The sequence below is a fragment of the Thermostichus sp. OS-CIW-32 genome, assembly GCF_054060415.1.
On the sequence record NZ_JBSSDD010000004.1, the window covers coordinates 57,672 to 171,165 of the forward strand.

Below are 113,494 nucleotides of genomic sequence, written 5' to 3' on the forward strand. Positions count from 1 at the left end.
ATCCCGCTGTTGCTGACCGGTTTAGCCTACCGCCTCACCTACCACGTGGGCTTTGCTCTGTTGAGCGGGGTTTTGCTGCTGACCGATGGGGTGTTTCTGGTGGAATCCCGCTTTGGCCTGATCAACGTGTATCTGGTAGCCTTTGGGCTGGCAGCGACCATTCTGTTGCTCAGAGGTCTAGAAAACCAAGGTTGGCGACGGGCTGCTCACTTTGCTTGCTCCGGGATCCTGTTGGGGGCGGCAGCTTCGGTGAAGTGGAATGGCCTCTGGTTTGCCTTCATGTTTGCTCTGTTGGGGATCCTCGTCTGGGGGGTGGTCTGGCTGCGCCCGCAGTGGATCCCACGGTTGGGCATTTTGAGCCAGATTCGTCATCTGCGCTGGTGGCACTATGCGTTCTGCTTCGTCCTCGCTCCGCTGGCCTTTTATGCCATTCAGTGGATCCCGCACCTGCAGCTGAATCCCCAACAGGGACTAACTCTGGATTGGAGCTGGACGGGCATCCAGAATTATTTCCGATCCCTGGTGCTCATCAACCAATCCATCTACGGCGGCCACATGGCAGCCCACCTGGTGGTGAACGAAGAGACCCCTGTTCACCCCTACTGCTCCACCAGCTTGCGATCCCTGGTGGCTTGGTTCCCGGCTTTGCGTCCTTGGCTGACTACGCCCTTGGCCTCGGCAGGAGCTTGGTCCTGGCCAATTCTGGGCCGCCCCGTGGCCTACTACTTCGGCAGTCAGGGCAACCTCTGGCAAGCTGTTCATGGCTTGGGCAATCCTTGGCTGTGGTGGCTGGGGACGGGATCCATCTTGGTGCTTGTCTGGCGAGGGATCCGCCACTTTCACGGTCTCGAAGCCTTCATTTTGATTGGCTATGCGGCCAATTACCTGCCTTGGTTTAGGGTCAGCCGCTGCGTTTTTATCTACCACTACATGAGCGCTCTGGCGTTTAGCACCCTAGCCCTGGCTTGGTTGGTGCTGCTGGGCTGGCAGAGCTATCGCCGCTTTTGGCGCGGGGCGAGCATCACGGCGGTGGCCTTGGTTTTGGCGTCCTTTGTCTTCTTTTTCCCCGTTTGGCTTGGCCTGCCCCTCAGTCCAAGCGGATTCTACGCCCGCATGTGGTTTCGCTCTAGCCCGGTGCCGCTGTTCTGTTTCAGCCCCCAATCCTGCCAACAGCCCCCGCTGCACCTGCCGCCCATCCCCGGCTTGAACTGGATCTAAGGGAGGCATGGTAAGCTTTGTGAAGTTTGTTTCGTGAAATGCGGCGCTCCGTTACCGAAAGATGGAGCGAGGTTCGCGAAACCCTTGTGGTGGAGGTAGTGGAAACGTCATGGCCCGATCTTGCCCGAGTTCTGCCAACTCTCCCCGCCGTCCACTGGCTTACCCAGAGCAAGCTGTCCCGGTTGGGGTGATCGGGGTAGGCAACATGGGCCAGCACCACACCCGCGTGTTTAGCCTGATGAAGGATGTGCGGGTCGTGGGGGTAGCGGATATCAACGTGGAACGGGGATTGGATGTGGCCAGCCGCCACCGCGTTCATTTCTATGAGGACTACCGCGATCTGCTGCCCCATGTAGCTGCCGTGGCCATTGCCGTGCCGACGGTTCTGCACCACGAGGTGGGTATGGCCTGCCTGGAGGCCGGGGTACATGTGCTGATCGAAAAGCCCATCGCTGCCAGCATCAGCGAAGCAGAATCGCTGGTGAACCGAGCTGCCGATTGCAATTGTATTTTGCAGGTGGGGCACATCGAGCGCTTCAGCCCTGTTTTCCAAAAGCTGGGCCAAGTCTTGCAAAGTGAAGAACCTCTGGCTTTCGAGGCTCACCGTCTCAGCCCCTATTCCGACCGCGCCAGCGATGTGTCGGTGGTATTCGACTTGATGATCCACGACATCGATCTGTTGCTGGAGCTGATCCCATCTCCCGTGACCCAGATTACCGCCAGCGGCAACCGCATCTCCAAGCTGGGCTACCTGGACTACGTCACGGCTACTCTCACTTTTGCCAACGGTGCCATCGCCACCCTCACTGCCAGCAAGGTCACCCACCGCAAGGTGCGCAAAATTGCCGTCCACTGCAAGAATGCCTTGGTAGAAGCAGATTTTCTACACAATGAGATCTCGGTGTACCGCCAGGGATCCGTCGGCAGCACCAGCGACTACGGCCAAATGCCCTACCAGCGGGATTGTTTGATTGAGAAAGTCCACACCGACAATATCGACAAGCTGCATGCCGAACTGGAGCACTTCATCAATTGCGTGCGGGGGGGCAACCAACCTTCTGTGGGTGGGGAACAGGCCCTGAAAGCATTGAGGCTGGCCTCGGAGGTAGAGCGGATTGCTTTGGATGGATGTGCCTGGAGCGAAGCCAAGCCCCGCCGTAGTCTCCTATCCTAGTCTTTAACGCAAGCCCCAGATGGGGGCAGAGCCCTGTTGTTGGCCCATAGCCATTCCAGCATCAGGCTGGGGAAGAAAAAGCGACATTCGCGCCCGCGGAGTGCAGCTCTATTGACAGCTCCCCATTCGGGTGGCAGCTTTTCGAGCGAGCAATGGGGCTCCCACCAGACTCAGGCAAGAGGTGGCATCCACAGCTGTGAAATCGGGCACGCAAGCCCCGGCAGCAACGGCGAGTCCAATTCGAGTCCAATTCATCTTTCCCAAGCAAGTTTTGATCAACACCAACTGCCTTTGCTGACGCCGGTAGACTTCCACTTGTTGCTGTTGCCAGTCCACCACTCAATACTCCTGTAGCCCAAGCCGACTGTAAAGCTTGAGCTTAGTTTGCTTATCTTGGCCAATATTGCGAGCTCCAGGGCTCAGCACTCCTACCGCCGATTCTGGGGCACTGTGGAGTTTGCCATCCGCCCCTAACGCTGTTCTCAGTCGAGACCGGCTTACCCACACCACATCAGGAGCCACATCGTCATCTTCGGCAAAAATCACTCCCGGAGCAGTGTTGGCCAATCTCAGGCCCGTTTTCTCACTCTATTCGCCTTTCAAATTTCTTCTAAGATGCGAAACTGCACATGGTTAATGGCCAGCTCCCCAATTGAGGCTTGGTCGGTGTTGATCGTCTCGAAAGGGATCCCTTTGGCGATCTCGGCATGGGTCCAGGGCAAGCCCATGAAGTAGCGCTGCGAATAGGGGCGCTCCCCCCGATCGTCGGGGTTCGACTCCATCGGCACCCAACCCCAGCCGGGCAGATAAAACTCAATCCACACGTGGTTGTACTGGGGAAACAGCGGGATCCCTTTCAGTTCTGGATGGGGAGGACATTTGTAGCGCCCCACCGTGCGGCAAGGGATTCCATTGAGGCGGGCCAAAGCCAACAGCACCCCCACATATTCGCCACAAGAACCGGAGCCACGCCGCAAAACCTCATCCGGCGGATCAATGCGAGAGGTGACCCGGTAGGAGAGCTTGTCGTAAACATAGGCCCGGATATTGAGCATTTTGCGCAGCAAGTTGGTCTCGCTGCCAACGGCCAGCCGCGCTGCCTCTCGGACAATCGAGGTGTCCATGGCCAGGTAGTCATCGTCCACCAAGTAGCGATCCCGCAGCTCCCTGGGCAAAACGGCAGCCTCTACATCCAGTGGATCGATGCAGTACTTGATGCTGTAGAGATCCAACACCGCCCGCCAGCCAAACAAGCGCACCTCATGGGCCCCCAGGGATCCCAGCGAAAACACCGCCACCTGTTGGCCAGATTTCTCTTCCACTTCAAACGGCAGACCTACCCAGTGCAGGCTGCGCACCCGTTGGCGAAGGCTGTTGCAGGGCAAGGCAATTCGCCAGACCAAATCGGGCAGGAAGCGCGGCTCTTCTTGGGCAATTTCTTCCACATAGGTCAGCTCCACCCGATAGCCGTGGGAGAGGGTGTAGGTGGCGCGTTCCCCCAGACACTGGGGCTGAAAAACTACCGGACAGGCAATGGGGGAATCCTCGGCCTCGGTTCCACTGCCGCCAGAGGGGTCGGGGGAGCTAGGGGGATCCAAAGGCCGCAGGCGTAGGGGGGCCACCCAGGTTTTATCGCGCAGGGCCACCGACAAGGGATCTGGAGCGTTGGGGTTGTCGTGGATGTAGGCTTCTTCGTGGGCATAGGCCACCCAGAGTTGCCCCCGCCAATGGGCCAAGCCTGTTGGCCCAGGAGAAGGGGTGAGGATACGGGCCAGTTCTCGCCCGGTCTGGCGCTCCAGCACGTAGATCGTCTCTTCCACCCGATCGCTCACCCAGAGGTAGTCTCCCTGCACCGCAATCTGTTCTCGGCCAACCCCAGGGGCAGGCATCTCCTGCACGATGAGACCACGGCTGGGATCCAGTTGCAGGATTTTTTCCCGTCGGTAGCAGGTGGCATAGAGGTAGCGGTTTCCCGTGTGGGGATCGCTCCAGAGGGCGATCCCTTCGATGGGGCAGGGGCAGCTACACACTTGAAAGGCTTCCAGGGATCCCGGTTGCTGCAGAGCGGACATGGGAATGCGCAAGATCTGCCCCTCTTGCTCCCGACTGAGCCAAATCCACGCTTGATCCCCTTCTGACTCTACCCACAAACCGTAAGCGCCTTGGAAAGAATGGACATGATGGGGATTGAGCAGCAGGGTGTTGTGCTCTTGAATTTCCACCAAATAGCCCCTCACCCGATCCAAGCCCAACAGGCGATCTCCCCAGGTGGCCAAACCTTCCAAAGCAACCAGCCCCAGAGGTTGCAGAGGGGCCACAGTTCCCTGTTGCCGCCCAGATGGAGGCCACCAAGCAGGCTGGGATCCTCTTGCCGTGGAACCCGGATTTTTCAGAGCACCCAGATCATTTGCCGGATGGATGGCAACCATGAAGGCTTCCTTGCCTATGGATGAAGTTGACATGCTGGCGCGATCTGCACCAAGGCGGTACGACTGTCCAATATTTACTGTCCAACATTATTATGATGCGCCTCTTTTCAACCCCACACCCAAGGCTTCTCGACCGATGTATCCCTGCTAGTCTTGCCAGGACTGGAGAATGTTACGATGATGGCGGCTTTTTGGCCAGCAAGATAGAGCAGCGGTGGGGAGTGGTAGGGGATGGAGTTGGCCTTGGCAATTGGCGGCCTGGTGGCAGGGATCCTGGCCGGGGTGCTGGGCATTGGCGGTGGCGTGATCCTGGTGCCCTTACAGGTCAGCTTGGGGATCCCACCGGTTCAAGCTGCAGCCACCAGCAATCTTTCCATTGTTATGACCTCGATTGCGGGCAGCATCCAAAACTGGCGGATGGGCATGCTTGATTTGAAACGGGTGATCCTGCTGGGGATCCCAGCGTTGCTTACGGCTCAAGTAGGAGCAATTATCGCCAGTCGCCTTCCCAGCTATCTGCTGTTGGCAGCGTTTGGAGTGTTGCTGCTGGCCAACACTTACCTGGTGCAACTCAACAAAAAGGTGGTTATCCAGGCCCAAGAATTGGGGGCTGACGTCAGCGGTGCCGAGCACCTCAGCGGGACGGAGTCCTCAGGGCAGATGTCTCCCTGGTTAGCCCGCGCCCTGACCGGTGGCGCTGCCGGTTTGTTGGCCGGGCTGTTTGGCATCGGCGGTGGGGTGATCCTGGTGCCAATGCAGATCCTGCTGCTGAAAGAGACGATCAAAGTGGCGATTCAGACCAGTCTGGGGGCCATTGTGATCACAGCAGTTGCTGCCACTGCCAGCCATGCGGGCCTCAGCGATTGGATCTGGAATGGCCTGGGGTTCGGGGACGGCACCATCCACCAGAATGTGCTCTGGATCCCAGGTTTAATCTTGGGCACAGGGGGGTTAATCGGTGTACAGATTAGCACACGCACCCTGCCCAAATTGCCCGATGAAACCGTCAGTCTGTTGTTTCGGGGCTTCCTGGCCATTCTTTCTCTTTACATTTTTTGGCAAGCCTGGCAAGGTTATCGAGCTCTGTGAAGTGATCCTGGTCTGCCCCAGTGCTCGGGACAGCAGTCCTGGTTCCAAGCTACGGTCATTTGGATTTAAACTGGGACACTGAACTCAAACCCAAAATGTTGCATGCACTGATCCAGAAGGCTTTTCAAGGACTCCGTCCCGCTGGCGCGATCAGCAGCCCAGGCGTCTCACCCTAACCTGAAATGACTCTATCGGGTGTCGCTCCCAGCTTTCGGGCCTGATGACTCAGATGGATTCAACGGTTTGAAAGACTTGGCTACGCTGGACGCGCTTTCCCCTCAGAGGGCAGGGCTTTTGCTACTTGGGATAGATCCCCTTGTTTGCAGAGGTCATGCACAGGGTAGCTGCCGAAGAGCTTCAAGGTTTCAGCAATTGATTCCAGCGCCGCAACCACCTCGGCATCCAAATAGGGTTGGCCGATAGGGTTCTCCAAATCGACAAAAAAGACATACGTCCCTGCCGATTTTTTGGTGGGGCGCGACTCAATGCGAGACATATTCAGGCCTCGCTCCGCAAACACTTGCAGAGGTTTCAGCAGCGCTCCCGGCACGTTGTGGGGGAGGCTGAAGGCTAAGGAAGTATGGGATCCCCCCGGAGAAGCAGGATCGGCAGAGGTTTCACCCTGTTGACCGGAACGCGAGAGCGGCGCACGGCCAATAACCCAAAAGCGAGTGCAATTGTCGGGGTGATCGTTGATCGGGCAGGCCAAGACCGGCAGTTGGTAGAGGGTGGCAGCTCGTTCTGAGGCGATGACGGCGGCGCTGGGCTGCTCCTGCAGGCGATCCAATTCTTCGGTGGTCGAGCGGGTTGGGATCAAAGTGGCCTGGGGCAGATGGGATCTCAGCCAAGCCTGACATTGGGCCAAAGCTTGCGGGTGGGAGTAGACCTGCTCAATTTGCTCCAACCGCGAGGCACGTCCGATGAGGGCATGGCGAATGGGCAGGATCAGCGCCTGCCGGATCCCTAGCCCCTCCAGTTGCCACAGGGCATCCAAGGTCATCGAGACCCCCCCCTCCACCGAGTTTTCCACCGGCACCACCGCCCATTGTTGCTGGCCGGCAGCTACCGCCTCTAGACAGGCGCTGATCGTTGGATAAGGCACTAAGGGGTGGGATCCCTGGCTGTGCAGGTGAGGCTGCTCAGGGCAGGCCAGCAAAGCTGCCAACTCTGTGTAGGTTCCAGCAGGGCCAAGAAAGGCCACCGGCGAAGGGGAAACGTTCGCGCCAGCGGAGCGCAGCTCCATCAGAGCCATTCCTTCAATTGTCGCTAGGGGCCAGTTCTAACTCTATCGTCTCGGCGTCGCGCAGCAGCAAAGGACATTCAGGCTCCGGGCAACGGGGATTGGCCGCCACCTTGTCCATGGCCTTCACCACCTCCAACCGGATCAGCCTCTGCAACTCCTGATCCGCTTGAATGGCTTCTAAAGTTCGGAGAGAGCCGTGAAAACTGGTGGCGTAGCGAGGCTGGAGGTTGTTCAAAGCCAGGGCGGCAGCATCGTTACAGAATTTCTCACAGAAGCAGTAGCGCTGCTGACTCTCCATCAGCAGGATGTCGTTGACCATCTCCAGAACAGCCCGTTCCATTTGATTTTCCAGGCCCTTCAGAGGCTTATGTTCCTCCGCCATCGCTACCTCCTGATGTGAATCGAACCCGCCGCCAAGCCCCTGTCTTTCAGGGAGCAGGAGTGCTCTCGATTACCTTCGATGCTGCTCTATTCTCTGTTGACAAGTCAAGCCAAATCCCCTGCTGCTGACGCGAACAGCCTCTGGCCCGCTCCTATCTGGGCTTGATGTATTTGGGTGTGCTGAGGCAATCGGATCTGTCCTGTCAGCCATCATCAAACCCCAGAGGGTTAACCAACACTCTCGGCAGACGGGCAGAAAGTCCACACAGCAACTCATAGGAAATAGTACCCAACTGATCGGCCCAATCCTGCACAGATAAACCCGCATTTGCCAGATTGGGGCCCAGCAGCTCCACCACATCCCCCACCTGGATATCCGGCCTCTCGGTTACATCCCACATACATTGATCCATCGTGATTGTGCCCACCTGTTGGATCAAGCCGCCGCGCACCCATCCTCGCAGCCAGCCGGAAAGCCGCCGTGGGATCCCATCCGCATAGCCGATGGCCAGAGTGGCAATGCGACTGGGGCGAGAGGTGATGTAGCGATGTCCATAGCTCACTCCGGTCTGGGCAGGCACAGTTTGGATGTGGGTCAGCCGCGCCTTGAGTCGCAGAATCGGCTGCAGACCCGGCAGTTGCAAGTGGGGGGCAGGCGACAAGCCATAGAGGGCCAGTCCCAGGCGCACACGGGAGTAGTGGAGATGGGCCAGAGCGGCGGCTGAGTTGTCCAGATGCAGCGCCGGCAAGGGATCCCCGGCTTGGCGGATCTGTTCCACCACCTGGGCAAAGCGGGCGTGCTGCTGTTCCATGACTGGAGAATGGGGCTCGTCCGCCGTCGCCAGATGGGAAAACAAGCTACAGCCCTCCAGCTCCGGGATCCGACAAATCTGCCCCCACACGGCTGCTGCTTCCTTCCAGGGGATCCCCAAACGGGTCATACCCGTATCCACATTGACATGCACCGGGACGGGGCGCCCGGCCCAACGGGCTACCTGGCGCATCAGCGGGATTTGGTCTGTGCAGGTGAGGCTGACCTCTAGCCGGGCTGCCATGGCCTGCTGTAGTTCTGCCCAAGTATTCAAAGCTCCCAACACCAGAACCGGAGCCTGCAGCCCCGTTTGCCGCAACTCGATCCCTTCGGCCAGGGTGGCCACACACAGCCCCTTGGCCCCAGCCGCAACAGCCACGGGAGCCACCAACTGCGCCCCATGCCCGTAGGCATTGGCCTTCACCACCGCCCAGATCTCGACGTTTGAGCCTAGGCGCCTCTGCAACAGCCGCAGGTTTTCTCGCAGCTGGGCTGCGTCAATTTCCACCCAAGCCCGACTGGTCAACAGCTCCAGGTCGATGGCCCAATCCAGCTCCGCCAAGGAATTGGCCTTCTGGGATCCCTCTCTCCAAGTATTGCCCTGCACTCCCAGAGCAGCTGCTCTCAAAGTGCCCTGCGCCGCCGGCGCGACCGGTTCTCGATTCACCGTTCACCCCCCACACCCAAAACCCGTCCTGATTAGATTTAGGTTTAGCGCAAAGTCCACTCCGGCGCCATCCACAGCAACGGCACGTCTGGGATCCCAACAGCCTCGTTGCTCTCCAACAGCCGGCCCAGCCAAGCGGCTTGCCTTTGCGAGGACAGTCCTTGGCTTAACAGGCGTCGCAGTACTCGTTGGAAGCCCTCTCCCTCACCCGCCGGCGACAAAGAGGGATCCCCGGTCATGCGCCGCAGATCCTCCACCGCCTCCGTGTACCCCCCCAAAGCATCCACCAAGCCCACCTCCACAGCTTGCGCCCCGGTGAAGATGCGTCCATCGGCCAATTGTCGCACCCGGTCTTCATCCAAGCTCTGCCGTCGCGCGATCATCTCTGCTTCCAGCACCTCATCTGCCTTTTCTGGCAAGTGCTGGCGTCCTTGGGCCACATCGCGAATGAACTGCTCGAGGGTATCCTCCACCAAGTTTTGCAGAAGGCGCTGCTCTTGAGGAGTGGCACTGCGGAAAGGAGAGAGAAGGTCTTTGTACTCGCCGGTTTTGAAGGTCTGCGGCTCTATGCCGTAGTTCTCCAGCAACTTACCAAAGCTGAGGCCGCTGATGATAACCCCTATGCTGCCGGTCAGGGTGCCAGGGTTGGCATAGATTTTGTCGGCAGCGCTGGCCACGTAGTACCCCCCACTGGCAGCAATGTTTTCTAGGATAGCGATCACCGGCTTGTCCGCCTCGTGCAGAGCAGTTACGGCACGGTAGAGTTCCTGGCTGGATCCCACAGCTCCGCCGGGACTGTTGATGCGCAGCAATACAGCCTTGACAGAGGGATCCCGTGCTGCCTCCCGCAACTGTTCCACAGGAGAAGTGGGCAGGCCTACCAAAGTCGAACCCCCTGGGCCGCCTATCGTTCCTTCCAGGGTGACCACCTCGATGCGATCCGCCCCCCGTGCGGCCTCTAGGCCAACCCCGCCTCGGGTAGGCTCTGGGGCAGGGCGCGTGCCCCCGACAATGGCCGCAATAAGGCAGACGACCAGCAAAGAAGCCGCCAAAATGCGGTTAAGCTGAGTTTCTTGTGTCACAGGCCCCTCAATTGCCACTGACTCCGTTCTACCACCCTGCGGGCTTCCTGGGATGCCGGGCAACAAAAGGCTGAGGGCCGAGCAAACCCCACTGTTGCTTCCCCCCGGTTGAGCCATCCAAACTATTGACAAGGATCCTCCACTTATCTAGTATGGGATCCCAGCACTTTTTACCAATAAGGCAGCTTCTACAGGCTGCAGGTGTAGAATGGAATAGAAAGTTGGATCCTTGAGCGGATTCTGACCTGAAGCAAAGTAAATCGGGGCTTTAGCTCAGTTGGTAGAGCACTTCAATGGCATTGAAGGGGTCAGCGGTTCAAGTCCGCTAAGCTCCATTGATTGTGAGTTGGTTATGATCCAACAGCATCCAAAGCCTGGAGAGTTTCCGGCAGGCCAGGGTTCTGGGACTCTTCAACCCTGGAACCTGCGAAGCTCACCAAGACGGTTAGCCCCGGCGAATTGACAGGCCAAAGGTTCGCCAGCAAGAACCAGGAGCAAAAAAACAGCAGTGGAACAAGGGATCCCCAGCCTTTCCCACAATTCACACCGATGGTGATATCGCTCCGTTCCAATCCAATGTCTTCGACCCAGCAATCTGTGGCCTCGTGGGAAACAGGCAAGGCATAGCGGCAAACCCGGTCATGGTTGCCCCTCTCCCTGGCGGCGGATCAAGAAGCGGATTTCCTGAAGGAGAACCTCAAAGCGTTGATCCGATTCAGCCTGCCGCTGCCTCAATTCTCTCAGCTCCTGCCGCAATTCTCGCACTTCCTGCCTTAACTCCAGGACGACTTCGGCGAGACGCCCTGAAAGGGTCTGCAAGGCAAGCTGAGCATCGGTAACCTGGGCAACTGTATTGGCCACCCTGGTCACAGCTTCGGCCAACTGGACAAACCGCGTCTCAATTTCCTCATTGGTCATGGCCGGGTGTGTCTTGCTTGGCTAATGATTAGCTCATTCTACCCTGCACGGTATGGAGTGTCACTCTCTGAGAGTGGGCCGCAATTTTGAGGAAAAACCGGCTGGCCAACGGGGGTTATCAACCCAGGGATCCCCTATTCGCGCAAGTCAGCTGGCCAGCGCTATGAGGGTGGTGTAAATCCCTTGGAGGGACGCAGTGGCCTGGCTCCAGAGGATGTGGGTTAACGACCACCTATCCAGACCCATGGCCCCGCACAACAGCAGCAGATACAGGTTGGCAAACGTGAAGAGCGAGGCCGCCCGATCTCGGTCGCAGGGATCCTGCAGCAACTGCACCGCCTTCCAAACCAAGAGGGATCCCAGCAGCGCCGCCGCGCTCAGATAAAAGGATCCCAGCATCCCTAAGGGGTAAACCAGCAACAGGCTGACCGGAACCATCAGCAGCGCGTAGAGCAAAATCTGTGCGGCAGTGAGTCTTTCGCCCGCGACCACCGGCAGCATCGGCACCCCGGCACGGGCATAGTCTTCCCGCTTCAGAATGGCCAAAGCCCAGAAGTGGGGTGGAGTCCACAAAAAGATGATGGCGAACATCACCCACGCGGCCCAGCTGAGCTCGCCTGTGGTTGCTGCCCAGCCCACCAAAGGTGGGATCGCTCCTGCCGCTCCACCGATGACAATATTTTGCGTGCTGGAACGCTTCAGCCAGTGGGTATAGACCCCCACGTACACCAGGATCCCCACCATGGCCAAACCGGCAGCCAGCAGGTTGGTGAAAATAGCCAACAGCCCAAAAGCAGTCAAAGCCAGGATCCCCGAAAAAATCAGAGCATCCCGCGCTCGGATTCGACCGGAAGGCAAGGGGCGATGACGGGTTCGCTCCATCATCCGATCGATATCGGTGTCATACACCATGTTGATGACGTTGGCTGCCGCCGCCGCCATTCCTCCCCCCAAAAGGGTGATGAAAAACCTGAACGGGTCGGTGTTGCCTGCCATCCACATGGCCCCAGCCGTCGTCATCAGCAAGAGGGCGATGATCTTGGGCTTCACCAACTGGCTGTAGCTGCGCAAAACCTGGACAAGCGCCTGGCGCTCGCACCCCAGAGCACATGGGCTCTGCTCAGAGGGGATCCCCCCCATCGGGTTCTGGTAGGAAGCCTGACGGTCGACTAAAACGCTATCTTGCATGAAATTCACTCACCGGTCATTTCTGCGGTCATGGCCATCCACTGGCCTTCTTCCCCCTGGGTTCGCATTCGCCAGGCCAGCACCGTAAAACCCAGCAGACAGGCCAGCAAAGCTGCCCCCATCATCTGATGGGCCACCGTTAGGGGTTCTACCTGCAGCCGGTAATGATAGGTCAAAACACCGATCCCCACCTGGGCCAACAGCAGGCCAACAGACCCATGGCCCAAGAACTTGAGAAGGCGGGGGATCCGCTTGCGCCGCAGCCCGGTGGCCACCGCTACCGCCAACACCCCAAGGGTGGCCGGAGCAACCCCCAGCAAGTGGCTATTCATCACCCAGCACAGCTCGCCGGCAGCAAAGCATTGATGCAAAGCCCATTGGGAGGCCACCAAGGCGCCCAGAAGGCTCTGGACATACACCAGCAGCACCGCCCCCAAGCCCAGCCAAGGCAAGTAGCCGACGGAAAATGGCCCTTCACCCAGTCGCAGCGGCAGGATGGAGTCCTTAGAACCGGCTCTTGTCCAGATCAGTAATCCCAGGGTGAGCAAAGTGGCAAAAAACAGCAGGCCCGTGCCCAAGTGGGCCGTCACAATATCAAAGCGCAGCAGCTCCGTGACCGTCAGCCCACCCAGGATCCCTTGCATCAAGACCAGAACAAAAGCCCAGCTCAAACCCCAGGGCAGCCAAGTGGGCAATGCCTGACGCTTCAGCCAAGCAAACCCCATCAGAACCAGCGTAGCCAAGCCTACCCCAGAAGCCACCATGCGGTGAAACCATTCCAAAAAGACCTGTAGGTTCATCTGCTGGCTGGGCACAATTGCCCCGTAGCAAAGGGGCCAATCTGGACAGGACAGCCCAGCATTCATGACGCGGGTGGCACTGCCTAACCCCATCAGCAGCCAAGTGGCCAATGCTAACCCCAGTAGGGCTTGTCCCATACGCAGGGAAAGCTTGTCTGAGAGCACAGGATTCCGCTGGGAAGAAGGTTGGGATTGATGAAAGATCGAAGAATCCATTGCAGTTGAAGGCATAGCAAAGACTGGGCTGACGGCTCGAGCATCTGCACTGAAAAAGAGGCTGGGCTGAAAAAGCCTAGCCGGCTTGGTATCGGGCCATCTGGAAACAAAGACGCAGGTTACTCGCTGACTATTCCTCGAAGCCAATCCTAAATGCGGTTTTGTGGCTGGCGAAGGCTTTTTAAGAATTTCTTTCTCGGCGCACAGGTGTTCCGAATCCTAGGCACCTCTGGGAAGTCAAGCCAGCAGACCAATCCTTTTCCCCCTGGGAGAGGGGTCGCGGCAGCGGCGCGAAGCGTTTGGGCGGCAGCGGGAGTGTCTCAATCTCGTTTGGAATGACTACAATGCCTGAGCGCCAGAGGAAACCGATCAGCCAACTCCTCAACGACCAAAGAGGTTAGCTGCCAAAGTCCTTCCCACTGGCTCTGGTCGTGAAGATGAGGTAGCCGGGGGGTCATCAGCCCCAATAGGCTCAGGGGATAAGGGATCCTTATCATCGCCGCTGCAAGGGGCTATGGTGTTCAACCCAAGAAGATTGAAAAAAGGCTATCCCTGGGCAGAAGCTGGCCCGGAAATCGGTCTGCCAGGCCTGTAGCCACTAGCGAATGTACTGGGCCAAAGCCCGCGAAGAATATCCCACCCGCAACTTGCGCAGGGCATCCCGCTCGATCTGACGAATCCGTTCCCGCGTTAGGTTGAAGTGATCCCCCACCTCCCGCAGGGTTCTTGCCTGTTGCCCGTCTAACCCATAGCGCAACTCCAGCACTTGCCTCTCAATCGGCTTCAGGGTTTGCATGGCAGAACGCACATCCTGCTGCATCGATTGCACGAGGATCCCTTGAAAGGGCTGCTCTTGCCGCTCATCTTGCAGCAAATCTCCAAGGCGGCTTTCTCCTTCCTGGCCGACCGGCACATCCAGCGACAGGGGCAAAGCAGCAGCCTGTTGGATCATGCGCAGTTTCTTGACTCTAATGCCCAAGGCTTCTGCCAGCTCCGCTTCGGTGGGCCGCCTCCCCTGCAGCTTCATCAGCTCGCGGTTGGTGCGCTTGAGCAGGCGTACTTTGTCGACCATGTGTACCGGCAGGCGAATCGTCCGCGCTTGGTTGGCAATGCAGCGGGTAATGCCTTGGCGAATCCACCAATGGGCGTAGGTGCTGAAGCGAAACCCCCGTTCGGCATTGAATTTTTCGGTGGCCCGAATTAACCCGATATTGCCCTCTTGGATCAGATCCAAAAAGGGCACCCCCCGATTGAGGTATTTTTTGGCAACACTGACCACCAGGCGCAGGTTGGCGTTGACCAGCTTGCGCTGAGCCTGCTCCCCTTGTCGGATGCGGGAGCGTAGGGTGGATACGGAAATCTGCAGGGCCTCGGCCAAAGCCTCGTCACTGGGATCCTCCCCCCGCTGTTGCCGCCATTCCTGCCGGGCTTGATCGATGAGGAGCTTTTGCTGAATTTTGCGCGACAGCTCGATTTCCTCAGCGTGATCGATGCGGGGCACGCGACCGATGGTATTCAGGTAGTGATCGACAGCGTCTTCATTCAACCGGGATCCGCCGGCCCCTGGCTCTGAGTCAACTTCTGCGAGGTCGTCTTGAGGGGCAGACTCGGGGTCGAACCAGAGATCGTCAAACTCCTGAGGCGAAGAGGCAGAGTGTTCAGGATGAGGACGAGAAAAAACCACGGCCAGGTGAGGAGAGAACTTCATCTCCCAGTCTAAAAAGGTTTCTACTGCTGCTGCGAGCGAAAATCGATCATGCCCCTCTTTTTTGTCCGGAGATTTTTCCGTTTAGATGCGGGAACAGCAGGGGTCCCGTCCGCCAAGTCTTTGCAGGCAAGGGGTTGCCCGGCAAAAAGCGGTAAGCGATTTTCGATCTAGACCTTGAGGTAAGATTGTTCCTGAGCCAGTCAGCTCAACGGCTGCCGGGTGGGATCCCAGGAAAAGGGAACCTTGCCAGCTCAGGCTACCATGTGAGGATCCCTCAACTTCCTCAGTCTGGAAAAGAATATTTACGGCTTTCTGCTCCTATGGAGTCTAACGACCGGCACCATCCATCGGCCAACTTGATTGGGGAACGGGTGCGCTGGGTACGGGAGAAGCTGCAACTCACCCAAGATCAACTGGCGGGTCGCTTGGCCAAGTACGGTGTGCAGTTGGACTACGTCAAAATTGGCCAGGTGGAAAAGGGAAAACGGCGCGTCATTGACAAAGAACTGGTGGCCTTTGCCAAGGCGTTGGGGGTATCGGTCACTTGGCTGCTGAGCGGAGATGAATCCCACCTGTAGCGGCTGGTGGGAAGATATATCCGATACAAGTATCTCGAACGAAAAGACGTGAAGATACGTAAGTATCCTGCGCTTTTCGGCGTGATCTTGGTCAATTTCCGTGTAAGTACGGTAGACTTAATTTACGAATAGATTGGTTTGAGGCCAAACCTCATCTTTCCCTCAACCATCCGAGGGGGTAGGAGAGGCGGAGAGATACAGCGCCTCGTCAGCAGTACGGGTTTTTCCAACAAGGATCGGGATCACGGGCTTCTTCACCTAAACTTGATATTGTTGACTTGGCGTTAAGCTGCCGCCGTCTATCTGGCCGTCTATCTGTTTGTGTGAGGTTTGCCGATGCTCTCTTTCTTCTTCAATTCCAACAAGGCCAACAGCCGACAAACCGGAGGCCACCGTCTGCCTGCTGCCAGCAAAACCACAGGCACGCAACGGATCCCCAACTACAGCCGCCTGTCCGCTCCCCATGAAGTGCTCAAGCAGGAAAGGCAGATCAAGCGGGAGCAAGAGTTTACAGAAATGGAGCAAAACATCAATCGCATTCGCTACTTCTACCAAAAAGCAGATATGCCCCTGGAGATGCGACAAATTCTGACCTACCGTAAGCTGATGGAGCTGGACTACTTTACCCCGCAGGCGGCAAAAGAGCTGCTCAAGCAATGGCAGCAGCAGGAAGAGCAAGAACGCCGTCGGGCTTGAGAAAAGGACTACCTCCAGCAGAGTTTGGGCAGCCGAACCCTGGCAAGTGGGCTTGTTGAGCCAAGAGTTCCCGGTCTCCAGGTGGGGGAGCGTCTACGGGTAAAGGCCGCGATCCTGTAGGGCTTGGGCCACTCGGCCTACCCCTAGGGTGTAGGCAGCCAGTCGCAGCGACACTTGCCGCCGTTCTGCCTCCTGCACCACCCGTTCAAAGGCACGTACCATCAGACCTTCCATTTCTTGATAAACTCGCTCTTCATCCCAGAAGACGTAAGAGAGTCCCTGCACCCACTCCAGATAGCTCACCACCACTCCACCGGCATTGGTTAGGATATCCGGCAATACCTGGATCCCTCGCGATTCCAAAATCCGGTCGGCGGCAAGGGTGGTTGGCCCGTTGGCAGCTTCTGCCACGATCCGGGCTTGAATTTGGTGGGCATTGGCTTCGGTAATTTGGTTCTCTAGAGCGGCAGGGATCAACACATCCGCTTTTTGCACCAGCAGGTCGGCGTTGCTAATGGGCTCAGCCTGTGGAAAGCCCGCCATGCGGCCTCCCTGTTCCTTCATGTGGGCTTTGAGGGCGGGGATATCCAGTCCTTTGGGGTTATAAAGGCCCCCAGAACTGCCGGAAACCGCCACAATCTTAGCTCCCGCCTCATGCAGCAAGCTGGCCGCTGCTCCACCCACATTGCCAAAACCTTGGATCAACACCGTTGCCCCTGCCAGGGATCCACCATGTCGGGCCAAGGCTTCCCGTACCGTGATCATCACCCCCCGTCCGGTGGCCAGTTCTCGCCCTCGGGATCCCCCAATCGAGAGAGGTTTGCCCGTCACCACTCCCGGCACCGCATGCCCAACATTCATGGAATAGGTATCCATCACCCAGGCCATCTCGCGGGCGGAAGTTCCCATGTCTGGAGCGGGGATATCCTCTGCAGGGCCGATATCCTTGATCAGCTCGCTGGTGTAACGGCGGGTGATGCGCTCCAGCTCCGAGACCGAATAACGCTTGGGATCGAGGGGGATCCCCCCTTTGGCCCCACCGTAGGGAATGCCCATAAGGGCGCATTTCCAGGTCATGAGCATCGCTAAGGCCGATACCTCTTCAAGGGTGACCGCGGGATGGTAGCGGATCCCCCCTTTGTAGGGGCCGAGAACGTTGCAATGCTGCACCCGATGGCCCGCCAGCACTTGGATGTGTCCGTTGTCCAGCCGCACGGGGATCGCCACCGTCACCACTTTGCGGGGGGTGCTGAGGATCGCCACCCAGCCGGGATCCAGCTTCAGCTCGCCAGCTGCCCAATCTAGGTAGCTGCAGGCCTGGGCAAGGGGACAGATATGGGCGGGAGAGGGAGGAGCAGAAGAGGCGAGCATGGGACTTGCAGCCATGGCGAAGAGAAGCAAGGGCTGTTTCCACACTATACCGCCGGGAACCGGAGAGGAACGTTTTGTAGCAAGCGTTACAAATAATTGAGGATCTGCAGCAGAACAAAACAGAGGCCGGCACTGGCCAGGGGCACGGTCAGGTTATCCAACCCCCACCAAGAGAACACCTCCAGTCCCATAGCCATCCCTCCCACCAAAAGGCTCACTCCGAGCAAAGGGAGAGAGAAGCCAAAGTACCCCAGCAGCAGAGCTGCAATCACCAAGCTGCTCACCGCCCACATGGTCAGGGATCCCTCCCAGCTTTTTTGAATGGATCCCAGTTGGTAGGGGTGTTGGCCCCAAGTTTTGCCCACCAACCCTGCCAAGGCGTCGGCCCACGTCATCACCAATATGCCGATCACCGCGAAGACCTGTCGCTGGGGACGCCAAAACCAAAACAGCAGCAGGCCAATGCTGACGGCGTAGAAACAGGTGCCAAAGCTGCGGCGACCGACTCCATTCAAGCTGGGCAAGATGGCCACCCGGTAGGAGAGCAGCGCCAAGCCGGCAAACACCAGAGAGAATCCCACCCCTAGCCAGCGAGGCACTTGCAAAGCCCAAGCCAACAAAATGATATTGCCCACACCAATGTGAATGGCCTTGCGCACCCATTCCCCGTCCACCTGCCGGGAGCGCAGCCATTCCGCAAAAGCAAATACGGCGGCCAGCCAGAGAGCATAGCAAGCAAGCTGCTGGGCCAGGCCCATGAAACGGCCTCAGAGGGTTTTCAAGTAGCTGAGCAGATCTGCCATCTCCTGAGGATCCGGCTGGAACTGGGGCATGGGAGGCGTTTTGCCACCGGTCACCTGCTGAATAATAAACCGATCCGAGCGGCGGCTGCTCACCCCCCGCAGACTGGGCCCCACCCGCCCATCCGCTTCTTCTCCGTGGCAGGCTGCACAGTTGAGGGCAAACAAGGATGCACCATGGCTAACCTGCCCCTGTAAGCTGAGGACGGCTTCCGTGTAGGGATCCAGACGAGCCTCAGCACTTAGCCAAGCCCAGGTCAATATCGCCAGCCCTAGGCCGAGGAGGGCAAGACCCAGCCGAGTTTTCTGAGCCCAGACACTTGTAAAGAATCGCTGCAAGGATTTGAGGAAGGGTTGTAAACGCTGTTGGGATGAAGGCTGAAGTCGCTTTTGCTCAAAGCCGACGCAACTGCCAGTTGATGACTGGCTGCTGCGGGATTGAGTGGTCTCTGAGAGGGAGGGAGACACAGACAACGCTGAGAGAAACCGTTTCAATCTTTTACATTTCAACCAACACGATAACTCAGGAGCCTTTCCCTGCCAATAATCTGTAAAGGTATTTACTTTTTCTTAATGGTTGGCTGGGCCACGTGAGACTTTGATCCCTCTGAGGGGGAACGGTTGGGAAAGAGCCGCCCCATCACCTCCGCTTGGGCCCAGGGATCCCGGTTGAGGCTGTGGATGGCATTGGCCCATGGAAAGTGCGCCCGCAGGCGGCGGTAGAGAGACAAATTACCATAAATGACGACCGCTGCCACCCGCTCCCGATGCTGTTGCAGCCAATCCAGCACATAGTTGGGCAAGGGATCCCGAAGGAAACCTTGGAAAATCAACCCTGGGGCGTTGTCTAGAGCGGCTTCCAACCAAGGCAGGGGGGTAAGGGCATCGCTGAGCACAGGAAGCATGCCCAGGGCAGCCGGAACATGCAGGGCGGGAGACTGCAACTGCACATCGGCAGCACCCAAGGGGGGATCCTGCCAGATCCAGTTCAACCATCCGGGCTCTGCGGGCGGGCTGAGGGGCCGGCCTCCTTCCACGCCACCGCGGGCCATAGCCGCTTGACAGGGGGCGATATCCTTCTCGGCCAAGAGGGATCCCAGCTGTGCGGCTCTGTGCAGAGCAGAGGTCAGGTGGGAGCGCCTGTTGAACAACTTTCCCAACGCCGTTCGCGTCCGCGAAACGGAGTCCTTGTCCTTGGAGATGGGATCCCCCAGCAGCAAAGGCTTCAGTTGCTCGGCTGGAGAGCCACGGTTGAGGGCTGGATCTGTGGGATCCTTGGCTCCCATCCATCCGCCAAGGGCGCTGAAGTCGGTTTCTGCCAGGGCCGGCCACACCTGTTGGAGGAGAGCTGAGGCGGCGGGTAGGAGTCGCTGTTTGGCCCGCAGCACCCGCGTCACCGACTGGGCAAGCTGGTCTGTGCTGAGGGATCCCTGTTGCACCGCTTCCAAAACGGCTGCCAAGGATGCCGTTGGATCGGGGGGGGTCAGAATCAGATCGGCACCGGCCTGGAAAGCCCGCACGGCCAATGAGTTGGGCCCGTTAGCATTGGCCAGCTCTGCCAAGCAGCCTTGATCGAGGCTGTCCACAACAATAAGCCCGCCAAACCCCCATTCCTGGCGCAACAGTTGGGTTAGCCGCCCCGGCAGCAGGGTGATAGGCCAGCGCTCATCCCACTCCGGCAGCACCACGTGGGAAACCAAGATCGCCCCCACCTGCTCCACCAAACCTCGAAAAGGCAGCCAAGGTCCCTCTTGGAGCTGGGCTAGGGTCAGGGTTAATCGGGGGCACCAGGGGATATCTGCTGCCTTCGGCCTACGGCCCGCCAAGGCGGCTGGAACCCGCTCCGCTCCGGCCTGAACCGACTTGAATCCCCCTTTGCCCGGAAAGGAGCTGGCCGTGGTCAGGATCCCTTCTGGAACCGCTTGCTCACATCCGCGCACGAAAGCTCGCGCCAGTTGCAAAGCAGATAGGGGATCCTCCGCCAAAGCCAGCTCCCCCAGTGGCTCTGCCACCGGGTTGAGCAGCCAATTGATGCCGATGGCTGCCGCCTCCCGCGCCGTAATCCGACCCCACTGTTCCGCCCAGCGTTCTGCCTCTGATCCCAGACGGCTCAACCCCAGGGGATGGGGAAAAGAGGTAGCCCCCTGTAGGGCCAGCCCACGACCGGCCTCTGCCGCCACCAAAAGGGGCAGAGCAGCCCATGCCTGCACCTCTTCCACCCGCAACAGGGCTTCTGCTACGTGTCCTTCGGTGATCCAGATGCCCCCGATCCCCACTTCCTGGATCAGTCGCTTGAGGGTGTCTCGACAGCAGGCTGGGGATCCCAGACGGGCCGAGACCGGCACCACCAACAGTTGCGCCACCTGCCGGGCTAGGGACAAGGGTCGATCCAGTTCCTCGAGCGGAGATCCGGAAACACTCATAGGCACAGCCGAAAGTTCGTCAGCAAGGGGAACTGCTCCCTTTGCAGAAACGCAGATCATGATAGCCACTCCTGCCGGTTGCGGCTCGCAGCGGGCTGTTGAGGGCTAACGAGAAAGCCGACAACGGTCACAGGTGCCACAGGGCAGGCCGGGCTGCTCCCCAGGGTAGCCAAAATAGGGCAAGATCGCCTGCCACCGACAGCCGCGGGCGTGGATGAGGGCTTCCATCCCTTGCCAGGGATCCTCTCGTCTTAAAGGCTGCCAACGGCGGTGCAACACCTGAAAGTGAAAGGGATCCGGCCAGTGCAGGCAGCCCATCTCCTGCAATAGACCCAGGGCCACCCGTACCTCTCCAGGCGGCAGGTCGGCGTAGGATCCCTGCTGAGGCAAGGTTTGCAGCAGGTGGCGTGCTCGGGCCTGAAGGCGCTCCTGCTGGGAATAGAAATAGGCTTGGCGCCGGCGATCGCTGGGATCCAGCAGGCCCGTCGGCTCCGAGACCAGCATCAGGGCCCGACAAGGGCCACCATCCCGACCGCCTCGTCCCACCTCTTGCAAATAATCCATCAAGCTGGGCGGGGGATGAAAATGCAGCACCCAACGCACATCCGGCTTGTTGATCCCCATGCCGAAGGCGTTGGTGCAGACCAGAAAGCGCAGTTCCCCCTGCAGCCAGGATCGTTCTAGCCGGCGGCGGGATCGCGCTTCCAGCCCCCCGTGATAGGTGGCGGTTTTCAAGTTCTGTCGGCCCAGCCACTCGGCCAGCTCTTCCCCATCCCGTCGGGTGCGCACATACACCAGACCCGAGCCGGGATTTTCCCCCAGGAATCGCAGCAGACGGCGACGACGATGCGCCGGGCTCCAGGCTATCGCGACATTGAGGGAGATATTGGCCCGCAGGGGATCGGCGCGAATGCACTCCGGATCCCGCAGCTCTAGGATTTGGCTGAGGCGGCTGCAGGTTTGGGGGTCAGCCGTGGCGGTAAAAGCGGCGATGGGAAAAGAGGGCTTCACCGGGGCCAGAGCCGGGCGCAGCAATCCCAGACGGCGGTAGTCGGGCCGGAAGGATCCCCCCCAATGCACCAACGTGTGGGCCTCATCCACGATCAGGCCGTTGATTTGCACCTGAGGCTGTTGCAGCCGTTGCCAAACGGGGGGGCTGAATAGGGTCTCCGGCCCCAGATAGAGCAGGCGCAGTCGGTTTTCCTCAAGGGCCTTCAACACCCGCTTGCGCAGGGCTGGATCCAGTTCGCTGTGGAGACAGGCTGCCGGCAGCTTGCGTTTCCAGAGATCCTGAACTTGGTCTTCCATCAGGGCGATCAGGGGCGAGACCACCAGCGTCACCCCTGTTTGCAGCAGGGCTACTAGCTGAAAGCACAGGGATTTGCCAAACCCCGTCGGCAACACCACCAGCGCGTCGCGCTTGTCCAGCAGAGCGCGGATCACCTGATCCTGGGGTGGGCGCAGCCTCTCGTAACCCCAGTGTTGCTTGAGGGCCTGTTGGATTTGCTGCCAATCCTGCAAACGGCAACCCCCTTTTCAACAATTTCCTTCAGCAATCTACAGCGATTTCGGGAGAAGCTGTCTTATAGGCTATTTCAAATCCCGCTGAACCTGCTAGCTCCCCTCTCCCAAGGGGTGAGGGCGCAGAGGATCGGCCCCACCGGCTTGCCTGTAGGGGATCCCTGTCACACCTATCCCCGTGTCCAGGGGGCTGGGATCAGGATCCCCGGCAGAGAAGGGATTCTCACCTGCTGCATGGGTGAAGGTGTCGATGGCGGCGGGCTTGTGCGATCCTAGAGCTGGGACTTCCCGCCTGCTTCGATACTTTTCCCATGACTGCCCTCGACTCCTCGCGCCTGCTCCAGCCCAGAACGGCCTCTGTTCACCGTCGCACTGGAGAAACGGATGTCCAAATTCATCTGAACCTGGATGGCAGTGGGCGCCATGAGATCGATACTGGGATCCCCTTTTTGGATCACATGCTGGCCCAGCTCAGCACCCACGGGTTGATCGATTTGCAGATCAAGGCCATAGGGGATCTGCACATCGACGATCACCACACCAACGAAGATGTGGGCATCACGCTGGGACAGGCTCTGGCGCAGGCTTTGCAGGATCGGCGGGGCATTCATCGCTTCGGCCATTTTTGGGCGCCTTTGGATGAAGCCCTGGTGCAGGTGGTGCTGGATTTTTCGGGTCGCCCTCACCTCAGCTATGGCCTGGAGCTGCCCACAGAGCGCATTGGCCGCTACGAAACCCAGTTGGTGCGGGAGTTTTATCAGGCGGTGGTCAACCACGCCCAGCTTACCTTGCACATTCGCCAAGCTGCCGGTCTCAACGCCCACCACATTGTCGAGGCCAGTTTTAAGGCGTTTGCCCGTGCCCTGCGCATGGCTGTAGAACGGGATCCCCGCCGACAAGAAGGGATCCCCAGTTCGAAGGGAGTACTCTAGGCATGAACTGGCCACGGAGACTGTTGGCCTTGGCTCTGGGATTGGGGACAGTTTTCTTCGGTCTGGGCCAGATGGGGGGTGCAGAGCGCTTGGGGGTGTTTCTGCCGCCTTTGTTTGATTGAGTTCTCCTTGCCCGTGGAGGATCTGGCCCAGTTTGCTCACAATGGCACGGTGAGCCGGCAGTTGGATTTTTATCTGCGGCGGCTTACGCCAGAGCAGCAGGCAGCTTTGGCAGATTTGCTCACACGCGATTTTGATCCCAGCACCTCTGCGCACTACTTTGATTCGAGACCTGAGGCCAGAACAGATCCAACTGGCCTTGTCCGCAGCAGAGGTGCGGAACACTTTCCCGTGAGAAGTGTCTTGAGCTGAGGAGCTGAGAAGAGGGCTGGCTGCTATCTTTGTCGGATGGCCCTCCTTGGTCTTGTTGAATCTCTGCCCATGCTGCTGTTGCTGACCAATCTGATTGCCGTTTTGCTGTTTTTGCTCTGCCCTTAGTGGATGCTGAGTGGATGCTGAGGCGGGAGTTCGGCGGAGCAGGGGTGCTGGCGGGAACCTTTGGCCTCATCGACCCGCAGCAGTTGGGAATCCCGGATACTTTGGCGGTGGGTTGGATCCCAGGGTTGAGCTGGGCCTGGGTGCTGTTGGCGCTGTTGTCATGTCTGGCTCTGGGGATCAAGGAGCGGCAAGTGCGGGCCCGCTGGCTGTACAGCTTGGGAGTGGTCGGTCTGGTTCTATTTGGGCTGGGCTTGCTCTGGTTTTATGGGGCAGTGGGGGCGGTGAATGGGGCGGCCCTGGCGGAGGGGATCCCGCCGGCTCGGTTGCCGTTGCGGCGGTTCAGCCCTTCTTTGGCTGGCTATGCCAGCTTTGCCTATGCCCTGCTGCTGTTGCTGCTGGGGCGGCTGCAGTTGCCGGGAGGAAAAGCTTTTTTGGTGCGGCAGCGGCAGATCATCGTACCCCTGAGTGCCTTGGGGGCGGCGGTGGCAGCAGGGGCGGTGGTGGTGGGGTTGCTGCGGCCCGGCCTGGGCTCCTCGCCCGATTCGCCTTTTTTTGTAAAGCTAAGCACCAAACTGGACTTGATCACCTACACCTTTTCATTGCTGCAGGCGGCCTGTTGCCCGGCTATTTCACGGATCCCTTGCAGGCAGCCCAGGTGGAAATGGACTGCGATGAACGCTCAACTTGAGTACCTCTGAGCGGAGATCTCGTTTGCGCTGGCGCTGCGGAGCAATATGGCAACTCTGTTTTGGGCTTTGATCCCGGCTACCCTGCGCTCCACTACCCCTCTGTTGCTCACGGCCTTGGGGGGCATGTACTCCGAACGCAGCGGCGTGGTCAATATTGCCCTGGAGGGGATCATCTTGTTTGGGGCTTTGGCGGCGGCGGTAACCACCCAACGCCTGGAAGCTTCCCTTCTGGCCCAGACTCCAGCAGCTCAGGTGGGTTGGATCCCTTGGGTGGGTTTGTTGGCCGGCGCCTTAGGGGGGGTGGCCATTGCCTTTGTGCATGCGCTGATGTGCATCCGCTACAGAGCCGATCAAATTGTCAGCGGCACTGCCATCAACCTGTTGGCCATGAGCGTGCCTTCGCTGGTGCTGCAATCATTCTACGGCAACACCACCAACTCTCAAGAAATTGTCAATCGGCTGCCGCTGTGGCATGGGTTTAGCCCCTTGGTGTATCTGGCCTTTCTGTTGGTGCCAATCTCCTGGTGGTTGCTGTTCAAAACACCCTGGGGCTTGCGGCTGCGAGCGGTGGGAGAGCATCCTCAGGCTGCTGCCACCATGGGGGTGGATGTCCTGGGTATGCGCTACGCGGCGGTGCTGCTCTCCGGCCTGTTGGGGGGCCTGGCGGGGGCCTACCTTTCCATTGGCTTTTTGAACCAGTTTGTCCGCAACATGTCAGTGTGGGCCTGTTGGCTCCCGCCTTGGCAGCCCAGATGGGGCAAAGTCTAGCCGGTAGGGATCCCCATTTGGGTTTATTCTGGACTTAGCCATCTTTCCAGAGTTGCACCTCAGCTTATGCGGGATCCAGAGTCGAAAACGGTTTCACCCCATCGGGATTCTGGCGGTGGCCAACCCTGGAGGCTCTTGTTCCAAGCAGTCGGTAAATCTATGTTAGGGGGGGATGAAAACCATGGACATTGATCTCCGTCCGCTGATCGTTCTGTCGCCCATTGTTTTGGTGGTTGCCTGGGCTGCCTACAACATCATCAAGGCTGCCATCAAGGGAGAAGCCAAGCTCTTCGGAGAGAGGGGCAACAACCCCTTCGGCAGAGGCGGGAGCTGAACGTGCGGATCCGGTCACAGCTGGCAGGCTCAGTATGCTAGGCGAAGCAACCCAGGCAGCGGTAACGCCCTCCGAGGGGACAAGCCCAAAATCCGCTGATGTGATTGTTATTGGGGCCGGAGTGGCCGGCTTGGTGTGTGCAAGGCAACTGCTGCGGGCGGGGCTGCGGGTTCTGGTGCTGGAAAAATCGGCGGGCTTGGGCGGGCGCATGGCCACCCGTCGAGTTGAGCACGCTGGGCAAACGGTGCCAGTGGATCATGGGGCTCAATACCTGACTGCCGATTCGGATGGCTTTTATCGCTGGGTGAAGGAGCTGCTGGGCCTGGGGCTGCTGGCGGAATGGACGCGCTCGCTGCATGTGCTGGATCGAGAAGGGCTGCGCCCGGAGGATCCCAACGATGAAAAACCGCGCTATGTCTGCCCTCAGGGCATGACGACGCTGGCCAAACACCTGGCTGCCCCGCTGTCGGTACACACCCAAACTCGTGTGGTCAGCCTCAAACCTTTGGCAACAAGCTGGCAATTGAGGGCGGAGAACGGCCAATGCTACGAGGCTGCTGCCCTGGTGGCAACAATTCCGGCCCCCCAGTTGCTGCCCCTGCTCCGGGAAGGGATCCCTTCGGCTGAAAACCTGTTGCCTCTGCTGGAATCCGCCCAGTATCAACCCTGCCTTGCGGTTTTGGCGGGCTACTCTGAGCATACGCCGCCTTGGAAGGGGATCAAGTGCTTGGAGGATCCGATGTTGGCCTGGCTGGGACTGGACAGCAGCAAGCGCCTGCAGCCGCTCCCGCCTGTGGTGGTCTTGCATGGGGGGGCGGAGTGGTCATCTCTGTACTTGGAGGCCGGCCCCTCTGAGCTGGAAAAGGCCGGTCGAGAATTGCTGGCCCACGCAGCCCAACGGCTGGATCCCTGGTTGGCTTCGCCACAATGGATGCAGGTGCACCGTTGGCGCTACGCTTTGCCTTTGGAAACCACGGGATTGGCCAGCTTAAGCACCCGTGTGCCGGTTTCCGCTGCTGAGGGATTGCCTTTGGTTTGTGCCGGCGATTGGTGCGCCGGAGGGCGCGTAGAGGGGGCTTGGCTCTCAGGACACAATGCCGCCAAAACCTTGCTCGAAATGCTTTCTGGGAAATGAGGGTATGCACAGGCCGACCCGGTCGGCAGGGCAAGTGCCTGACCTGGCGCAGGACAGAGATGACGGCAAGACCACTGGGAGGGTAGGCTGAGGGCCGCTGAGAATTTCCACCCTCTGGGCCGGGGAGTGTGTCAAGCTAAAGGGTGGATCCCCCGGCAGATGCTCTCCTCTCCACTCATGTCCAGAATCTGTACAATCTACCGCCGTGCGCAATTTGCCGCCAGCCATCGGTACTGGTTGCCCGAACTCTCAGAAGCCGAGAACTTAGCCCGCTTTGGCCCAAATGCCCGTTTTCCCGGCCATGGCCACAACTATGTGCTGGAGGTGGGCATGAGTGGTGAGGTGGATGACTATGGGATGGTGCTCAACCTCTCGGAGGTGAAGCAGGTGATCCGGCAGCGGGTGATTCAAGATCTCAACTTTGCTTATCTAAATCAAGCTTGGCCGGAGTTTGCCCAAACCTTGCCCACTACCGAGTTTATCGCTTACGTGATTTGGCAACGCCTGGCCGATGCCTTGCCCCTAACCAGCGTCCGTCTGTACGAAGATCCTGAGCTTTGGGCCGAATACCGAGGAGAAGCCATGCAAGCCTACTTGACTGTTGCCACCCATTTCAGCGCCGCCCACCGCTTGGCTCTGGATCACCTGAGTTTTGAAGAAAACAGCGCCATCTACGGCCTCTGTGCCCGTCCCCACGGCCACGGCCACAACTACGGCCTGGAGATCACCGTCAAGGGATCCATCGACCCGCGCACGGGGATGATCGTGGACTTGGCGGCCCTGCAGCGGCTGATCGAGGAGCAGGTGGTGAAGCCGCTGGATCACACCTTTTTGAACAAAGACATTCCCTACTTTGCCCAGGTGGTGCCTACTGCCGAAAACATCGCCCTCTACATCCAGCGGCTGCTGACTCTGCCCCTGCGGGAGCTGGGGGTGCAGTTGCATCGGGTTCGCCTGCAGGAGAGTCCCAACAACAGCAGCGAGGTCTACGGGGAGTTTCCGCTGGAAGAGCTGCTCAACTCCTCAGAAGGACAAGATGTGGCTTCTTCCGCTTCTGGCAGCCGTATTGCCATGCAGGGCTGATGCGTCCATCATGTTGGATCTGGTTAAGCTGAGCGGGCAAATTCCTGCGTTCACCCGGCACCTGCAACAGGAGTCGAAAGCCAGCCAAGAACGCCTCCGCCAAGCCTGGCAAGTTTTCGAGCGCTGGCAGCAGGAGCCGCAGGTTTGGCAGTCCCGCTGGGCCGAGTGGGGATCCCATCTGTCGTTTGTTTGCGCCAGCCCCGCCGAGCCGCCGGAAGCCTGGGGATCCCTGCCCAAGGTCGAGCCTCTGCAGGGGCGACACACGGTGGTGGCCACGGATGGATCCCAGATTTTGCCCAGTCACCACGAGATTGCCTACTGCTCGCTGATCAATGTTGGGCGCGTGGTTCTCCACTACGGCACCCAGGAGTGGCCGCTCCTGGACAGCCAGCCCCTGCTGCTGTATGGAGATGGGCCCCTTGCCCAGCAAAACCGCTCAGACTCCCCTCTCTCGGAACCGCGGGCAGAAGGGTTGCCGAGGGCCCCCCTTAACCGGCGAGACTCTCGCCCGCAGCGCGCTCCAGGTGAACGCAATCCTACCAGCGGCACGGAGTCCTCGTTGGGGCTGGAAGAGATACTGGCCTTACGACGCTCCCAAGCGGAACTGGAGGAGCTGGCTCGTTTGGCCCTGTCGGTGCCCCGTCGCCGCACCACGCTGGCGCTCCTGGATGGATCCCTAATCCCTTGGGGACTGGAGCCTCTGCCCCAGTCGGCCCGGCGCCCCTGGTTGGATCCCATTCTGGCGACCTTGGAGCAGTTGCGGGCGGCCCGCATTCCTCTCGTGGGTTACATCAGCGCCTCCCGCAGCAGCGAAACCCTCAACTACCTGCGCTTGGGGCTGTGCCCGTACCTGGGCTGTGACTGCTACCGCTACTGTCCCGGCGAGAAGTCTCCTCCCTGCCATCCCTTTGCCCCCCTGGCAGACCGCGTCTTTTGGGGATCCCTGCTGCAGCCGGGAGAGCGCAGCCCCCTTTGGCGCAGCGGCGCCAGCGTGTTGGACGCCTTCGGGGAACACCACGTCCACTGTTGTTACCTCAATGTTGGCGAGGGATCCCTGGGCCAAGCCGAAATTGCTCGCCTGGAGTTTCCCGCTTGGGTGGTCCAGGATGCGGAGTTGCTGCAGCGGGCTCTGGCAGGGGTGCTGAGCCAAGTGCACAAGGGCTTTGGCTACCCCATCGCCTTGGCGGAAGCCCATCATTTGGCGGTGGTGAGAAGCGGGGATCGGCAGCGGTTTTTTGCCTTGATCGAGCAGGAGCTGCTCCGGGCCGGCCTGCGCCACGTGGCCGTCTCCCGCAAGGAAGCCCAGAAGCGGAGTGGCATTGCCTGAGCCCGAGAAAGCCCGCACTGACCCTGGGGATCCCTGGCACCCAAGAGAAGGCTATAGCCTATTGAGGGGATCCCCATTCAACGGCTAGGGTTGCCAAGGTGTCCCAATCCTGTCTCTGGTGCCGACATGACCGACATGATGATCCGAGCCCCTCTGCGCAGCCTCATCTCCCCCCTCACCCACGACCCCCTTTGGTACAAAGATGCAATCATCTACGAGCTGCCGGTACGGGCCTTTTTCGACAGCGACGGCGATGGCGTGGGCGACTTCCAGGGCCTGACCGAAAAGCTGGACTACTTGCAAGAACTGGGGATTACAGCCGTCTGGCTGCTGCCGTTTTTCCCCTCGCCTTTAAAAGATGACGGCTACGACGTTTCTGACTTTACCAGTGTTCACCCTGACTTGGGCACCCTAGAAGACTTCAAGATCTTTCTGGAGGCTGCCCATAAGCGGGGGATCCGCGTCATCATTGAGCTCATCCTCAACCACACTTCGGATCAGCACCCCTGGTTTCAGCGGGCCAGACGAGCTGCCCCCGGCACCCCCGAGCGGGACTTTTACGTTTGGAGCGATACCCCCGAAAAGTACAAAGAGGCCCGCATTATCTTTCAAGACTTTGAAGCCTCCAACTGGACCTGGGATTCAGCGGCCAAGGCCTACTACTGGCACCGCTTTTACTCCCACCAGCCAGATCTCAACTACGACAACCCCGCCGTACAAAAAGCCATGTTCGAGGTGGTGGACTTTTGGCTGAGCTTGGGGGTAGACGGCATGCGGCTGGACGCGGTGCCTTATCTCTACGAGCGGGAGGGCACCACCTGCGAGAGCTTACCGGAGACCCATGCCTTTCTCAAGGCTCTGCGCCGACACATTGACCAAAGGTATCCTGGCCGCATGCTGTTGGCGGAGGCCAACCAGTGGCCAGAAGATGCTGTGGCCTACTTCGGCGATGGGGACGAGTGCCACATGGAGTTCCACTTTCCCCTCATGCCACGGCTGTTTATGGCCATCCAGATGGAGGATCGCTTCCCCATCATTGACATCCTGCAACAAACCCCTCCCATTCCTGAAACCTGCCAGTGGGCCCTCTTCCTGCGCAACCACGACGAGCTCACCCTGGAGATGGTCACTGACGAGGAGCGGGACTACATGTACCAGGTGTACGCCAAGGATCCCAACGCGCGGGTGAACCTGGGGATCCGCCGCCGCTTGGCCCCCCTGCTGGGCAACAGCCGCCGCCGCATCGAGCTGATGAACAGCCTGCTGTTTTCTCTGCCCGGCACGCCGGTCATCTACTACGGGGACGAGATCGGCATGGGGGACAACATCTACCTGGGGGATCGCAACAGCGTGCGCACCCCCATGCAGTGGAGCGCCGACCGCAACGCCGGCTTTTCGCGGGCCAACCCCCAGAAGCTCTACCTGCCCATCGTCATCGACGCCGAGTACCACTACGAAGCTGTCAATGTGGAGGCGCAGCGAAACAACCCCCATTCCCTGTGGTGGACCATGAAGCGGCTCATCGCCGTGCGCAAGCGATTCCAAGCTTTTGGCCGCGGCTTCTTTGAGCTGCTCCACCCGGAAAATCGCAAGGTGCTTGCCTTTATGCGAGCCTTTGGCGATGAGCGCATCTTGGTGGTGGCCAACCTCTCCCGCTACGCCCAGTGGGTGGGGCTGGATCTATCGCCGTGGGAAGGATTGATCCCGGTGGAGATCTTTGGCCACACCGAGTTTCCCCATATTGGGCGACTGCCCTATTTCCTAACGCTAGGCCCCCATTCCTTTTACTGGTTTTCCCTTGAGCCCAAAACGGAGACCATCCACCTCAGCCCCAGCAAAGCGGAGGAGCAGGAACGCCTGGTCCCTCTGGTTGTTCAAAGTGGTAGTCCTCTGGTTGTTCAAAGTGGTAGTTGGGACAGTCTCTTGCAAGGGGAAAGCCAAAAGCAGCTGGAGGCAGTCTTGGCGGACTACCTCTACCGCTGTCGTTGGTTTGGCTCCCAAAACCGCCAGCTCCAGGCGATCCATATCCTGCAGGCTATCCCCTGCCGCCGAGAAGAGGAGTCCTTGCTGGGCAGCCAGATCTTGCTTCTCCAGGCCGAGTTTATCGAGGGCGATACGCAGCTCTACTCTCTCCCTGTGGGCTATGCCACCCAAGAAGCAGCCGTACACCTGCGCCTAGAGATGCCCCAGGCGGTCATCCTCCCTGTGCAAGTGGCCGGAGGGCCGGCGGGAGTAATTTTCAACGCTCTGGCTGACAAAAGCTTCTTGCTGCGGCTGCTGCAGCTAATTGCCCAGCAGGGCCGCCTGCGTCACCGTCAGGGAGAGCTCTGGGCCACTAGCTTTGCTGCCCTTGAGCATGACCTGGAACCCCGCCTCCTCAAGGCGGAGCAGAGCTACACCTCCGTTGTCTATGGCAACCACTACCTCCTCAAGCTCTACCACCGGGTGGCCGAGGGGGTAAACCCAGAGCTGGAGATAGGCCGCTACCTGCTGGAGCACCATCCCCAGGTGCGCGTGCCACGGCTGCTGGGATCCCTGGAGTATCGCCGTCGTCGCGGGGCCCGTGGGTTTGATCCCGCCGATCAGCCCATTACCCTGGCCATTTTGCAGGAGTACATCCCCAACGAGGGAGATGCCTGGCACTACACCCTGGACAGCCTGGGGCAATTTTTTGAGGCGGTGCTGGTTCACTACCAAGAGGTGGATCCCGTGCCCGTGCCGCAGGGATCCTTCTTGGAGCTTTCCCAACAGCCCTTGCCGGAGCTGGCCTACGCCACCATCGGCAGCTACCTAGAATCGGTGCGGATCTTGGCCAAGCGCACCGCCGAGCTGCACATCGCCCTGGCTGCCGATACGGAGAACAAAGACTTTGCCCCAGAGCCTTTCTCCAGCCTGTACCAGCGCTCCGTTTACCAGTCCATGCGCAACTTGGTGGGGCAGGTGTTTCCGCTGCTGTTCGCGTCAGCGGGACGGAGTCCTTATAAGCAGCTCCCCAAGCTGCCGGAAGCAGAGGCCAACTTGGCTCGGGCTGTTTGCGACCAAGAAGGGGAAATCATGAGCCGCTTCCGCCTGATCCTGGAGCGGAAGATCACCGCCCTGCGTACCCGCTGCCACGGGGATTATCACCTGGGCCAGGTGCTGTTTACCGGCAAAGACTTTGTCATCATCGACTTTGAAGGGGAGCCGGCCCGCTCTTTGGGCGAACGGCGTCTCAAGCGTTGCCCCTTACGGGATGTGGCGGGGATGCTGCGATCCTTCCACTATGCTGTCCACACAGCTTTGCGCCAGCAACTGGAGAGCGGCTTGGTCTGCGCCGACCACTGCCCCGACATGATGCGGTGGGCCCAGTTTTGGCACCGCTGGGTCTGCGCGGGCTTTTTGGCCGAATATCTGCAGGTGGCTTCCCAAGCGGCTTTTTTGCCCCGCAGCCTGCAAGAGATAGAGGTGTTGTTGGACGCCTATCTGCTGGAAAAAGCCATTTACGAGCTGGGCTATGAGTTGAACCACCGCCCCGAGTGGGTGGAGATTCCCCTGCGCGGGATCTTGCAACTGCTGGGCATTTCCACCAAGGTTTAGGGGATCCTGTCGGCAGGCCATTTGGGGTGAGCGACTGGGAGACAAACATGTGTGGACGGTTTAGCCTGGCAGTGGCCCCAGAAGTGCTGATGCAGCATTTCGGCTTGCCGGCGGCAGCCCAAGAAAGGGCAGCTGTCCCCCGGTACAACATCGCCCCTTCTCAGCCCGTGCTGGCGATGATTGAGCTGGGATCCCTTCAGCGCAAGGCAACCCATTTTCGCTGGGGCCTGATCCCCGCTTGGAGCCAAGCCGCCAAGGCCGGGTTGATCAATGCTCGTTCTGAAACGGTGGCCGAGAAGCCTTCTTTCCGCGAAGCTTTCCGCCGTCGTCGCTGCCTGATCCCGGCAGATGGCTTCTACGAGTGGGCCGACCAGGGTACAGGCAAGAAGGGCAGACAACCCTACTGGTTTCACCTGGTGGATCGACCGGTATTTGCCTTTGCCGGCATTTGGGAACGCTGGCGCAGCCCAGAGGGAGTGGAGGTGGAAACCTGTGCCATCCTCAACACCGCTGCCAACCGCCTGATGCGGCTTTTTCACGAGCGGATGCCCGTGATTTTGACGGAAAACGACTACGACCTTTGGCTGGATCCCCAGGTGCAGGATCCCAAGCTGCTTTTGCCCTTGCTCCGCCCCTACCCAGCAGAAGCCATGGCGGCTTATCCGGTCAGCACCTATGTGAACAACCCCCGCCACGAGGATCCCGCTTGCCGTGCTCCTATCGGAGAAGCAGTGCAGGGATCCAGCCTCAGCGAGCCCGCTGGTAGCGCATCCCCGGCAGTTGTACCAGCCAGCCTTCCAATTCCATAAGCAGCAGGGTACTGGAAAGGGTGGCAATATCCATCTGGCTAGCCTGGGCCAGGGCATCGAGGCTGAGGATGCCCTCCCCTAGCAGCTGCCAGAGCAGTTGCTGTTGGGGATCGCTGGGGCCAGTGGACGAGGGCTGCTTTAGCACAGGGGATCCCTGGAGGAGGCCCAAGTCTTTCAACAGCTCCTCGATCCCCAGGATCATGCCGGCGCCGTCGCGGATGAGCTGCAGGCAGCCGCGGGCTGCTGCCGTGTCGATGTTCCCCGGCAGGGCATACACTTCCCGACCGTAGTGGTTGGCCAGGTGAGCAGTAATTAGCGCTCCCGAGGTTTCCGGAGCCTCCATCACCAAAGTGGCGCGACAGAGGCCGGCAATGATGCGGTTGCGCTGGGGAAAATGCTCCTTGGCCGGCGGTGTGCCGGGGGGATATTCGCTGAGGATGGCCCCTTGGGCCAGGATGCGCCGGTAGAGAGCTTGATGGTGAGCTGGGTAAACTTTGTCCACCCCCGTTCCCACCACGGCCACCGTCTTGCCGCCGGCATCCAGACAGGCCTGGTGGGCAATGCCGTCGATCCCCGTTGCCAGCCCCGAGACCACCACACAGCCAGCTTCCGCCAGGGCAGCGCTGACTTTCTGGGTCCACTGTCGACCGTAGGCCGTAGGGGCGCGGGTGCCGACGATGGCAATAGCCGGCTGTTGCCAATTGGGACATTCTCCTAGGGCATAGAGAATGGGCGGGGGATCTGGCACCTCCCACAGCAGCGGCGGATAGTCCGGATCTGCAGGCGTGAGAAAGGGGATCCCCGCTTTGAGGGTTTCCTCCAGGATCTGCTCGGGATCAAGGCCAGGACGGGCAGAGACAATAGCCTGGGCCAGGGTGGGGCCAATGCCTTCCACCTGCCGCAGGGCCGGGGCATCCGCTTGCCAAGCCCGCTCCAGGGATCCGAAAAACTCCGCCAGCCGTTTCAGGCGGTGGGGGCCAATCCCCTTGACTTGCGCCCAAGCCAGCCAATAAGGCCGCTCTGGTTCTCCGCGCTTTGGCCCACGGGAAGGCTCCCTCTTGCCAACAGGATCTGAAGGGGAAGTGGAGAAAGACAATTTCAGCTCTGCGCAACAGTGGCTGTATCTTAAATGATTGGCAAAAGGAACGCTTGGCAAAAAATCAGGAGATGGGCAGATGTCAGGGTTGGATCCCGGCGGTAACCTTCAGGGATCAAGGCCCCTGCGGTTTGGATGGATGCGCCAAGCTTGGGTGTGGGGGGCCTATCCCCTGCTGTGGCTGTTGACCTGGGTGGGATCCCGCTCGGCCCAGCCCCAGTTTTTGGGGATCCCGGCCTGGTATTGGCTGGCGGGATTGGCTGTCCTGCTGTTGGTACCTCTTAACTTCTACATTGTGCGCGTTTGCTGGCCTGGAGATGACTGACAGCATTTTAAGTTTGGGTGTGGTGGGGGTGTACTTGCTGCTGCTGGCAGCCATCGGCTTCTGGAGCTATCGCCACAGCGGTCGGGATCCGGTTAGCTACTTTTTGGCGGGGCGGGGTCTGGGATCCCTGGCTCTAACCTTGACGACGCTGGCCACCTTGCTCAGCGCCTTTACCTTCATTGGGGTGCCGGCAGATGCCTATACCCATGGCCTGGGAATCTTCCTGGGGGTGGGGGTGACCACCGCCCTCATTTCGGGGCTGTTTTTGTGGGTGGGCTACCGGGTATGGCTAGCAGCCCAACACTTTGGCTTCATCACCCCTTCGGAGTTCTTCGGCCATCGTTTTCAAAGCCCCCTGTTGGCGTTGTTGTATTGCCTGAGCGCTTTGGTGTTTACAGCCCCCTACATCAGCATCCAGATCATTGGCGGGGCCCGAACCCTGGCGGCGGTGTTGGGGGAGGGGATCCCCTACTGGCCCTTGGCAGTGGTGGTGGCCTTGGTGATCCTGGGGTATGTGCTCTTTGGCGGATCCCAGGCGGTGGTCTGGACGGATGTGGTGCAGGGGATCATCTTGATTCTGGGGATGGGGGTGGCCTTTGTTGCAGTGGCTTTCTCCCTAGGGAGAGAAGCGGGTAGCGAACTGGATCCCTGGCTGAGCTTGCCCGGCCCCCAAGGACGCTGGAGCTGGCAAGGGTTACTCGGCAATCAACTGCTGTTTTTCATGGCCACTCCCCTTTTCCCGCAATTTTTCCAGCGCTTCTACATGGCCAGGAGTGCTCATCCCTTCAAGACCCTGATGGTAGTCTGGCCGCTGCTGATTCTGCTGGTCTTTTTCCCAGCAGCTCTGCTGGGGGTTTGGGGCCGCCTGGCTTTTCCCAGCCTGGAGAAAACGGATCAGATTATGCCCATGATGTTGCAAACCCTGCCCAGCGGCGTAGCAGCGGTGGTGATTACGGCGGCCCTGGCTGCTCTCATGTCTACAGCTGACTCCCAGCTTCTCACCGCCAGCTCCCTAGTGACGCGGGATCTGGTAGTGACCCTCTTTAGACGCCAGCTTTCCCCCCACCAAGAAGAGTTGCTAGGCCGCTGGGTGGTGCTGGGGATCGGCCTAGCTTCCTTTGTGATTGCTCTTAACCCGCCGGGGCTGATTGTGGAGATCGCCACCTGGAGCTTTCAGGGAAATGCCATGCTGTTCCCAATCCTGATAGCCGGTCTGTACTGGAAGCGGGCTACCCGCGCCGGGGCAGTAGCCGGGGCCCTCGTCTCCAGTGGCCTGACTTTAGGTTGGCTGTCGGGTCTGTTGCCGCGGGCTTGGACAGGGGGCTGGTTACCCGTAATCCCGGCAGTGGTGATCGGCAGTGGGGTGTTAATTGGCGTAAGCTTGCTTACCCAGCCGCCCAAGGAGCAGGTGACCGCCTACTACGAGGAAGGGCCTTGGGGAGAGTAGGTGATTCTTTATCGATCAGCTCAATCAACGCTTTTCCAGGTCTGCCGGTAGCCAGCCAGCTTGAGCCAGGCCGTTGAGAAATGCGAAAGTCCCTCCTAGAAAAAGCAAGCCCATCAGCCCGGCCAAGGGGTTGCCGCCGATCCCGGTCAGCCACTCGGGCACCCTGCCGGTGTAGTCTATCCAGGCCAGATTGTTGACCCAGGCCATGCCCCATACCCAACCCGCGTGCAGCCCTAGGCTAAGGCCCAGCTTGTTTTGGTTCCAGACCCTTGCCTGCACCAGCAGCAGTCCCATTAGCCACAGTCCGGGAAATTGCGGCCAGGTGGCGAGAATCTCAGGCAAAGGCTTCAGGAAATGGGCCATAGCAAAGAGGAAGCTGGATCCCCACACCGCAGTGCTGCAACCGTAGTCCAGCAGCATCTCCTGCAGCAGCCAGCCGCGAAAAAACAGCTCCTCCGCCAGCGCCACCCCCAAGCCCAAAAGCAACCCCAGCAACCCATAGACCAGCAGGGATCCCCCTCCTACCGCCCTCCAACTCAGCCAACCCAGGGATCCCTCCAGGCCCAAAAGCAAGAAAAGCCCCCCGACCCCGATCCCCAGGCCCCACAGGATCCCGCCTCGGCAAGGCCAACTGCCATCCAGTCCATAGGCGGCAAACCCGGATCCCCACACCCATAGCCAGGCTAGCAGCAGGGCATACAGGAGCAGCCACAGGTAGGCTCGCGCTTCCGGAAAAAACCACCCCCCCAGCCCGACCCACGGCAGCCAGGCTAGGAGGGGGATCGCCAAGAAAAGCAGCAGACGCAGCAGAAATGGACAAGCCCTCAGCTTGGAGATCGGCAGGCCCATCCAACCCGCCCCGCCTAGCGTTCCGGCTCAATGGAGCTGGTGAGGCCATGTTGCCGCAACTGCTCACAGTAAAACTCCGCGTGCTCTCGCGGCACCACGATCACCACAGCAACACCGTTGTTGTGGGCTTCCAGCATGATCTCAGTGGCTTGCGGCGGCATCATCGCCGGGATCACCTTGACCAGCACCTGCACCACGTACTCCATGGTGTTGACATCGTCGTTGTGCAGCAACACCCGGTACATGGGCATGTGCTTCGGGGTTACAGAAGGCTTGACCAGAGTCTCCGTAGCCACGACGATCCCTCCTTCGGCAGGGTCAACAAGAAGTCTAAGGAACGCAAAACCGCAAAAATGGGGCAAAAGCAGGAAAAACTGTAATGAAATTTTAGCCTTCTCAGCAAGCTCTGTGAAAAGGCCGTGGGGAACCTGGGCGCAGGGGTCAGAGCCGTTAAACCAACCCTAACCCAGCCTTCACCTGCCCACAACCTCAGCTTGGGGGCAAAAGTGCTTGACTAAAAAGGCGATTGGCCTTTGTTGCGGATCCCTTTACATTTGCCTGTGTCCCTGAGGTGGGCCCTATGAGTTCCCTGCGTTCCCGTCGCTTTTTCCTGCAGTTGCTGATGTTTGGAGGTGGGGCAGCCGCCCTGGCTGCCTGTGGAGGCACCTCCAGTTCCTCCATTCCCCCCCTGGGAGAGCCTGGATTTCCCCAAGGGGTATTTGCCGGGGATCCCACCTCGGAAGGGGCGGTGCTTTCCACGCGGGTGATCCCGGCCAGTGCAACAGACACGGTTGCGGTGACGTTGCAGGTGGCTGAGAATTCCGAGTTCAACCCCATTTCGCAACAAGTTTCGCTTACTGCTCGCCGTGTGGCGGGCCGCAACTACCGCACTGAGCCAGGCGACTACATTGCTCGTGCCGTCGTCACCGGCTTGAGGCCAGCGCAGCGCTACTTCTACCGGTTTGTCAGCGAGGGGTTTACCAGCCCTGTAGGCCAGTTTCGCACCCTGCCAGCTCCTGGGGATGGACGACCCATTCGCTTCTTACACATCAGTTGTGCCAACGAGCCTCCCTTTCCTATTGGGGCAGCCATGTTGGCAGAAGTTAGCCGCGGCGACATCGATTTCATTTCCTTTAACGGCGATACCGTCTACGCCGATCGCTTCTGGCTGGGCTTAGATCCCATCGGCAATCTGGAGTTCTACCGCAGCCTCTATCGGGATCAGCGGGATCCCAACTATGCCGGACGAGAGTTCGTGCAACTGTTTGGCCGGACTGCTTTTGTTGTCAACTGGGACGATCACGAGGTAATTGACAACTACAGCGGCCAGAAGGCTCGCGGCGGCCGGGCCACTCAGCTGAACGACACCACCGGGCAAACCCGGGATGTGGAAGATCTCAAGGTGCTCGGCTACCAAGCCTTTTTTGAATACAACCCCATTACCCCCAACCTGACAGATGTGGTCGGTGTGGATAGCCGGGATCGGCTGTTTCGCAGCTTCCGCTACGGGGCCAATGCCGAAGTCTTCATCCTGGATCTGCGCCAGTACCGGGATTTGGCGGCGGTCACCCCCATTTTGCCCATTTTGCCCCCCGGCCTGACCCGTCAGCGTTTTTTGGAGCTGGCCGGCATTCGCCTCACGCCCGAACAAGAGACCCTCTTCTTTGGCCCACCCGGCTCCGAGCAAGCCCTGTTTAACCTGCTGCGCCGCACGCCCCGTACCCTCTTGGGCAATCCGCAGAAGCAGTGGCTGTTCAACGGCCTGCGCAACTCCACCGCCACCTACAAGTTCATCGTCAGCGAGTTTCCCATCACGGTGACCTATTTCCGCTCCAACGATGTTTGGGAAGGCTACTGGCTGGAGCGGCAGGAAGTCATTGACTTTATTGAGAGCAACAACATCCGCAACGTGGTGTTCCTGACGGGCAACAACCACGCCGGCTTCATCGGCCAGGTCAACCCCGGCAGCAGCAACCCTATCTGGGAGGTGTGGACCGGCCCCACCGGGCGGAGCGTTACGGCCCTGAGCATTGACGAGCTGGGCAATCAACTGGGGATCCCCAATGCCAGCCGCCTGTATTACCGGATTGTGAACGGCTTTTTGGCACCGGTGAACCCGACCAATCCGCAAGTGAGCGGGATCCCAGGGGTAACGACGGGCAACTTGCGCTTTTTGGAGCTGGCGGTGCCCAACTACAACGTTATTGAAGTGTCCGGCAGCCGCTGCACCATTCAAATCAAAGGCCCCGCCGGCAATGTCTTGACGGATCCCTTGGGGCGACGCGGGGAACTGAGCTTGCCACAATAAAACCACAATAAAGAAGTCGGCTCAACCGATGAGCCAGCTGCGCCGGGTTGTCAATCAGAATTAAGGGATCCCTGCTCTACTCGGGATCCCTTTTTTGTATCCCTTTTTCGCGATTTTTAACGTGGGATCCTTAACGTGATCTGGATCATTCGGGAAAGACGGATCCGGGTGCTAGAGTGTGGGCGTTGAGGTGGATCCCTGTAGAAAATCTATCTCCGTTTTTCAGTAGGAGGGCAGTCTTATGGCTTCGGTGCGGGGCTGGTTGGTGGCAAGCTTAATAGGAGCGGCCACAGTTATCGGGGGCGCTGCCGCCTGGGCTCAGAGCCGTAGTTTGTGGCTTCTTAATGGACAATCGACCGTAGTTACAGGCTATTTCTACCGAGGTGAAAACATCTGGGCGCAGTGCGACCAGGATTGCTTCGATGTGGATCTGGTGCTTTACGATGCCAGCGGTCAGGTGGTGGCTGCAGACGAACTGTTGGACGATTTCCCCATCGTGCAGGCGCCCTACGAGGGCAACTTTTCTGTCAAGGTGATCATGGCTAGCTGTCTCCACCCCAGTGGTTGTGCTGTGATCGTAGACTCGGACTACAGCTTCTAGAAGGGTGCTGGCTGTCCTCACTTCGCTGCTACTGCTTAGGAACTCAGTCCGTAGCCTAGGCTGCTTTGTGAGCAGCTTCCTGGACTTTGGCGTGGGTAAACTTGCTTAGCCCGTGGATGGTCTTTTCCCAGTAGAAGGGCTTGGTAAAGAGCTGCCACAGGGCCATGTAAGCTGCCATAGAGTGCAGTTGCCAGTAGATGGGGTTGAGCAGAGCATAGAAAGCCAGATCGTAGTAACCGCGGCGGAAGACCGCGACCAGGTTCAGGTAAATCCCAATGGCGTTGCCCACCAGGAGGTTAAACAAGCCCAGATAAACCAGCCAACTGGGAAATAGGTTTTGCAGCCAATGGGCGCGGGTGAGCAGCCAGTAAATAAACAGCAGCCACATGATGGGGCTGGTGAGAAAGGTAAAGAAGCTGCCCCCGATAAAAAATTGGTAGGATAGCCAGTTTTTGAGGCCCAGCTTGCGCAAGGAGCGCAGGGGGTTGCGGTTGTGGACCAGCCAAGTTTGCATGTAGCCTTTGATCCAGCGGGAGCGCTGCCGGATCCAGTTTTTAACGGCGCAGTTGGCCTCTTCATAAGTGGTGGAGTTGATCACCCCCACCGTATAGCCGTGCTGGCTGGCGCGGATGCCTAGATCTGCGTCTTCAGTGACGTTGAACGGATCCCATCCCTGCAGCTCCCGCAGGCGGTCAGTGCGAAAGTGGTTGCTAGTGCCTCCCAGGGGGATGGGCATTTTCAGAGTTTCCAAACCCGGCAGCAGATAGTCGAACCAATAGGAATACTCCAAGGTAAACATGCGGGTGAGGAAGTTCTCGTTGCGGTTGAAATAGTTGAGGGCAGCCTGGACGCAGACCAAGCTGGGATCCCCTTTTCGGAAGGCAATGACTGCTTTTTTGAGTTGATCTGGGTCAGGAATATCTTCAGCGTCGTAGATGGTGAGATATTCGCCACGGGCAAAGGCCAGGCCGTAGTTGCAGGCTTTGGGTTTGGTCTTGGGCTTGCTATCTGGCACGATGAGCAGGCGCACGTAGCGGGGGGGCTTGGCAGCTCGAGCTGCCTCAATGGTGTCTCGGTCGTTTTCCTCCAACAGAATAAGCACATCCAACCGCTCATGGGGGTAATCCAGCTTGGAGAGAGACTTGATCAAAATCGGCATTACTTCCGGCTCTTTGTAGACCGGCACCAGGATGGTGTAGATAGGCAAGTCGCGATCATCCAAAGCGGCTACTTCCTCATCGGTAATCTGGTGGAAGCGATCGGCGGATCCCACTAGGCTGAGCAGCAGTTTGAACAGGATCGAAGCGACGTAAAAAAGATTGATCAGCAGCACCAAAATGGTCAGAGTCGTCCAGGGAGCAGTGGCCAATCCCCAAAGCAACAGCAGCAGCAGGCCGTAGCCCACCGCAATCTGGGAGGGGGTAAACACCCGCGAGGCCGATTCTTCTGGCAGGCGGGCCATGAGCTTGTACACCGCTTCTTGGCTAAACTGGGAGCCCTGATCCTGGCTGAGAAGCTGCGTGATATCCTGCTCGGTGCCCAGAACTTTTTCAATACGCAAGCCTGGCCACCAAGCGTAGAGGATCTCATCCACCACCCAGTCCAGGGGGTCGTTCACCATCACCGTGAGAGTGTTCTGATCCGTCCAGGCCAAGGGATAGAACAGGTGACGCATCATCACCTCAGGATCAAACTGTTTGCTCAAAGCTGGATCTCGATGAAGCAGCCCTGTCCCTATCAATTCAGACACTGTCGGATACCCTAACAACTGAGTGAGAATGCTCAGGTACTCCGGCGTGGAAAGGTAGCTGAGCCGGGTCAAAAGCTGACCTAGGCTGGATCCGGTGCGGCGACGAATGGCCAGAAGATCCTGCCATTGTTCCAGAGTAAGCCGACTGCCTACCAGCTCTGCCGTCAGCTTGCGTTCAATGAGGGCGGTCAGAATCTGTTTTTCGGTGGCCGGGATCTCCCAAATCCGATCGGCTTCGGGGCAGAGGCGCTTGACATTTTGCCAGACAATGGGATGGCCCGGCTCCTCGGTAGCAACCACTACGGTTCGCGGGTCGAGCCAGCCACAGGGCAGAAAGCGCACCGGCACCAGATCGATAGGCTCGATCAGCCAAGGCAGCTCTAGGTCGAGGGGATGCTCGAGCAACCAGCTCCTCAGCTTGGGCCGATCCAAGATCTGACAGCAGAGGCGAGCAAACTGACGGGGGTGCATTGCCCTCAAGCTCCAGAGGGCCCGCGGCAGGGAACAATCAGCTTGTTTTTGATAGCGATAAGCCTTTGCCAACTGCTCCTGGGTTAGACAGCCTGTGCGCACCAACCAGTATTCGATAAGCGTTAACATAAGCTCAAAATCAGATTAATTCTAGGCGAATCTTAGGTTCTCGCTTGGCTTAAGAGGGGGTTGGCGGCTCAGGTTGCCGGGCCAAACGTCGATAGGTGTCCCATGCCCCCACAGCCAGCAGGATGGCCAGCAAAAGCACCAGCCAAAAGCGGTATTGCCACAACAAAAGCTGCCAACTGAAGCGACCGGGGTAGCGCACTCGATAGCCTGCCGGCGTGAGATCCCAGCTCTGTACTTGGGTGAGATCGGGGGCAGCGGCATAGGCGGTGAGCACGTTTCCCTGTAGCTGGTTGGCCAGGCGGGTGCGCGGATCGGCAAGGCCGCGGCTGAGGCGCTCTGCCAAAGCCGGGTCAGATCCCCACCAGGAAAGCCAAAGGTTCGGCTTACCTTTCAGGAGAAAGTACTGCAAAAGGCCGAGGTTTTCTTGAGGCTGAGCGGCCAAGGCCACCTGCTGGTTGAGGGGATTGATGATTTCAAACTGGGATCCCAGCCGGATGGGGCTATTAAGCTCCACCTGATCTGGCCCGGCCACGATTATCTGCCAGGCAAAGTTCTCTGCTTGGAGTTGGGATTTCCCCTCCGGTAAAAACTGGAGGGTGGGCAACAAGGGCTGTGCCGACAGACGACCAAGGGCACCCAAGAGATAAGCAGTAGCTGGCAGCAACTGGGGATCCCCTACCCACACTTGGCCGGATCCTCGAAGCACCGCCGGGATCTCCTGCAGCTCGCCAGTGGGGGCTTGGTAGCCGCTCCAGATAAAGCCAGAGCTATCCGAGCGCACTTGTAGGGTCAGCGGGGTCAGGGATCCCTGGCAATTACCGGGGCTGGCGCCATAGTCAAAGCGGAGCTCCAGTTGATTAAAGCGGCGCAGCAGGCGGGTGGGCAGGGTCACAGTTTCGTTGAGCTGGGTGCGCCCGGTTAGGTTGTAGGTGCGCAACAGAACGCCATTCAAGAACACGTAGCCGGTGAGGCGATCCCCCACTCGGCCATCCACCGGGTTCATAATGACGTCTAGTTGCGCCGCCAGATCCCGCGGCCGCCCCCCCAATTGGGACAGGTTGAAGTTGAAGACCAAAGACTGGCTGCCAAACCCCCGCAACATGGGATCCACGATCCCCAGCTCTCGCAGGCTGAGGCGGTTGGCCCTGAGCGCTCTCTCCAGATCCGCCACCCTTGTCACCTGGATGCCGCGGCTGACCAGCCCCGCCCGCTTCCATTCTTCATAGAGAGCAAGAATAGCTTCCCGGCGGGCGGCCACTCGCAGGCGGGATCCCTCTGGGGTAATTTGATGCTGCAAGTGGGGGGTGAAATTGGCCGGCTCTAAGATCACCTGTGCCCCCTGCTTCGGACGGTTGCTCCACAGGATGGGCGTTTGCGGAAACAGGTGAGAAAGGAGGCTGTACAGCCACAGAGCTGCTTCCGCCGCTTCAGGAGTGAGGTCAGCCGGCACTACCAAAGTAACCTGAGGATACAGCCGGCCCAGAAAACCGGCCACCGTGGCATCAGGAACGAGGGGCGCCAGCTCAAAGAAACTATCCCGCCCTACCGTCAGCAGCAAATTGCCGGTATTCAAGTCGGCGCAAATATCGTCGCTGATGCTCAGGAAAGGCTGCACCGACAAGGTGATGAAGCGCTCGCTCCGCGCCAAGCTGGGGATGGGCACTCGCACCACCGGCTCCTGCCGCAGGTCCCGCACCAGAAAAAGGCCCATTAGCTCCTCGTTGATCAGCACCCGCACCGTGGACGTGGGCTTGAGCACCGGCGAGGGATCCAGGCGCAACTGCACAAAGCTGGCCTCGGGGTCAAGGCCGTTCAGGGGGGCAGGGATCCCGATATCTAGACGCGGGTTAGCTCCTTGCAGCAGCACCGAGCGGTCGTAGCCCAGCCTTTGCAGAGAAATGACTTCCGCTGCGTGGACAGCCGTCGGCCCGCAACACCAAAGCAAACCGGCAACCCACAAAGCCCACTGTCTTGCCTTCTGCATCACCTTGACCCCCTCTTGTTGATCCCCAACTTGTTTGAGGCAGGCAAGCCCCTTGGCCCACCTGACCCAAGTTTGCCCGACATGCAGAAATCTGTAAGCTTTCGGGGGTCTTTACGCACAAATCGTGGATTCGGATGCCCAGGGGATCCCTCTACTGGCGGGCGTAGTCGTCCTCAAAGCGCACAATGTCGTCCTCCCCGAGGTATTCCCCGTTTTGCACCTCGATCAACACCAAGGGAAGGGTGCCGGGGTTTTCCAGGCGGTGCTTGGTGCAGGGGGGAATGTAGGTGGACTCGTTGGAGCTCAGCAGCATCACCTCTTCTCCACGGGTAACCTTCGCTGTGCCCCTGACCACGATCCAGTGCTCGCTGCGGTGGTAGTGCATCTGCAGGCTGAGCCGATGGCCGGGCTTCACCTCGATGCGCTTGATCTTGTACATCGGGCCTTCATCCAAAACCCAGAAGGATCCCCAAGGACGGGTTTCTGCTTGAGAGGGTACCAGCTCAAGCGCTGGAACTGCTGCATCATTCACGTCCCGCACAGCCTGCAACATAAGATCATGTCCTTGCAAAGTCACCCTCATTCTCTCTCAGCGTCCGAGACCTCCTCATCGACAATATGGCTGAATTGGCCTACGCCAAAACTCGTAGATAAAGTCTCTCAGGCCAGGGAATGCTAATCTAGCCCTGTGTCCAGTTCCCAGACACGTCAGCCCATCCCCATACTTTTTCTGAAACTTGTTCTCATCAGACAACTCTTAAGGCTTGATTCGCTGTTGAATGAGTTGCCTTCTAACTTCTTGAAGTCGTTAAAGCAACCCATGTTTCTCACCAAGCTCAGGGCTTTCTTGCGGCTCTTCGGGTCTACCGGGATCCTGTTTCTGCTGCTGGCTAGCCTTCTGTGGGGTTTGAAGGAGGGCTGGGGCTGGGTGAGCTTGGAGATGCAGTTTCTTGGCTATAAGGGATCCGTGGCGGCCTTGGGGCCGGATCCCCGCCTGCCCATTGTGGGCACCACCTTTCCTCCCTTGCTGGTGATGGTCACGGCCATTCTGGGACGATCCCCGCTGTTGCTGCAGACCATCTTGGGCTCTTTGCTGCTGGGCTGGACGTGGCGGCAGTTGCGCGGCTTGCCGGTGGAAGTGGGATGGCGCTGGCTGTGGGGTTTGTTGATGGTGGTGCAGCCGACTTTGATCTTGATGCTGCTGCGCAGCCCTGTTTGGACAGCCACAGCAGGGTTGGTGGGGGTGAACATGGCCCTGCTGTTTCCCTTGAGTAAAGAGGAGCAGGCCAGGGCAGAGACTGGGGCGGATTCTGGCGAGCTGCCCATTGCGCTACGGCTACTGCTCATTGGGCTGGCGCTGGGGCCTCTGATGGTGCTGCGTTGGGAAAGTGGGTGGCTGCTGCCCTGGGTGGCAGGGGTGCTGCTGTTGGCTTTTCGCAAACAGTCCTGGGGTTTTCGGCTGGCTTCGCTGCTGGTGGCAGGGTTTATCAGCCTGGCCCTGATGTTGAGCTGGCTGTACGTGAACTGGCTGTCGGCAGGGGATCCCTGGGCTTTCACCTACCAGGTGGGCAGCGGTCTGCGGCTGCCGCAATTGCGGGAAGACTTGCAGCAGGCGGGTGGCTGGCGGGGGGTGCTGGAGGCTGGGAAATGGCTGGCGGTGCTGGCCCCTGCCTATCTGCTGTTGGGGCTGGGATCCCTGCTGGGCCGAGGCCCGGGTCGCTGGGTATGGGCTCTGGTCTGGGGGATGCCGCTGGTCATCCTGCTGGCTTCTCTAGGGCAGGGGCTGTTTTTGCGGGAGCTGAGCCGCTTTGGCCTTTTCTGGGTGCCGCTGCCTTTGCTGATGGGCGCCTACTTGTGTCGCGGAGCCGGCCCCGGCTGGGCTAAGCGCCTGTTGATCACTGCCCTCTTGGGGTTGAACTGCCTCACTGCCGGTTATGGGGTGAGCCAAGAGCCGGGTTTCCTCATGCCCCTGGTGGCCGAGGAGCGGGATCTCTGGGAGCGGCTGGTGGCAGGGGTAGTGCCCCTTAGTGGCGAGTTGGAAGCTGCCCAAAACCTGTATGAAGTAACCTCTGCTGGGCAAGCCCTAGAAGACTGGCGGAGGCTGCGGCAGGAAAAGCGCCAGGTTGGGCAGTATCTCTATCGCCACCTGTTGCCCGGACAAAAAGTGCTGGTGGACGACGACATCCACTTTGAGGCTATCTTTTGGGCAAGGGATCCCCGCTCTTTCCTTACTCCTCACCAGTACGAGTTTGCCCTGGCCCTTCAGCATCCCCAGGAAAGGGTGGACTACCTCTTGGTAGCGGGGCTGGCGGATCCCTTGCGGAGCGCCGATCGCATCCTGCAATTTTGGCCTGAGCTCAATTTTGAGGGGCTGCCGGGCTTCAGGGAGGTTTATAGCTCCCCCCAAGTGCGGCTGTGGGCTCGCCAACACCAAGAGGAACCGCAGGAGGAGAGGAGATGAAAAGGAGACGATCCTGGCAGCGGCGACAGGTGCTGCAAGCGGGCGGAGCGCTGCTGGCTGCCTATGGGGTTGCCGGCTGTGGCCAGGAGTTTTTGAGTCAGCAGGGGAGTCGCAGCCCGGAAAATGCCGAGACGGGAAGCATGAACTTGTTAGAGCTGCTGGCCCGCTGGCAGGTGGGCATAGGGGAGGATCCGGGCCGGTTTCTGTGGGAAATCGAGTCGGATCCGCAGGTGGCGGCAGTGGCGCAGGGGTGGGATCCCCATTTCCTGAGCGGCTGGCTGAACAGCTTTGATCACCGCCAGGGAGATCTCTCCTTTTGGCGCAACTGGCACCAGGCCGGGCTTTTGCGGCAGTGGTTTGAGCGGGGCTATACCCTCCACATCATCACCTGGGAAGACGACACCCACCGCCCCTGCGGCGACTACCACATCTCCAAGCAGTTTGTCCAGGATGTAGCCGAATTGGCCGGCTATATCGCCCAAGCCAACCCCCAAGGCCGCCCTACCTATTGGAGCCTGGCCACGGAGTTTTCCTATTGGCGGATCCCAGCAGATACCTACAACGCCGACACTGCTTTCTACTACCAAGCCCTAATGCGCAATGTCCTCACAGCCCGCCAAGCCATCAAGGAGCGGCTGCCGGCAGCCGAAGTAGCCCTGTGCTGGGGGGGCTGGATTGCCACCTTTGACGACCCTTCCCGGGGGGCAGGCCGCAGCATGGTGGAGCCCTTTGCCGAGACCCTGAGCCGGATGGACGGGATCGCCTTCCAGTCCATGCGCCAGCGGCGGCCAGGGGAGTTTAACCCAGAGCTGAACGGCCCGGATCCCGGTAACCCGGAGCAGATCCGCCTCTGTTGCCGCCTGTTTTCCCCCATCCACCCCAACCTGATGTTGGCCCACTACGAGCCCTCCATCAAAGACAAGCACCCCAGTGGCGGACGGGCCGACACCGTCCATACAGACTTTCAGCTCATGAGCCAGCCGGAGTGGCTGCGGGAAGTGTCTCAACTGGGGCTGCGGCACCTGTCCTTGATGCACTACGGCCTGTATAAGGGGGATCCCTTCGGAGCGCTGACCGCCGCTCGCCAATTCCGGGCACAGGTGGGCCTACCGGCTGCCACCTCATAGTTAGCAGTCGTTCCAAAGCCGGTTTTGTCCCGGATCTTGGCCCAGAGCTTGATCCTGGGGATACAATCCCCCTGAAACTGCCGGGATCCCTGCCATGGAGAAGCTGAGATTTCTAAGGGCAAGCCTGCTGGTGAGTCTGGTGGTCAGCACAATGCCGCCGGAGCTGCCGGCCTGGGCAGGATGCGGTTTTCCCCGCGGTGCCGGCAAGACTTTTTTTTCGCTGCAGCCGGAGGTCTATCGGCCTCGCACCCGCTTTGACCAGGGGGGGCAACTGGGGCCTGCTCTCTCAGAATATGGGGAAACCCGCCTCAACCTCTTTGCGGAGACGGGCCTCAGCGATCAGCTCACTCTCAACCTCAACACCAGCTACGTTTTCATCGAAAATCGCTTTGCCAGCGGGGCTGACACCGTTACCCAGCGCAACCAGGGCCTACGGGATCTGGAGCTGGGCCTACGTCATACTTGGGGAAACGGGGATCCCTTCCTTTCGGCCCAATTGACGGCCTTGATCCCGCCGGGATACGCCACCCGAGACATCCCCCTGCCCTTGGGGTACGGTGTTTTCGGCTACGATCTCAAAGTTGGGGTGGCGGCCAATACCCAGTTGGGATCCCTGCCCGCCTTTTTCGACTCCTGCCTCACGTTCCGAGATTACTTGGGCTATCCCGGGGATCGGGTCAAGGCCAACCTGACCTTCGGGGCAGACCTGACTCCTGAGCTGCAGGCCATCCTGGCCCTGGATGGGGATTTTACGTTGGGCAACGGCGCGCCTTTGTTGTTCGGAGATTTGGCGGTTCAGGATCCCGACTACGACAACCTCAAGCTTTCGGGCCAGCTCAACTGGCGGTTGGAGGGAGGGTTAACGCTGGGCTTGGGAGGGTTTCAATTCTTGACCGGCCGCAACACCAACGCCGGCGGCGGCTTCACCGGCTATGTGTGGCTAAGTTACTAAAACCCAACAAAATGTTGCAGGACATCCCCTACGGTAACAGGGATCCGCAGGGGCAGATCTAGGATGAGTCTTGGCAAACTACGGCCCGGAGAACGGATCCCATGTCTCGATTTGAGAACCTCATTGCCGCCATCGATGGCAGCGGCCCCACTGAGCAAATGGTGCATACCCTTCTGTCTCTGCCGGCCTTTGCCCAGTGCCACGTGACATTGCTGCATGCGGTGCCTTCCCAGACCTCTGCCGAGGAGATGCGGGCTGCCTGGCAAAAGGGGCAGGAACTGCTGGCCCAAACCCTGCAGACTTTCCCCCCCCGCCCAGGGCTAAAGATCAGCACGCAACTGGTGGAAGGGGATCCCAAGGTGGTGGTGCTGCAGGTGGCCGAGTCCCTGCCCAATCCGCTGATTGTGATGGGATCCCGGGGGCGCAACCGCATCATGGCCATTTTGCAGAACTCGGTGAGCCAATATGTGTTTCAGCTCGCCTCCTGCCCAATGCTGCTGGTCAAAGACGACGCCTACGTCAAATACCCCAGCCATGTCATGGTGGCCCTCAACAACTCCCCCGCTGCCCAGGCCGCCTTTGCCACGGCCCTTGACTTGATCTCCGGCATTCAAGGGGCCCAGATCTTCCTGGCCTCTGTGCAGTTGGATGCCGACAACCCAGGTAGAGATGAGGCCCTAGATCGGGCAATCGACATCCTCAAAAACCGGCAAATCGGCCACCAGGTGTTGACGGCTGTCGGGGATCCGGCTACGGAGATTGTCCGCCTGGCTGAAGAAAGCAAGGCCGATCTGCTGGTGATGGGATCCCCTGACCGCCGACCTACCATTGCCCGCAGCATTCCCGATTTGGATCGGCTGTTGGGGCGTTCCATCTCTGACTATGTGCGGGTGCACATCGGCTGCCCCGTGCTGATGGTGCGTTCCGTCCAAGACTAAACAGGACTCAAGAGCGAGGGATCCCTAAGGCAAGATAGAGCGGTGCTCTGTAACTCGGTCGCTCTGCTGCTGGCGATCCGGGCTGACGGCCCAAGCTTCAAAGATCAGCTCGGGGACGCCTGGGGGAATGGTCATGCGGGTTAAAGCTTGCCACTGCCCCTGATCGTCGCGGGAGAAGTCCAGCAACCAGCGGGGGCCATCCACCAACGAGCGGGTGCGGCCATGCTTGACCCAAAACTTGATCCAATAAGGTGGCTGGGAGGCGGCGCCGGCGGCGGAGGCAGGGGCCAAGGCCGGCAAACGCAGCACCACATCGAAATTGTCGCCCGCTCGCAATTGCTCAGGCACCAGCAGTTGTGGCGCCGGGCACACTTCTGGCGGCGGGGGCGAGTTTTTGGTGTCCTTGCTGGTGGCAGGCAGGGCGAATGCAGGCGGAGGTGGGGTGGCCGGGCTCCCTGCTGGGGCTGGCAGGGCGGCATCCTCGCCCATTGGCTCAGCTTGGGGGGGTGAGGGAAGAGGGGAAATCGGCGCCGCAGGCTGGGGGTTAGGTTCGGGTGCGGCCTTAGCAGAGGGCTCTGCCGGCTGAGTCGAGCCGGGATCCCCTCCAGCAGGAGCACTGTGCTGCCAGATGCGCAGCAGCTTTTGCAAGGTTCGTTCGGGAGAGAGCAGGGTTGCGGTCGAGGCAGGACTGGCAGCATCGGCCAGCCTCTCTTCCTCTTGCTGCTGCGGGAGGGGGATCCCTGCGCCAAGAAGTCCTGCCTCTTGGCTGCGACAGCGAATGGAAAAGGGGATGGTCAGGGTCTGAGGCGACGGCTCTGGATCCCACCAGGAGGAGGGAGTAAGGGCCAGTTCTCCCCGTAAAGGACGGGCCCACACTTGGCTGGGCAGGGTGATGGGGATGCTGAACACCGCCGTCCGCGCCCCCGCCGGGAGTTGAATTTGCCGTTGTCCCTGGAAAAGCGGCCTCTCCTCCCCTTCTGGCCAAACCTGTACCCGCAGCTCGCCGCTGCAGCCGATCCGCCCCGTCAACACCAGCACCTCCTCCGGGGATCCCTCCAATTCACTGTGCATTAGGGAAAACAGCTCTGGCGGGATGGCGACCTCTTTTTTCTGGGGGGGCTCAAACCCGGCCTCTTCAGCCACCGGGGCAGGGATCCCTCGTTCCGGCTCCAGAGGGGCAGGCACAACCTGAAAACGGAGACAATTGTTTAACTCGGTTTCGCCGAACAGTTCTGCGATCAAGTCGGCATCTCGGCAGTGCAATTCCCAAAACCCAGGGGTGAGGCGGCTGGCAGGCAAAATAATGCCGATCCCTTCATCGTTGGTGCGCACAGAACGGGTTTGGACCTGTGGAGGAGTCGTGCCGGTGTTGGGGCCCTGATTCTGTGGCCCTAGAGGACGCTGCCGGACTTCCACCGTGATGGTGAAGTGGGGCTGGGGCGAACGGGCAACAATGGTGTAGGTATCTTCTTCCAGAACTGCTCCCTCGGCTGGTACTGGCTGCCAGTCTTCCTGGCCGTCCCGCCGAACCCAGAAATTTAACATAGCTCCATCACCTTGGTGCTCCGCACTGCTGACGCGAATGGCATGCCAGATACTGAATCAGATCGGCTTGCAGAAGGGTTTGCTGTTGCCCTGTAGGCAGGTGCTTAAGCTGTACCTCTCCGGCTGCAGCTTCCGCATCCCCTAGCACAACAGCCCAAGTTGCGCCGCTGCGGCTGGCCCGTTTGAACTGCTTGCCAAAGGCGCTGCCGCTCAGATCCAGCTCGGTGCAGAAACCAGCTTGGCGCAGCGCTTGAGCGATCCGGAGGGATTGGGCCTCAGCCTTCGCCCCACGGGAGATCACGTAAACCTCGACCGGTGCTGGCGGAGCCTCCCCTTGTTTCTTTTGCAACAGCAGCACCAGCCGCTCCATGCCGACAGCCCAGCCCACCGCTGGGGTAGAAGGTCCGCCCAGCTCTTCCACCAAGCCGTCGTAGCGACCACCCCCACAGACGGTACTCTGGGATCCCAAGTCAGGTGAGACGATCTCAAAGGCGGTGTGGGTGTAGTAGTCCAGGCCCCGCACCAAGTAGGGATCCAACTGGTAGGGAATGTCCAACATCTGCAGGTGATCTTGCACCTGCTCGAAGAAAGCCCGCGATTCTGGGCTGAGGTAATCTGGCAGCTTGGGGGCCCCCTCGGCAATCTCGCGGGTGCGGGGATCCTTGCTGTCTAGAATGCGCAGCGGGTTGCGGGTGAGACGCTCTTGTGAGTCAGGATCCAGCTTCTCCCGCAAGGGGGTGAGGTAGTCCACCAGGGCCTGGCGATAGGCCCGCCGATCCTGCAGATCCCCCAGGGAATTGAGCCGCAAGCTCAGGTTCTCCGCCCCCACCGCTTGCAACAGCTCCCAGGCCAAGGCGATGACTTCCGCATCGGCGCGGGGATCCCGGCTGCCCAGCAGCTCTACCCCCAACTGATGGAACTGGCGTTGCCGCCCCGCCTGAGGACGCTCATAGCGAAACATCGGCCCACAATACCAGAGGCGTTGCACATCTCCAGCCGTTTGCAGCCCGTGCTGAATGTAGGCCCGCACCACGCCCGCCGTGTTCTCAGGACGCAGGCTCACCTCTTGCTCGCCACGGGTGCTGAAGGAGTACATCTCCTTGCCCACCACGTCGGTGGCGCTGCCAATGCTGCGGGCAAAGAGTTCCGTCAACTCCAGGATGGGGGTGCGAATTTCTTGGTAGTTGGCCCGTCCCAGGATCTCTCGGGCGCTGGCTTCCACCTGCTGCCAGAGCCGCACCTCCTGCGGCAGAATATCTCGGGTGCCCCGCACCGCCTGGATCATCTCCATTCTCGTTCTCCCTCCCTGGGGTGGGCCTGGCCGCCTGCTATGCCAATGGCTGTTCTCGTCAAAGGACTCTGTCCCGCTGACGCAAACGGCCTAGTTATTGATTATCGGCGACAACACTCCCCGTCGCTAGCGGAGCCAAATGACCCCGATCCAAGCTCGAGTCCAACCAGGAGTAGGTGGCGGCAATTTGGCTGGTGGCAACAACAGCGGCGGTGGTAGCTCGCAAGATGGTAGGGCCAAGGGAGACGGACACTCCCCCATATTCCTCAGCCTGCCGACGTTCGGCAACCGTCCAGCCCCCTTCTGGGCCAATGGCTATGGCCAAGGCCGGGATCTGCAGCTTTGGCAGGGCCTGCACCAGCAGGGGGGCGTTCTCGCGCGCCACGGCTATACCCCACCAGAAGGACTCCGTCCGAGTAGCGCGAACGGCTTGCAGCTCCGCCAGCCAACTTGTCCAAGGGGTGGGGGGATCGACCTGAGGCCAGCGCAACCGCTCACATTGTTCTGCGGCCTCCCGCACAATTTTTTGCCAGCGTTCCTGCCGCCCAGATCCCGGTTCCAACACGGTGCGCTCCGTCAGCAGGGGAGTAATGCGCGCCGCCCCCAGCTCGGTAACCTGGCGGAGCACCTCGTCAAACCCCTGCCCTTTGACCACCGCCAAGCCCAGATGCAAAAAAACGGGCAATTCCCGCGGCAGCACCTCCACCTCGCCCACAACTCGGGATCCCTGGGCTTGCCAACGGGCCGCCCACAGCTTGCCTGAGCCATCCAAAACCAAAAAGAGATCCCCTGGCCTGAGGCGGCGTACCCGCTGCAAGTAGTGCTGTTGCAGACCAGTTAAATGGAGAACACCACTCGGATCCCGCTGCGCTGGGTCAATCGCCAATCGGGGCAAAGCGCTCAGGTCATGCGTGCGTTCAGACAACACCATTCCCCCCGTCGCCAGAGGGCTGCCACCACCCATTCGTTGGCCTCCAGCATCTCCGCCACCAACTTGGCCTGCTCGATGAGGATGCCGCTGAGGATCAGCCATCCCCCCTCCTTCACCACCAGCCGAAACTCCGGGATCATATCCAGGATCACATCTGCCAGGATGTTGCACACCAGCCCATCCACCATTTCGGGAATCTGCTCCAGGCTGCCCTGAGCGACCACAATGCGATCCGTCAGGCCGTTGAGATCGCGGTTGTGCATCGTGGCTTGCACCGCCAGGGGGTCGATGTCCACCGCAAACACCCGCTTCACCCCCAACAGGGCCGCCGCCAACGACAGAATCCCGGATCCACAGCCCACATCCGCCAGCGTCGCCGCCGGGGGATCCCCTCCCCAGCTCTCCAGACGCATTTCCAGCGACTCCAGACAGAGCTGCGTGGTGGGGTGAGTGCCCGTGCCGAAGGCCATACCGGGATCCAGCCGCAACAGGTGCCGACCGGGGTGAGGGGGCGGATCCAGCCAGGCCGGACAAATGAGCAACTTATCCCCGATGGGTTGGGGCTGCCAGTGCTGCTTCCAACTGCTGCTCCAATCTTCCGCCTCTATGCGTTCCCAGCGCAGCTTCGGAACCCGCTGACCGGCAATGAGGGCATCCTGCTGCAGGCGCAGGGAGAGGGCTGCCAAATCCAGGAGGCTGACGTGAGGCCAAGGCAGATAGGCGTGAATGCAAATCTGATCTTCGCCATAGGCTTGGCTGGTCATGCCCCGACAGCCAAAACTCTCCAGCCGCCAAAAGATCAGGTCTTCTTGGGCAGGGGAGGCGATGAGACTGAGATCCCACCAAGCACCAGCGGGGTCCAGCGCTTGTGCGGGCGAAAATGGGGTGGGATCGGCAACAGTCCTGCTCACAGGGATCCCTTCACAAACCTAGGAAAAAACCAAAGTGATGGCCAACAAGATAGCGCTTCATGTCACCCAGCCGGCCAGCACTCAATGCGGCACTTTATATCAAAAATTGCAGCGCTCTGCTCAATTCATAGTTTAGGCTTACTCTGGCTATTCTAGGATTGAAAGGCTCACAGCGTCGGTTCAGCAGCGAAGAAGGGAAGGATCCCCCCAATTGGGGGATGACCCTCAGCGGCTCTTTGGATGACCAGCTCAGCCCTGTGAGATAGATTAAGTCCAAAAGCATTGAACAAGAATTGGATGCAGCGTTGACATTCGTTCCGAGCCTCAGTGATTTTGCGGATAAATGAGGTTTGGCTGGGGCGTACTGAGCAACGATGTAAGGATGAAGAAAGAGCAATGCAGGTGGCGAGGTCGATGTCAACTGATGAGCAATCAGCACAGCAGGGCACTCCCCAGCCCAAGGTGGCTTCTCTAGGAGTTGCCGGGGATCGGGAAGCGCGGAAGAGGGCTGCCCATGAAGATCTTCAGCCACTCAAAGTCAGCACCCGCAAGGACTCCGTCCCGCTGACGCGATCCGCTCTGATGCGGCGTTTTAACCAGAGCTTTCCGCCTTTTTACAGCCAGTTTGTCAGCAGCGAGGTGCAGGCCCAAAATCTGCGCTTGGCCTACGCCCTCTACCAAACCCGCAAGGCGGTGGTACAGATGCAGGACGAAGGTCGCAAGACGGTGGTTTGTCTGGCCTACCGTAATCGACCTTCCCTGCTCAGCGATCTGTTTGGGGTGTTCACTGCTTTTAATCTCTCGGTGCACGGCATCCATCTCTATGGGCAAATCTACTCACCGCACCTGGTGTTTATCCGCACCATCGTCTCCCGCGATGGCCACAGCCTTTCTTCCCAAACCAAGCTCAGCCTAGAACGGGCCATTCACGAATGCCTGGCGGGTGTGTTTCGCGTTCACGAAACCTTGGCACTGGAGTTTGATCTCAAGGCCGGCCTAAAAGACGTGCAGGTTTCTTTTTATTTTGACCCGGTGTTTCACCTACCCACACTTTTGGTGGATGTGGACAACCAGCCGGGCGCGTTTTACCGGGTGATGACGGCCCTCGCGCAGGAGGATTTGACCGTTGTTAACCTCAATTTGATGCTCCGCCGCAAGCAGACGCGCTTTATTTTCTACTTGCTGGGGCCGGATTCAACTCCAGCCATGCCGGAGTTCCTGGGGCAAAAATTGGCCTTGAGCATCCAGCAGCGGCTGCAAGGGGATCCCGCCTAGATCTGCACGGGACTGGGAGGCAAGTCAAAAAGGACGGTGTTCATGTAGCGCTCTGCCCAGGCGGGGCCAAAAGCTTTTTCCAAAACGCGGCGGGTGCGGTCGTTCTGCTGTTGCTGGCTGCAATAGCGCTGCTGCCCCTGGTAGTGGGCCAAAATCTGGCCGGGATCCGTCTGTGGGGGGATCTGCTGCGCCAGCCGGCAGTGAATTTCCAGGAAACGGCAGGCAAAGTGTAAAAAGCGCTCGGCCTCTGCTTCGTCGGCAGGACGCACGAACAGACAGTAGGGAGAAAAAATCGTGCCCCACTCCGGCAACCGGCGCCGGTGTTGGAAAGGGACGAGATGGGATCCCAACGCTTCCAGCTCCTGGATATAGAGATCGGGCAAGCTGGGGGTCACCGGCGAGAGATCGACAATGGCGGCGCTCACCTGTCCGCGACCGACCACAATGTCGCAACCGAACAGCGGCAGCGGGTACTGCGGCTGCGGAAACATAACGCAATGGAGAATATCCAGGCTCTGCCCGGCCTGGGCCAGCTCCAGGTGCAGTTTGCGAAAGGGATCCCCTTGGTAGCAGCGGTTTTCAATTTGCAATTTCTCACCCTCTAGGCGGCCTTCCACGTAGCCCAGATCTTCAGGCAGAGGATAGGGGGCTAGGGTGAGGGTAGATCCCCAAACGTTCAGGATTGCCTCAGATAAGCCCTGAATGAGCGGATGCAGTTGGGCAGAGAGAGCAGGAGCGGTGAACATAAGACTCTAGAAGAAAGGCCAAGAACCCCATCCAACCTTGACCTTGGCTCCATGCCAAAGTGTTATGGGGGAACCGCACCGCTGATGCGAAGGGCTTGGGTGGGATCCCCAAAAATCCCAGAGGCCCTAGCTGGGCAAGGCGTTCTAAAACTGTATGCCTGAAGACGGAAGGGGTGGGATTCGAACCCACGGTGACCTTGCAGTCACAACGCTTTTCGAGAGCGTCACAATCAACCACTCTGTCACCCTTCCAGTCAGCTGTGGGGCTTTACCATCTTAACGGCAAACCGAGTCTCCTGCTTCTTCCCAGCCTCAAAGCCAAGCTTGCTTCCCCCACGGGATGCGGTTGATGGGAAAGTGCTCCGCACCGCTGGCGGGAACGCCCAGATGAGATCATGGAGATATGGCTGCTTTATCCATTCACCACTTTCGCCAGGCCAAACAGGCGGGTCAACCTTTGGTGGCCCTCACGGCTGCCGACTACGCCACCGCTCAGATTTTGGATCAGGCTGGGATCGACTTGATCCTGGTGGGCGACAGCTTGGCCATGACCCACTTGGGGTATACCAGCACCCTGCCCCTGACGCTGGAACAGATGCTCCATCACGCCCAGGCGGTGCGCCGCGGGGTAGAACGGGCCTTTTTGGTGGCCGACTTGCCCTTCTTGACTTATCAAGTCCACAAAGAACAAGCTCTCCTCTCGGCAGGGCGGTTGATGAAGGAGGCAGGGGTCAACGGGGTCAAGCTGGAAGGGGGTTACCCCGACATGGTGGAAACGGTGGCCTTTCTAGTGCAGCGGGGGATCCCGGTTTTGGGTCATATCGGCCTCACTCCGCAGGCCAAACATCAACTGGGAGGCTATCGCCAGCAGGGAAAAACCACTCCGGAGGCGGAGCGTCTGCGACAAGAGGCCCTCAGCCTGGAACAAGCAGGGGCATTTGCCCTGGTTCTGGAGCACATGCCGGCGGAATTGGCTGCCCAAATCTCAGCCCAGGTGGGGATCCCAACCCTGGGCATTGGAGCCGGGCCGGCCTGCGATGGGCAGATTTTGGTCACCCACGACCTGCTGGGGCTGAGCGAGCGGCTCCCCCCTTTTGCCAAGGCCTATACCAATTTGAGACAGGCGATCCGAGAAGCAGTGGAAGCTTTCGCCGACGACGTTCGCCAAAAAGTATTTCCCCCCCGCTGAAGGGATCCCTTACCCATTCAAAGCTTGGGCAGAGGTGCTATGCCTACGGCACCTCATACTGCTACCTACTGCTACGCAATGCTTATGGGAACGGGAACCGCACCGCTTTCTCAAGGCTGGGCAAGGATAGGGCGACCTCAGGGATCCCTGAGCAGCACCGTCCCGGTCACCGCAGCACTTTGACCCAACCGGTCGAAGACCCGCAAGCTGAGCAGGTAGGAGCCGGGCACCAAGCTCAGGGGAGGGCGAATGCGGAAGCGGGTTGTACAGAACACCTCTCCAGACACACAATTCACCTGGGCTGCCGAGAGCGTCTGCACCTCGATCCCCGACCACGACACCTGAAACGCCAGCTCTGCCGGGATCCGGCCCGGCACCGATACCGAAACCCCCAGCTCCAAAAAGCCGTTCCGATGTACCACAGAAGGAATATCGCTGCTGGTGATCAAAGGCGGCAGCGGAGTACTGGCCGTCAGCGCATCGGCACCACAACCGACCAAGGCCACACCCAGCAGGCCCAGCACCCATCCCCAAGGTTTGGATCCCAGCTTCATCACAGGGTTCAATCTGAAAACTCACCTTCTCAGTATAGAGGGCGGGGGCAACAGAGTTAGTGTTGGTTCTGGGAAAAGCTAAAAATTTACACTACAGATAGTGGCGAGCTGGATTTTCATCCAGACCATCTGCTACAGTAAGGCCCATAACCTGTCGAGCAGCCTGGATATGGAAGGGGAAGAGGAGCTAAAAGCCTTGCGGGCGCGGGTGCGCAACCTAGAGCGATCCCTCGCCGAATCGGAAGCGCTGTCATTGCAGCAGATTGAGTGCATCCATCGCCTGGAACATCAACTGCTGGAAGCACAGGCCCAGATTCAAGAGCGGGATCAAGCTTTGCAAGCGTGTCAAGAGGAGAAAGCGCGGCTGGCCCAGCGCCCTACCCCAGAGGCTTTTCAGCTTCAGCAACAGCACATCGAAGAACTGCAGAATCTCCTGTGGGAAATGGAGCGCCGTCCAACGCTGGAGCACTACCACATTCTGCAGCAGCAGTTGCAAACCAGTCAGACGGAAATTGAAACCCTCAAGGCGGAATTGCAGCGGCGCGTCGATCCGGCCCGATTTTACCAACTGCAGCAGGAGCTCCTGGAGCTGAAACAGCAGGCCAACCAATTGGGAGAATACGCCGTCAAGTTGCCGCAGGTGCAGCTTTTGCAAGCCCAACTGCAGCTCCGTGTACAGCAGCTAGAGGAGGAAAAAGCACAATTGCAAGCGCAAATCCAAGAGTTGGCTGCTCGACCTTCTGCACAAGAACTGGAAACCCTACGGGCGGAGCTAGAGGCTGCCCACCGCCAAGCGGAAGCCGAATGGCAGCGTTTGAAGACCCATCTGGAAACCGAAAAGGCACACATGGAAGCTGACCTGAACACCGCCCGGCAACGTATTCGCGAACTGGAAGAGCGTCCTACCCCAGAGCAATGGGCACGCTTGCAGGCGGAGCTGGATCATCTGCGCCAACAGGCCTCTTTTGCCAAGGCCGAGCGGGCCACCTTGCTGGAAGAGCTGCAGCAGAGTCAGCGGCAGCAGGCCGAGCAAGCCCAACAGATTGCCAAGCTGGAAGCGGAAGCAGCCCAGGCCGCCCACCTCAGGGAAACAGAGTCCTCACAGGCGCAGCGAATCCTTGCCCTGGAGGAGCAGGTGCAGGCTTTGACCCGCGAGCTTGGTGCTTTGCGAGCCGAGCGGGATCAGCTCATGCAAGAGTTGGCCCAGCGTCCCACCCTTGCCCAGTGGCAGGAAGTTCAGCAGCAGGTGCAGGACACCCGAGAAAGCCTGGAAGCAGCCCGGCGGGGGCGAGAACTGGCCGAGGCCCATCATCTGGTCAGCCAAAAGCAAATCGAGAAGTTGCAGCAGCAGGTGATGGCTTTGAAAACCGAGTGTGTGCAGGCCCACGCCTACGCGCAAACCCAAGAAAAGGAAGTGGCCCTGCTGCAGCAGCGCAATCAAGAACTGGAAGAGCAACTGGCCACACTGCGTCAGTCGGCCTCCGCTTCCCCTCAGCCAGCGGTTGTCGAGCCCAGGTCGAATCATCGGGCCCAGGAACGGATTCCTGCCGCGGCTGACGAGTCTGCTCCTTCCCCGGCCACCACCTGGAGAACACCCACCCCAGGGATCCCGCCGCTCACCCTGGACGAGCGGGAAGAAAGTGCCCCGCTCGGCTGGCGCCAACGGACAGAAAGGCTCCTGAAACGCTCCGCTTTGGCCGCTTCACGGGCAGGAGGGGAAACGGGCAGTCGCAACCGGATTGAGTTGCCGACTTTTGTGCAGCGGCGGCCCTACTGAGCGCTCCATTCTCGGGGATCCAACCGTTCTCCAGCTTGAAAACGAGGCCAAGCCCAGCGCAACAGGGCTCCCAGCTGGGCATGAAACCGCTCTGGGGCAAATTGCAGAGCATGGGCCCGAATCCGCTGCGGATCCCATTCCTGTCGATCCGCCTGCCGCAGCCCTTCCACCAACGCTTCCACACTGGCCTCGGGAATGAGGATGCCGGTTTGGCCGTGGATGACCGTCTCTTGGGCACCTCCCCGGTTGAGGACAACCACGGGGCGGCCGCAGGCCTGGGCCTCCACTGCCACTAGGCCAAAATCCTCCTCCCAGGGGAACAGCAGCAGCCGGCAATTGGCTAGCAGTTCCCGAAAACGATCGGGGGGCTGATGGGGCAAAAACTCCACCTGCGGCCCCGCCAGTCGCTTGAGCCGAGCCAGCTCCGGCCCTTCGCCCACAACCAGCAGCCGACGACCCAGCCGTTCACAGGCGGCAATCGCCAGATCCACCCGTTTGTAGGGCACCAGTCGGCCTGCCACCAGGTCATAATCGGCGCTGGGATCCGCCACCGGCTCCAACCCCTGCAGCGGAACGGGCGGATAAATGACCACAGCCTCGCGGCGATAGAGCTTGGCAATGCGGCGGCGAATGTGCTGGGAGTTGGCGATCAACAGATCTGGACGTTGAGCTGCCAGAAAATCCCATTGGCGCAAGCGGTGCAGCAGCCATTGGCCAATTGCGCCAACAGGCCCGCTTCTCCCCAGCCCTTCTCGCTGCAGATACAGCTCCCGGTTCTCCCAGAGGTAACGGGTGGGGCTGTGGATGTAGCTCAGGTGCAGGGTAGAGGCTCCCGTCAGGATCCCTTTGGCAAAGGCGTGGCTGCTGGAGATCACACAGTCATAGCCGGAGAGGTCGAAGCTCTCATAGGCCAACGGCATCCAGGGCAGCAGATACTTGAGGCGGGCGTGGTAATCAGGGCGCAGCACCCCCAGCCACTTGGCCCAGCCTTGCAAAAAGGAGGTGTGAATTGTCAGCTCCTGCCAGCTCGGCGGCAGGGTGTGAGCGGAGAAGAGACTAACGTAAAGGGGGGCCTGGGGGGCGAAAGCCACCAGCTCCTGCAGAACCTTTTCCGATCCCCCCGGCCAGATCAGGTACTCGTGCACCAGGGCCAGGCGCTCAGGCCAAGCGGGATCCCGGCTGGGAAGAGTGGGGACAGCCACAGGAAGGGATCCCCAAGGCTCAGGCACGGTCAGGACTTGGCAGAGCGGCGCTTTTTGCCAATTGGGCCGCTCACCTGCTTGGCTTTCTCGTCGATCCGCTCATTGATGTAGTTGTAGATCTCGCGGAAGCGAGGCAGGGCCCGCATCTCCAGGCGACTGCCGTCCTTGAGGGTGAGCACCATGTCTCCCCACACGCCCAAGCCACGGGGCACCATAACCACCTTGGCAATCTCGCCGTAGATTACATCTGAGCGCTCCTTGCCGCCCCATCCCCCAATCACGGTGATGCGACGATTGGTAATCCGATAGTGTACCCACAGCTTACGCACCAGTGCCCCCACAAACAGAGGCAAGCCGACAAGTGTAGCCCCAATGAAGGAGTTCAACACCAAATCGCCACTGTGGGGGCCGCCCTCAAAAAAAACCTCCTCTTGCACCGCCATGCAGAGCACCGTCCGGTTGTTTAGAGTGTTGCCGTTAACGATCTTAAACGATTTCTCAGCTTTCCCCAACTGGGGCTAACGGCAGGTTCGGGATTGGTTGACATTCTCCCTGCCCCGGAGGGCAAGGGTTCTTTCCCAGGTCGCAGGATGACTCCCACTTCCTGGGCTACCTCATCCTTACGGATGAAGGGGGATGCCATGACCCCAACCACTGGGATGAACTCCCAGATACTTCTTCTGTTGACACTACGCCCTATTCAAGTTGGCGGAGTTTGCTCAGCACCACAGCACAAAGCCGACCTCAAGGGCGGGGCCTGCAACCCAGTTTTCTTGGTCAACCTGTTGTTGCCTTGGCACAGGAAATTTTCTGAAAATGCCGGGCCAACCCCGATAGGCTTAACTGCCTGGGTAGAGCGGTGTGCCACAGCGTTTGCAGAATTGGGCATCCCCATCGTGCTGGGAGAGGCCACAGCCTGGGCAGGCCCACTGTACCGAGTTGCCGCTTTTCACCAATTGTTTGATCAGCTCCCCCACTTGCCAGGGAATTAGAGCGATCCCCGTCAGGATCATCAGCACCGTCAGCAGCCGGCCCAGCTCAGAAGTGGGGGTGAGATCCCCAAACCCCACCGTGGTCATGGTAACGACGGAAAAGTAGAAAGCATCCAAAAAGGTGGCAAAAGCGCCAGGATTCACTGGATGTTCTACCTGGTAGATCAGCCCAGAGTAGACGAAAACAATGGCAAAGAGGGTGAAGAAAATGCGCAGCAAAATGCGGCTATCGGCGGAGATCACTTGCCCAAACAGGGTTTTGCCCTCCACCAAGCGCAGCAGCCGCAGGATGCGAAACCAGCGCAAGAGGCGGATGAAGCGAATATCGGTTAGCCCGGCAAAAAAGGGCAAAATGGCCAGCAAATCGATGAGTGAATAGAGGCTGAAGACGTAGCGCAGCTTTTGCGGGGCTGCCGCCAGGCGGAGCAGATATTCCACCACAAACAAGCCGAGAATGAGGCGATCCACCCGCTCCAGCCCAAGACGCACCTCAGGGGGAACGGGATAGGTTTCCACCACAAAGAAGGTGGACGAACAGAAAACCAGCGCCGCCACCAGCAAGTTCACCCAGCGGCTTTCCGGAGTGTCTTGATCCCCCCAATAGCGCTGGAGGATCCCAGAATGGGCAAGATCGAGATCAGTTGGGGTGGGGGCCTGTGAGGGTACAGTGGTCACAAACGGGATCCAGCTGGGAAGATATCGAGAGAGTTTCCTTTCAACGCCCATCAGGCGCATACTAACTAAGCTAATGGAAACTAGCTCACAGAGCGAACTTCCCCTAAGCAAACGTCCAGGCTTTGGGTGTTAATTAGGTGTTGAGTCGATGTTGCCTCCTATCGTACTGGCCTCGCAATCCCCTGCCCGCCGCCAATTGTTAAAGGCTGCCGGGATCCCTTTTCGCGTTCAGCCCAGCTATTTTGACGAAAGCCAAATCAAAAGCTCAGATCCCGTGGAGCTGGTCCAGAAGCTGGCCTCGGCAAAAGCAGAAGTGGTGGCGGCCCAGCAACGGGAGCCCGTCTTGGTCGTGGGGGCCGACTCCGTGCTCTACCTAGATGGCGAGATCCTAGGTAAGCCGCCCAATGCCCTAGAGGCGGAACGGCGCTTGCGGCAAATGCGGGGCGAAGTGGGAGAGCTCTACACAGGCCATGCCTTAATTGACACGAAGCAGAACCGCCGCCTCACCCACTATGCGGTGACGCGGGTGTTTTTTGCCAAGCCCAGCGACGAGGAAATCCGCGCCTATGTGGCCACCGGTGAGCCTTTGGCCTGTGCTGGCTGTTTTGCCATCGATGGCCGCGGCAGCCTGTTTGTGGAGCGGATCGAGGGGTGCCCCGGCAATGTTATCGGGCTGAGCTTGCCCCTGCTGCGGCGCATGATCCAGGAGTTGGGCTATTCCCTCACCGATGCTTGGAGCTAGCCGTCGAGGTGTTGCTTGAGCAGGTCGTTGGCCAGCTTTGGATCTGCCCGTCCCTGAGTTTTTTTCATCAATTGCCCGACAAAGTAGCCGAAGAGCTTGGTTTTGCCCCCCCGATACTGCTGCAGTTGCTCGGGGTTTTCTGCCAGCACCTCGGCGATCATCTGCCCCAGCAGAGCGCTATCCGAGATTTGGGTCATGCCCTTAGCTTCCACCAGGGCGCGGGCCGATCCCCCTTTTTCCAGCAGTTCCGGCAGGATCTCCTTGGCGATTTTGCTGGAGATGGTGCCCTGCTCGATGAGGCCAATCAGCTCGGCCAGGGTTTCCGGCTTCAGGGCAATGTCGGGATAGTCCAGCTTGTGGGTGTTGAGGTAGCTGGCGATGTCGCTCATCATCCAGTTGGCGGCTGCTTTCGGGTCGGCACCGGCGGCGATCACGGCTTCAAAGTATTCGGCGGTGTTGCGCTCGTCGCTGAGGTAGCGGGCATCGTACACCGAGAGGCCGTACACCTCCTGATAACGTCGCCGCTTCACACCGGGCAATTCCGGCAGCTCTGCCTGCCAGCGGGTTTTCTGCGCTTCGGTAACGCGAATCGGCGGCAGATCGGGCTCGGGGAAATAGCGATAGTCGCTGGATCCCTCTTTCTTGCGCATGCTGATGGTGCGCTGGCTGTTTTCTTCCCAGAGGCGGGTCTCTTGCACGATCCGCTCGCCTGCCTCCACAGCCTTGACTTGGCGGTTGAACTCGTACTCGATGGCCCGTTGGATGGCGTTGAAGGAGTTCATGTTTTTAATTTCCACCTTCGTGCCAAAGGTCTCGCACCCCAGCGGACGCACCGAGATGTTCACATCACAGCGCAGGGATCCCTCCTGCAGGTTGCCATCGCACAGCCCGGCATAGCGCAGGATGCGGCGCAGCTCTTGCACATACTCGGCTGCCTCTTCCCCGCTGCGGATGTCCGGCTCGCTGACGATCTCGATGAGGGGAACCCCCGCCCGGTTGAAATCCACCAAAGAGTAGCTGGATCCCGACAGGCGATCGCTGCCAGCGTGGACCAGCTTGCCCGCATCTTCTTCCATGTGCAGACGGGTGATGCCGATGCGCTTGGTACGACCGTCGCTGAGCTGGATCTCAATCCAGCCGTGGGTAGCAATCGGCAGGTCGTATTGGGAGATTTGGTAGTTTTTGGGCAAGTCGGGGTAAAAGTACTGCTTGCGGTCGAACTTGCTGTAGGGGGCAATGGTGCAATTCAAGGCCAAACCCGCTTTGACCGCGTACTCCAGCACCTTTTCGTTCAACACCGGCAGGGTGCCGGGCAAGCCCATACAAATCGGGTCGATATTCGTGTTGGGGGGAGCGCCAAATGCCGTCGCGCTGCTGGAAAAGATCTTGGAGCGGGTGCTGAGCTGGCAGTGAACTTCCAACCCGATCACAGCTTCATATTGCACTTTGGCGGGGGCAGCAACAGTCATGGGATGGGAAAAACTTGCGGTGTAACCATTCTAGTGCGACCTTGGGGGATCCCAGCTCATGGGCAGTTTCTGAGGACGGCAGCTCAGAACCAGCGGACGAAGCTGAAGTGCTGCAGGTCAAAGAAATCCTTGGAACAGCCAAACTCCTTCAAACGGTAGGGCGAATCTCAAAGGTGGCTAGACCTTCCGGCGGCTCAGAACGTTGCTCAACGGCCTCCACAACCGAACCGGGGCTGCCCTGTTGGCACCAGCGCAGCATGGCCTCCACCGCAGCAGGGGATCCTTCAAAAACGGCCTCGACGCGACCATCCCGCAAGTTGCGCACCCAGCCGCCAACACCGGCATTGCGGGCCATGGCTTCGGTGTGGGCGCGAAACCCCACCCCCTGAACCCGCCCCCGTACCCAGACGTGAACGCGAACCCTGTCACTCATGCCGACGGGGATCCCTCCGTTGTGCTGCAGGGTTCTGGCGACTCGGTCGGCTCCTCCGGAGTCTCTGAGGTCTGCCGATCCAGCCACCCCACAAGAACGTTGACCAGGGCAACCAAGCCTAGGAGCCCCAGCGAGATCCCACAGGCATACCCAATCGCTTGCCACAGCACGGAAGACATGAACCCAACCTCACGAACGCTTGTGCAGAGGATCCCACCCTTCATGCACCGTGACATCCTCCCGGCGCTCGTCCTACGGACAGAGCGCGGGCCACCCTTCCCGTCAGCAGGACGGAGTCCTTACCTCGCGGCTGGGCATTCCTGCCCCACGCCACTTGTCTGGGTCTACAACCCCCGACAAAACGACTGGACAGGTGGTTCCCCTTCCCCAGCCTCCCTGGCTACTGCCAGCTTGCAAAACAAGTCTAATCCACAGGGAACGGTGCATCGGCAGGCAGGATGGACTCCTGCATCCAGGAACCCCTGTCCACCGGACAAGAGCAAGAGGCATCTGGATCAATCCGGTACTTGTAGGTTACCGCCAGCATAAGTAGGTTTTACTACAGATTTCGCTCAACAGATTTCGCTCAGAGGTATGGCGGGGATCCCTGTATCCCGGTGCTTACCCTGCGGGTAGAGTGCAGGACTGATTGCCCCTGCACCCCCGTTAGTTACCGCTAGCTACACCGCCGGGAAGCCCCGCCCTCTATTAGTTAGTGGCTAGTGAATAGTGAATAGTCACTATCCACTAACCACTATCCACTATTCACTATCCAGGGTGAGGGTCGGGATGAAAGGCGGGGACATGATGTTTTGTCCTTACTGGTGCCATAAAAAGTAGCGGGGTTTTATACACTGCCGCTATAGACATCAAGTACAGGGGCGGGGCATCCCGTCCTTTTCGCGTTAGCGGGACGTAGTCCTTAAGCCCAGGAAATGTCCTTTTCGCGCTAGCGGCGCGGAGCGCTAACCGGAGTCACTGTTCGCGTCAGCGGGACGGAGTCCTTGAAGCCCGCACTCTCTCGCTTTAGCGGCGCGGAGCGCTTTGCATCAACATGAGTGCGGGAGTATGTCACTTAAAATGACTACACCAGTCTTGTTCAGCACCAATCTATTGGGTTAGCGCAACACCAGGGCTAGAGCAGTCCCTTGGGATCCCGTCTCGACCAACCGCAAGTCCCCCCCGTGGGCCTGCAGGATGCGCCTGGCGATATATAGCCCCAGACCTCCTGAGCCGGTTGGGTAGTGGTGGCCGGCAATGTGAATGGGCTGGGTCACGTAGGGTTGGGCCAACTCTTCTAGGGGAGCCGGCAAGCCGGGGCCATCATCCTGCACCTGGATCTGGTGGGGGCTGACGATTAACACCACCGCATGGCGTGCGTAGCGCAAGGCGTTGTCCACCAGATTCACCAGCGCCCGCTCCAGCTCTGCCTCATCGGCGTTGCCCCACCCTTCTCCTTCGACTCGCAGATCGATCCCCCGCTCCTGGGCCAGGGATCCCATGCGCTCGGCCACCTTTCTGGCCAGGGATCCCAGATCACAAGGCCGAGGATGCAACTCGATCTCTCCCCGCTCCAGGCGGTGAGCCTCCACCATTTTCTGCACCAGAGAGAGATTGTGTTGATTTTCCTGCAGGATGCGATCCAGCAGAGCGCGACGTTGCTCCGGCTCGAGCTGTTGATCCTGTTTAAAGGCGCTCAGCAGGTGCCCAAAGGCGATGAGGGGGGTTTTGAGGTCGTGAACGAGGGTAGCGGTAAAGGCTTCTCGCCGCATTTGATCGATCTGGATCTGGCGCAGCAACTGGGCAAAGGCCTGCCGCAAGATCAGGGCTTCCTGGGGATCCCCGGGGCGGAGCAGCAGATTCCAACGGGCGGGCTGGTTAATCAAGGTTTCCAAATGAGCCAACTCGCGGGCCAGCAGGGTGAGGGGGCGCAAAATCATGGAGGACAGAGCATAGCCCACCACCGCCGACAGCACCGCCAGCAACGGGATCCACAGCAGCAGCAGGAGGATCCCTTCAGTGCTGAACTGCGTGTCGGGCCAGATCCACTGCACCGACAGGATGAAAACCAAGTTGGGGACGAACGAAAGGCTGGCAATGACCAATGCCACCTGGGTGCGCAAGCTGTGGGGAAAGCGGCGGCGCCAAAACTCAAGTAGGCGGAGTAGTTGCTGTTTCAAACTCGGTGTGCTCGCTTTGACAAGACCTGCTTGAATAGTGAACCAACCGTAGGCAAAGAATAAACATCCCCTCACGGTCAAGGCTGAAGAGTTCTTTCCTAGGTCTTAGAATGACCGTTATGTCTTGAGCCACTTCATCCCCATGAATAAAGAAGGATGCCGTAACCCCAGCTTTTAGGATACCCAGCTACCCCATTCTTTAGAGAAGCCGCGCCGTATTCCGGTTGGCAAAGCTGTGGACATCACGGCAAAGAAAGACAGCTTGATCCCCAGGCGTAACCAACGTTGAGCAATCATAGTCGTTTCAGGTTAGGGTGAGGCGCCTGGGCCATTGAGAAAAGCCTTTGGCCGCATGCATTATTGCTCGGCAACGCTGACGCGACGACGCGACCAACGTTTTGGGTGTAGTGTCCCAGTTTGGGTCAAAGGACTACAAGTTCAACAGATTCAACAGATCAAGATCGAGGGGCAGAGCGGAGCTCTCAAGCTCCTGAGGCATGAAAAAACCTCTGGGAGTCTGTCCGTGTTTCGACCCCAGAGGCTTCTTCTCTTCACTCCTCACCACTATTGAGCGTAGCCGCCCTTCCAAAGGCTGTCAAGCACTTTCCCATTGGGGTTGGCGTGTGGGAAATTGCGCTAGGGTGGCACTGCCGTACAGGATCATCTGCTGGGGCTGCAAGTTCACCCGGTCTACCCGCAGCTCAGTGCCTCGCAAGGCGAGCCGATCCAAATCCAGAAGCTCATTCAGGCAGCGTACCAAAGCTTGGCTCAAGGCCAGCTCCTCTTCTGTACCGCTTTCAAACACTGGATCTGTAAAGCGGATGCGACGCCGCTCCAGCACCTCAACCTGGGCGGAAAAACCGACGCAGAAAGCCCTGGCTTCTCCCTGCTGTACATTTGCCTGGAATTGCAGTCGTCGCGCCGGGGTGATGCTGATATGGACGTGATGGAAGGATAGGGGGCTATCATCCTGCTTTCCTAAGGCCAGCCTATTCAGCACAAAAGGTGTGTTAAACGATTGCGCCAGATCGTCTTCGCTCAGCACCACGCGCATTGTGGCCTGTACTGGCTGGCGCAGCTTGATCTTCCCCTGCCAAATTTGGCTGAAATCGATGGCCACCGCATTGCAGAATAGCTCCAGAGCCGAAAGCCTCAGGCCGTTGTACATCTGCAGATGCTGGCCCAACAGTTCAAAGCTGTCGATACGACCCTGCAACAATTTGGCAACAGGCTCCACTCGCACGCGCGCCTCCAGCCGCTCTGCATGCTTAAAGAGGGCACGAATGGCTGCGCCTACCCCTCGGCTAACCCAATCGACAGCCATGGGATTCTGCAGGGAAAGTTGGGGCAGGAGTCCTGTAGCCATGGGAAAAGGTAAAGAGCGCCTACAGGGATCATAACCAACCATTAAGAAAAGTTACAACCTTTGCCAACGGAGAGGCTGTTCTCTCAGGGGTAGGTGCGTCCCTCCTGCATAGCCGAGCGGGCCACGGCTGCGATCCCCTGGTCGGTGGCACGGGGCAGATGAAAGTACCGTCCGCCCGCCAATTCCGCCAGCTCGGCGCTGAAGCCGGTGGTTACAAAGCGGCTTTGGGAATCGATCAAAAGCAGCTTCAACCCCAGGGCGCGGATGCGCAGGGCGATCTCCCGCAGCTCTTGCTTGAGGTCGATGGGATCCGCTCCCAACTGGCTTTTGCTGTCGCTCCGTCCCAAGGAGCGGCTGAGGGGAATGTTGGCCCGGCCATCGGTGAGGGCCACCAGCATCACCTGACCTACATCGCCAGCGGTGCGGGCATTGACTCCCATGCGCACGGCTTGGGTGAGGGCATGGGCGAGAGGGGATCCCCCGCCACAGGGCAGGGATTCCAGACGGCGGCGGGCCAGCTCGATGGAGCGGGTGGGGGGGAGCAACACTTCGGCAGTTTCCCCACGAAAGGCGATGAGGGCCACCTTGTCACGGTTTTGGTAAGCCTCGGTGAGCAGGCGCAGGGCGGCACCTTTGGCCGCTTGCATGCGGTTGAGGGCCATGGAGCCGGAGGCGTCCACCACAAAGATCACCAGGGCTCCGGCCTTGCGAACCAGCTTTTTGGCGCGGATATCGCTCGGCTCCACAATCACGCTACGTCCCGGTTGCCGCTGGCGGCGGCTTTTCTGATAGGGGGCAGCAGCTCGCAAGGTGGCATCGACGGCAACGCGGGGGTTGGATCCCTGGGGCAGGATGGGCTTGACGTAGCGGCCTCGGTCGGCGCTGAACACCAGGCTGCGGGATCCCGTTTTTCCCTGCTGGTTGAGGGACTGGGCAAAGGCCAGCAGGCGCGGGTCGAGGGCCACCTGCTCAGGATCGAAAAAAAACTCCTGCGGCAGGCTGAGGCTTTCCGGCTGGGGATCCGTCTCCTCCTGGTCCTCGCCAGTGTCGTCGGAATTGCTTGGGGAAGGATCGGGCTGTTGGGATTGGGGTGGGGGGGGAGGCGGGGGCTGGTCGGGGTCGTAACGGGCGCGGGGCAGCAGCACCAGTTGCACAGCCTGCTGCAGATCCTCGGCCAACAGGCGATCCCGTCCTTCCAGAGCTGCCAGGGCACAGGCGGCCCGTAGGGCAAATTGTTCTCCCCGATGGCCTTGGACATTGCCGCGGATGGCCTCTTGCACCAGGTAGTGGATCTGTTCCCGCTGGGGTTTGACCTGGGGCAGCCACTCCCGCGCCAGGAGGATGCGGGTGCGGATTTCCTCCAGTTCCGCCTGGTGCTCGGCCAGGAAGGGCTCGGGAGCATCGACAAATTGCGTTGCCCGTTGGACAATTTCCCCTCGCTCTTCTAGGCTCAGCTCCTGCCCCACCGGCACCACCAGTGCCAGGCGATCCAGCAGGTGGGGGCGCAGGGATCCCTCTTCGGGGTTGTAGGTGGCCACCAAGAGAGGCCGGCAGGGGTGTTGCAGACTCAGCCCCTCCCGTTCCAGGCGGTTGACCCCATCCCCCACCACCGTCAGCAACAAGTTGACGATGGCGTCGTCCAAGAGGTTGATGTCATCCACATAGAGCACGCCCCGGTGGGCGGCAGCCAAGAGCCCTGGCTGGAAGACCGTTTCCCCCTGCCTGATGGAGGCCTCCACATCGACGGATCCCAGCAGCCGATCTTCGGTGACGCCCAGGGGAACCTGGACAAAGGGGGGCGATATCACTTGGGTGGGCGGCACCTCTCCGGCTGGGTAGCGAGCCTTGGCCCAGTCGGACCAGGTATCCGGCTGCGCTGGATCGTCGTTGCAATAGGATCCCGCAATCACCTCGATGGGCGGTAGCAAGGCGTGGATCCCTCTGGCCAAAACCGACTTGGCGGTGCCGCGAGGCCCCACCAGCACCACACCCCTTAGGCTGGGATCCACTGCTGCCAGCAGCAGAGCCAGCTTGGCCGCCTGTTGCCCCACTACAGCGGTGAGGGGAAAGGTACAAGGAGCGGATAGAGTTGCGGATCCCATGGTTGGCGGGTAGGCTTGGCGAGCAACGGTTCAATCGAGCAGATTCGCAGCGGAGCGGGAGCTGTACACCCCAGTCTATCGCTTGAGTGCTCCGCACCGCCTTTGCAACTGAGATTTTCTGGGGAGCATGCCTCTAACCCCCAAAACCCTGAACTTTGCTGAATTTACTGAGCTTTAGGCGGTTTGGCAAAAGTCATTGAGAGGGATATAGTAGACCAAGTTTCCCCCTGATCCTTGAGTCCACCGCAACGGTTGCCGGGAAGTGAAGGGGGAAAGCGCTCGGGGGGTATTCCTCAGGGCTTTGCGGGATACCGCCTTCCTGTTTGGACTCCGTCCCGCTGACGCGAACAGAGATAGGCAGGATGCGATCGCTTCTTTCCTGAACCATGTTCAGGAGAGTTCAGCGTGAATGTATCAGGTTCCAAACCGGCTCCAGACAGTTCCCCAAGCCCTCTCCCAAGGGGAAGGGGTAGGTCGGAATCAAGGCCACCAATGGCCTACGGCGACTGGGAATACCCCTGGTGAGCCGCCGCTGTTTGGTGGTCATCTTCTGTTCAAAATGGGCATCACTTCAGCGGGTTGCAATCATCACGTGTTTGGTGATTTGGTAGTCGCGCACCGCTTCTGCCGAGAGATCTTTGCCAAATCCCGATTGCTTAAAGCCGCCATGGGGGGCCTCAGAGGCAATGGGAATATGGTCGTTGATCCAGACGGTGCCGAACTCCAGATCGGCGGCCAACCTCATCGCTCGTCCGATGTCTTGAGTCCACACAGAAGCCGCCAGCCCGTATAGGACGTCATTGCCCAAGCGTAGCGCTTCCGCTTCTTCGCGAAACGAGCCGAGCGTGAGAACCGGCCCAAAAACCTCACTCTGTACGATCTCCGCTTTTTGATCGACATTGGCAATCACCGTGGGTTCATAGTAGTAGCCCTGGGCAAGCTGGGAAGGGATCCGACCGCCGGTCAGCACCTTGGCTCCCTCTGCTTTGGCCCGCTCCACAAATCCCATCACCCGCTCCCGCTGGGCTGCTGAGACCAAAGGCCCCATCTCCACTCCCGCCTCGAAAGGGGATCCCACCGTTACTTTGCGCATGGCTTCTACAATGGCCTCTTGCGCCTGCGCCAGCTTGCTCTCGTGCACATAGACGCGGGTGGCTGCCGTACAGTCTTGGCCGGTATTGACGGTGGCAGCAAATGTGGCCTTGGCAGCAACGGTCTCTACGTCCGCATCCTCGAAGACGATAAACGGCGCTTTGCCCCCCAGTTCCAAATGCACCCGCTTCAGGGTATCTGCCGCTGTCCGCATCACCTGCTTGCCGGTGGCGGTAGAGCCGGTAAGGCTGACCATGCGCACCTGGGGGTGCTCCACCAGGGCTTGGCCGGTGGCATTGCCTCCGGTAACGATATTGACTACCCCGGGCGGGATCCCAGCCTCGGCGATCAGTTCCCCCAGCATCAGGGTGGTCAGGGGGGTGGCAGGAGCGGGCTTGAGCACCACCGTACAGCCGGCGGCCAGGGCGGGGCCGATCTTCCAGACGGCCATCATCAGCGGATAGTTCCAGGGGGTAATTTGAGCGCACACCCCCACCGGCTCTTTGCGAAAGAGGGAGGTGTAGCCCTTGGCATATTCCCCGGCGCTAAAGCCATGGATGTCGCGGGCGGCAGCGGCGAAGAAACGCAGATTATCCACCGCAAACGGCAAATCTCCCCCTAAGCTGAGGAACTCGTAGGGCTTGCCGGTGTTTTCCGATTCCACACGAGCCAGTTCTGGGGCACGAGCCTCGATCAGATCTGCCAATTTCCAGAGGGCCAGGGATCGCTCGCCGGGGGTGAGTTTCGACCAACGGCCATCGTAGAAGGCTGTTTGGGCGGCCTGCACCGCCCGATCCACATCGGCAGGGCTGGCATCCACCGCCTCTGCCAGTTTCTCGCCGGTGGCCGGGTTCTCGATGGTCATCAGGCCCCCCCCTTGGCTATCGACCCATTGGCCGTCGATCCAGAGTTTGTAGGCCATAGCGATGTCCTCAACAGCTTGGTGAAATGGCTCTCCCCATTGTGCCGAATCTTTTTGGCTCGGCTTGAATCATAAGCTTCATTCAACTTTGGCAACTTTGGGGTGCAGAGATGGGATCCTTTGGGATTGGGATGGCCCAAACGGCTATTCGCAAAGCGGGCCGTAGACTGTGGCCAACGGCGCACTGGTGAGGATCCCGCATCTGCTAACTAACGGAGGTGCAGGGGCAATCAGTCCTGCACTCTACCCGCAGGGTGAGCACCGGGATACAGGGATCCCCGCCATACCTCTGAGCGAAATCTGTAGTAAAACCTACTTATGCTGGCGGTAACCTACAAGTACCGGATTGATCCAGATGCCTCCCAACAAGCCGCTCGCGGTAGCGGGACGGAGGCCTTGCTGTTGGCGTGGCTGGAGATTGGCCGGCGCGTATACAACTACACTTTGCGGGAAACCTAAGGAGTGGATAGCATCTTGCTCTTGGCCGGTGGACAGGGGTTCCTGGGTGCAGGAGTCCATCCTGCCTGCCGATGCACCGTTCCCTGGGATTAGACTTGTTTTGCGAGCTGGCAGTAGCCAGGGAGGCTGGGGAAGGGAAACTGCCTGTTCAGTCGGTCTGTCGGGGGTTGTAGACCCAGACAAGTGGCGTGGGGCAGGAATGCCCGACCGCGAGGTAAGGACTCCGTCCTGCTGACGGGAAGGGTAGCCCGCGCTCTGTCCGTAGGACGAGCGCCGGGAGGATGTCACGCATCCACCCTAGCTCTGGATTGGGAAGGATGGCCAGCGCTTTTGCACAGGCGCAGCAGGGCACAGTCTCAGTACCCTGGTTGATTGAGTCAATGCAGAGGTGGGATCCCTCTGTTGGGATAGCCGTTAGGGAGGCAGGTTCACGATGCAACTGCGAACAGCTCTGCCGCTGTTGTGCCTTTCTCTCTTGGTAGCTGCTTGCCGGCCCGGCGGGCCACCTCGCAGCATGGGGGGTGAAGGGGGCGGAGAAGGCCAACCCACACCAGTGGCCGTCGGCAGGGTAGAGGAACAGCAAATCGAAGAGACTTCAGAGTTCATGGCCAGCCTCGGATCCCAGCAGGTGGCCAGTATCCGCCCTCAGGTCAGTGGACAGGTGACCCAGGTGTTCGTGCAGCTGGGATCCCAGGTGGCTGCCGGAGCCCCTCTCTTTGAGATCGACAGCCGGCAGCAACAGGCGGCGGTGGCCGGCCAAACGGCGGGGATTGCCGCAGCCCAAGCCAACCTGGAGAGCGGCCGGGCCGTGCTCAGCCAGTTGCGGGCGGATCGGCTGCGGCTGGAGGCAGCGGCGGAGTTTGCCCGGGAGCAGCACGAGCGCAACCTGCGCCTCTTGGCCGAGGGGGCCATCAGCCAGGCGCAAGCGGATCAATCCAGCCGCGACCTGCGCCAGGCGGAGGCGGCTTTGGCGGCGCAACAGGAGCAGATCCGCGCTCAGGAGGCCGCGATCTTGCGGGCAGAGCGGGAGGTGCAGCGAGCCCAGGCCGAGGCGGAGCGGCAACAGGTGCAACTGCAGTTTTTCCAGGTTACAGCTCCCTTTGCCGGCATTGTGGGGGATGTTTTGGTGCGGCAAGGGGACTACGTGACGCCTCAGACGGTTTTGACCACCTTAACCCAAACCCAGGCGCTGGAGCTCAACCTCAACATCCCGTTGCAGCGGGCCCCCCAGCTGCGCATTGGCACGCCGGTGCAGATCCTGGATAGCCGCGGCGAGGTGATCGGCAGCAGCCAAATCTCTTTCATTGCTCCCGAAGCCAACGCCGCCACGCAATCGGTGCTGGCCAAGGCTCTTCTGGAGAACCCTGCCGGCCAGTTGCGCTCGGCGCAGTTTGTGCGGGCTCGGGTCATCTGGGAGGAGCGGCCGGCCTTGCTGGTGCCGGTGACGGCGGTGGCCCGCTTGGGGGCGCAAACCTTTGTCTACACGGTGCAGACAACGGAGCCGCCAGCAGAGGGCATGCCCCCGGGGGCGGTGGCGGTGCAAAGGCCGGTGCAGCTGGGATCCATCTACGGAAACAGCTATGAGGTGCTGGAGGGTTTGGAGGCCAATGAGCCAATTGTGCTGAGCGGCCTGCAGAAAATCCGCGATGGCGCCCCGATTGTCGATGAGATGCTTTTTCAGCAGAGGATGCAGCCACAAGGGGGAGGGAGACCTCCTGGATCCCCGCCCTAGGTCCTCTCTCTCCGGCGGTTTCCCAACTCAGCTATCCCCTTTCACTCCTCACTGCGCTGGACTATGTTTGTTGACTTTTTCATTCGCCGCCCTGTTTTTGCCAGCGTCTGCTCCATCCTGATCCTGCTGGTGGGGGCGGTGAGCATTCCCCTACTGCCGGTGGACTACTACCCACAGGTGGCGCCGCCAGCGGTGAGGGTGACTGCTGTTTATCCTGGGGCCGACGCCGAGACGGTGGAGACGGCGGTAACCAATGTGCTGGAGCAGGAGATCAACGGCGTCGAGGGTATACGGTCTATCGCCTCGGTGAGCAGCAGCAACGGTACCAGCCAAATCACGGTCACCTTCAGCCCCGATCGGGATCTGGACATAGCGGCTGTGGATGTGCAGAACCGAGTTGCCCGAGTTCAGGCGCGGCTGCCGGCAGAGGTGATCCAAAACGGCATCAGCGTGGAAAAGGCCGGCGACAGTGCTTTCGTGCAGGTGGTGGCGCTGCGTTCGCAGGCAGGGGAATATGATGAGCTGTTTTTGAGCAACTACGCAGAGCTGTTTGTGCGGGATGCTTTGCGGCGCATCCGGGGCGTGAGCGATGTCATCATCTTTGGAGAGCGCACCTATGCCATGCGCATCTGGCTGGATCCGACGCGGCTGGCCAGCTATGGTCTGACAGCTCTGGATGTGGTGAACGCGGTGCGCCAGCAGAATATCCAGGTGCCTGCCGGCCAAATTGGCAGCCAGCCCAGCCCGCCGGATCAGGAGTTTCAGATCAGCGTCCAGGCAACGGGGCGGCTCTCACAGCCGGAGGAGTTCGCCCAGATTGTCCTCAGGGCCAACCCCGATGGCAGTTTGGTACGCATTGCCGATGTGGGTCGGGTGGAGCTGGGAGCGCAAAGCTATGATACGTTCTTCCGCATCGGGGGACAGGAGGCGGTGGGGATCGCCATCACCCAACAACCGGATGCCAACGCCCTAGAGGTGTCGCGGCAGGTGCGGCAGACGTTGGCGCAGCTGGCGGAGAGTTTTCCGCCCGGCTTGATCTACGAGATCCCTTTCGACGCCACCCTGTTCATTACCGAGTCGGTGCAGGAGGTGATTTTTACCCTGCTGCAGGCTATTGCCCTGGTGGTGCTGGTACTGTTCATCTTTTTGCAAGATTGGCGCGTCACCCTCATTCCCACCGTTACAATTCCGGTGGCGCTGCTGGGGACCTTCGCCTTTGTGCGCCTGTTTGGCTTTTCCATCAACACTTTGACTCTGTTCGGCCTCACCCTGGCCACTGGCTTGGTGGTGGACGACACCATTGTGGTGGTGGAGAATATCTCCCGCTACATCCGCGACCGCGGCATGCGGCCTCTGCAGGGGGCCTCGGCGGGGATGAACGAGGTGTTGGGGGCGGTGATCGCCACGACGCTGGTGCTGCTGGGGCTATTTGTGCCTGTTGCTTTCTTTCCTGGCACCAGCGGTCGCATCTATCAGCAGTTTGCCGTCACCATTGCCGTGTCGGTTTCGCTGTCCACGTTTAATGCCATTACCTTGGCTCCGGCTTTGTCGGCGCTGCTAATTCGCCCCCGCTCAGAGCAGATGTTTTGGCTGCTGCGCTGGTTTGACCGCGCCGTGGAAGGGATCCGAGCGGCCTACTGCCGCCTGCTGGAGCTGGTGGTGAAGCTGCGGCTGTTGGTGGTGACGGGGTTTATTGCCTGTTTGGGCCTCACCTACTGGCTGTTCCAAATTGTGCCGACGGGGTTTGTGCCGGATGAGGATCAGGGCTTTTTCATCACCATTGTCCAGGGGCCGCCGGGGGTTTCCCTCAACTATACCGACAGGGTGATCCGGCAGGCCGCCGCTATTTTGGAGGGGATCCCTGAGATCGAAAATCGGGTGATCGTGGGGGGGTTCAGCTTTACCGGGCCCTCGCCGGGGAATGGGCTGATCTTTGCCACCCTCAAGCCCTGGGAAGAGCGGCGGCAACCGGAGCAATCGGCGCAAGCGATTGTCAACCGGCTATTTGGGCCTTTTTTGGGCGGGATCAGCCGCGCATTGGTGATCCCGATCCTGCCGCCGGCCATTCCCAATTTGGGGGTTGCGGGCGGGTTTACTTTCCAGCTTCAGGATCGGGGGGTGAACGATTTCAACCTCTTGGAGCAGACGGCCAACACCCTGTTTTTTGTGGGCAACTCGCCGCCCCCGCCGGGCCAACCCCCCTTGGGCTTGCGGATTAACCCGCCCACCTTCAACGCCAATTCGCCGCAGCTAGAAGTACAGGTGGATCGGGAGATGGCCCAGTTGTTGGGGATCCCTCTGTTGGATGTCTTCGGCACGCTGCAGACGCTGCTGGGGGGCACCTACGTCAATGATTTCGACCTGTTCAACCGCAACTACCGGGTCTATGTGCAGGCGGATCAAGCATTCCGAGGTAACCCGGAAAGCATCGGCCAGTTCTACGTGCGGGGTGGGCAGGGGCAGCTCTTGCCGTTGAGCACCCTGGTTCAGGTGGAGGAGACCACCAGCCCGGCCATCATCAACCACTTCAACCTCTTCCGCTCGGTGGAAATTCAGGGCAGCGCCCTGCCGGGCTTTAGCTCAGGGCAAGCGATTCGGGCTATGGAAACTCTAGCCGCCCAGTTGTTGCCGCAGGGGTTTGGCTTCGAGTGGTCGGGCCTGTCGCTGGAAGAAATCGAGTCGGGAGGACAGGCGCCGCTGATCTTTGCTTTGGGCTCGGTGTTCGTCTTCCTGGTGCTGGCGGCGCAATTTGAGAGCTATGTGGATCCCTTGATCATTTTGTTGGCGGTGCCGCTGGCGGTTCTTGGGGCTCTTTTGGCGCAACTGCTGCGGGGCTTGACCAACGACGTCTTCTGCCAAGTCGGGTTGGTGATGTTGATCGGGCTGGCCAGCAAAAACTCCATCTTGATTGTGGAGTTTGCCAACCAGTTGGTTGCCCAAGGGATCCCACTGCTCAAAGCTGCCACCCAAGCAGCCGAGACGCGCTTCCGCGCGATTCTGATGACCGCCCTGAGCACTATCCTGGGTATTTTCCCTCTGGCAGCGGCCACGGGCGCAGGGGCAGCCAGCCGTCAGTCGCTGGGCACGGCGGTGATCGGCGGCATGTTCGTCTCGACAATGCTCAGTTTGCTGGTGGTGCCGGTGCTCTATGTCGTGATCAAGGGGATCCAGGTGCGAATTTTGGGGGGATCCCCTTCACCTGTGGATCTGGCGCATTTGCCGCCGCCGGAGGATCCCAAAGAGGTGCTGCCTGGTGGCGAAGCGTTGGGTAGGTAGCCAGGGGAATCTGCTTGATGCTTGTCTTTTGGCGGAAAAGTTCCGTTGCCTTGCTTCCTAGCTCTCCCTTCGGGAGAGATTGGGGGTGGTCGCGGAAGCGGCGCAGGGCGTTTGGGCGGCACCGCGGAGCAGTTGAGAAGTGTCTTAGTCTAACTTGAAATGACTGTACACCTTGGTTCCGTACTGCAAAGGACTTCCAGCGCTTTTGCACAGGTTTGGGGAGGCTCTCGTTCATCGCTTTCTCATCCACCGCAGGCCCTGTCCTCGAGCAGTTCGGACTCGGCTTCGCTGGGCATTTTTTCCCAGAACTGAGCCAGGTGTTGCAGGCCCACAAAGCCCAACTGCCAGAGGATCAAGGCTAGAGGGCCGTGCTGCTGCCGCTGGATCTTCAGGGCCAGAGCCAGTTGTTTGGGCTTGAGGAGCTGTTGCTGCTCAGCAAACTGGCAGAACTGTCGATCCCATTGGCTAAGGGCTTGTAAATCCGGCAGGGTCGGTTCCATAGGTTTGGCCGGGCAGGAAAGGATTGAATGTCGAGGATCGGGATCCTCGTACTGATTCTGGGGATCTTCTTGCGGATCCCTTGCAACAGGTTTCTTCCAGGGTATGTGACCACCCAGGCCCTCCCAAGGCCGGTTAGGGCAGAGAGGACTGAGCTTTGTCTCAAAGCTGGCTTATAGATCCTGGCAGGACGGTCTATCCCCAGGGGTCGTCGTCGAAGGGACTATCTGACCAATAGCCACTCTGCTGGGATGGGGGGGGCTGTTGGGGGAGAGGAGGCGTGTAGGCAGGGGGTGGCGTTGGGATGGGGGTGGGTTTTTCCAGCTCCTCAAGTCGAGGCAGGTCGGCGGGCTTGGGCTCGACACCAAGGCTTCTCAGCTTGGCTTGCGTTTCTTGCACTTGCGCATTGAGCTCTTCCAGGTAGGCGCGGTAGTGGTTGGCAGCTTCCAGGTACTGCTTGGCTTTCTTTTCGTTTTCCCGGACGACCGCCTCCAGTTCTTTGGTGCGAACGGTGTAATCGGCCTCTTGATTGGTGAGGTTTTCGATGGCTTGGTTGAGTACAGCCCGCCGTCGCTCCAGTTGGGCTACAATTTCCGACAACTGTCGTTCTCGCTCGCTAAGGCTGCGTTCCCGGTTTTGAGTTTGTTCCAGTTGAAAGCTGGCCTGGCTGAGCTGCTCTCGCAAATACATCACCTGGGGCTCCGTCTCGTTGCGTTCCTGTTGCAACTCAAAGACCCGCGCTTCCAAGTGATCTTTTTCCTGCTGCAACACTTCCCGCTCGTTCAAAAGACGGGTGTAGAGCTGGTTGAGAAAGTCCACCTCCATCACCACCTGGCTGAGCTGAGTGGCGTATTCCCCAACCAAAGCCAACTCCCGAGCGAGGTTTTGGGTTTCACTGGTGGCTTGATCGGTGAAAAACTGGGGAAGTTGGGTGGTTTCTCTGAGGCGTTGGGTAAATTGCTTGAAGCGGAAAGAAAAGTTGCTCGCCATTGCCGGTGCGGTAGCCTCGAAGATCAGGGGAATGCCGATGGTTGGATTTCACAGGGCTTGGATTGCTTCCAATCTAACATTGAGCTACAGCTTTTGCGGAAGCTTGCCTTAGGTGGGATCAGGGGGAGTTTCAGGGGCCGGCATGGCAACTTCCCCAGAGGGATCCCGCTTCTCGGATTCCGGCTGGGGGTTTTCTGCCGCTCTGTTTTTAACCTTGTCTTTTTGGTCTTTCGAGGTGCCTTCTGAATCTTGGCCGGAGATGCGGCGCAGCAGCCGTTGCAGGAGTGGGCTGCGGCGATTGCCGAGGACGGAGAAGCGGCTTTCAATCTCCTCGACGGGGACGGGATCCATTTGGGCCAGCTCCGGCTCGCTGAGGAGGAGTACCCGTATCGTTGCAATGGGGATCTGCAAGAATAGGTTGGATCCCCAAAACCCAAAGGCAGCTATGGCTAGGCCTGCCAGACGGGTGCCGTTGCCAGGGGTGAGCGGGGCAAAGAGGGGGGCAAAGTCGTAGAGGCGCTCACCGACTTCCAGCATCAGGATTGCCGCCAACAGCGTCAAAATCTTATGTTCGGGGCTGAGGAAGGCGGCCAAGATGCGGCGCTGCTCGAGGGTGAGTTCTTCTGGGGGGACAGAAGCCACCCACACGCTAAAGATGTCAAACGGTTTGCGCCACTGCATAGCAAAGACCGGCCCAATGCCCACCACGGCCACCCAAGCCTGCTCCGCCCCCACCGGCAGGAGGGGATCCCCTGTGGCCAGCCCGATCAGGGTCAGCCCTACCCAGAAGGGGAGGATGAGGATCCCGGCGGCATGGATCCAGAGGAAAGGTTCCTGCCAATGGCTGCGCATGGGGAAGTTCCAAGAGGGACAGGGAAGAGCAGGGCTAGGGGCGAGATTTGTCCACCACTTCCAATTCTGTGAGGCGGAAGGTGACTAATTTGTCCCAGTTGCCGCCTTCAAAGAGGACAGCGGCATGGTCGTCGGTAACCCGCTGTACCTGTCCCTCGAAGCAGTAGTAGGTGTCGTTGGGGTTGATGACCCGCACGGCAACGCCGGGGTGGATCGGGGGAAGGGCTTCGAGGAGAGTTGGGGTTGGAGTCGTGTTCACGTTTCAGCTATCCTCTTTTTTGCAGAAACTCTGCCTTACTATTATGGGGGAAAGCCCCTCTCTTGCCGAGTCTCCCCTTGTTGACCTTCTTCCCACAGCGGTTCACCGAGGGTTGGGCAATGGCTGAGGTGTGGCTGCCAGCCCGCTAACACGAAAGGGGCCTGTACTGCAACTTCGACGGTCAATCCAGCTCCAGCTCAAGGCCCCAGACCATGGCTACCGGCGCACAGTCTTCCCAGTCCCAAATCTGGCATGTGTTGGTGATCGATGATGAGCAGGGACGGCGGGCTGTGGCCCTCAGCGCTGCCACCTATTCGATTGGCAGGGATCCCAGCAATGCGATTGTCATTCATTCGGCGGCAGTTTCTCGGCAACACGCGCTGCTGCTGCGGCTACCCCAAAAAGATGGCCAATATACCTACCGGCTGTTGGACGGCAATATCGAGGGCAAGCGTAGCACCAACGGCGTCTCGGTGAATGGGCAGAGATGTTTGAGCTGGGATCTCAAGGATGGGGATCAGATCCTGTTGGGGAATCAGGTGCGGATGCAGTACTGCATTCGTCGGTTGTCGGACGAAGATTTTCAGCGGTATCTCCAGTCTGTAAGCTTTCGCAGCGTGAAGGCGGAGGTGGTGGATCGGCGCTCCACAACCATGCAGCGGTTTGATCCGCCCTCGATGCAGGCAATTTTGCCCCAAGAGGAGACGATGGAGAGAATTGACGTGAAGCCTCAACGCCGCAATCCGCTGCGGCTGCTGTTGCAGACGCTCTGGGGGCGTTTGAGGGGAAAGCTGAGATAATTTAGCCCTCAGGAATGCCCACCCGTTCTGAGTCTGGGAGCGATGACGCGGTCTCGTCGGCGCCGCCTTTGCGCTCTTGCTCTGACGCTTCTGCCTGCAAGTCCAGGAGGGAGGGGGAGTTGGCTTCCCCAATCAACACTCCCCGTAGCCAGAGGGGAGCGACAAAGGTGGTGGCAATCACCATGACGATGATGCTGACATCGAGGGCATCGGAGAGAACCCCACTGGCGGCCCCCACACCGGCAAACACCAGGCCCACCTCACCCCGGGGAATCATGCCCACTCCGATGGCGTAGCGGTTGATGCCCGGCTTGCCAAAGGCCCCCAAGCCCGCTGCTAGCTTGCCCACAATGGCAACTCCGATCAAGAAGACGGCAATGATCAGCCCCTCTCGGTTGACGGGGAGGGTGGGGTTGAGTACGGCAAGGTTGGTTTTGGCCCCAACGCAGACGAAGAAGATGGGCACCAGTAGGTCGGAAATGGGCTTGATCTGTTCTTCCAGCTCTTGCCGTTTCTCGGTTTCGGCCAAGATCAGGCCAGCGGCAAAGGCGCCCAAAATCGCTTCTAGATGAATGATTTGCCCCACATAAGCCAGCAGAAAGGCCAGCACGAGGGCGGGCAGAAGGGGGTTACCTCGGGTCTTCAGGCTGTTGAGAAGGGCCACAAAGTAGGGGCTGAGAAGGCGCCCCAAAACAATGGAGCCGACCAAGAAGACGATGGCACTGAGGATGATGATGCCGATATCGGAAAGGTTGACTTCTCCGTTTTTGGCCAAGCCCGCCACCACGGCCAAGATGATGATGCCCAACACGTCATCCAAGACGGCGGCGCCGATGATCACTTGCCCTTCTGGGGAGGTGAGTTTTTGCAGCTCGGCCAAGACGCGGGCGGTGATGCCGATGCTGGTTGCTGTGAGGGCAGCGCCGGCAAATACGGCGGGGATAACGGGCACATGAAACAGGTAGAGCAAGCCCAGGGTTCCGGCCAGGAAGGGCACAGCAACGCCGATGATGGCTACGGCTGCGGCTTGAGGGCCGACCCGCAACAGCTCGGCCAGATCCGACTCGAGGCCGATTTCAAACAAAAGGACGATCACCCCAATCTCGGAGAGGATGTCGATGATCTGGCTTTGGGAGGAGAACACCTGTACCAGGGATCCCTCGTCGAGTCCGGCAGTGGCTTGCAGAAATTGCATCAGTGCTGAGGATTGAGCCAAGGCGTGCAGCTCTTGGCCGGAAACTTGTCCTTCCGGGAAGACCAACAACCCCAGCGCGGAGGCCCCTACCGCGACGCCCCCCAGCAATTCTCCCAGCACCGGCGGAAAGCCGAGGCGAACGGCGATTTCTCCGGCAATACGGCTGGCCAGATAGATGACCACCAGAGCCATCAGCACCGCCGCCAAGATCAGGGGTAAAAGATTGGCAGCCCCTTCCGGTTCAAGGGGGGCAGCGGCTTCAACAGCAAGCAACACTGAATCTAGGTTGTTCAACAGCAAGATCTCACCCTCAAATGATGAACAGCTTTTTGTCTCGGGCCGGCCCTGGTGGGAACGCTGCCGTTCCCATTCCTTTCGCCCTTCTGCTGGAAGACTGTTACAGAAGCTAACCTCCCTTGGGAACTGTTGGCAACGCCCAGGTAGGCACTCTTATACTCCAGATAATTGATACTTATCTGGAGTATTGTCTCCACAGACGTTCCCATGAGCAGGACGAAGCCCTTACCACTTCCTCTCCTGGAAAACCCCTCAGAACCGGCAATCCAGGACAAGCTGCTCCTCAGGAGGAAGCCTCGCCATGGCCCGGTGCAGGGTTGGATCCATCCAAATCGGACGATGGCCCAGACAGATCCAGAGGATTAAAGCGGTTCATGGCTGTCCTCAGTCCCTCTTGCAAGCAGCACTCCACGGCCTCTACCGCCGTATTCAACACCCGCTCCAGCACCTCTTGTTCTGCAGGCGCAAATCCCCCCAACACATGCCCGACCACATCTTGGCTGCCCCTGGGTTTGCCCACCCCCAAACGCAGCCGCGGAAACCCTTCGCTCCCCAAGTGCTGAATGATGGACTTCATGCCGTTGTGCCCACCGGCAGAACCGGATCCCCGCAGGCGCAGACGACCCAGCGGCAGATCCATATCGTCGTACACCACCAGCACAGAGGCGAGATCTAACTTGTACCAATCCAGCACCGCCCGCACCGATTGGCCGGAACAGTTCATATAAGTTTCCGGCTTGAGCAAGCGCCGCTTTCCTCCCAGGGCAAACCCTTCTCCGTAGCTACCTTGGAATCGCTTTTCCAAAACCAACGGGATCCCCCAGCGCTGCGCCAGCCGATCCACCACCATAAAGCCGCAATTGTGGCGAGTATTGGCGTATTGAGGGCCGGGATTGCCCAGGCCCACAACGAGCTGCAGGGAAATCTCATCGGTTCCCTTGGGCTTGACCTGGGTCACAACGTTTCTCGCCTCCTCGAGCTAAAGTAAGGCATCGCTGCTTTGAGTGGTGTTGGCGTGTTTTTGGGCTGCTGGTCGCCCCGAAGGTGTCAGATACCCAGCCGGACTGAGTCGGGACAGCGGTGAGGATCCCTGGGGGCAAATGGCTCGCCGCCCATGACTCTGCCATTGTTTATTGTCAACGCTCATTGTGAACGCTTCTGACCAACCCTGCTATGAGCCTGCCCACCCCCTTCGGTCTTCACCCCAGCACAACCGAATTCGATGCCTCGGATGCCCTGCGCCTCAGCCAGCGTCTGATTCAGGTGGGGATTGCCCTCTCCTCAGAAACGGATCTGCAGCGGCTGCTGGAGTTGATTGTTGCTCAAGCCCGAGAACTGACCCACTGTGATGGGGCCAGCCTCTTTGTCCGAGAGGGAGAAGAATTGCGGTTTTTCGTGGTCAACCGCCATGAGGAGCTGCGGGATCTGCGCTTGCCCCTCAGCCCTTCCAGCATTGTGGGCTACGTGGTGCTCACCGGGGAAAGCTTGAATTTGCCGGATGTCTACCGCCTGCCCGCCGACCGGCCCTATGCCTTTAACCCACAGGTGGATCGGCAGACCGGCTATCGCACCCGCTCCTTGCTCACTGTGCCCATGCGGGATCCCTCAGGCAAGATCCTCGGCGCCCTACAACTGTTGAACCGCCTAAAGCCGGATCACCCCACCCCCCTAGCTCCTGACCAAGTGGCCGAGTGGAGCCAACCTTTTTCTGAGCTGGAAGTCAGCGTGGCAGAAGCCCTAGCCTCCCAGGCGGCGGTTGCCTATCAAAACGTCCAATTGCGGGAAGAACTCAAATCTGCCCACTTCGAGACCATCTTCTGTCTGTCTGTGGCCGCAGAATACCGGGATCAAGATACCTCCTTTCACCTGAAGCGGATGAGCAACTACTCTCGCATCATCGCCAAGCACTTGGGCCTATCCAGCCATGAGCAAGAGCTGATCTTCTACGCCAGTCCCATGCACGATGTGGGCAAAATCGGGATCCCCGATGCCATCTTGCAAAAGCCGGGGCGCCTGACCCCAGAAGAACGGCAGATCATGAACCGTCACCCTGAGATTGGTTATGAGATCCTCAGCAAGTCCGACTCCGAGCTGATGAAAAAGAGCGCCATCATCGCTCTGACCCACCACGAGAAGTTCGACGGCAGTGGGTATCCGCGCGGCCTCAAAGGAGAAGGGATCCCTCTAGAGGGACGGATTGTGGCCTTGGCCGATGTCTTCGACGCCTTGGCCAGCCGTCGCCCCTACAAAGAAGCCTGGGCTTTGAATGAGGTCTTTCAGTTTGTAGAAGACAACAGCGGCAGCCATTTCGACCCGCAAGTGGTGGCCGCCTTTAACCGAGGACGCAGCGAAATTCTGGAAATCTACCACCGCTATCAAGAAACCCGCTAAATCCAGCTCCAGATCAATCAGGGATCCAAGATACCAACCCAGAACATTCAGCTCTAAAGGGATCCGTCCCAGCAAACCGCAAAGAAGGGATCCCAGGCCATCCTTCCCGCACAATTCTGCAAAATCCTATGGGCAAAAGATGGGATCCCAGGGCAAACTGAAGGTGGTCGATTTTCTGCAGGAATCACCCCATCAAAGGCCGATTTAGGGCCGACTTTTTGTGTTACTCTACACATTAGCATCCAACCCATCTGTACCCAACGTGTGCCGACGATCCCTGTGATGGCTACCCTGACAAATCCACCCACTCCTACCCTATCGATCAACACCAAGCTGCGCGATTTGGCCTTGGTGGAGTTTCAGGTGAGCGAGTCCACCCCTTGTGAGAACGTGGTGCGCCGCCTAGAAGATGACAGCAGCCTTTCAGGAGTCATCGTGCTGGACGAGCGGTCACAGGTGCGGGGAATGTTGACCCGCCGCGCCATTCTGGAGTGGATGCTTAGCAAGCCCTACGGCCTGGATGTGTTTTTGAAGCGGCCCATCAGCTCCATGGTAGAGTTCCATAGCCGGGATTTTCTCTTGCTCCCCGGCGACTGCGATGTCATCCAAGCAGCCGACCGAGCTTTCCAACGGCCCGAAGAGACCATCTATGACCCCGTGGTGGTTCAACTGGGATCCCAGGACTACCGCCTTCTCGATGTGCCGGTGTTGTTGGTGGCCCAGGCCCAGGTGCATCTGGCCACCCAGCGCAAGCTACAGGAGCAGCAGGAAGAGATGAAAAGGATCTTGGCAGAGCTGGAGCAGGAAAAAAACCGCAGCCTCCAGTATGCCCGGGATCTGGAGCGACAAAAAGCCGAGATCCTCAACCAAAACCTGGCCTTAGACATGGAACGTCGCCGGGCCCAACAGCGCTCCGAGGAGTTGGCTCGCCTCAACGCCCGCATCATCGAGATTAGCTCGATCCTCTCGGAGAAGGGCAAATCCACCTTTGCCGCCACCTTTGCTGGGGTAGAAGCGGTGCGCACCCTCTTCCAGGAAATTGCCGACAACAACCAGGAGCTATCCCGCGAACTCAAGGAGATCAACACCATCGTGGATTTGATCGTGGAGGTGGCAGGATACATTCGCCTGCTCTCCTTTAACGCGGCTGTAGAGGCCAACCGCAGCGGTGGTGCCGGTGGCTTTGGAGCCATTGCCCAGGAGATCCGCAAATTGGCGGGACGAACCACCGAGGCCAGCAACCGCATTCGCAGCTTGGCAGATCGCATCCAGCGACAAAGCCAATCCACCCTGCAATCGGCCCAAAGCAGTGCTGAGGTGGTGCAATCCCTTTACCAGCAGGCCCAGTCGGCCCAGTTGGCCCTGGAAGAGCTGCAAACCCTGTTGGAACAGGCCCAGATCTAGCCTCCCTTTTGGGTTTGAGATTCTTTTGGATCTGTCTGATCCCTAAGGTTGCCATGGTGGCTAGGGGTCAACTTTCCCCTCTCGAGTCTCATAAGTATAAAATTGCCCAGCCACGGCAAGGGTTTCAAAGTGGTAGGTGGGCAAGGAGATCCCCAGTGGGCCAAAGTTGAGCAACGACAAATCGGTGGTGTAGAGGCTGAAAAGGATAAAATTCTGCCGGCGGGTTTGGCGCATGAACAGAGCTTCTAGTTCGGGCTGGAGCTCTCGGACAAGGGCATGACATTCCTCAATCAAAGTGACCAAGAAAGACGGGATCTGAGCGCAGTATTCTCGCGTAGCGTAGGCGGCCAGTTGTTGCCCTGCATGGGTTCTGTACTCTTCTAAGGTGGGATTGGTGATGGCCAAAGCAGCCACTCCTCCCGCCAAAACCAGCCCGGAAAGCAAGGAAAAGACCTTCAGCATCGCAGCCTCCGAAACCGAATTCTTTATTCTGCTATAGGCTTGAGCCACCTCAACAGGGATCTTTCGGCAGAAGCCAAAGGACTCCGTCCTGCCTCTGGCGGGGTTGTTGCTATGGACAAGGGATCGCAATGCTGTTGCAATGGGAACGGCCAGGAACTGCCCCACAGAAGGGCTCCATCCCTTGATTGAGTTGCCGGCCCACAGGATAGGATGGGATCCGATGTGCAGATGGTTTGATGTTCTCTATGGAACTTGCCGATCTAAGACGCACCCTAGAATCGCTCACCTTGCGCCTGAGCAACGCTCAGGACTATCTTTGACCTGCCCCACTTGGAGCAACAGATTGCCATCCTAGAGCAAGAAGCCTCGCAGCCGCAGTTTTGGAATGATGTAGAGGCAGCCCGCCGCCACCTGCAAAAGCTCAACAGCCTCAAGGCCTCCTGGGATCAGGTGCACCGCTGGAAGGATCGCCTGGAAGATGCCGCCAGCGCCCTCGAGCTGCTCCAAGAAGAGCCCGATCCAGAACTCCTAGCCGAGACAGCGGGATCCCTGGCAGCGGTGGAGCGGGAGTTGGGCCAGTGGGAGCTACAGCAACTGCTCTCCGGCCCCTACGACAAAAACGGTGCCATCCTCACCATCACCGCCGGCGCAGGGGGAACCGATGCCCAGGACTGGGCGGAAATGCTCCTGAAAATGTACACCCGCTGGGCCGAAAACCAGGGCTACAAGGTCAGCCTCTCGGAATACTCCGAAGGTGCTGAAGCCGGCATCAAGTCCGCCACCCTGCTGATCGAAGGCCCCTACGCCTATGGTTATCTCTCTGCCGAGAAGGGTAACCACCGGATGGAGCGCATCAGCCCCTTCAACGCCAACGGCAAACGGCAAACCAGCTTTGCTGGCGTAGAGGTGATGCCGATTCTGGAAGAGGAAAGCGAGTATGAGCTGAAGATGGAAGATCTGGAGTTCGAGACCTCCCGCTCAGGTGGGGCAGGTGGCCAAAACGTGAACAAAGTGGAAACAGCGGTGCGGGTGATCCACAAGCCCACCGGCATTGCCGTGCGCTGCACCGAGGAGCGCTCCCAACTGCAAAACAAAGAGCGGGCCATCCAGATCTTGAAGGCCAAGCTGATCGAGATGGAAGAAGAAAAACGCAGACAAAAGCTGGCCGAGATTCGCGGCGAGATGGTGACTCAGGGCTTTGGGGGGCGTATTCGCACCTACACCTTCGATCCCTACAAGCTGATCAAAGATCACCGCACCAACGCCGAAACCTACAATGTCGAGGCCTTTATGAACGGCGAGCCGGAGGAGCTGATGCATTTTATCCAGGCCTATCTGCGGCAGGAATACGCCAAACAACAGGCCGCCGCAGTCTAGGGCCGGCTGTAGCGCTCCCACACCGCCTGCATGAGGGCAGCCCGCTCCTGGGCTGAGAGCTGGGTCAAGGTCAGGGGATCCCCTTCTGGAAAGACCCCCCCTACCCCCCACCCCACAGCTCTGGGGCAAGCCGTCTTCTCCTGCAGGGATCCCGCCCAAGCCAACCCGTGCCAGGCGCCGATGGGAGTCTCCAGCGCCGAAGAAAAGACCAGATCCAGGCCGGGATGGCAGCTGAGATACTCTCGCAGCGCAATGCAGGAGCCCACCAGAGACGGCTTCACCACCAGGATCCCTTTCCATCCTGACCGATGGATCGCTTGCAACTGCTCCAGGCAGGCCACCGATTCATCCAAAGCAACGGGGGTTTGGTACTGGCGGCTGAGCTCCACCAAATGGGCGTGCTGATCCGGCGGCAGAGGCTGCTCCAAAAACTCAATCTTGACCGGCGAGGCCTGGTTGAGCCGATCACAAACCATCAGCCACCGGTGGGCCTCCGCAAGCGTTAACCCCCCATTGGCATCCAAACGCAGATGGGATCCTGGTGGCAACCGCTCCAGCCATTGCTCCAGCTTCTCCAACTCCTGCTGCATGGGATCCCTCCCCACCTTGAGCTTGTACACCGACCGCGTGAGTGGGACGGAGTCCTTGTAGGAGTCCTTGTAAGATTCCGGCGGCAGGGTCTCCCCCAAAAGTTCACAGAAAGAGAGTAGAGAGAGATCCTTGTTCAACCAATCGGGATCCCGACAGGCCAGCCAAGCGCCTTCCAACCCAAACCGGCAGGCCGGCAGTGCTTCTGGGATCCCCAAAATATACGCCTCCGACAAAAGAGGGGGCAGCTGCCGACAAAACGCCAGAGCCTGCTCTAAGGTCTCGCTGCCAAACCAAGGGATGGGAGCAATTTCCCCATATCCTTGACAGCCTGTCTCCCGATCTGTAAGCCGGATCAGGATCCCTTCGCGCACGGACCACAGTCCGTGGTGGGTACGCAGGGGCCGCCGAAAGGGACGCCGATACAGGCAGAACGCAAAGCCTAGCACCTTTTTCTCCGCTTCCAAGGATCCTCAGAGTGAGGAGCTACAAGTAGAGCATCTCAAAGATTAGAGAAATGTTGCAAGCGAGATAGCGGGACTGATGTTCTTGCTGTAGCTGAAACTACAGAATTGAGTTGAAGACATAGCGTATCTTCCTGCCCTAAGAAGTGCTTCCTTACGTATGATTAAGGAAAAAAGCAGCAGATTCTGAATAGAGCATCACTTTTCCCAATAAACCTGTGCCACTGAGAAATCGCGGGTTCGGGTTTGGGTGGTAAATCCAGATTGAGTTGCCTGCACAGCTAAAACTTAGGAGTCGATGATGAGTACAGCCATTCCCGAAATCACCAAAAAGCTTTTGGAAGCCAAAGCTGAAAGGGGATTAACTTTTGCTGACTTGGAAGAGAAAATAGGCCGGGATGAGGTGTGGATTGCAGCGGTCTTCTATCGTCAGGCCAGTGCTTCCGCAGAAGAAGCAAACAAAATTGCCGAAATCTTAGGCTTGGACGCCGCTGTCGCTAAACAATTGACCGAATGCCCACTGAAAGGCTTAGGGCCAGTGGTGCCGACGGATCCCTTAATTTACCGCTTTTACGAGATTGTTCAAGTTTACGGCATGCCAATCAAAGCCGTGATTCATGAAAAGTTTGGCGATGGAATCATGAGCGCTATTGACTTCACCCTAGACATAGAAAAGGAAGAGGATCCTAAAGGAGATCGTGTTAAGGTGATTATGTCTGGTAAGTTCCTGCCCTATAAAAAGTGGTAGCAGTTAAAACATCGGCTCTGCTTCTGCCAAGGCCGCTTCCGGCCCCACCAGAGCGATGGCCGAGTTGGTCAGGTAGGTTTTCGCAGCTTGATGGAGCTGCTCTGGGGTGAGCTCCTTGACCCTTTGCAAATACTGCTGGTCGAACTCCATGCCCAAACCCAAAATCTCGTACCAGCCTGCCAGTTGAGCCACCTGGGCATTGGTTTGTTTGCTGAGGGCGTATTGGCCCAGAAGTTTGCGCTGCGCCATTTCCACCTCCGCCGGATCGAGGGGATTGGCCTGCAGACGGTGGATTTCTGCTTGTAGGCGCTCCAGGGCCACCTGAGTATTCTCTGCCGCAGTGCCCATGTAAACCCCAAAAGGGGCGGGATCCCGACGGGTGGCAAAAAAAGCCGAGACCTCATAGGCCAGGCCACAGCGCTCCCGCAGTTCCACGAACAGACGGCTGGACAGACCGCTCCCCAAGTAGGTGGCCAGCAACTTCAGGGCCGGATAATCCGCAGAAGCAGCAGGGGATCCGCGAAACCCAATCAAGATCGTCGTCTGCTGAGTGGGCTGGGGCAACCTCAGCAGTTGGGGATCCCTCAGAGGGGGCAGGGGAACATCCCGATCCTCTGGAGAGGGGCCGGGAACAACCCAGTCTCCCAAAGCCGCTTCCACCTGGGCAGCCATCTGCTCCGGCGGCTCTGGGCCGATCACCACCATCACCATTCCATTGGGACGACAGTAGGCCGCGTGATAGGCTACCAAATCCTCGCGGGTCAGGGATCCCACCGTTTCCAGCCGTCCCAACCCCGGCAGAGCGTAGGGATGATCCCCATAGAGGGCTTGTTGCACCTGCTCGAAAGCCAAGCTGAAGGGCCGTTCCTGCTGGGCGCGAATGGCTTGCAGCATCAACCCCTGCTCTCGCGCCACCTCCTCTTCAGGAAAACTGGGATCCCGCAGCGTCTCCGCAAGCAAATCCAGCAACTCCGGGAAATCGGCAGCCACACAGCGCAGGCTCACCTCGAAAGAGTCGGCAGAACTGTCCACCGATAGCGAGGCTCCCAGCGATTCCACCGCAGCAGCAATGGCCTGGGAGTTGCGCCGATGCGTGCCTTTGGTGAGGACAGCCGCCATCAAGTGGCTCACCCCCGCCTGTTGCGGCCGCTCTGCCCGGCTACCACCGCGGAAAAAACAGTGGGCAGCCAAGATCTCCACCGTTGGGTTCTGGCCCAGCAACAGCGTGATGCCATTGGCCAAAAGGACGCGCTGTAAACGGCCACGTTGGGTGGCAAGCAGAGCAGAGTTCATGCAGGCAAGGGATCCCGTCCAAAATCCGAAAGTCAAGAGTCCAGAGCGTCGAGGCAGCGCTCACCGACAGGCCAGTTGCAGCTCCGAGGCCATTGCTGGATCGAGGGCAGTCGGCTTGAGAACGGTGACCACATAGGCCTCCGGAGACAAGTACTGCTGGGCCAATTCCCGGATCTGAGCCGGGGTAAAAGATTGCAACAGCTCCAGGTACTCTTGAATGCGCTGCACCCCGCCCAGTGTCTCGTAGTAGCCATAGATGCCCGCCAATTGACTGGGGGACTCGGCGGAGAACAGGAACTCATGGGTGAGCATACGCCGGGTGCGATCCAACTCCGCTTGGCCAATGCCATCCTGCTGCAGCTTTTCGATCTCGTGCAGAATCGTCGCCTCCACCCGCGCCACATCCTCCGGCTCCAGTTGAGCCCCAATACAAAACAGTCCCCCCTCCTTCAACACCAGCGAAGAACAGCCAATGGCCCTCACCCAGCCCCGCTGTTCCCGCAGCAGATGCACCAGCCGCGAAGTACGGCCATCTCCCAGCAGAGAAGCCAACATCTCCAGGCCACAGGCTTGTTGCCAATCGTCAATGCCAACGGTAGGCCAGGCCAATTTCAGACGGGCTTGCTCCAAGCGGGCATGGTCGCTCTCCCGGCGCAGGATCCCTTGGGGACGAGGCTGGGGCGGAATGGGGGGGCTGACCGGTGCTGGCCCAGCAGCAGAGCTGCCAAACTGCTCCTCCACCAAGGCCAACGCCTGCTCAGGATCGATGCCACCCGTCACCACCACCGTCATGGATTCAGGGTGATACCAAGCGCGGTGGTAGGCGCGCATCAGTTCAGGGGTCAGTTGCATCAGGCTCTCCGGTGTGCCCAACACCGGTCGTCCATAGGGATGCTCCCCATAGGCGGTCTGCATCAAAAGCTGATAGGCCGTGTAATCAGGGTTGTCGGCGGCGCGGCGAATTTCCTCCAGAACCACCTGCCGCTCCCGCTCAAACTCCAGATCCGGGATCCCGGCCCGCAAAACCACCTCTGCCAAGTAGGGCAAGGTATCCGCTAGGTCAGCAGCAGCCACCGTAATGTAGTAATGGGTGTAGTCTTGGCCGGTGGCAGCATTGGTAACTCCGCCCCGTCCTTCCACGGCCCAATCCAGCTCACCAGGGGCCAGCCGCTCGCTGCCCTTAAACACCATGTGTTCCAAAAAATGGGATAGGCCCAGCCACTCCGGCGGCTCATGGCGTCCACCTGTCCGTACCCAGACGTCAACGGTTACAGAATCGGCAATTGGGATGGGATGAACGATAACGCCTAGCCCGTTGCTCAGTCGGTGGGTGTAGGCGGGCAAGAGACGAGGAAAGCGGTTCAAAATTCTTAATTGATGGAGAACAGTCTTAATTGTAGATGGAGAGGGTCTCCCGGAAATAGTATCTGAGACTACTTTTCTTGGTCTTCTCTCCCCGGCTTGCGGAGGCAAAACGCTCCGCCCCTTTTGGGGAACCTTTTGTGGAAGAGGAAGAACCTAGGCGCCTTGGGCCGCCCCCTGTCCACCCATCTCCCCAACTAAGGCTCTTGATGGAAATCCGGGGATCCCTGCCAAGCCAGACTGGGGGATCCCTCTCCGGCCAGATTGTCCTCCACCTGAAATCCAGGGGGCCATTCTTCGCTATCGCGCACCCGCTGCACCACCTCTTGGGGCAGCACGACCCCCAACTGCCGGGCAGCCATGGCCACCACATCCCCCCGGTCGATCAAGCCGGCAATGGCGCCGGTGGGCGTGAAAACCAAAATGCGGCGGGGTTCTGCCTGGCGCATCATCTGAATTACCTGGGGAATGGGGGTCTCTTCTCGTACCCCCTGCAGTTGCTCCATCGGCTTGAGAATAGCCTTGAGGGTGAGGCGATCCCACTGGCTGCGCTCGATGTCGTTGAGCAGTTCTGGCCTGACCAGCCCACGGTAGCGGCCATCTTCCTCAGCAAAATAAACGTCTGCCGGTTGAGTTGGGGCTTCCGGCCTGAGAGAAGAAGGCACCAGATAGCGATCCACAAACTCCCGCAGGCTCATGTTCGCGTCCAAAACCCGAAACTGGCGGGTCATCACATCTGCAGCTTTCAGGCGGGCCAGCACCTGCTGCAGTTGCGCGTACTGGCTGTAGCGGCGGGCGGTGTTCAAAATAAACAGGCCGATCAACCCCACCCAGAGGCCGTTGAGGCTCCCCCAAAATACCACCAGCAGACCTAGCCCCACCAAACCCCAGCCCACCCCCTGGCCGGCTCGGGCCGCCCACAGCATACCCTTTTGCCGATCCCCTGTCCAACCCCAGATGGCCGCCTTGAGCATTTGCCCCCCATCCAGAGGCAGGCCCGGCAGCAGGTTAAACAGGGCAATCGTCAGGTTGATGGCAGCCAAGCTGGTGAGGGTTGAGGCCAGCATCGACTCCGGCACAGCCCAAGCCCGGGCCACGCTGAAGAAAACAAACAGACCCAAGCTGAGGAGAGGGCCTGCCACCGCCACGCAAAAAGCCCCAAGGGGGCGGGGAACTTCCCGCTCAATCGCCGCCATACCCCCAAAAATAAATAGGGTTATCGAGTTAACCCGTACCCCATAGGCGCGGGCCACCAAGCTGTGGGCCAACTCATGGGCCAGCAGAGAAAGAAACAACCCCATCGCCGTCAACACCCCGTAGGAGAGCACCAGCAGGAGGGCCGCCGGGAACCAGGTGTAGTCGATGAAAAAGGGGATCCCCCACAAGCTACCGATGCGCAGGCGACTGGTCATGACGATACAACTCCTTACACAGCTCTCACTGGGGAGAAGGCCCAGGAAGGTGCCGTTGAAGACGACAAGCAGCCCCTTAACTTGGGATCCCTCTCCTCCACTGTAGCCCTTCTGCCGGGCCTTCCGTTCCCTTGCGGCTCCCCCGGCAGACAGCGGGCCTGCCCTATCCCTAGAGGCTCTTAAAGATCTTCTCAGAGCACAACACTACCTACAACACCGGATCCCTGAAGATTGTGATAACGTGGTTGGGCATTGGGTCGGCGGGGTTGCCAACCGGCGCTCAAGAGTCGGAACTACCGAGCTTTGCAGAAGAGGTGTGGCTATGGTGTGGACTTCGTCCCGCTCAGGCGAACAGAGCAAAGAAGTACAGGGACTTGATCCCGCTGAAACGACGGGATCCCTGCCTCTGGGCGAGTTTCCGGCCACAGCCCCGGCGGCCAGCCCGGTGTTCTACCGCACCTACAGCCGTCGCCGCCCGGATGGCAGCCGCGAGACCTGGGGCGATGTCTGCGAGCGCACCCTGGCCGACATCGCCCGGCTGGGGCGCTTCACCCCTCAGGAGCGGGAGCTCGTAGAGCGCATGCAGCGGCAGTTGAAGGCGTTGATCTCCGGTCGAGCCTTGTGGGTGATGGGCACCGACTGGATCCAGAAGCCGGAAAACTTCTCCGGTGCCTACAACTGCACCAGTTTGGCGGTGGTGGACTGGCGGGCCTTTGGCCTGATGATGGATCTGGCCATGATGGGCTGCGGCACGGGAGCGGTGCTGGAACCCCAGTTCATCCGCCAGTTGCCCCCCATTGTCAACCGCCTGCGGGTTCACGTGAAGGGATCCATCGGCACCACCCCTCCCGAAGAGCGGCAGGAGCACACCCGCATCCAACGGCAGGGATCCCAGGTGCACATCCAGGTGGGGGACAGCCGCCGCGGCTGGGTGGAGTCCTACCAAGCGCTGCTGGAGCTGGCGTCGGATCCCAGCTTTGGGGGCCAGGTGGAAGTGACAGTGGACTTGAGCGATGTCCGCCCGGCTGGGGAGCGGCTGAAAGGGTTTGGGGGCGTAGCCAACCCCATTAAGCTGCCCGGCTTGTACGAGCGCTGTGCCGCCATCCTCAACAGGGCGGTAGGTCGGCAACTGAACTCGGTGGAGTGCTGTTTGCTCATCGACGAGGCGGCGGTGGTGGTGGTGGCGGGAAACATTCGTCGTAGCGCTGGCATTCGTCAGTTTGCTGCCGACGACCAGCTGGGATCCACCGCCAAAGACAACCTCTGGCAGCAGGACGAAAACGGCAACTGGAGAATTGATCCCGAGCGAGATGCCCTGCGCATGGCCAACCACACGCGGGTGTTTCACCGCAAGCCGACGCGGGAAGAATGTATTGAGGCCGTGCGCAAGCAGTTTTACTCCGGTGAGGGCGCCATCCAGTGGGCCGGGGAAGCTGTAGCGCGGGCCAACGCCGACCTGCTCAACACCCCAGAGCTCAAGCGGGAGTTCCTCGACGTCTATGCCTCGCAGGGGCCAGAGGGAGCCGGACGCTGGATAGAAGAGCGGCAGGCAGCTACCGACTCTCCGTTCCTCCAACCCCCGGCATGGCATAGGGTACAACGGTACGGGCTGAACCCCTGCGTTACGGCCGACACCTGGATCCATACCGGCGACGGCCCGCGCCAGGTGAAAGACCTTATCGGCAAGCAGCACAGCACCTATGTCAACGGCGAGCTATTCAGCACCACGCCAGCCGGGTTCTTCTACTCTGGCACCAAGCCCGTGCTCAAGCTGTTGACCGAGGAGGGGTTTTCTCTGCGGCTGACAGGCAACCATCGGGTTCTCAAGGTCATCGCCCAGACCCCAAAGGCACAGTACACCGAATGGGTGCCGGCAGAAGACCTGCGCCCGGGCGACCGCATCCTGCTGCACAACCATCGCCATCTAACCCCGTGGGATGGTGAGGGAACCTGGGAGGAAGGCTGGCTCCTGGGGAATTGGTTGGGCAACGGCAGCCTTGCGACGACCCAGTGGAACGACACAGCTGTATTGCGCCACTGGCAGGATACCCAAGACGAGATGAACCCATATGCGGTTCAGCGGTTGCAAACTGCGGTGGGGTGCGAACCTCGCCGGCCAGAGACCTGGTATCACCCTGAGCTGAAGTGTCGGGTTATCCATTCCACCGGCTTGGCAAGACTGGCGGCCAAGTTCGGCATAGCTCTAGGACAGAAAGAAATGACTGCGGCAGTCGAGGCCACCAGCTGCGATTTCCACCGCGGCTTCTTGTGCGGCCTGTTTGATGCCGATGGCAGCGTGCAGGGGCTTAGCGTGCGGCTCTCCCAAAGCAACCTGGACACCCTCAAAGCCGTGCAGCGCATGCTTGCCCGCCTGGGGATTGTCTCGGCCATCCGTCCCGCTGGATATCACCTGCTGCCCGCCAGCCAGCGCCAGCCAGCCGCGCAGCACGAGCTGGTTATCGCTCACGAGCTGGTTATCACTAAGGACAACCTGCACCAGTTTCAAGCAGTAGTGGGCTTCCGCGAACCCCGCAAAGCCCAGAAGCTAGGCGAACTGCTGGGCAGCTATCAGCCCCGGCTTAACCGAGAGCGGTTTGCCGTCACGGTTGCAGCGCTGGAGCCTGACGGGGTGGAACCGGTCTATGACTGCACCGTGCCCGGCCCCAGCTGCTTTGATGCAAACGGGCTAGTCGTCCACAACTGCGGCGAGATCATCGGATTCGACTTCCACTGCAATCTGGCCGAGATCCACCTCAACCGGCTGGATCCCCAGAACTGGCAGGAGCAGGAAGACGCCTTCACGGCGGGAGCCCTCACGGTGGCAGCTCTGCTCCACCACCACTTTGTGGAACCTCGCTTCCAGCGCTCGCGGGAATGGGATCCCATTGTCGGCGTCTCGTTCACAGGCCTGTTCGACTTTTGCGTCAAAGCCTTTGGGGTTGAATGGCTGCGCTGGTGGCAGGAAGGGAGACCCGATACCCCCATCGGGAAGGAATTCAAGCAGCAGGAGCGGGAATACCTCAGCCGCTGGAAGGAGATCGTCCACCGCGTGGTCTGGGACTACTGCGACCGCCACAGCCTGCGCCGCCCCAACCGCTGCACCACGGTTCAGCCCGCCGGCACCAAGTCGCTGCTCACCAACGCCTCTCCCGGCTGGCACCCGCCCAAAGCCCAACGCTACATCCGCCGCATCACCTTTGCCAAAAATGACCCGGTGGCGCTGGCCTGTCTGGACTATGGCTACTCGGTGGTACCTGCTCAGGCGGACAAAGATGAAAACGGGAACTTGCTCAACGACCCCTTTGATCCCCGCTGTACCGAATGGCTGGTGGAACTGCCTGTGGAAGTAGAATGGGCCAACCTGCCCGGTGCTGGCCAGATCGAGATCGAGCAATTCTCGGCCCTGGCCCAGTTTGACTTCTATATGCAGGTTCAGAAGTACTACACCACCCACAACACCTCCGCCACCATCGAGCTGCGGGAGGACGAGGTGGAAGCTCTGGGATCCCGTATCTACGAAGCCATCCGCGACGACGAGGGCTACATCAGCGCAGCGCTGCTGGCCCGCTTCGATGCCCCCTTCCCCCGCCTGCCTTTTGAGAAAATCGACAAGCCCACCTACGAACGACTGGTGGCCGAGGTCAAAAAGAGACGGCGGACAGATAACTTCTTCGCGGCCCTGGCCCGCTACGACCGCAACTTTACCTTGGCAGCAGAGGGACCGGCAGGGTGTGACGCTCTGGGGTGTCTGTTGCCAGATTCGGCGCCTCAGAGCTAGTTCCCCAAAAGGGTTCCCCCTGCTGCCGACCAACCCCATCGGATGCAAAGGCGCGACCGAGCTCCCTCCTGTGATACCTTTGTAGGGACTCCTCACAACCCCAGGGATCCCTTCTGCCCTTGGAATCGGCCCCATGCAAGACGAAAAAGACACGCTTCGCCAACAGCTTCTCACCCTGCAAAGCGAGGCCCTCGCCCAAGTGGAACAAGCTGACGGTCTGGAGGCTCTGGAACAGATCCGCATCGACTACCTGGGCAAGAAAGGTAAGCTCTCCAAAATCTTGGGGGGAATGGGGAAGCTGCCCCCAGAAGAACGGCCTGCCATTGGCGCTTTGGCCAACACCTTTAAAGAGGCCCTCCAATCCAGTCTGGAGCAGCGCAAACAGGCCCTTGGTGAAGCTCAACTGCTGGCCCGCCTAGAAGCAGAGCGCCTGGATGTCACTATGCCCGGGCCCCGTCGGCCTCTGGGGCGGATCCATCCGCTGCAGGCCACCATCGACCGCATGCTCGATATCTTTGTGGGAATGGGCTACACCGTGGTGCATGGGCCTGAGCTCGAGACGGAGTACTACAACTTCGAGGCCCTCAACACCCCTGCCGACCATCCGGCGCGGGATATGCAGGATACCCTCTACCTGGCCAATGGCTACCTGATGCGTACCCAAACCTCCTCGGTGCAGGTGCGCTACATGGAGCAACACCAGCCGCCGCTGCGCATTGTGCATGCCGGTCGGGTGATGCGCCGCGATACCGTGGATGCCACCCACTCCGCTGTGTTTCACCAGATGGAAATTTTGGCGGTGGGTGAGAACCTCACCTTTTCCGACCTGAAGGGCACCCTCAACACTTTCATCACCCGCCTATTGGGCAAGCGAGAAACCCGCTTTCGGCCCAGCTATTTTCCCTTTACCGAGCCTTCTGCTGAGATGGACGTGCGCTTTGGCTCGAAATGGCTGGAAATCTTCGGCTGCGGCATGGTGGATCCCAATGTATTTCAAGCGGTGGGCTACGACCCGGAGCGCTACACCGGATTTGCGGCAGGGATCGGCATTGAGCGGATGGCCATGCTCCTCCACGGCATTCAGGATATCCGCCTGTTTTATACCAGCGACCTGCGCTTTCTGTCTCAGTTTTAGGTGGCTATTGGGGGACGAAACCCTCACCCTCAGCCGTGCCAGACCTTCGAAAAAACCTCTGTCAGGAAAAGGTTTGCTTGTAGATCAACTGCAATTGTTCTAGCTCATCTTGGCGGGCAGCACGGCGCAGCAGGCGCATTTGCTCTTCGATGAGCTGGCGAGCCTCATTACGGCTAATCGGATCGAAGACCAACTCCTCCATGGCAGCAGGATCCCCGCTGTTATCCGGCGGCCTGAAGTAAACCCGAAAAAAGAGCCTTTGGGCGTAGAGAGTGGTGAAGAGAGCCTGATTTTCGTCGACCTGACACAGGCTGTAGAGCAGACCAAATGTGGGGTGATTCAGATACAACTCATTCATGCCCAATAGCGTATCACTCTTGGGGGAGAGGAGAGACTTTTCTTCCCGGTCGGTGCCAGAGAAAGTTCTGGAAATGATGTGGCTATGGCTCTTGAGACCAAGGGCTTAAATCACAAGTTCCGCCCAGCTCGATTTTGGCTGTTGCGACTGGATTCAACATTAGCAAACTAACAAGATTTTGGGTCAGGCTGTTACCGCCGCTGCTGTTCCCGCACCTTCCTCTTCGTGTCATTCAATTCGTTTTCCACCTCTAGCTGACGAAATTGCTCTTCCAATTCATCCCAAGCCTCGGAAGGTTTTCCCCAAGGGCTGAAACCCAAGTCCGGGCTGTCAACGCCTTTGGCTTGTGCGGCTTTTACCTCCTGCAGCTTGGTCTTCACCTCTTGGCGGCGCTGGCGAATTTGCGGCAGCAGCGCTTCCATTTGTTGGATTTTCTCCTTTTGGGCCTTCATTTGACTCCATAGCTGGCTGCCCCTCTCCAACAGCTCAGCTTCCCGGCGTCGCGCTCCTTCGGCTAGATCGGGGCGATTGGCCCGCTGCGCCTTCTCAATGCGAAAGTGCCAGGTTTTGATCTCCTCAGCCAAGTTGAGAATGCTTTTTTGGAGAGCTTCCTCTTGGGCGCGGCTTTCCTGCAACAGCCGCAGGGTATCGGATTCCTGCTGGCGCAACTGCTCATCGAGGGCTTGCAGCTCGATCTCAGGGTGGGCCCTGAGAAATTCTTCCAGGCGGGTTTCCAAAAACCGGATGATATCTTCGATCAGTTTCATGGACGGATCCTCTTCCCAAGCCCTCAGTTGCGTTTAGAGTAGCCCAAGCTGGGCCATCCTAGATAGGGTTATCCCATGCCCGTTTAAGACATTCCCTTCGACCTTCACCCAAAGTGAGGCCAGGGATCCATCCAGCAGGCAAGTTCACTGCAACTGGGAACCGCCCAACTGCCCCCAGGCGGATCCCTGTCTTCCTCAATCCAGCAAACGGCCATCCCCAACCCGGATAATGCGCTGGGCGGCCTGGGCTACTTCAAGGTCATGGGTGACCACGACCAGGGTGATGCCCTGCCGGTGGAGCTCCGCAAAAAGGTTCAGCACTTCCTGGCCGGTATGGCTATCCAGAGCCCCAGTCGGCTCATCAGCCAGCAACAGTTGGGGTCGGTTGACAATGGCACGAGCAATCGCCACCCGCTGCTGCTGGCCGCCGGAGAGTTGGGCCGGACGCTGCTGCAGTTTGCTCCCCAAGCCCACTTGTTCTAGGGCTTGCTTGGCCCGCCGGCGTTGCTCCGGCTCCGGGATCCCAGCATAGGCCAAGGGCAGCATGACGTTCTCCAGCGCTGTCAGGACGGGCAGGAGATGGAACTGCTGGAAGACAAAGCCGATTTTTTGGTTGCGAATGTGGGCCAAATCGCGATCGGTCAGGGTGGAAACTTCCACCCCATCCAGCCAGTAGCGCCCTGAGCTGGGCCGATCCAAACAGCCGATGAGGTTCATCAGGGTGGATTTGCCGGATCCAGAGGGCCCCATAATGGCGCAATACTCTCCCGGCTGGATCGCCAAGTCGATATCGTAGAGGGCCTGAAAACTGCCCTCCGGCAGTGGATAGACTTTGTTCACCCCAACCATCTGCACTACGGGCGGGCTGGCCGCAGCCAAGGCCTCGGCTGGGCGCTCCAGGGATCCGACCGGCCCACGGCGATGATTTGCCCAGGAATCTTGCTCAAGCATGGTTGGCACCGCGACTTGCCCCATTCTAGCCTTTGGGCTTCCCTGGCTTGACGGCTAACCGGAAGAGCGGATCTCCTGCGGCTGATGGTAGGGGCAGCTCCCCTGGGGATCCACCCTGAGGCGGTAGAGGGGAGAGCGTTCCTGATCGCAGCGAAAGGCTTGGGCTTGGGAAGTCAAGATCTGGCGGGCAAAGCGACAATTTTGGCACTTTTTGCCACCGTGATGACTGGATACAGAAGGCTGTTTTGGACGCGGCACGATCCCTGCTGGAGAAGGGGCAGCCTCTGCCGGGCGGATCAGCTCCCGTGGAGAAAGGCCGCGCAGCACCAGTTCGGATCCCTGCCAGCGGGCTTCCACCAGGCCGGTATCGGCCCAGGCCAGCCAACGGGGATCCTGGGTAATCTGGGGCGGCAGACGCACCTGTACCCCCGCCAAAGCCCGCGGCGAGCCCTGCTCCTGCCAAACTTCTTCCACCTCCCCCTCATAGCGCAAAGGGGGATCCCTGATCTCGGCGGGGGAACCGGCCTTCAGCTCCGCGAGCCTAACTGGGGTTTGTAGGTGCCCATCGGGCAACTCCAGCCAATGCCCAGGCTGAGGGCAGTGGACATGGTAGCGATTGCACAGCTCCGGCAGATCCGCCAGATCCTGAGCCTGCTTGGGGTCGGCGTGAACCAAGACCAAATGCTGGGGGCGAAAGGTGTGGATGATCTGGGTGAGATGCCCGACATCGTTGTGGCTGTGCCAGGTTATCCATTCAACGGCAATGCGGGAGCGCAGCGGCGCCGGCCAACGCTCAAACGGGGTAGCCAGTTCCACCTCTGGCAGCCGCACCAGCAGACAGGAGCGCTGCGGTTGGGCCAACAACCTCGACCAAATTGGATCCCAAGCCTCAGGCCCGGCATCGGCGTCGCACAGCAGCAAGCCTTGGGGCAGAGGATCCGCTTCGGTAAGGGGCTGAACCCGCGGCTGCAGGCGGTCTTCCCAGAACAAGGGCTGGTAGGTGGCGAAATTGCGCACCGGCTCCGGCAGGTAGGTGAGCAAGCGCTCGTAGAGATTGCAGCCTGCCGCCAGCCCCGGCGCCACCCATATCTTGAGCTCTTGGGGGGCTTGGGTAAAGCGGTGGTGGGCTTTGAGGAGAAAGATCAGCTCCTGCCCCAACCCCAACACTGGCAGGGGAAACAGCACCGTTTGCCCCGCTTCCAAGGCGCTGAGCAACCGCTCCACCAGGCGATTTTCCAGGTGACGACGGGGTGGATGGCGGGTGGATCCCAGCGAAGCCTCGATGAGCAACACGTCCGGCTGCCAGTGGCGCAAAGCAATGAGATCCAAGCCGGGGGCAAAGCGAGTTGAGGCCAGGGAACAGTCGCCCGTGTACACGCAGGCTTGGGCCGGAGTGGTTTGGGTATTTTGCAGCAGGGTTGCCGCCGCTCCCGGCAGATGCCCAGCCGCAAAGAAAGTGAGCATCAGATGGGGCAAAATCTCTCGCGCCCGGCCCAAAGGCAGCGCCCGAAAGGGGGGAAAGCGAATGTCCCGGTCGTAGCCTGGCCAAACGCCACACTCCCACAGACCAGCGGCCAAATGAGCAGTCACCGGCGTGGCGTAGAGAGGTACCTGAGGGTAACGACGATGAAAAGCAGGTAGCCCTTGCACATGGTCAAAGTGAGCATGGCTGCAGATTACCGCATCCGGGATCCCTGGCAGAGCCTTAAAGAGGGCAGGAGCGGGCAACCCGCAATCGAGAAGCAAACGGTGGGATCCGATCTCCACCCAATAGGCACAGCCCTGTTGACGGGGATCCGTACCCAGGGGAAGCAGTCGAAGGGGGGGTCTCTCTGACTCCACAGGTGTGTCGTTCTGAACCTAGAAGACCGCGTTCAATCCTGCAAACAGGAGGGGCGACTTGGCCAGGGATCCCCCCTCTCCACCGGTACACCTCCCCGGAGAGTTGGAGACAACCTGTGCCGATCCACTTATCCTACACTTCTCACAGCATAGCGTTTGCCCACCATCTGCCGCGGCAGCCTGCCATTTCATCCATGCAGCAGCTGAATGGATGTGGGGATTTGGTTTTGCGATGAACTTGTCTTGGCTTGGCAGCCTATGGGTCGGCGCTCTCTTCTGTCGCCGCAGCGGCGCTGCTGCTGGGAAAAGCAAAGCCGGCAAAATCGTGATCGTCGGGGCGCACCGTCAGGATCATCAGGTTGTAGAAGGCCCAGACCAAGCCAAACAGCAGCTCAGGCCAAGAGGGATCCCAACTGCCGGCAAAACGCAGGGATCCCACCCCCATAGCCAGAAAAGTCAGCACAATAGCCAGAGCCTGAGGTCCTAAGGAGAGCTGGGAAGGCTGCTCGGGATAGGGGGGCACTCCCTGCAGACTTTGCACCAGCGCCTGGATGGACTGAAAAAACTGGCTGCCCGTCTGCCGTTCCGACTGCCAAGCTGCCCCCCACAGATGGGGGGGAAAGGCCAAGAGCCAACTGATGCGCCCCAGGAGAGCATAAGGCAAAAACCACGCGAAGAAGACCCGGTCAAAGGCCGGCACCGGCATCCACCCCGTGCAGAGAAAGACCATCGGCACCGCCAAGTAGACCAGCTCCGCCATCCCACCGGCAGCCCAGAGGGCCAGCCACAGGTATTGAAAGCGCTGCTGCTGCGTGGTCGGCTTGCCCCAGAAGGGATTTTCCCTCAAGGCCGAAAACAAAGCCAGCAAAGCAACGCGGCGGTTGCGCAAGGGCAACAAAACACCCGTAACCTGGGTTTGGCGAACCAATTGAGACTGCCAGCCGCGGCAGTGCATCTGACACCCCAACTGCACAGGGCGACGAATGTCGATCCGCGGGATCCCTTCCAAAGCCTTGCGCCGGATGAGACAGCCAGAACCCAACAGGGGTGCCGCCTGATACCCTTCGGATCCCACCGCCAAAAGCTGTTGCAGTGGGTGAACGGCTCTGGGCTGGCCTAGGGTGCGCAGCATCGCCTGCACAAACCCGATACGATTGGCGATGGGAGCCCGCTCCGGCGAGTCGTAAAAGTGGGGCAAGGTCTGCCACAGGAAGTCCCGCTCGAGAAAATGGCCCGGCTGCACCAGGAGCAGATACTCCCCTTGGATGTGAGGGGATCCCATCGCGTAAGCCAGGGGGTCGGCTGTGGGGCTAGGGCAGGCCCAGTATTCGCAGGGAATGGCCCGGGCCGCCTTGGCCATCTCCTCATCCTCTACCCGATCCACAATGTGGACAAACAACCGCTCCCACGGGTAGTCGAGGTGCAGAGCCGAGAGCACCGTCTGCCGGGTTGCCTCTACGGAATCCCACTGGCGCAGCACCAGTACATCCACCCGCGGCAATTGGAAAAACGACCGCCGCAGGACCTCTGGGGATGGGATCGTCTCTCTCGGCACCTGGGGATAGCGGCTGAGGGTAAAGCCCACCGCCGCCAGCCAAACATACAGCTCTGCCCCCCAAAACAAAAGGGATCCCAAATCCATCAGCCCGGCTGTCAGTCGCCAGTAGAGGTACATCACCCCGGCAATGAGGTGAAGCAACCCTGCCCAGCGAAACAGATACACTCGCATCAGCTTTCTGCCTTCCACGCTTTTGCCATTTTCGCCCTCGAAGGGGCAGGGATCTCTAGCTCCTCTCCTCTTCCGGCTGGCCCCAATCCTCAAGAACGAAAAAAGTTCAGGAATCAGCAACAGCAAAACCCTGTCTGCTCTGGAGCAGACAGTTTTCAGCCCGGCAAGCAGCTTGGTCGACAGAAGCGAGAATCTTCTCTTGCGGAAGAAACTCTCCCAGGCAGTTTCAAAGCTGGGCCTTTCCCTACTGGGCAGCCACCTCAGCTGGGTAGACACTCACCTTTTGCCGCCACTTGCCATAGCGCTCAAAAGTCACAATGCCGGTGACCACAGAATACAAGGTGTCGTCGCCGCCGATGCGCACGTTCACCCCTGGGTGAAACTTGGTGCCCCGCTGCCTGACCAGAATGTGGCCGGGATGCACCAGCTCGCCCCCATAGCGCTTCACCCCCAGCCGCTTGGCATTGGAATCTCGACCGTTGCGAGTGCTGCCCGTTCCCTTCTTATGAGCCATAACGCCTCCTATGCAACTGCGTGATCAACAGAAACGAGATAAAAAAATCGGGATTCAGGACACCTGAGTTCAGAGTTTATTCCTCATCCGCAGGGATCCCTGTCGCCGCTGCCGAAGGGGCTGCCTCTGGGTTAGACTCTGGAGCCGCTTCCGTACGGGATGGTGCCGTGGCTAGGGGCACCCCATTGAGTTCAATAGACTCGATCAGCAGACGGGTCAGCGGTTGCCGATGACCCCTCTTTTTGCGGGTCTTTTTCTTTGGCCTCATCTTGTAGATGATGATTTTATCGCCGCGCCGATGCTGTAAAACCCGTGCCCTGACAACCGCCTCTGAAACGTAGGGATGCCCCAACGTGATTTGACCCTCGTGGTTGATCAACAGCACACGAGACAAATCGAAGGGGCTGTTCTCCTCCACTTCCGCCAGGCGATTGACCTCGTAAAAACGCCCCGGCTCCACCCAAAGCTGCTTACCGCCGGTTTCCACAATTGCGTAAGTCATCTTTCTCCCTGCCGTACAGGTGCCCTGCGGGGGTCTTGAAACCTGATCCGAGCATTGACAGCGATCTTAGATCGTAGCCGAAAAAGCCGCCGTCCGTCAGCTGGGTTTGGTCGAGGACTGGCTTGCAACAGTTCCGGTCGAGCAGTGGGACGGACTCCCCAAGCACCTCATGCTGTTGCCCCCCAGCCCCTTTCCCAGAGGAAGAGGGGAGTTGGGAAGCAGTTGGGAAGCAAATGTGCAGCATCTGAGGCGACCGCAGGCCAGAGGTTGCAGAGTCATTCTTTGCTATTCGGTCAGCTTCTCCCAAGCAGCCTGAAGGGCAGCCTGCATGCGCTGAGCGGCGCGGCTGAGGCGATGTTGCCAGGTTTCCCACTTGTGTTGCAGAAACTCTGCCGCCTCGTCCAGTAGGGAGAGATCGAACTTGCCCCCTTTGGCCAGCTCGTCCCGCACCTGCTTCACCTTAACGCGCACCACCTCGGGCGGATCCTGGGGGCCAACCAACGCCTTGAGGCGATCCCCCATGCGCTGGATAAGCTGTTTCACCTGCCGAGATTTTTCGCTCCAAAAGTTCTTCAAGCCTTCTGCTTCCGATTTCAGCCGTTGCGGAGCATCCTCCTTGACCACCACCGCGTCCACATCAATGGCTTCCACATCCTCAGGCAGGAGAACAGCCCGCCCCCCCCAAGGCTCGGCAATGCTACCACCCAGAACGTAAGCGGCAATCGCTCCAGTCTCCCAGTCGAAGAGAAAATCCTCAATCCAGCCGACCTCTCGATTCCCAATGCGCACTGTGCGGCGGTAAAGAGAGCTGATGGGGGTTAGGGGGGTAGCAAAAACGGTAGAGTAGGTCAGCAGCGCGTCTGGCCCGATGAGAGAAATCTGCTCCAGGGGGGTGTACCCCTGCTGGCTGGTGAAGTAGCATACCCGCCCTGTTGGGTCAACCCAGATTTCTTCTACGGTACCCAATGCGGTAGCAGTGCTGCCATCGAGGGCCAGCAGGCCCACCACTTGGCTACGTCGGACGATTTGTTCCATACAGAAGTTCTCCTGAAGTTGACAAGCAGCGGGGTTCAAGGGGGCTAAAGCCTTGGGCTGCTTAGCCTCCACGGTAGTAGTGTAGCTGCGCCCTGAGGCGGGCAATTTCCTGGGCCATGTCCAAAACCATGGCCGCCCCGACCCAGTTAAGGCCCAAGTCGCGATGCAGGCGGGTCATCTGGATTAAGCGCCGCAGTTGCTGGGGGTTGAGGTAGCAGCTTTCGGCTTCCACCAGGCCTTGCCCGAGCAACCACTCCAGCAGGTGAGGAGGGATCCCCAGCAGTTCCGTGGCCTGCTCAAAGGTATAGAGCCGTTCTTCCACCCGCACAATGGCCAAACTCATAGACTCACCTCCTGCAAGTGGGCGCGGGGATCCCAGCTACGGCTTTGGCGCAGCTTTTCGTAGAGATCCCGCTCGGTCTGGGAAAGGGATTTGGGTGCCACCACCTTCAGCCGCACCAGCAGGTCGCTCCGCTGGCCTTGGGGATCCCGCCAGCCTTGGCCCCGCAGCCGCAGGGTTTGGCCGCTGTCTACCCCGGCAGGGATCCTCAGTTGCACGCGACCCGTAGGGGTGGGAACTTCCGCCGTCCCTCCCAAAGCCGCCTCGTCAGGAGTAATGGGCAGCTCGCAGAGCAGGTTGTCTCCGTCAAAGCGGAAGAAGGGATGGGGGGGCAGCTCCAAAGTGAGGTAGAGATCCCCTCTTGGCCCGCCAAAGGGGCTGACCTGGCCTTTGCCCTTGACGCGGATGCGACTGCCCGGCTTAGCGCCGGGGGGAATGCGGATAGTTAGCGTTTCTCCATCTAGGTTCAGCCGTTTCTGGGTGCCGTGGAAAGCTTCTGCCCAGCTGAGACCCAGAGTGCCCTCCACATCCTGGCCCGGCAAATCCACCGAAACAAACGGCCCAAAGCCGCCGGCGAAGCCCTGGAACCCGCTGCGGCGGGAGCCCATACGGCCCAGCAGCTCGTTGATAAACTCCTCGAAGCTGGCGTATTGGGCGAAGCCCTCCATGCCCGGCATTCCAGCCGCAGAGCCGGCACCCACCCGCTGCCAGTACTGCCCAAACTGGTCGTAGCGCCGCCGCTTTTCCGGATCTGAGAGCACCTCGTAGGCTTCGTTGATCTCCTTAAAGCGTTCCTCTGCCGCCTTGTTGCCGGGGTTCACGTCGGGGTGATACTGGCGGGCCAACTTGCGATAGACGCGCTTGATTTCCTCGGCAGAGGCATCTCTGCTGACGCCCAGGATCTTGTAATAATCCTTGAAGTCACTCGCAGCCATAGACTCACCCCTGCAAGGTTAGGTTAGAGTTTTTCGGGCTATTCTCAGGATATAAGGTTGCAGCTAAAAAATTGGAGCAGACCCAGAACACGTACAGGCAGAGCGGCGAGATGGCGCTTTACTGTGCTCTCGCTACTTCGGAAACTTTCTGGGCTAGGGCTTGCGTTTGGAGAAGATCCCTTTCTCATCTCGTGTGAAAATTTGCTTGACCTTTTCCCAAGCTTTGAGGAGTGCATGGGTGGAGTTATTGCTCTCTTGTTTGGCTTGGTTGTAGGCTTCCACAAAGGTTTGCTGCGCTTCTTCCGAGAGGTCAGCGCGGATTTCCGGCGAGATGCTCTCTGGGGTTAAGTCTCCCTCTGGCTCACCGGGCAAGTTCAAGTCGGCAATGGAAACTTCCTCTCCGCCAGCACTCTGCAGCAGCAAGTAAATTTCGCCCGACTTCTCTTCCGGTACTTGCACCACCAACAAGAACTCGCCCGCCTGTACCCGGGTTTGGTAGATGGCGGCTTTCTCCTGCGGCATACCCAAGGCAATCAGGGCGGATCCCAGGCCCGCTCCCAGTGCTCCGTACAAAGCGCCGCCCGTTGCCCCCAACAAAGCGGCTCCCAGAGGCCCAGCGGCCACCACTGCCCCCAAAAAGGGAATGAACAGCACCCCCACGCCAGTGAGCAGCCCCAGCAGGGATCCGAACAGGGATCCATAGATGGCTCCATTGGTCAGACCGTCCAGAACCACCTCTTTGCGGGTGATAAACCCGGTAATTTTGGCTTCGGTTTGAAAGTTGCGGCCAATAATGGAGATGCAATCGTTGGGAATGCCACGGTTCAAAAGCCGCTGGATACACTCTTGCAGCTTGCCCTCTTCTTTGAAGGCGGCGGAAACACACTTTTTGGGAGCTTGGGCAAAAGCGCTCATACGCAATCTCCTGCTGAGTTTTACAGTGCCAAGGCAGGTTTTTTAACCTTTTCCCTGCTACTACTCTCGTCTTACTACTCTCGTCTATTGTCTCCCCTCATCAACAAAGGATCCAGTCGAAGAATCGCGAACCCCCTGGAGAAATCTCCGTACTGAGGATGCCAACTCTACCCTTACCCCCAGCCTCCTTCCAGGAGAGGGGAGTTGGGATTCAACGCACGCTACTTGTTGTTGAACGACTGTGGTGTTTGGAAGAGCTACAGCAAGCGGATCCCGGCCATCAAGCCCTGGCAGACCCCCGTCAGGAAGTCTTGATCTAGGGTTTCGAGGGTGTCGCTTGGCTTGTGGTAGTGAGGGTTGCGCAAGAAAGCGGTGTCGGTAACCATAACGGCAGGGTAACCCGCATCCCAAAAGGGGGAGTGATCGCTCAGGCGAGTGGCAGGTAGGATTAGGCCCCGCTGCCCGGCCAACAACCAACAGCAAGGGATCCCCACTTTTTGAAAATCACGCTGCAGCTTGAGCAGATCCCCCCAGGTGGGCCAGTTGCCGATGAGACCGATGTAATCTCCCCGGTTGGGGTAGAGCTTCTCAAGGCCGGCGGGATAGTCCTGGGATCCGGGGGTGGGATCCCGGTAGCCCAGCATTTCCAAAGACAGCATCAGCCGTAGGGATTGCCTCTGACGTTGAAGAAACTGGGCGTAAGCCCCACTGCCCACCATCCCCCGCTCCTCCAGGTCAAAAGCCACCAGCCACAGGGGGGAAGGGGCAGGGTTGGCGGCAAAATGGCGGGCCAATTCCAGCAACACCGCTATGCCGCTGGCGTTGTCGTCTGCTCCAGGGGTTGCCGGGGCAGCGTCAAAGTGGGCTCCGATGAGGATGGGTTGGCGGCCAGAACGGGATCCCGGCAATTTCAAGATCCAGTTGCGGTGCAGGCGGCCAACGGCCTCAAAGGGGAAGGACTCCAGGGATCCCCACTTAGAAAGCTGCTCTTGGATGTAGCGCTCCACCTGCTGATGGCCCAAGGGCGACCAGTCGGGATCCCGGGGCTGGGCCACTTGCTGCAGATGAGCCTCTAGGCGCTGCCGCAGGTCTTGGAGATCTGACGCCATCATGAGCTTCCCACTCCAGACCGGGCAACTTGAGCATGGATCTGTCGGGCCAACTCCAGGGTGAAGTAGCGGTGGGATCCCACCGTTCCCGCCAACACCCGAAACGGATCCTCAGGCTCCCCCAGGTGATCCAGCACCAGAGCCGCCCCGGAAAAATCCTGATCCCGGGTATAGTCGTTTACCGTCACCACAGTGGGGACCCCCGCTTGTTGGGCAGAGCGCAGCCCATTCTCCGAGTCTTCAAAGGCCAGGCAGGCCTGGGGGGGCAGCCCCATCTGTTCCAGGGTGTAGAAGTAGATGTCGGGGGCGGGCTTTTTGGCGGGGACAATATCGCCGGCAGCGATCACTTCAAACCAGCTTAGGCTCTCCGGCAGTGTGTGCTCCAAAAGGGCTGTTACATTTTCCGGCGTGGTGGTGGTGGCAATGGCCAAGCGGATCCCAGCAGCTCTGGCCTCCTGCAGGAGGCGCTTCACCCCTGGGCGGAGTGGGATCCCCCCTTGGGCCAATAGGGCAGTGTAGTGGCGGGTTTTGGCCTGGTGCAGCCGGGCAATGAGGGCATTTAAATCTTCACCAGGGGGTAGCGGCGGCTGGCAGGTTGCAACGAAATGGCGAATGCGCTCTTTGCCCCCCGTAATGGCCAGGAGTTGGCCGTAGAGCTCCACCGACCAGTGCCAGTCCAGCCCTGCCTCGGCAAAGGCAGCGTTAAAGGCCACGCGATGACCATCCCGCTCCGTGTCCGCCAGCGTGCCGTCCACATCGAAAATCAAAGCTTGCAGTTCCATGCGTACCCCCGCTCCCCCCCAGCTACAAGCGACCCTATGCTACCCCATGGTTTGGGTGCTCTCAGCCTGGTTTCTGGGAAGGCCGACAAGATGAGAGAATGAAGCACCGGTTATCCAATCTCGCCATGAGCTTCGATTTTGACTTGATCATCATCGGTGCCGGCGTCGGCGGTCACGGCGCTGCTTTGCATGCTGTCGAATCCGGCCTGAAAACCGCCATCGTCGAAGGTGCAGAAATGGGCGGCACCTGCATCAACCGCGGCTGCATCCCCTCCAAGGCTCTGCTGGCCGCCTCAGGACGCCTGCGGGAACTGCAACATAGCTCTGGGCTGGGCATCCAAGTGGGATCCCTTCAGGTGAACCGAGAGGCTATTGCCAATCATGCTGCCCAAGTGGTGGAGAAGATCCGCGCCGACATGACTCGCTCGCTGGAGAAGCTGGGGGTAACAATCCTGAGAGGGCGAGGCAAGTTGGTGGCACCCCAGCAGGTGGAAGTCCAGGAAGAGAAGGGATCCCACACCTACACGGCACAGGATGTCATTCTCGCGACGGGCTCCCGCCCCTTTGTGCCCCCCGGCATCGAGGTGGATGGGCGGACGGTGTTTACCAGCGACGAGGCGGTGCGGCTGGAGTGGATCCCGGAGCGGCTGGCCATTATCGGCAGCGGCTACATTGGCCAGGAGTTTGCCGACATCTACACCGCCCTGGGATCCCAGGTCATCCTCATCGAAGCCCTGGAGACCCTGATGCCGGCCTTTGACCCCGATATTGCCCGCCTGGCCCAGCGAGTGCTGATCAAGCCCCGCTCCATTCAAACCTTTGTGGGCGTGCTGGCTCGGCAGGTGATCCCCGGCCAGCCGGTGACCATTCACCTCTCCAACGGCGAGACGCTGCAGGTGGATGGCTGCTTGGTGGCTGCCGGTCGGATCCCGGTCTCAGAGGGGCTGGGCTTGGCCGAGTTGGGCATCGACACCGGCAAACGGGGGTTTATTCCTGTCGATAGCCGCATGGCCACCGATTTGCCTCACCTCTGGGCTATTGGGGATGTGACCGGCAAAATGATGTTGGCCCACGCAGCGGCAGCCCAGGGGAGAGTGGCCGTGGAAAACATCTGTGGCCGTACCGCCTATATGGACTACCTGAGCATTCCGGCAGCGGTGTTCACTCACCCGGAAATGGGTTTTGTAGGGCTGACCGAGCCTCAGGCCAAGGAAGAAGGCTACAGCGTAGGCACAGTGCGAACCTACTTTGGCGGCAACTCCAAGGCTATTGCTTCGGGAGAGACGGAGGGCATGGTCAAGCTGGTCTTCGACAAGAGTACCGGCCTATTGCTGGGATCCCATATCTTCGGGCCCCATGCGGCGGATTTGATTCACGAGGCAGCTCAGGCCATTGCTCGCCGGGCCACGGTGCGAGAACTGGCCGGCTTGGTGCACGTTCACCCCACCTTGGCAGAGACGCTGGAGGAAGCCTACAAGCGGGCAACTCACGCTCTGGCAGGGCCTTAGCCAACGGCTCGGCAGAGGGTCGCCTGCCTCACTCGGTTTTGTGAGGACTCCGTCCCGCCCGCTCTGCCTCCGGCGGGGTTTACAACCAGGCTGTGAAGGGCCAGGTTCTCAGACGGGCAACCCAGCAAGATCTCCCCGC

The 113,494-nt window shown here is 59.5% G+C and carries 98 protein-coding genes, 2 tRNA genes and 1 pseudogene (1 of these 101 running past the window's edge); 39 read left to right on the forward strand and 62 right to left on the reverse strand.

Features of this window, described 5'->3' with window-relative positions:
* Together ACVWY8_RS06510 and ACVWY8_RS06515 are read left to right on the forward strand one after the other, a co-directional pair.
* Positions 1-1,218: the 3' portion of a phospholipid carrier-dependent glycosyltransferase gene (locus ACVWY8_RS06510; protein ID WP_414387889.1), read on the forward strand. 360 nt of this gene lie to the left of the window's left edge; 1,218 of the gene's 1,578 nt are visible here — the last part of the coding sequence; its start codon lies beyond the left edge, outside the window; it ends in the stop codon at positions 1,216-1,218.
* 109 nt (positions 1,219-1,327) lie between these two features.
* Positions 1,328-2,392 (forward strand): Gfo/Idh/MocA family oxidoreductase, encoded by a 1,065-nt coding sequence (locus tag ACVWY8_RS06515; protein WP_414407010.1) that lies wholly within the window; start codon positions 1,328-1,330, stop codon positions 2,390-2,392.
* A gap of 339 nt (positions 2,393-2,731) precedes the next feature.
* Here ACVWY8_RS06515 and ACVWY8_RS06520 read toward each other — a convergent pair whose 3' ends face one another.
* Together ACVWY8_RS06520 and ACVWY8_RS06525 are read right to left on the reverse strand one after the other, a co-directional pair.
* Positions 2,732-2,959 carry a Uma2 family endonuclease gene (locus tag ACVWY8_RS06520; protein WP_457393749.1) on the reverse strand — a complete coding sequence of 76 codons (228 nt, stop codon included), beginning with the start codon at positions 2,957-2,959 and terminating at the stop codon, positions 2,732-2,734.
* A gap of 32 nt (positions 2,960-2,991) precedes the next feature.
* Positions 2,992-4,710 carry a transglutaminase domain-containing protein gene (locus ACVWY8_RS06525; protein ID WP_457393747.1) on the reverse strand — a complete coding sequence of 573 codons (1,719 nt, stop codon included), beginning with the start codon at positions 4,708-4,710 and terminating at the stop codon, positions 2,992-2,994.
* A 342-nt stretch (positions 4,711-5,052) separates the two neighbouring features.
* On the opposite strand from ACVWY8_RS06525, the gene ACVWY8_RS06530 reads away from it, so the two are divergent.
* The gene (locus ACVWY8_RS06530; protein WP_457393745.1) at positions 5,053-5,910 is read left to right on the forward strand and encodes a sulfite exporter TauE/SafE family protein; all 858 of its coding nucleotides are present in this window, start codon (positions 5,053-5,055) and stop codon (positions 5,908-5,910) included.
* Positions 5,911-6,166: 256 nt separating this feature from the next.
* Here the strand turns inward: ACVWY8_RS06530 and pheA are convergent, their stop codons facing one another.
* From pheA to sppA, 4 genes are all read right to left on the reverse strand, one after another.
* Positions 6,167-7,153: a prephenate dehydratase gene (gene pheA / locus ACVWY8_RS06535; protein WP_414389260.1), complete on the reverse strand. Its 987-nt coding sequence runs from the start codon at positions 7,151-7,153 to the stop codon at positions 6,167-6,169.
* Positions 7,154-7,166: 13 nt separating this feature from the next.
* Positions 7,167-7,535 (reverse strand): late competence development ComFB family protein, encoded by a 369-nt coding sequence (locus ACVWY8_RS06540; RefSeq protein ID WP_457393743.1) that lies wholly within the window; start codon positions 7,533-7,535, stop codon positions 7,167-7,169.
* Positions 7,536-7,737: 202 nt separating this feature from the next.
* On the reverse strand, positions 7,738-9,012 hold the full coding sequence (alr, locus tag ACVWY8_RS06545) for an alanine racemase (protein WP_457393741.1): 1,275 nt from the start codon (positions 9,010-9,012) through the stop codon (positions 7,738-7,740).
* 44 nt (positions 9,013-9,056) lie between these two features.
* Complete coding sequence (gene sppA / locus ACVWY8_RS06550; RefSeq protein ID WP_457393739.1) at positions 9,057-10,094, reverse strand: signal peptide peptidase SppA; 1,038 nt, start codon at positions 10,092-10,094, stop codon at positions 9,057-9,059.
* A gap of 262 nt (positions 10,095-10,356) precedes the next feature.
* Between sppA and ACVWY8_RS06555 the strand changes: the two genes are divergently transcribed.
* Positions 10,357-10,429: transfer RNA gene (locus ACVWY8_RS06555), tRNA-Ala, on the forward strand.
* A 304-nt stretch (positions 10,430-10,733) separates the two neighbouring features.
* Here ACVWY8_RS06555 and ACVWY8_RS06560 read toward each other — a convergent pair.
* From ACVWY8_RS06560 to ACVWY8_RS06575, 4 genes are all read right to left on the reverse strand, one after another.
* The gene (locus ACVWY8_RS06560) at positions 10,734-11,012 is read right to left on the reverse strand and encodes a hypothetical protein (protein WP_011432303.1); all 279 of its coding nucleotides are present in this window, start codon (positions 11,010-11,012) and stop codon (positions 10,734-10,736) included.
* A gap of 147 nt (positions 11,013-11,159) precedes the next feature.
* The gene (locus tag ACVWY8_RS06565; RefSeq protein ID WP_457393824.1) at positions 11,160-12,152 is read right to left on the reverse strand and encodes a heme o synthase; all 993 of its coding nucleotides are present in this window, start codon (positions 12,150-12,152) and stop codon (positions 11,160-11,162) included.
* A gap of 53 nt (positions 12,153-12,205) precedes the next feature.
* On the reverse strand, positions 12,206-13,138 hold the full coding sequence (locus tag ACVWY8_RS06570; protein ID WP_414329307.1) for a COX15/CtaA family protein: 933 nt from the start codon (positions 13,136-13,138) through the stop codon (positions 12,206-12,208).
* Between the two features lie 676 nt (positions 13,139-13,814).
* Entirely contained in the window at positions 13,815-14,924 is a 1,110-nt protein-coding gene (locus tag ACVWY8_RS06575; protein ID WP_457387427.1) for an RpoD/SigA family RNA polymerase sigma factor, read from the reverse strand.
* Between the two features lie 320 nt (positions 14,925-15,244).
* On the opposite strand from ACVWY8_RS06575, the gene ACVWY8_RS06580 reads away from it, so the two are divergent.
* Together ACVWY8_RS06580 and ACVWY8_RS06585 are read left to right on the forward strand one after the other, a co-directional pair.
* The gene (locus ACVWY8_RS06580) at positions 15,245-15,502 is read left to right on the forward strand and encodes a helix-turn-helix domain-containing protein (RefSeq protein WP_041436246.1); all 258 of its coding nucleotides are present in this window, start codon (positions 15,245-15,247) and stop codon (positions 15,500-15,502) included.
* Between the two features lie 336 nt (positions 15,503-15,838).
* Positions 15,839-16,198, forward strand: coding sequence for a hypothetical protein (locus ACVWY8_RS06585; protein ID WP_414351532.1), 360 nt, complete (start codon positions 15,839-15,841; stop codon positions 16,196-16,198).
* 93 nt (positions 16,199-16,291) lie between these two features.
* On the opposite strand, the gene ACVWY8_RS06590 is transcribed toward ACVWY8_RS06585, so the two are convergent.
* The 5 genes from ACVWY8_RS06590 to ACVWY8_RS06610 all read right to left on the reverse strand — a co-directional run bounded on the left by ACVWY8_RS06590 (position 16,292) and on the right by ACVWY8_RS06610 (position 22,313).
* A complete protein-coding gene (locus tag ACVWY8_RS06590; RefSeq protein WP_457396919.1) occupies positions 16,292-17,569 on the reverse strand; it encodes a Glu/Leu/Phe/Val family dehydrogenase in 1,278 nt (425 codons plus the stop codon).
* 86 nt (positions 17,570-17,655) lie between these two features.
* On the reverse strand, positions 17,656-18,327 hold the full coding sequence (locus tag ACVWY8_RS06595) for a diacylglycerol/polyprenol kinase family protein (protein ID WP_414416234.1): 672 nt from the start codon (positions 18,325-18,327) through the stop codon (positions 17,656-17,658).
* Between the two features lie 9 nt (positions 18,328-18,336).
* Positions 18,337-18,666, reverse strand: coding sequence for a c-type cytochrome (locus tag ACVWY8_RS06600; protein WP_049749615.1), 330 nt, complete (start codon positions 18,664-18,666; stop codon positions 18,337-18,339).
* 263 nt (positions 18,667-18,929) lie between these two features.
* Entirely contained in the window at positions 18,930-20,792 is a 1,863-nt protein-coding gene (locus ACVWY8_RS06605) for a glycoside hydrolase family 3 N-terminal domain-containing protein (protein WP_457393735.1), read from the reverse strand.
* Positions 20,793-20,897: 105 nt separating this feature from the next.
* Positions 20,898-22,313 carry a RecQ family ATP-dependent DNA helicase gene (locus ACVWY8_RS06610; RefSeq protein ID WP_457393733.1) on the reverse strand — a complete coding sequence of 472 codons (1,416 nt, stop codon included), beginning with the start codon at positions 22,311-22,313 and terminating at the stop codon, positions 20,898-20,900.
* A 311-nt stretch (positions 22,314-22,624) separates the two neighbouring features.
* Here ACVWY8_RS06610 and hisB point away from each other — a divergent pair, with 311 nt between their 5' ends.
* The 10 genes and pseudogenes from hisB to ACVWY8_RS06660 all read left to right on the forward strand — a co-directional run bounded on the left by hisB (position 22,625) and on the right by ACVWY8_RS06660 (position 33,464).
* Positions 22,625-23,245 (forward strand): imidazoleglycerol-phosphate dehydratase HisB, encoded by a 621-nt coding sequence (hisB, locus tag ACVWY8_RS06615; protein ID WP_011432314.1) that lies wholly within the window; start codon positions 22,625-22,627, stop codon positions 23,243-23,245.
* Positions 23,246-23,416: 171 nt separating this feature from the next.
* Entirely contained in the window at positions 23,417-23,617 is a 201-nt protein-coding gene (locus tag ACVWY8_RS06620) for a hypothetical protein (RefSeq protein WP_414380478.1), read from the forward strand.
* A gap of 140 nt (positions 23,618-23,757) precedes the next feature.
* On the forward strand, positions 23,758-24,441 hold the full coding sequence (locus tag ACVWY8_RS06625) for a hypothetical protein (RefSeq protein WP_457393732.1): 684 nt from the start codon (positions 23,758-23,760) through the stop codon (positions 24,439-24,441).
* 36 nt (positions 24,442-24,477) lie between these two features.
* Positions 24,478-25,149: pseudogene (locus ACVWY8_RS06630) on the forward strand (ABC transporter permease); the annotation flags it as partial.
* A gap of 232 nt (positions 25,150-25,381) precedes the next feature.
* On the forward strand, positions 25,382-25,534 hold the full coding sequence (locus ACVWY8_RS06635; RefSeq protein WP_414330801.1) for a photosystem II protein Y: 153 nt from the start codon (positions 25,382-25,384) through the stop codon (positions 25,532-25,534).
* Positions 25,535-25,568: 34 nt separating this feature from the next.
* Positions 25,569-26,669: an NAD(P)/FAD-dependent oxidoreductase gene (locus ACVWY8_RS06640; RefSeq protein ID WP_457393730.1), complete on the forward strand. Its 1,101-nt coding sequence runs from the start codon at positions 25,569-25,571 to the stop codon at positions 26,667-26,669.
* 177 nt (positions 26,670-26,846) lie between these two features.
* Positions 26,847-27,752, forward strand: a complete 906-nt coding sequence (locus ACVWY8_RS06645) for a 6-carboxytetrahydropterin synthase (RefSeq protein ID WP_011432318.1) — start codon at positions 26,847-26,849, stop codon at positions 27,750-27,752.
* A gap of 10 nt (positions 27,753-27,762) precedes the next feature.
* Entirely contained in the window at positions 27,763-29,079 is a 1,317-nt protein-coding gene (locus ACVWY8_RS06650; RefSeq protein WP_414350687.1) for a DNA double-strand break repair nuclease NurA, read from the forward strand.
* Between the two features lie 138 nt (positions 29,080-29,217).
* Positions 29,218-32,655 carry a maltose alpha-D-glucosyltransferase gene (gene treS, locus ACVWY8_RS06655; RefSeq protein WP_457393821.1) on the forward strand — a complete coding sequence of 1,146 codons (3,438 nt, stop codon included), beginning with the start codon at positions 29,218-29,220 and terminating at the stop codon, positions 32,653-32,655.
* Between the two features lie 47 nt (positions 32,656-32,702).
* Positions 32,703-33,464 (forward strand): SOS response-associated peptidase, encoded by a 762-nt coding sequence (locus ACVWY8_RS06660; protein WP_457393728.1) that lies wholly within the window; start codon positions 32,703-32,705, stop codon positions 33,462-33,464.
* Here the strand turns inward: ACVWY8_RS06660 and dprA are convergent.
* Positions 33,403-34,560 carry a DNA-processing protein DprA gene (dprA, locus tag ACVWY8_RS06665; RefSeq protein ID WP_457393726.1) on the reverse strand — a complete coding sequence of 386 codons (1,158 nt, stop codon included), beginning with the start codon at positions 34,558-34,560 and terminating at the stop codon, positions 33,403-33,405. The genes ACVWY8_RS06660 and dprA overlap by 62 nt on opposite strands.
* A 139-nt stretch (positions 34,561-34,699) precedes the next feature.
* On the opposite strand from dprA, the gene ACVWY8_RS06670 reads away from it, so the two are divergent.
* A complete protein-coding gene (locus ACVWY8_RS06670; RefSeq protein WP_457393724.1) occupies positions 34,700-34,885 on the forward strand; it encodes a hypothetical protein in 186 nt (61 codons plus the stop codon).
* Positions 34,878-36,332, forward strand: a complete 1,455-nt coding sequence (locus ACVWY8_RS06675) for a sodium:solute symporter family protein (RefSeq protein ID WP_457393722.1) — start codon at positions 34,878-34,880, stop codon at positions 36,330-36,332. The genes ACVWY8_RS06670 and ACVWY8_RS06675 overlap by 8 nt, the downstream gene beginning before the upstream one ends.
* Positions 36,333-36,356: 24 nt before the next feature.
* Here the strand turns inward: ACVWY8_RS06675 and ACVWY8_RS06680 are convergent, their stop codons facing one another.
* Both ACVWY8_RS06680 and clpS read right to left on the reverse strand, forming a co-directional pair.
* On the reverse strand, positions 36,357-37,181 hold the full coding sequence (locus ACVWY8_RS06680; protein WP_457393720.1) for a CPBP family intramembrane glutamic endopeptidase: 825 nt from the start codon (positions 37,179-37,181) through the stop codon (positions 36,357-36,359).
* Positions 37,182-37,195: 14 nt separating this feature from the next.
* Positions 37,196-37,477, reverse strand: a complete 282-nt coding sequence (gene clpS / locus ACVWY8_RS06685; protein WP_099812808.1) for an ATP-dependent Clp protease adapter ClpS — start codon at positions 37,475-37,477, stop codon at positions 37,196-37,198.
* Between the two features lie 284 nt (positions 37,478-37,761).
* Between clpS and ACVWY8_RS06690 the strand changes: the two genes are divergently transcribed.
* Positions 37,762-39,489 (forward strand): alkaline phosphatase D family protein, encoded by a 1,728-nt coding sequence (locus tag ACVWY8_RS06690; protein WP_457393718.1) that lies wholly within the window; start codon positions 37,762-37,764, stop codon positions 39,487-39,489.
* Between the two features lie 241 nt (positions 39,490-39,730).
* Entirely contained in the window at positions 39,731-40,090 is a 360-nt protein-coding gene (locus ACVWY8_RS06695; RefSeq protein WP_099812809.1) for a hypothetical protein, read from the forward strand.
* A 55-nt stretch (positions 40,091-40,145) separates the two neighbouring features.
* On the opposite strand, the gene ACVWY8_RS06700 is transcribed toward ACVWY8_RS06695, so the two are convergent.
* The 3 genes from ACVWY8_RS06700 to ACVWY8_RS06710 form a co-directional block, all read right to left on the reverse strand.
* A complete protein-coding gene (locus ACVWY8_RS06700) occupies positions 40,146-42,440 on the reverse strand; it encodes a glycosyltransferase family 2 protein (protein ID WP_457393716.1) in 2,295 nt (764 codons plus the stop codon).
* A gap of 49 nt (positions 42,441-42,489) precedes the next feature.
* Positions 42,490-44,424, reverse strand: a complete 1,935-nt coding sequence (locus ACVWY8_RS06705) for a cellulose biosynthesis cyclic di-GMP-binding regulatory protein BcsB (protein ID WP_457393714.1) — start codon at positions 44,422-44,424, stop codon at positions 42,490-42,492.
* 151 nt (positions 44,425-44,575) lie between these two features.
* Positions 44,576-44,977 carry a cupin domain-containing protein gene (locus ACVWY8_RS06710; RefSeq protein ID WP_414412749.1) on the reverse strand — a complete coding sequence of 134 codons (402 nt, stop codon included), beginning with the start codon at positions 44,975-44,977 and terminating at the stop codon, positions 44,576-44,578.
* A 267-nt stretch (positions 44,978-45,244) separates the two neighbouring features.
* Between ACVWY8_RS06710 and ACVWY8_RS06715 the strand changes: the two genes are divergently transcribed.
* The 4 genes from ACVWY8_RS06715 (at position 45,245) to ACVWY8_RS06730 (ending at position 49,902) form a co-directional block, all read left to right on the forward strand.
* Positions 45,245-46,885, forward strand: a complete 1,641-nt coding sequence (locus ACVWY8_RS06715; RefSeq protein WP_457393712.1) for a hypothetical protein — start codon at positions 45,245-45,247, stop codon at positions 46,883-46,885.
* Positions 46,882-48,012, forward strand: coding sequence for a hypothetical protein (locus tag ACVWY8_RS06720; protein ID WP_457393710.1), 1,131 nt, complete (start codon positions 46,882-46,884; stop codon positions 48,010-48,012). Before ACVWY8_RS06715 ends, ACVWY8_RS06720 begins: the two co-directional genes overlap by 4 nt.
* 94 nt (positions 48,013-48,106) lie before the next feature.
* Positions 48,107-48,964: a hypothetical protein gene (locus tag ACVWY8_RS06725; protein WP_457393708.1), complete on the forward strand. Its 858-nt coding sequence runs from the start codon at positions 48,107-48,109 to the stop codon at positions 48,962-48,964.
* A gap of 101 nt (positions 48,965-49,065) precedes the next feature.
* On the forward strand, positions 49,066-49,902 hold the full coding sequence (locus ACVWY8_RS06730; RefSeq protein ID WP_414351493.1) for a universal stress protein: 837 nt from the start codon (positions 49,066-49,068) through the stop codon (positions 49,900-49,902).
* Between the two features lie 24 nt (positions 49,903-49,926).
* Here ACVWY8_RS06730 and ACVWY8_RS06735 read toward each other — a convergent pair whose 3' ends face one another.
* From ACVWY8_RS06735 to prmA, 4 genes are all read right to left on the reverse strand, one after another.
* Entirely contained in the window at positions 49,927-51,447 is a 1,521-nt protein-coding gene (locus ACVWY8_RS06735) for a hypothetical protein (protein WP_457393706.1), read from the reverse strand.
* 7 nt (positions 51,448-51,454) lie between these two features.
* The gene (gene hisS, locus ACVWY8_RS06740) at positions 51,455-52,738 is read right to left on the reverse strand and encodes a histidine--tRNA ligase (RefSeq protein ID WP_414399214.1); all 1,284 of its coding nucleotides are present in this window, start codon (positions 52,736-52,738) and stop codon (positions 51,455-51,457) included.
* Between the two features lie 94 nt (positions 52,739-52,832).
* Entirely contained in the window at positions 52,833-53,669 is an 837-nt protein-coding gene (locus ACVWY8_RS06745) for a 16S rRNA (uracil(1498)-N(3))-methyltransferase (protein WP_457393704.1), read from the reverse strand.
* Positions 53,639-54,580, reverse strand: a complete 942-nt coding sequence (prmA, locus tag ACVWY8_RS06750) for a 50S ribosomal protein L11 methyltransferase (RefSeq protein WP_457393702.1) — start codon at positions 54,578-54,580, stop codon at positions 53,639-53,641. Before prmA ends, ACVWY8_RS06745 begins: the two co-directional genes overlap by 31 nt.
* A 414-nt stretch (positions 54,581-54,994) precedes the next feature.
* Between prmA and ACVWY8_RS06755 the strand changes: the two genes are divergently transcribed.
* Positions 54,995-55,855 (forward strand): hypothetical protein, encoded by an 861-nt coding sequence (locus ACVWY8_RS06755; RefSeq protein ID WP_457393700.1) that lies wholly within the window; start codon positions 54,995-54,997, stop codon positions 55,853-55,855.
* Here the strand turns inward: ACVWY8_RS06755 and ACVWY8_RS06760 are convergent.
* Both ACVWY8_RS06760 and ACVWY8_RS06765 read right to left on the reverse strand, forming a co-directional pair.
* Positions 55,852-56,601, reverse strand: coding sequence for a phycocyanobilin:ferredoxin oxidoreductase (locus tag ACVWY8_RS06760; RefSeq protein WP_414344751.1), 750 nt, complete (start codon positions 56,599-56,601; stop codon positions 55,852-55,854). The genes ACVWY8_RS06755 and ACVWY8_RS06760 overlap by 4 nt on opposite strands.
* Positions 56,602-56,766: 165 nt before the next feature.
* Positions 56,767-56,853, reverse strand: a tRNA-Ser gene (locus ACVWY8_RS06765).
* 151 nt (positions 56,854-57,004) lie between these two features.
* On the opposite strand from ACVWY8_RS06765, the gene panB reads away from it, so the two are divergent.
* The gene (gene panB / locus ACVWY8_RS06770) at positions 57,005-57,790 is read left to right on the forward strand and encodes a 3-methyl-2-oxobutanoate hydroxymethyltransferase (RefSeq protein WP_011432343.1); all 786 of its coding nucleotides are present in this window, start codon (positions 57,005-57,007) and stop codon (positions 57,788-57,790) included.
* Between the two features lie 137 nt (positions 57,791-57,927).
* Here panB and ACVWY8_RS06775 read toward each other — a convergent pair whose 3' ends face one another.
* The gene (locus ACVWY8_RS06775) at positions 57,928-58,347 is read right to left on the reverse strand and encodes a hypothetical protein (protein WP_457393817.1); all 420 of its coding nucleotides are present in this window, start codon (positions 58,345-58,347) and stop codon (positions 57,928-57,930) included.
* Positions 58,348-58,444: 97 nt separating this feature from the next.
* Between ACVWY8_RS06775 and ACVWY8_RS06780 the strand changes: the two genes are divergently transcribed.
* Positions 58,445-60,121 carry a hypothetical protein gene (locus ACVWY8_RS06780; protein ID WP_457387453.1) on the forward strand — a complete coding sequence of 559 codons (1,677 nt, stop codon included), beginning with the start codon at positions 58,445-58,447 and terminating at the stop codon, positions 60,119-60,121.
* Here the strand turns inward: ACVWY8_RS06780 and ACVWY8_RS06785 are convergent.
* The 3 genes from ACVWY8_RS06785 to ACVWY8_RS06795 form a co-directional block, all read right to left on the reverse strand.
* The gene (locus ACVWY8_RS06785) at positions 60,115-61,323 is read right to left on the reverse strand and encodes a glycosyltransferase (RefSeq protein WP_457396926.1); all 1,209 of its coding nucleotides are present in this window, start codon (positions 61,321-61,323) and stop codon (positions 60,115-60,117) included. The genes ACVWY8_RS06780 and ACVWY8_RS06785 overlap by 7 nt on opposite strands.
* 29 nt (positions 61,324-61,352) lie before the next feature.
* Positions 61,353-61,766, reverse strand: coding sequence for a PH domain-containing protein (locus ACVWY8_RS06790; protein ID WP_011432347.1), 414 nt, complete (start codon positions 61,764-61,766; stop codon positions 61,353-61,355).
* Positions 61,767-62,162: 396 nt separating this feature from the next.
* A complete protein-coding gene (locus ACVWY8_RS06795; protein ID WP_457393696.1) occupies positions 62,163-62,990 on the reverse strand; it encodes an ion transporter in 828 nt (275 codons plus the stop codon).
* A gap of 148 nt (positions 62,991-63,138) precedes the next feature.
* Here ACVWY8_RS06795 and ACVWY8_RS06800 point away from each other — a divergent pair, with 148 nt between their 5' ends.
* Positions 63,139-63,732, forward strand: a complete 594-nt coding sequence (locus ACVWY8_RS06800; RefSeq protein WP_457393694.1) for a Maf family protein — start codon at positions 63,139-63,141, stop codon at positions 63,730-63,732.
* Here ACVWY8_RS06800 and gatB read toward each other — a convergent pair.
* From gatB to ACVWY8_RS06835, 7 genes are all read right to left on the reverse strand, one after another.
* The gene (gene gatB, locus ACVWY8_RS06805) at positions 63,729-65,201 is read right to left on the reverse strand and encodes an Asp-tRNA(Asn)/Glu-tRNA(Gln) amidotransferase subunit GatB (RefSeq protein WP_457393692.1); all 1,473 of its coding nucleotides are present in this window, start codon (positions 65,199-65,201) and stop codon (positions 63,729-63,731) included. The genes ACVWY8_RS06800 and gatB overlap by 4 nt on opposite strands.
* Before the next feature lie 148 nt (positions 65,202-65,349).
* Positions 65,350-65,634 carry an acylphosphatase gene (locus ACVWY8_RS06810; RefSeq protein ID WP_457393690.1) on the reverse strand — a complete coding sequence of 95 codons (285 nt, stop codon included), beginning with the start codon at positions 65,632-65,634 and terminating at the stop codon, positions 65,350-65,352.
* Positions 65,631-65,813: a hypothetical protein gene (locus ACVWY8_RS06815; protein WP_041436250.1), complete on the reverse strand. Its 183-nt coding sequence runs from the start codon at positions 65,811-65,813 to the stop codon at positions 65,631-65,633. The genes ACVWY8_RS06810 and ACVWY8_RS06815 overlap by 4 nt, the downstream gene beginning before the upstream one ends.
* 939 nt (positions 65,814-66,752) lie before the next feature.
* Positions 66,753-67,814 carry a sensor histidine kinase gene (locus tag ACVWY8_RS06820; RefSeq protein ID WP_414413709.1) on the reverse strand — a complete coding sequence of 354 codons (1,062 nt, stop codon included), beginning with the start codon at positions 67,812-67,814 and terminating at the stop codon, positions 66,753-66,755.
* Between the two features lie 595 nt (positions 67,815-68,409).
* A complete protein-coding gene (locus tag ACVWY8_RS06825) occupies positions 68,410-69,138 on the reverse strand; it encodes an LmeA family phospholipid-binding protein (RefSeq protein ID WP_011432355.1) in 729 nt (242 codons plus the stop codon).
* A 125-nt stretch (positions 69,139-69,263) separates the two neighbouring features.
* Positions 69,264-71,282, reverse strand: a complete 2,019-nt coding sequence (gene bchD / locus ACVWY8_RS06830) for a magnesium chelatase ATPase subunit D (RefSeq protein ID WP_457393688.1) — start codon at positions 71,280-71,282, stop codon at positions 69,264-69,266.
* A gap of 571 nt (positions 71,283-71,853) precedes the next feature.
* Positions 71,854-73,296 carry a gamma-aminobutyraldehyde dehydrogenase gene (locus tag ACVWY8_RS06835; protein WP_011432357.1) on the reverse strand — a complete coding sequence of 481 codons (1,443 nt, stop codon included), beginning with the start codon at positions 73,294-73,296 and terminating at the stop codon, positions 71,854-71,856.
* A gap of 318 nt (positions 73,297-73,614) precedes the next feature.
* Between ACVWY8_RS06835 and ACVWY8_RS06840 the strand changes: the two genes are divergently transcribed.
* The 3 genes from ACVWY8_RS06840 to ACVWY8_RS06850 all read left to right on the forward strand — a co-directional run bounded on the left by ACVWY8_RS06840 (position 73,615) and on the right by ACVWY8_RS06850 (position 78,763).
* A complete protein-coding gene (locus tag ACVWY8_RS06840; RefSeq protein ID WP_414384465.1) occupies positions 73,615-73,755 on the forward strand; it encodes a hypothetical protein in 141 nt (46 codons plus the stop codon).
* A gap of 433 nt (positions 73,756-74,188) precedes the next feature.
* Positions 74,189-75,487, forward strand: a complete 1,299-nt coding sequence (locus tag ACVWY8_RS06845; RefSeq protein ID WP_457393686.1) for an efflux RND transporter periplasmic adaptor subunit — start codon at positions 74,189-74,191, stop codon at positions 75,485-75,487.
* A gap of 63 nt (positions 75,488-75,550) precedes the next feature.
* Positions 75,551-78,763: an efflux RND transporter permease subunit gene (locus ACVWY8_RS06850; protein WP_457393684.1), complete on the forward strand. Its 3,213-nt coding sequence runs from the start codon at positions 75,551-75,553 to the stop codon at positions 78,761-78,763.
* Positions 78,764-79,005: 242 nt separating this feature from the next.
* Here ACVWY8_RS06850 and ACVWY8_RS06855 read toward each other — a convergent pair whose 3' ends face one another.
* The 4 genes from ACVWY8_RS06855 to ACVWY8_RS06870 form a co-directional block, all read right to left on the reverse strand.
* Positions 79,006-79,263, reverse strand: coding sequence for a DUF2949 domain-containing protein (locus ACVWY8_RS06855; RefSeq protein WP_011432361.1), 258 nt, complete (start codon positions 79,261-79,263; stop codon positions 79,006-79,008).
* Between the two features lie 193 nt (positions 79,264-79,456).
* A complete protein-coding gene (locus ACVWY8_RS06860) occupies positions 79,457-80,251 on the reverse strand; it encodes a hypothetical protein (RefSeq protein ID WP_457393682.1) in 795 nt (264 codons plus the stop codon).
* A 108-nt stretch (positions 80,252-80,359) separates the two neighbouring features.
* The gene (locus ACVWY8_RS06865; RefSeq protein ID WP_457393680.1) at positions 80,360-81,103 is read right to left on the reverse strand and encodes a low-complexity tail membrane protein; all 744 of its coding nucleotides are present in this window, start codon (positions 81,101-81,103) and stop codon (positions 80,360-80,362) included.
* Positions 81,104-81,137: 34 nt separating this feature from the next.
* A complete protein-coding gene (locus ACVWY8_RS06870; RefSeq protein ID WP_414355605.1) occupies positions 81,138-81,362 on the reverse strand; it encodes an NAD(P)H dehydrogenase subunit NdhS in 225 nt (74 codons plus the stop codon).
* A 212-nt stretch (positions 81,363-81,574) separates the two neighbouring features.
* Between ACVWY8_RS06870 and ACVWY8_RS06875 the strand changes: the two genes are divergently transcribed.
* The gene (locus ACVWY8_RS06875) at positions 81,575-82,162 is read left to right on the forward strand and encodes an FHA domain-containing protein (protein ID WP_457393678.1); all 588 of its coding nucleotides are present in this window, start codon (positions 81,575-81,577) and stop codon (positions 82,160-82,162) included.
* A 1-nt stretch (position 82,163) separates the two neighbouring features.
* Here the strand turns inward: ACVWY8_RS06875 and ACVWY8_RS06880 are convergent, their stop codons facing one another.
* Entirely contained in the window at positions 82,164-83,633 is a 1,470-nt protein-coding gene (locus ACVWY8_RS06880) for a cation:proton antiporter (protein ID WP_457393676.1), read from the reverse strand.
* A 304-nt stretch (positions 83,634-83,937) separates the two neighbouring features.
* The gene (gene pth / locus ACVWY8_RS06885) at positions 83,938-84,612 is read right to left on the reverse strand and encodes an aminoacyl-tRNA hydrolase (RefSeq protein WP_457393674.1); all 675 of its coding nucleotides are present in this window, start codon (positions 84,610-84,612) and stop codon (positions 83,938-83,940) included.
* A gap of 215 nt (positions 84,613-84,827) precedes the next feature.
* Between pth and ACVWY8_RS06890 the strand changes: the two genes are divergently transcribed.
* Positions 84,828-86,045, forward strand: a complete 1,218-nt coding sequence (locus tag ACVWY8_RS06890; RefSeq protein ID WP_457393672.1) for an HD domain-containing phosphohydrolase — start codon at positions 84,828-84,830, stop codon at positions 86,043-86,045.
* A gap of 282 nt (positions 86,046-86,327) precedes the next feature.
* Positions 86,328-87,449 (forward strand): methyl-accepting chemotaxis protein, encoded by a 1,122-nt coding sequence (locus ACVWY8_RS06895; protein ID WP_457393670.1) that lies wholly within the window; start codon positions 86,328-86,330, stop codon positions 87,447-87,449.
* A 60-nt stretch (positions 87,450-87,509) separates the two neighbouring features.
* Here ACVWY8_RS06895 and ACVWY8_RS06900 read toward each other — a convergent pair whose 3' ends face one another.
* Positions 87,510-87,911: a DUF4359 domain-containing protein gene (locus ACVWY8_RS06900; protein ID WP_457384081.1), complete on the reverse strand. Its 402-nt coding sequence runs from the start codon at positions 87,909-87,911 to the stop codon at positions 87,510-87,512.
* A 245-nt stretch (positions 87,912-88,156) separates the two neighbouring features.
* On the opposite strand from ACVWY8_RS06900, the gene prfB reads away from it, so the two are divergent.
* Positions 88,157-89,288 (forward strand): peptide chain release factor 2 gene (gene prfB, locus ACVWY8_RS06905; RefSeq protein ID WP_414406725.1). Its coding sequence is split into 2 segments (ribosomal slippage): positions 88,157-88,228 and positions 88,230-89,288, totalling 1,131 coding nucleotides; the frame shifts between segments, so codons are not numbered across the junction.
* Here the strand turns inward: prfB and ACVWY8_RS06910 are convergent.
* Complete coding sequence (locus tag ACVWY8_RS06910) at positions 89,285-90,325, reverse strand: o-succinylbenzoate synthase (protein WP_457396932.1); 1,041 nt, start codon at positions 90,323-90,325, stop codon at positions 89,285-89,287. The two genes, prfB and ACVWY8_RS06910, sit on opposite strands and share 4 nt — an antisense overlap.
* Positions 90,326-90,641: 316 nt before the next feature.
* On the opposite strand from ACVWY8_RS06910, the gene cynS reads away from it, so the two are divergent.
* A complete protein-coding gene (gene cynS / locus ACVWY8_RS06915; RefSeq protein WP_457384078.1) occupies positions 90,642-91,088 on the forward strand; it encodes a cyanase in 447 nt (148 codons plus the stop codon).
* Positions 91,089-91,091: 3 nt separating this feature from the next.
* Here cynS and ACVWY8_RS06920 read toward each other — a convergent pair whose 3' ends face one another.
* The 3 genes from ACVWY8_RS06920 to ACVWY8_RS06930 form a co-directional block, all read right to left on the reverse strand.
* Positions 91,092-92,381, reverse strand: a complete 1,290-nt coding sequence (locus ACVWY8_RS06920; protein WP_457393666.1) for a M16 family metallopeptidase — start codon at positions 92,379-92,381, stop codon at positions 91,092-91,094.
* A gap of 60 nt (positions 92,382-92,441) precedes the next feature.
* Positions 92,442-93,746, reverse strand: a complete 1,305-nt coding sequence (locus ACVWY8_RS06925; protein WP_457396933.1) for a M16 family metallopeptidase — start codon at positions 93,744-93,746, stop codon at positions 92,442-92,444.
* Between the two features lie 194 nt (positions 93,747-93,940).
* Positions 93,941-95,155 carry a site-2 protease family protein gene (locus ACVWY8_RS06930; protein ID WP_414418684.1) on the reverse strand — a complete coding sequence of 405 codons (1,215 nt, stop codon included), beginning with the start codon at positions 95,153-95,155 and terminating at the stop codon, positions 93,941-93,943.
* A 322-nt stretch (positions 95,156-95,477) separates the two neighbouring features.
* Between ACVWY8_RS06930 and nrdJ the strand changes: the two genes are divergently transcribed.
* Both nrdJ and pheS read left to right on the forward strand, forming a co-directional pair.
* Positions 95,478-98,933: a ribonucleoside-triphosphate reductase, adenosylcobalamin-dependent gene (gene nrdJ / locus ACVWY8_RS06935; protein WP_457393662.1), complete on the forward strand. Its 3,456-nt coding sequence runs from the start codon at positions 95,478-95,480 to the stop codon at positions 98,931-98,933.
* A 133-nt stretch (positions 98,934-99,066) separates the two neighbouring features.
* Entirely contained in the window at positions 99,067-100,068 is a 1,002-nt protein-coding gene (gene pheS / locus ACVWY8_RS06940; RefSeq protein ID WP_011432376.1) for a phenylalanine--tRNA ligase subunit alpha, read from the forward strand.
* A gap of 61 nt (positions 100,069-100,129) precedes the next feature.
* Here the strand turns inward: pheS and ACVWY8_RS06945 are convergent, their stop codons facing one another.
* The 13 genes from ACVWY8_RS06945 to ACVWY8_RS07005 all read right to left on the reverse strand — a co-directional run bounded on the left by ACVWY8_RS06945 (position 100,130) and on the right by ACVWY8_RS07005 (position 111,847).
* Positions 100,130-100,426, reverse strand: a complete 297-nt coding sequence (locus tag ACVWY8_RS06945) for a PipX family protein (protein WP_011432377.1) — start codon at positions 100,424-100,426, stop codon at positions 100,130-100,132.
* Between the two features lie 191 nt (positions 100,427-100,617).
* Complete coding sequence (locus ACVWY8_RS06950; protein ID WP_414419458.1) at positions 100,618-101,193, reverse strand: TIGR04376 family protein; 576 nt, start codon at positions 101,191-101,193, stop codon at positions 100,618-100,620.
* Between the two features lie 195 nt (positions 101,194-101,388).
* Entirely contained in the window at positions 101,389-102,144 is a 756-nt protein-coding gene (locus tag ACVWY8_RS06955) for an ABC transporter ATP-binding protein (protein WP_011432379.1), read from the reverse strand.
* A gap of 54 nt (positions 102,145-102,198) precedes the next feature.
* The gene (locus tag ACVWY8_RS06960) at positions 102,199-103,986 is read right to left on the reverse strand and encodes an MBL fold metallo-hydrolase (protein ID WP_457393660.1); all 1,788 of its coding nucleotides are present in this window, start codon (positions 103,984-103,986) and stop codon (positions 102,199-102,201) included.
* A 256-nt stretch (positions 103,987-104,242) separates the two neighbouring features.
* Entirely contained in the window at positions 104,243-105,715 is a 1,473-nt protein-coding gene (locus ACVWY8_RS06965) for a cellulose synthase (RefSeq protein WP_457393658.1), read from the reverse strand.
* 244 nt (positions 105,716-105,959) lie between these two features.
* Positions 105,960-106,229 carry a 50S ribosomal protein L27 gene (gene rpmA / locus ACVWY8_RS06970; protein WP_011432382.1) on the reverse strand — a complete coding sequence of 90 codons (270 nt, stop codon included), beginning with the start codon at positions 106,227-106,229 and terminating at the stop codon, positions 105,960-105,962.
* A gap of 76 nt (positions 106,230-106,305) precedes the next feature.
* Entirely contained in the window at positions 106,306-106,731 is a 426-nt protein-coding gene (rplU, locus tag ACVWY8_RS06975) for a 50S ribosomal protein L21 (RefSeq protein ID WP_457393656.1), read from the reverse strand.
* A gap of 285 nt (positions 106,732-107,016) precedes the next feature.
* Complete coding sequence (locus ACVWY8_RS06980) at positions 107,017-107,766, reverse strand: PRC-barrel domain-containing protein (RefSeq protein WP_457393654.1); 750 nt, start codon at positions 107,764-107,766, stop codon at positions 107,017-107,019.
* 61 nt (positions 107,767-107,827) lie between these two features.
* Positions 107,828-108,109, reverse strand: coding sequence for a chaperone modulator CbpM (locus tag ACVWY8_RS06985; protein ID WP_457393652.1), 282 nt, complete (start codon positions 108,107-108,109; stop codon positions 107,828-107,830).
* On the reverse strand, positions 108,106-109,041 hold the full coding sequence (locus ACVWY8_RS06990; RefSeq protein WP_414381340.1) for a DnaJ C-terminal domain-containing protein: 936 nt from the start codon (positions 109,039-109,041) through the stop codon (positions 108,106-108,108). The genes ACVWY8_RS06985 and ACVWY8_RS06990 overlap by 4 nt, the downstream gene beginning before the upstream one ends.
* Positions 109,042-109,194: 153 nt before the next feature.
* Complete coding sequence (locus ACVWY8_RS06995) at positions 109,195-109,956, reverse strand: ChaB family protein (protein ID WP_457393650.1); 762 nt, start codon at positions 109,954-109,956, stop codon at positions 109,195-109,197.
* A 257-nt stretch (positions 109,957-110,213) separates the two neighbouring features.
* Entirely contained in the window at positions 110,214-111,068 is an 855-nt protein-coding gene (locus ACVWY8_RS07000) for a M28 family peptidase (RefSeq protein ID WP_457393648.1), read from the reverse strand.
* Positions 111,065-111,847, reverse strand: a complete 783-nt coding sequence (locus tag ACVWY8_RS07005) for an HAD family hydrolase (protein WP_457393646.1) — start codon at positions 111,845-111,847, stop codon at positions 111,065-111,067. The genes ACVWY8_RS07000 and ACVWY8_RS07005 overlap by 4 nt, the downstream gene beginning before the upstream one ends.
* Before the next feature lie 125 nt (positions 111,848-111,972).
* Between ACVWY8_RS07005 and lpdA the strand changes: the two genes are divergently transcribed.
* A complete protein-coding gene (gene lpdA, locus ACVWY8_RS07010; protein ID WP_457393644.1) occupies positions 111,973-113,355 on the forward strand; it encodes a dihydrolipoyl dehydrogenase in 1,383 nt (460 codons plus the stop codon).
* Positions 113,356-113,494: the final 139 nt, after the last annotated feature.

What these genes read in the sequence shown, in the direction of transcription:
- ACVWY8_RS06515 (WP_414407010.1), top strand. Translation starts at nt 1,328, where the DNA reads ATGGCCCGATCTTGCCCGAGTTCTGCCAACTCTCCCCGCCGTCCACTG.
- ACVWY8_RS06530 (WP_457393745.1), top strand. Translation starts at nt 5,053, where the DNA reads ATGGAGTTGGCCTTGGCAATTGGCGGCCTGGTGGCAGGGATCCTGGCC.
- pheA (WP_414389260.1), bottom strand. Translation starts at nt 7,153, where the DNA reads ATGGAGCTGCGCTCCGCTGGCGCGAACGTTTCCCCTTCGCCGGTGGCC.
- ACVWY8_RS06540 (WP_457393743.1), bottom strand. Translation starts at nt 7,535, where the DNA reads ATGGCGGAGGAACATAAGCCTCTGAAGGGCCTGGAAAATCAAATGGAA.
- ACVWY8_RS06560 (WP_011432303.1), bottom strand. Translation starts at nt 11,012, where the DNA reads ATGACCAATGAGGAAATTGAGACGCGGTTTGTCCAGTTGGCCGAAGCT.
- ACVWY8_RS06565 (WP_457393824.1), bottom strand. Translation starts at nt 12,152, where the DNA reads ATGGGGGGGATCCCCTCTGAGCAGAGCCCATGTGCTCTGGGGTGCGAG.
- ACVWY8_RS06570 (WP_414329307.1), bottom strand. Translation starts at nt 13,138, where the DNA reads ATGGGACAAGCCCTACTGGGGTTAGCATTGGCCACTTGGCTGCTGATG.
- ACVWY8_RS06575 (WP_457387427.1), bottom strand. Translation starts at nt 14,924, where the DNA reads ATGAAGTTCTCTCCTCACCTGGCCGTGGTTTTTTCTCGTCCTCATCCT.
- ACVWY8_RS06580 (WP_041436246.1), top strand. Translation starts at nt 15,245, where the DNA reads ATGGAGTCTAACGACCGGCACCATCCATCGGCCAACTTGATTGGGGAA.
- ACVWY8_RS06585 (WP_414351532.1), top strand. Translation starts at nt 15,839, where the DNA reads ATGCTCTCTTTCTTCTTCAATTCCAACAAGGCCAACAGCCGACAAACC.
- ACVWY8_RS06590 (WP_457396919.1), bottom strand. Translation starts at nt 17,569, where the DNA reads ATGCTCGCCTCTTCTGCTCCTCCCTCTCCCGCCCATATCTGTCCCCTT.
- ACVWY8_RS06595 (WP_414416234.1), bottom strand. Translation starts at nt 18,327, where the DNA reads ATGGGCCTGGCCCAGCAGCTTGCTTGCTATGCTCTCTGGCTGGCCGCC.
- ACVWY8_RS06605 (WP_457393735.1), bottom strand. Translation starts at nt 20,792, where the DNA reads ATGAGTGTTTCCGGATCTCCGCTCGAGGAACTGGATCGACCCTTGTCC.
- hisB (WP_011432314.1), top strand. Translation starts at nt 22,625, where the DNA reads ATGACTGCCCTCGACTCCTCGCGCCTGCTCCAGCCCAGAACGGCCTCT.
- ACVWY8_RS06625 (WP_457393732.1), top strand. Translation starts at nt 23,758, where the DNA reads ATGCTGAGGCGGGAGTTCGGCGGAGCAGGGGTGCTGGCGGGAACCTTT.
- ACVWY8_RS06635 (WP_414330801.1), top strand. Translation starts at nt 25,382, where the DNA reads ATGGACATTGATCTCCGTCCGCTGATCGTTCTGTCGCCCATTGTTTTG.
- ACVWY8_RS06640 (WP_457393730.1), top strand. Translation starts at nt 25,569, where the DNA reads ATGCTAGGCGAAGCAACCCAGGCAGCGGTAACGCCCTCCGAGGGGACA.
- ACVWY8_RS06645 (WP_011432318.1), top strand. Translation starts at nt 26,847, where the DNA reads ATGTCCAGAATCTGTACAATCTACCGCCGTGCGCAATTTGCCGCCAGC.
- ACVWY8_RS06650 (WP_414350687.1), top strand. Translation starts at nt 27,763, where the DNA reads ATGTTGGATCTGGTTAAGCTGAGCGGGCAAATTCCTGCGTTCACCCGG.
- treS (WP_457393821.1), top strand. Translation starts at nt 29,218, where the DNA reads ATGATCCGAGCCCCTCTGCGCAGCCTCATCTCCCCCCTCACCCACGAC.
- ACVWY8_RS06660 (WP_457393728.1), top strand. Translation starts at nt 32,703, where the DNA reads ATGTGTGGACGGTTTAGCCTGGCAGTGGCCCCAGAAGTGCTGATGCAG.
- ACVWY8_RS06670 (WP_457393724.1), top strand. Translation starts at nt 34,700, where the DNA reads ATGCGCCAAGCTTGGGTGTGGGGGGCCTATCCCCTGCTGTGGCTGTTG.
- ACVWY8_RS06675 (WP_457393722.1), top strand. Translation starts at nt 34,878, where the DNA reads ATGACTGACAGCATTTTAAGTTTGGGTGTGGTGGGGGTGTACTTGCTG.
- ACVWY8_RS06680 (WP_457393720.1), bottom strand. Translation starts at nt 37,181, where the DNA reads ATGGGCCTGCCGATCTCCAAGCTGAGGGCTTGTCCATTTCTGCTGCGT.
- ACVWY8_RS06690 (WP_457393718.1), top strand. Translation starts at nt 37,762, where the DNA reads ATGAGTTCCCTGCGTTCCCGTCGCTTTTTCCTGCAGTTGCTGATGTTT.
- ACVWY8_RS06695 (WP_099812809.1), top strand. Translation starts at nt 39,731, where the DNA reads ATGGCTTCGGTGCGGGGCTGGTTGGTGGCAAGCTTAATAGGAGCGGCC.
- ACVWY8_RS06700 (WP_457393716.1), bottom strand. Translation starts at nt 42,440, where the DNA reads ATGTTAACGCTTATCGAATACTGGTTGGTGCGCACAGGCTGTCTAACC.
- ACVWY8_RS06705 (WP_457393714.1), bottom strand. Translation starts at nt 44,424, where the DNA reads ATGCAGAAGGCAAGACAGTGGGCTTTGTGGGTTGCCGGTTTGCTTTGG.
- ACVWY8_RS06710 (WP_414412749.1), bottom strand. Translation starts at nt 44,977, where the DNA reads ATGTTGCAGGCTGTGCGGGACGTGAATGATGCAGCAGTTCCAGCGCTT.
- ACVWY8_RS06715 (WP_457393712.1), top strand. Translation starts at nt 45,245, where the DNA reads ATGTTTCTCACCAAGCTCAGGGCTTTCTTGCGGCTCTTCGGGTCTACC.
- ACVWY8_RS06720 (WP_457393710.1), top strand. Translation starts at nt 46,882, where the DNA reads ATGAAAAGGAGACGATCCTGGCAGCGGCGACAGGTGCTGCAAGCGGGC.
- ACVWY8_RS06725 (WP_457393708.1), top strand. Translation starts at nt 48,107, where the DNA reads ATGGAGAAGCTGAGATTTCTAAGGGCAAGCCTGCTGGTGAGTCTGGTG.
- ACVWY8_RS06730 (WP_414351493.1), top strand. Translation starts at nt 49,066, where the DNA reads ATGTCTCGATTTGAGAACCTCATTGCCGCCATCGATGGCAGCGGCCCC.
- ACVWY8_RS06735 (WP_457393706.1), bottom strand. Translation starts at nt 51,447, where the DNA reads ATGTTAAATTTCTGGGTTCGGCGGGACGGCCAGGAAGACTGGCAGCCA.
- hisS (WP_414399214.1), bottom strand. Translation starts at nt 52,738, where the DNA reads ATGGAGATGATCCAGGCGGTGCGGGGCACCCGAGATATTCTGCCGCAG.
- ACVWY8_RS06745 (WP_457393704.1), bottom strand. Translation starts at nt 53,669, where the DNA reads ATGGTGTTGTCTGAACGCACGCATGACCTGAGCGCTTTGCCCCGATTG.
- ACVWY8_RS06755 (WP_457393700.1), top strand. Translation starts at nt 54,995, where the DNA reads ATGTCAACTGATGAGCAATCAGCACAGCAGGGCACTCCCCAGCCCAAG.
- ACVWY8_RS06760 (WP_414344751.1), bottom strand. Translation starts at nt 56,601, where the DNA reads ATGTTCACCGCTCCTGCTCTCTCTGCCCAACTGCATCCGCTCATTCAG.
- panB (WP_011432343.1), top strand. Translation starts at nt 57,005, where the DNA reads ATGGCTGCTTTATCCATTCACCACTTTCGCCAGGCCAAACAGGCGGGT.
- ACVWY8_RS06790 (WP_011432347.1), bottom strand. Translation starts at nt 61,766, where the DNA reads ATGGCGGTGCAAGAGGAGGTTTTTTTTGAGGGCGGCCCCCACAGTGGC.
- ACVWY8_RS06800 (WP_457393694.1), top strand. Translation starts at nt 63,139, where the DNA reads ATGTTGCCTCCTATCGTACTGGCCTCGCAATCCCCTGCCCGCCGCCAA.
- gatB (WP_457393692.1), bottom strand. Translation starts at nt 65,201, where the DNA reads ATGACTGTTGCTGCCCCCGCCAAAGTGCAATATGAAGCTGTGATCGGG.
- ACVWY8_RS06810 (WP_457393690.1), bottom strand. Translation starts at nt 65,634, where the DNA reads ATGAGTGACAGGGTTCGCGTTCACGTCTGGGTACGGGGGCGGGTTCAG.
- ACVWY8_RS06815 (WP_041436250.1), bottom strand. Translation starts at nt 65,813, where the DNA reads ATGTCTTCCGTGCTGTGGCAAGCGATTGGGTATGCCTGTGGGATCTCG.
- ACVWY8_RS06825 (WP_011432355.1), bottom strand. Translation starts at nt 69,138, where the DNA reads ATGGCTGTCGATTGGGTTAGCCGAGGGGTAGGCGCAGCCATTCGTGCC.
- bchD (WP_457393688.1), bottom strand. Translation starts at nt 71,282, where the DNA reads ATGGGATCCGCAACTCTATCCGCTCCTTGTACCTTTCCCCTCACCGCT.
- ACVWY8_RS06835 (WP_011432357.1), bottom strand. Translation starts at nt 73,296, where the DNA reads ATGGCCTACAAACTCTGGATCGACGGCCAATGGGTCGATAGCCAAGGG.
- ACVWY8_RS06840 (WP_414384465.1), top strand. Translation starts at nt 73,615, where the DNA reads ATGCTGGCGGTAACCTACAAGTACCGGATTGATCCAGATGCCTCCCAA.
- ACVWY8_RS06845 (WP_457393686.1), top strand. Translation starts at nt 74,189, where the DNA reads ATGCAACTGCGAACAGCTCTGCCGCTGTTGTGCCTTTCTCTCTTGGTA.
- ACVWY8_RS06850 (WP_457393684.1), top strand. Translation starts at nt 75,551, where the DNA reads ATGTTTGTTGACTTTTTCATTCGCCGCCCTGTTTTTGCCAGCGTCTGC.
- ACVWY8_RS06855 (WP_011432361.1), bottom strand. Translation starts at nt 79,263, where the DNA reads ATGGAACCGACCCTGCCGGATTTACAAGCCCTTAGCCAATGGGATCGA.
- ACVWY8_RS06860 (WP_457393682.1), bottom strand. Translation starts at nt 80,251, where the DNA reads ATGGCGAGCAACTTTTCTTTCCGCTTCAAGCAATTTACCCAACGCCTC.
- ACVWY8_RS06865 (WP_457393680.1), bottom strand. Translation starts at nt 81,103, where the DNA reads ATGCGCAGCCATTGGCAGGAACCTTTCCTCTGGATCCATGCCGCCGGG.
- ACVWY8_RS06875 (WP_457393678.1), top strand. Translation starts at nt 81,575, where the DNA reads ATGGCTACCGGCGCACAGTCTTCCCAGTCCCAAATCTGGCATGTGTTG.
- ACVWY8_RS06890 (WP_457393672.1), top strand. Translation starts at nt 84,828, where the DNA reads ATGAGCCTGCCCACCCCCTTCGGTCTTCACCCCAGCACAACCGAATTC.
- ACVWY8_RS06895 (WP_457393670.1), top strand. Translation starts at nt 86,328, where the DNA reads ATGGCTACCCTGACAAATCCACCCACTCCTACCCTATCGATCAACACC.
- ACVWY8_RS06900 (WP_457384081.1), bottom strand. Translation starts at nt 87,911, where the DNA reads ATGCTGAAGGTCTTTTCCTTGCTTTCCGGGCTGGTTTTGGCGGGAGGA.
- cynS (WP_457384078.1), top strand. Translation starts at nt 90,642, where the DNA reads ATGAGTACAGCCATTCCCGAAATCACCAAAAAGCTTTTGGAAGCCAAA.
- ACVWY8_RS06920 (WP_457393666.1), bottom strand. Translation starts at nt 92,381, where the DNA reads ATGAACTCTGCTCTGCTTGCCACCCAACGTGGCCGTTTACAGCGCGTC.
- ACVWY8_RS06930 (WP_414418684.1), bottom strand. Translation starts at nt 95,155, where the DNA reads ATGACCAGTCGCCTGCGCATCGGTAGCTTGTGGGGGATCCCCTTTTTC.
- nrdJ (WP_457393662.1), top strand. Translation starts at nt 95,478, where the DNA reads ATGGTGTGGACTTCGTCCCGCTCAGGCGAACAGAGCAAAGAAGTACAG.
- pheS (WP_011432376.1), top strand. Translation starts at nt 99,067, where the DNA reads ATGCAAGACGAAAAAGACACGCTTCGCCAACAGCTTCTCACCCTGCAA.
- ACVWY8_RS06945 (WP_011432377.1), bottom strand. Translation starts at nt 100,426, where the DNA reads ATGAATGAGTTGTATCTGAATCACCCCACATTTGGTCTGCTCTACAGC.
- ACVWY8_RS06950 (WP_414419458.1), bottom strand. Translation starts at nt 101,193, where the DNA reads ATGAAACTGATCGAAGATATCATCCGGTTTTTGGAAACCCGCCTGGAA.
- ACVWY8_RS06955 (WP_011432379.1), bottom strand. Translation starts at nt 102,144, where the DNA reads ATGCTTGAGCAAGATTCCTGGGCAAATCATCGCCGTGGGCCGGTCGGA.
- ACVWY8_RS06965 (WP_457393658.1), bottom strand. Translation starts at nt 105,715, where the DNA reads ATGCGAGTGTATCTGTTTCGCTGGGCAGGGTTGCTTCACCTCATTGCC.
- rpmA (WP_011432382.1), bottom strand. Translation starts at nt 106,229, where the DNA reads ATGGCTCATAAGAAGGGAACGGGCAGCACTCGCAACGGTCGAGATTCC.
- rplU (WP_457393656.1), bottom strand. Translation starts at nt 106,731, where the DNA reads ATGACTTACGCAATTGTGGAAACCGGCGGTAAGCAGCTTTGGGTGGAG.
- ACVWY8_RS06980 (WP_457393654.1), bottom strand. Translation starts at nt 107,766, where the DNA reads ATGGAACAAATCGTCCGACGTAGCCAAGTGGTGGGCCTGCTGGCCCTC.
- ACVWY8_RS06985 (WP_457393652.1), bottom strand. Translation starts at nt 108,109, where the DNA reads ATGAGTTTGGCCATTGTGCGGGTGGAAGAACGGCTCTATACCTTTGAG.
- ACVWY8_RS06990 (WP_414381340.1), bottom strand. Translation starts at nt 109,041, where the DNA reads ATGGCTGCGAGTGACTTCAAGGATTATTACAAGATCCTGGGCGTCAGC.
- ACVWY8_RS06995 (WP_457393650.1), bottom strand. Translation starts at nt 109,956, where the DNA reads ATGAGCGCTTTTGCCCAAGCTCCCAAAAAGTGTGTTTCCGCCGCCTTC.
- ACVWY8_RS07000 (WP_457393648.1), bottom strand. Translation starts at nt 111,068, where the DNA reads ATGATGGCGTCAGATCTCCAAGACCTGCGGCAGCGCCTAGAGGCTCAT.
- ACVWY8_RS07005 (WP_457393646.1), bottom strand. Translation starts at nt 111,847, where the DNA reads ATGGAACTGCAAGCTTTGATTTTCGATGTGGACGGCACGCTGGCGGAC.
- lpdA (WP_457393644.1), top strand. Translation starts at nt 111,973, where the DNA reads ATGAGCTTCGATTTTGACTTGATCATCATCGGTGCCGGCGTCGGCGGT.